A 109,986-nucleotide genomic window follows, 5' to 3' on the forward strand; every position below is an offset into this window, starting at 1 on the left:
TCGCCGCCTTCGTGCTGGAAACCTCGGCCGACGGCGACGCCTTGTTGGCCGAATTCGAGCGTCTGTTGGTCGGCGAGGGCCATCTGGCGCTGTTGACGCTCAATCCGCTGGCGCCACGACGACCGGGCCGCTGGCGCGGCTTGGCGCTGGCCACGGCCGAGACGCAACGCGAACGGCTCGCGCGCGCCGGATTCGACGTGCTGCGGCAGGAATCCGTCGGCGCGCGCTATCGACCGCCGGCCCTGCGTCCGGTAAACTTCCTGTTGGCACGGAAGCGCAGAACCGCTCTGACGCCTATACGCAAAACCGCTCCGGCGGTGGCTTTGGCCAGGGAATCGACACCGAGATGAGCAAGCACGGCGATGCGGCCGCACCGCATATCGAAATCCACACCGACGGCGCCTGTTCCGGCAATCCCGGACCCGGCGGCTGGGGCGCGTTGCTGCGCTACGGAAAGACCGAAAAGGAACTGTCCGGCGGCGAGGCGCTGACCACCAACAACCGCATGGAGCTGTTGGCGGCGATCTGCGCGCTGGAATCGCTCAACCGGCACTGCCGGATCGACCTGTACACCGACTCGCAATACGTGCAGAAAGGCATCACCGAATGGTTGCCGGGCTGGATGCGGCGCGGCTGGAAGAATGCCAAGGGCGAACCGGTGAAGAATCAGGACCTCTGGCAACGCCTGCACCAGGCCAGCGCCGGGCACCAGGTGGTCTGGCATTGGGTCAAGGGCCACAACGGCCATGCCGACAACGAGCGGGTCGACGCCTTGGCGCGTCAGGCCGCCGAAACATTCAAATAGGCGCACGCATGCGGCAGATCATCCTCGATACCGAAACCACCGGCCTGTCTTGGGAGAAGGGCAACCGACTGGTGGAAATCGGCTGCGTCGAACTGGTCGGCCGGCGACCGACCGGCCGCACCTTCCAGCGCTATCTGAATCCGGAGCGCGAGATGGAGCCCGGCGCGGCCGAGGTCACCGGCCTGACGCTGGAGTTCCTGGCCGACAAACCGCGCTTCGCCGAGGTGGTGGACGACTTCCTGGCCTTCATCGCCGGCGCCGAACTGGTCATCCACAACGCCGAGTTCGACGTCGGCTTCATCAACTACGAACTGCGGCTGCTGGGCGACGCCCATGGCAGTCTGGAGCGTCATGCCGGCGTGCTGGATACCCTGAAGCTGGCGCGCGAACTGTATCCGGGCCAGCGCAATTCGCTGGATGCGCTGTGCAAGCGACTGGGCGTGGACAACAAGCACCGCCAGCTGCACGGCGCGCTGCTCGACGCCGAGCTGCTGGCCGACGTCTATCTGGCGATGACCTCCGGCCAGACCGGTTTCGGTTTCGACGCGGGGCAGGCCGTGCCGGAAGAGGCGGAAGCCTTGCCGGAGTTCGGGGCGGAGGGTTCCGCCTTCGTGCTCGAGGCCGGCGCGGCCGAGCTGGAGGCGCATGCCGCGCGCATGGCCAAGATCGCCAAGAAATCCGGCAAGACGCTCTGGCCGGCTTAAGCCCGGCGCAGGATCAACGCGCTGAGGTTCTCGTCGGCGTCGCCGCGCAGGGCCAGCAACAGCATGCGTTCGGCGGCCTCTTGCGCGCTGGCGCGGGCATCGCACAGGATTTCACGAAGATCCGCCGGCCGGCATTGTTCGAGCATGGCGTCGGTGCACAGGACCAGGGCCTGGCCACGGCGCCAAGGCAGCTCCGCGGCGGCGATGCGGAGTTTGTCGCCCGCGGTGATGCCCAGCGCCTGGATCGACGGCACGCTTTTGGCCGGTTGGCCCGCGTCGTCGGCTTCGCTGCCGCTGACTGCTTTGAGCGCATTGCCGTCCCAGAACAGGACGCGGCAGGTGCCGACCTGAGCCAATTCCGCGCCGTTGCCGTGCCAGCGCACGCATACCGCGCTGGCGCCGCAGGGATTGCCGGATTGCGCCGGGCGCTGGATGCGCAGGGCCTGGCCGGCGTTCATCAGCGCATCGGCCGGACTCTCGCCGGCCAGCAGGCCGCGGCGCACCTGATCGCGCACGAAGGCGCTGGCGATGTCGCCGGCGTCCGGCCCGCCCATGCCATCGACCAACACGGCCTGGCCGTTGGGCGCGTCGATGTCGTAGCTGTCCTCGTTCAGCGGGCGTTTCCGGCCCGGATGGCTGATGTGGCCGATTTCGATCATGATGTGGCTGCGGCATGGGGCATACCGTCCATTATGGCCTTTTTTGCCGCCGTCCGGCATCCGGCGCTAGCCAAGAACCGGCCTTGGACGCTATAATCTCCGCCTGACCGACACCCGGAGAGGTGGCAGAGTGGTCGAATGTACCTGACTCGAAATCAGGCGTACGTTTATAGCGTACCGAGGGTTCGAATCCCTCCCTCTCCGCCAGTTGTAACAAAAAGCCCCGCTTGAAGCGGGGCTTTTCTTTTCTGTTTCGGAATATCCGGTCAGGGCTTGATGGCCACCTTCAGCACGCCGTCGCGCTGGTGGGCGAACAGGTCGTAGGCGGCCACGATGTCCTCCAGCTTGTACTGGTGCGTCACCATCACGCCCAGGTCGATTCGACCGGATTGCACCACATTCATCAGCCGGCGCATGCGTTCCTTGCCGCCGGGGCAGAGCGCGGTGTTGATGCGGTGGTCGCCCAGACCGGCGGCGAACGCCGACAGCGGAATCTTCAGGTCGCCGGAATACACGCCCAGGCTCGACAGCGTGCCGCCCGGCTTCAGCACGCGCAGCGCCGATTCGAACGTAGCTTGGGTGCCGAGCGCCTCGATCGAGGAATCCGCACCCCGGCCACCGGTCAGTTTCATCACTTCGTCCACCACATCGCATTCGCGGAAGTTCAGCGTGATGTCGGCGCCCAGTTTCTTGGAGATGCCGAGCCGGTGGTCGTTGCCGTCCACCGCGATGATGGTGGTGGCGCCGAGCAGGCGCGCGCCGGCGGTGGCGCACAGGCCGATCGGGCCCTGCGCGAACACCACCACGGTGTCGCCGATGCGGATGTTGGCGTTCTCGGCGCCCTTGAAGCCGGTCGACATGATGTCCGGGCACATCAGCACCTGTTCGTCGGTCAGCCCGTCCGGAATCGGCGCCAGATTGGCCTGCGCGTCCGGCACCAGCACGTATTCGGCCTGGGTGCCGTCGATCAGGTTGCCGAAGCGCCAGCCAGCAGTGGCCTTCAGGCCGTGGCAGCCGCACAGGCCCTGCGGAATCAGGTAGCTGCCGTCCTGCGACGGCGCGCCGTCCTGCGCGGCGTAGGAATTGAAGTTCGGGCAGATGGCGCCGGCGATCACGCGCTGGCCTTCGCTGTAGCCCTGCACCGCGCTGCCGAGCTTCTCGATCACGCCGACCGGTTCGTGGCCGATGGTAAGCCCTTTGGCCACCGGATACTCGCCCTTCAAGATGTGCACGTCGGTGCCGCAGATGGTGGTGGTGGTGATGCGGATCAGCGCGTCGTTCGGACCCACGTCCGGAATGCGCTTGTCGATCACCTCGATGCGTCCGGGTTCGACGAATACCGCCGCTTTCATCATGCTCATGTCGGTTCCTTGCAGGTCTTGGAGTTATGTTTCGGAATCATGGATCAGCCGCGTTGCAGCACCCAGCCGTAGCCGGCGTTGAACGACTCGATCGGACAGGCCGGGTTGCGTTGGCCCAGGGCTTTTTCGTCGAGGAAATAGCGTTCGCCGATCAGATTGTTGAAGGTGTAGCGCCGGCAGGGCGGGGCGAAGCTCAGGGTCACCGCCGTGACTGCGTCGCCGGCGCCGGTCTTCAGTTCGCAGGCGGCGGCGGTGAACACCTCGGGATCGTCGCGGTCCTTGCGCACGTTCAGGGCGCATTGCGTGCCGCCGGTGACCACGATGGTGCGCGCGATCTCGGCGCCCGGCGGGTCCTGTTCGATGGCAACCGGCTGCGGGGCATCCACGGCATTGCCGCTGCAGGCGGCCAAGACGCAGAGAGTGAGGGAAGACAGCGTTAAGCGGGCGGAGAATCGCATCTGGACGTTCCTTGCACGGTGCCGTTACCCGAATCTTAGGGCACAAATCCGGTTTTGTGAACCGGTTCGCGTTTCCCCGGCCTGCCGCCAGCGACTATAATCAAGTCCCGCGACCCTAATCCGAGATTGCCATGTCCGAAATCCTGGCCCCCGTGTCCTTCGGCGAACTGCTGGACAAAGTGACCATCCTGCAGATCAAATCCGAGCGCATGAGCGACCCGGCCAAGCTGGCCAACGTGCGCCATGAGCTGGCCGCGCTGGAGCGCCTGTGGGCCGCGCACCCGGCCGCGCAGACCGACATCCGCGAGCCGATGGCGCGTCTGAAGGCAGTCAACGAGCGTCTGTGGGTGATCGAAGACGACATCCGCGTGCTGGAGAAGGCGCAGCGCTTCGACGACGAGTTCATCAAACTGGCCCGCTCGGTCTATTTCGAGAACGACGAACGCGCCCGCATCAAGAAGGAAATCAACCTGATGCTGGGTTCGGCCTATGTCGAAGAGAAGTCCTACGAGGACTACCGTCAGGCCTGATCAGCCCAGGCCGCGGTCGGCGCAGTAGCGTTCGAAGCGCGCGATCACGTCCTCGACCGTCACCAGATCCATGACGCCGGGGAATTCCACGCGCTTGCCCCAGGGCAGCTGTTCCGGGTGTTTGCCGAGGAAGCGTTCGGCTGCTTCGGCGTAGCAGTTCACCGTGTAGCGCCGGTCGGAATACGGGCCGGAGCGTTCTGCGTCGGTGCAGGCGTACAGCCCCAATACCGCGCTGCCCATGGCGTTGGCCATGTGCGCGGGTCCCGAGTCGGGCGTCAGCACCAGCTCGGCGCGTTCCAGCAGGGCCAGCAGCTGCTTCAGCGTGTCCTTGCCGATCAGGTCAATCGGCTTGACCGGCATCGCCGCCGCGATGGCGTCGCCGACCTCGCGTTCGAGCACGCTGCGGCCGCCGCACAGCACCACCTGCCAGCCGCGGGCGATGGCGTGGTTGGCCACCGCGGCGTAGCGCTCGGGCCGCCAGTTGCGCAGCACATGGCTGGAGCAGGGCGAAACCAGCAGACAGGGTTTGCCGCTTGGCCATTGCGCCGCCGCCCAGTCGCGGTCGGCCTGCGGCACCGGCATGTCCCAACGCACCGCGTCCTGGTGCAGGCCCAACGGCTCCGCGAACAGGCCGAACACGTCCAGCACGTGATGTTTATCGTGGCGGATGCGTTCGTTGATGAATAGCCCGTGGCCCTCCTTGCCGCGCTTGACGTCGTAGCCGATGCGGCGTTTGGCGGAAATCACGCCGGACACCAGATTGGCGCGCAACGCCAGCTGCATCTGCAGCAGCACATCGAAGCGGCGGCCGGCAAGCCGCACCGCCAGTTCGCGCATGCCTTTCAGTCCGGCCTTCTTGTCGAAGGCGATCAGCTCGACACCGTCCAAGCCCTCCATCAGCTTGGCTTCGCCCTTGCCCAGCACCCAGGTGATCGCGACGCCGGGCAGGCCGCGTTGCAGGGTGCGGATCAGCGGCAGCACATGGGTGGCGTCGCCCAAGGCCGAAAGGCGTAAAATGCACACGGACTTTACAGCGGCGGCGTCGTTCACTTGGTACACTCTCGGCATGGCGGATTCGGGCGACAGACAGGCGTTTGCGGCAGGCACATCGGCGGATCGGGTCTCGATCCTGCACGATGCCGCGTCATTGCCGGACGTCGGACCGGACCAGTTTAACGCAAGCGGCTATGCCGCCGCCGAGCCGGTGTCCGGTAGCGGCCGCGGCGGCGCCTGGTTCGTGCGCACGGCCGCCGGCGATGCCGTGTTGAAGCACTACCGCCGCGGCGGCAAGGCCGCCTGGCTGTCGGAAGATGCCTACTTCTATCTTGGCGATGCGCGCGTGCGCAGTTTCGCCGAATACCGTCTGTTGCGTCGTCTGCGCGAAGCGGATCTCCCGGTGCCGGAGCCTTTGGCGGCGTTCTGCCAACGCCGCGGCCTGAGCTATCGTGCCGCGCTGCTGACCCGTCGCATTCCGCAGGCAGCGTCTTTGCTGCAATCGGCCGATGCCGGCCATGCGCCATGGGCGGCGGTGGGCGAAACCCTGGCGCGCCTCCATCGCGCCGGCGCGCGCCATAGCGATCTCAACGCCCACAACATCCTGCTTGATGCCGATGGCGGCATCCATGTCATCGATTGGGACAAGGGCCGACTGACGGCCGGTCCCGGACCGTGGTGCGCACAGGTGCTGGAGCGCCTGGCGCGCTCATTGCGCAAGGATTGCCGCGTACCCGCGGATGAATTGATGCGTGGTCTGGATATTTTGCGCACGGCGCATGACGGAGCCTTGGCATGAGCTGGCAGTTGCGGTTTCTCGGCGTCGGCAACGCGCAGGCGGCGCCGGTGCTCGGTTCGGCCAGCGCCGTGTTGGAACAGGATGGCGCGCCGCAGCTGCTGATCGATTGCGGCCAGGAAACCCTGGACGCCTATCTGGCGCGCTACGGCGGGCTGCCGCAGGCGGTGTTCATCACCCATCTGCACATGGACCACATCGGTGGTCTGGAACGCCTGTTTTTCATGGCCTATTTCGATCCGGCCCTGCGCGGCCGCCTGCGTCTGTATGTGCCGGCGCCCTTGGTGCCGGCGATGCAGGGCCGGCTGGCCGATTATCCGGGTGTGCTGGCCGAAGGCGGCGCCAACTGGTGGGACGCGTTCCAGCTGGTGCCGGTCAGCACCGGCTTCTGGCATGCCGGCCTGCATTACGAGGTGTTTCCGGTCCGGCACCATCTGCCGGATTCGGCCTTCGGACTGCGCTTGCCGGGCAGTTTCGTCTGGACCGGCGACACCCGGCCGATTCCCGAGCGCCTGGCACTGTATGCCGGCGGCACGGAGCTGATCGCGCACGACTGCGGTCTGCACGGTAATCCCTCGCACACCGGTCTGGACGACATCCTGCGCGAGTATCCGGCCGAATGGCGTTCGAGTCTGGCGCTGTATCACTACGGCACTGAGGCAGACGCCGAAGCCATGCGCGGTCACGGCTTCCGCGTGGCGGAACGCGGGCAGGCGCTGGATTTAGCCGCGCCTGATCCGGAGCCGTTGCCGTGAACGCGGTACCGCAAGCGGTGCCGTCGGCGCCGGTGGCCGATGCGCTCGGCCGGCCATTGCGCGATCTGCGCATCTCGGTGATCGAGACCTGCAATTTCCGCTGCCCGTACTGCATGCCCGAAGACGCGGTCGATGACGCCGCGCTGGACGCCAAGTCGCGCCTGGATTTCGGCGATATCGAGCGCATCGCGCGCGCATTCGTGGCCAACGGCGTGCGCAAAATCCGCCTGACCGGCGGCGAGCCGCTGTTGCGGCGTGGATTGCCGGAGCTGGTGGCGCGGCTGAAAACGGTGCCGGGCCTCGAGGATCTGGCGCTGACCACCAACGGCTCGCTGTTGGCGCCGCAGGCGCAGGCGCTGAAGGACGCCGGCCTCGACCGTTTGACGGTGAGTCTGGACGCGTTGGCGCCGGCGCTGTTCCGGCGCATGAGCGGCAACCGCGGCGAGCTGGCGCGCGTGCTGGACGGCATCGACGCCGCCGAGCGCGCGGGCTTCGCGCCGATCAAGATCAACTGCGTGGTGCAGCGCGGCGTCAACGAGGACCAGATGCTGCCGCTGATCGCCGCCTTCGCGCCGCGCGGGCACATCGTGCGCTTCATCGAATACATGGACGTCGGCAGCTGCAACGGCTGGCGCGTGCAGGACGTGTTCGGCGTGCGCGAGATGCACGCACTGGTCGCGGCGCGGTATCCGCTCACGCCGCTGCAGCCGGAAGTGCCGGGCGAGGTGGCCGAACGCTATCGGCTCGACGGCGGCGGCGAAATCGGCTTCATCGCCTCGGTCAGCAAGCCGTTCTGCGGCGATTGCAACCGCGCGCGCATCTCGGCCGACGGCAAGCTGTTCACCTGCCTGTTCGCCGGCGCCGGCTTCGACCTGAAACCGTACTTGGCCGACGCCCGCGGTCTGCAGGCCGAAGTGCGCGCGCTCTGGCGCCACCGCGCGGACCGCTACAGCGAGATCCGCCACGCCGCGGCCGACCGGCGCAAAATCGAAATGTTCTTCATCGGAGGCTGATGTGACCCGAAGCAAAAGCGCGCCGTCCGGATTGACCCACCTCGACGCCCAGGGCCGTCCGGCCATGGTCGACGTCGCTGGCAAGGCGATCACCGCCCGCTCCGCCAGCGCGGTCGCCGAACTGCGTTTCCCGCCGGCCGTGGCCGACGCCCTGCGCGCACAGGACATGCGCTCGGCCAAGGGCGCGGTGGTGGATACCGCCATCGTCGCCGGCACCCAGGCGGTGAAGCACACCGCGCAGCTGATTCCGTTCTGCCATCCGTTGGCCATCGAGGGCTGCACGTTCGAGATCGACTGGCGGGGCGAGGACGTGCTGCGCATCGTCTGCACGGTGCGCATCACCGGCAAGACCGGTGTCGAGATGGAGGCGCTGACCGGCGCCAGTGTGGCGGCGCTGACCGTGTACGACATGTGCAAGGCGCTCAGCCACGACATCGTGATCGCCGAGGTCCGGCTGTTGGCCAAGCGCGGCGGCAAACGCACGGTGGGCGCATGAGCGTGACCGTGCTGTATTTCGCGGCCTTGAAGGAATCGGCCGGCATGGCGCAGGAAATCCTGCCGGTGCCGGACTCGTTGCCGGCGTTGTATGCCGCTTTGCGCGTGCGCCACGGTTTCGGCTACGAGCCGGCGGCGCTGCGGGTGGCTCTGAACGGCGCGTTCGCCGATTGGTCGGATCCGGTGCGGGCCGGCGACACCGTCGCTTTCATCCCGCCGGTATCGGGCGGCTGACATGCGCTTCGCCGTCACCGGGTCGGCCATCGACGCCGCCGCATGGCGCGCGGAACTCGACGATCCGCGCTGCGGCGCTTATGCCGCATTCGAAGGCTGGGTGCGCGACCACCATGACGGCCGTCAGGTTCTGGGCCTGCATTACGACTGCTATCCGGCGCTGGCCGAATCCGAAGGCGAAGCCATCCTGTCCGAGGCCTTGACCCGCTTCGCCATCGTCGACGCGCGCTGCATCCACCGCATCGGCGACTGCGCGATCGGCGAGATGGCGGTCTGGGTCGGCGTCACCGCCGCGCACCGCGACGCGGCATTCTCAGCCTGCCGTTGGATCATCGATGAAGTGAAGGCGCGTGTGCCGATCTGGAAGCGCGAACGCTACGCCGACGGCGAGGCGCATTGGAAGTAGGGAAGGGTGGCAGCCCCTGCCGGTTGGCCTCGTCGCCCGAATCGGTCAATACCGTTGCTGCCTTCCGGCCCTGGCGGGGTTTTCGACCTATCGTCGCGAGGGCCGACAGGGGCCACCATTGAAGCGTGGGCTGGGCCCTGAAGAAGTGGCGGAGAGAGAGGGATTCGAACCCTCGAAACGGGGTTTAGCCGTTTACACACTTTCCAGGCGTGCTCCTTCGACCGCTCGGACATCTCTCCGCAGATGTTACCGCCTGATGTGAACGCCGAATTATACGGTACGGCCGGTTTTTCCACAAGTTGCGGCGCGGTACTCAGTCCGGCCGCGATATGGCAAAATGGCCGTCTGCACACGGGAATCCGCATGTCCTATCTGGTTTTAGCACGTAAATGGCGCCCGAAGCGCTTCGCCGAGCTGGTCGGCCAGCAGCATGTGGTGCGGGCGCTCAGCCACGCGCTGGAGACCGGCCGGGTGCACCACGCATTCCTGTTCACCGGCACCCGCGGGGTCGGCAAGACCACCATCGCGCGCATCTTCGCCAAGAGCCTGAACTGCGAGTCGGGCACCTCGAAAGACCCTTGCGGCGTCTGCGGCACCTGCGCCGACATCGACGCCGGCCGCTATCCGGACCTGATCGAGATCGACGCCGCCAGCCACACCGGCGTCGACGACGTGCGCGCCCTGATCGAGAATGCGCAGTACATGCCCTCGCGCGGCCGCACCAAGGTGTATCTGGTCGACGAAGTGCACATGCTGTCGAAGAACGCCTTCAACGCCCTGCTGAAGACGCTGGAAGAGCCGCCGGAGCACGTCAAGTTCCTGCTCGCCACCACCGATCCGGAGAAGCTGCCGGTCACCGTGCTGTCGCGCTGCCTGCAGTTCAACCTGCGCCGGCTGGAGGTCGAGCAGATCGCCGGCCAGATGCGCCACATCCTCGGCGCCGAGGGCATCGCGTTCGACGACGAGGCCATCGAGCAGTTGGCCGAATCCGCCGACGGCAGCCTGCGCGACGGCCTGTCCTTGCTCGACCAGGCCATTGCCTACACCGGCGGCAGCCTGCAGGGCGAGCTGGTGCGCGCCATGCTCGGCACCGTCGACCGCAACCAAATCGAGCAGCTGCTGGCCGCGTTGGCCGCGCGCGACGGTGAGGCGCTTATGGCCGCCATCGAGCAGCTCGCCTCGTTCGCGCCGGATTTCGGGCAAGTGCTCGACCGCCTGGCGCAGGCCCTGCATGAAATCCAGCTGGCGCAGCTGGTGCCCAACTATCGCCCGAGTCTGACCCGCGTTTCGATCAAGACGTTCGCGCAGTCGCTGGAGCCGCAGCTGGTGCAGCTCTGGTACCAGATGGCCGTGGCCGGCCGCCGCGACCTGCATCTGGCGCCGGGCGCACGCACCGGTTTCGAGATGGCTTTGCTGCGCATGTTGGCGTTCGTGCCGGCCGATGCCTCGTCATCCGGCGACGCCGCGCGTCCGCCGGCGGCAGCGGCCGCTGCTCCGGTTGCCGAATCGCCCGCCGCCGCGCCGGTCGCACCGAAGCCGATGCCGGCCGAATCCGTCGCGCCGCCGGTGCCTGCTCCGGCGCCCGCTCCGGCCGCACCGCCGCCGCCCGAAGCGCCGGCAGCCGTCAGCGAATTGCCCGACAGCGCCGAAGACTGGCTGCAACTGATCAAGCGCCTGAGCCTGAAAGGCCCGCTCGGCCAGATCGGCGCGCACAGCGCTTTCATTGCACGCCAAGGCCGGCAGCTGACGCTGTCCTATCCCGCCGATCTGATCGACAGCCTGAGCGAGGGCCTGCGTGAACGTTTCCGCGAGACCCTGATGCAGGCCGTCGGCGGCGACGTGCAGCTGAAGTTCGAGAAATTGAGCGACGCGCCGGCGGAAACGTTGTTCGCGCGCGAGACCCGTAACCGGCAGAACCGGCAGAGCGATGCCGAGGCCGAGTTCCAGAACCATCCGGTCGTCCACGCCCTTCTGGCCGAAGGCGCGCAGATCGTGCCGGATTCCATCCGACCCTTGGAATGAAGTGAGGACGCCATGAGAGGCAATATCGCCCAAATGATGCAGAAAGCCCAACGCATGCAGGAAAACATGCAGAAGGTACAGGAAGAGCTCGGCCAGCTGGAAGTCACCGGCCAAGCCGGCGGCGGCGTGGTCAAGGTCACCATCACCGGCAAGATGGAGGCGCGCAAGGTCGCCATCGATCCGTCCGCGCTGGCCGACGCCGAGATGCTCGAGGACCTGCTGGTGGCGGCGCTGAACGACGCCGTGGCCAAGGCCAACGAGGAAAGCAACCGGCGCATGGCCGCGGTCACCGCCGGCATGCCGCTGCCGCCGGGAATGAAACTGCCGTTTTGAGCCAGAGCGATCTGCTGACGCAGCTGATGGAGTCCCTGCGCTGCCTGCCCGGTGTGGGCCAGAAGAGCGCGCAGCGGATGGCCTATCACCTGCTTGAACGCAACCGCGACGGCGGCCTGCGCCTGGCCGCGGCCCTGCAGGAGGGCCTGCAACGCATCGGCCACTGCGCGCTGTGCCGCGATTTCACCGAGCAGGAACGCTGCCCGATCTGCGCCAGCAGCGCCCGCGACGGCAGCCTGCTGTGCGTGGTGGAAACGCCCGCCGACCGGCTGGTGATCGAACAGGCCACCGGCTACCGCGGGCTGTATTTCATCCTGCAGGGCCGGCTGTCGCCGCTGGACGGCATCGGTCCGCGCGAGCTGGGCCTGGACCGCTTGGCCCGGCGCCTGGCCGAAGGCGAGGTGCGCGAGATGATCATCGCCACCAACCCGACCGTGGAGGGCGAGGCCACCGCGCATTACCTGGCCCAGCTGGCCCGCCAGTTCGAGGTCAAGCCTTCGCGCCTGGCGCACGGCGTGCCGATCGGCGGCGAATTGGAATACGTGGACCGCGGCACGCTGGCGCACGCCTTCGGTTCGCGCACCGACATGCCCTAAGGAGGCTCCCGTGACCGACAGCATCTTCGACCGCATCATCCGCCGCGAGATCCCGGCCGACATCGTGTTCGAGAACGACGAACTCATCGCCTTCCGCGACATCGCGCCGCAGGCGCCGGTGCATGTGCTGTTCGTGCCCAAGCGCGGTTTCGCCACGCTCAACGACGTGCCCGAATCCGAGGCCGCGCTGGTCGGGCGCCTGCTGCTGGCGGCGCGCGATTACGCCCGGCGCGAAGGCTTCGCCGAGGACGGCTACCGCGTGGTGATGAACTGCAACCGCGACGGCGGGCAGACGGTGTTCCACATCCACCTGCACCTGCTGGCCGGCGCGCCGCTGACCGGCGGCTTCGCCTGAGTCAGTCGGCGTAACCCCAGGGTGCCGGTGGCGCCGGCACCGGCTTGCCCAGGTCGAAATCGACGCGGAATTCGCGGCCCTCGCGCACCAGCCGGTAGGTGAATTTCGTCGGGTAGACGTACATCTGCCAGGTGTTGCCGTTCGACTGCGGGTTGCCGGCGGTGGTGAACAGTTCTTTCGAATAGGCATCGGCCGGAAACGACTGCGCGGTGGCCCAGCCGGCGTCCACGGTGTGGCCGCCGTACATGGTCGAGATGTCGCTGCTGCCGTCGGCGTGGCGGTGGTCGTGCTTGAGCTGCAGGCCGGAACCGGTCTTGCTCAGGATCCAGGTGCGCGAGCGGTCGTCGCCGACATGGAACGGGATCTGTAGCTGGCGGTCGCTGCATTTGCGCACATGCATCAGCAGGCGGCCTTCGAAGCCCGGCGCGGCCGGGTTATCGACCGTGACCTTGCCTTCGAAGGCTTTGCCGCAGTGCGCGCGCAGGGCTTCGAAGAACGCGTCCTGCACCGGAATCGACACCAACGGCGCTTCCGCTACGGTAGCGGCCGTGGCTGTGTGTGGGCCGAGCAGGGCGATGGCGGTGAGATAGGCGATGCGGCGCATGGCAGGACTCCTGGACGTAGCGGACCACTATAGCCGCTAAGCGCGGAGAGTTGTGCGGCTTCTTCAGCGCGCGCGCCGGATGCGGCGCGCCAGCGCGCGCAGGTTGTCGGCCAGCGCCCGGACGTCGCGCGCATCGACGGGTGTTTGGCCGTACCGCAGCGCGGTGTAACGGCGCGCGGCATCCGTCAGCGCCGGCGACCACGCAGCCCGTCCGGTCAGGCGTGCGGCGTAATCCGGCGCGGTTTCGTGTCGGCGCTTGCCGAGCCCGATCCGCTGCAGGCGCGCCAACAGCCGGCGCCAGGCTTTTTCCAGCGGATCCGACGGTTCCGGCACGCGGCGCGCCAGCAGGAACAGCGCATACGACAGCAGGGCGGCCAGCGTCATCAGCACCAGTAGCATCTGCCAGCGTTGCACCTCGGCCAGGCCCATGGCGCGGAACAGCTGCATCTGGCGCGCGGCGTTGAAGCCGACCATCCAGTCGTTCCAGCGCGTGCGCAGGAAATCGCCGACGTCCAGCAACGGCGACAGCGCGTCGCGGCCGCCGGTCGGCTGCTCGCCGGCGGCGGTGGTCAGGGTGTCGAGGACGTTCTCCGGCGCCACCGCTGCGGTTGGATCGACGCGGACCCAGCCTTCGCCCTCCAGCCAGACTTCGTTCCAGGCGTGCGCGTCGCGGCGGTACAGCAGCCAGTAGCCGCCATACGGGTTGCGGTAGCCGCCGGCGTAGCCGGTGACCACCCGCGACGGGATGCCGGCGGCGCGCATCATCAGCGCGAACGAGGAGCTGAAGTGCTGGCAGAAGCCGCGCCGGTAGCCGAACAGGAACTCGTCGACGCCGTTGATGCCGGGTTCGGGCGTATCCAGGGTATAGGCGAAATCGCGCCGGATCCACGCCAGCACGCGTTCGATGTAGGCGCGCTCGTCGTCCGCTTCCGCCCGCCATTGCCGGGCCAGGGCCTGGGTGCGCGGATTGAAGCCGCGCGGGAACGCCAGGGCGCGCTGCCGGCTTGCCGCATCCAACCGTTTGCCGTCAGGCGATGACGGCAACGCGCGCGCGCGGTATTGGGTCAGGCGTTGTATCGGTTTGTCGCTCCACGCGCCGTTGTCCGCGCTCAGGGAATAGCCGTCAGGCGCCGCGGCCGGCCAATCCAAGACCGGCAGATAGCGTTTCTCGGTCGGCTCCAGACTCACCGAATAGCTGATGCCGCCAGCGGCTTGGGCGTTGCCGTCGAGCGCCGGCGCCGGCGCGCTGTCCTGCCGGGTGCGGCGCCACTCCAGACCGTCGAAATCCCACAGCACCGGGCCGCGCCAGTAGCGCTGTTCGGGCGGCGGCGCCGGGCCGTCGAAGTTGACCCGGAACGCGATGCGGTCGTCGGCCAAGGTGTCGAGCCACTGTCCGGGCCGCATGCTGTCGCCTAGGCCGGCGCCGGTGTCGGACAGGCCCGGCAAGCCCCATAGCGGCGTGGCGATGCGCGGGAACAGCCAGAACAGCGCCGCCGCCAGCGGCAGCGCCATCAGCACCTGTCGGCCGATGCCCGATGCCAACTGCCGCCAACGGCCGCGCGGCCAGTCCAGCGAACCGGTGCTGGTGATTTGCAGCGCGAACAGCCAGGTCAGCATGCCGAGCAGGGCCAGCATCAGTGTCAGCGGCCCTTGGTCGTTGAGCAGGGCCGCGAACGGCAGGAACAGCGCAAAGCCAAGCAGGGCGCGCAAATCGCGCAGGCCGGTGGTTTCCAGGCATTTCAGCGCCATCATCAAGGCCAGCATGCCGGCGGCGGTGTCGCGCCCGAAGCGGCCGTGATAGGCCAGCAGCACCATCGCCAGCGAAACCGGCAACACCAGCAAAAGCACCAATCGGTGCGGTTTCGGCAGCAGATAACCGGCCAGGCACAGCAACAGCACCAGCACGCTCAGCAGCGGCGGCAATTGCGGCAACAGCGGCAACGCCGACAACGCGGCGCAGACTGCCGTCAGGCGGCGCAGGGCGGTATCCGGCTTATCCATGGGGCATCAAGGCCAAGGCTTGCAGGCACTGGTGCCGGTGCTCGGCGCCCGAATCGGCGGCGATGCGGACGCCCGGCAGCTGCAGGGCATAGCGCCGCTGCCGGCGCTCGGCCTCCAGCACCCAGAGCGTCAGCTGCGCGATGCGCGCTTCGTAATCGAGATGCGGCAGGTCGCGCCAGTCCAGCAGCAGTTCATCCGCGCTGGCGCGTTCGTATTCGCGCACCTGCAGTTGGCCGGTACGCGCGCTGGCCTTCCAGGCGATCTGCTTGCGCGCGTCGCCCGAACGGTATTCGCGCAGGTGATGCGGCTGGTCGCTGCGGTCGCGGGCGCTGCGGCCGATGCCGCCGTCGGCGGCCGGCGTCTGCATCGGCAACGGCTTGCCGCGCGGCGCGGGATACACCAACGCGCGTTCGTGCAGGTTGAGATGGCACCAAGCGCGCGCCAGACCCAACGGGTGGTGGGTCGAGACGGTGACGCGGTCGATGTCCTGCCAGCCGCGGCGCTCGGCGGCGATCGGCAACAGCGAGCGGCGTTCGGCGGCGTCGAGCGCCAACGCGCAGCGCGCCTCGCCGTGTTCCAACAGCAGCTGCCGCCCGTCCGGCTTGGCCGATTCGATCAGTACCGGCAGCTGCAGCGTCTGGCCGGCGAACACCGGCGCCGCGGATTGCGTGCGCAGGCGCAGGCCCAGCAACGACAGATGGCCGGCGATCAACGCGTTGTTGCACAGACTGATGACCACGAAGCCGAGCAGCAGCGCGGCGTTGTTGTTGTAGTTCAGGCTGCCGAGGTTCAGCACCGCCAAGGCCAAGCCGACGAACAGGCCGAAACGGGTCGGCAGCACGTAGATGCGCCGGTTGCCGACCGTGAACGGCTGCGCGTCGCGCGCGCCGGCCCGCAGCCACGGCATGCGGCGCCACCACCGGTCGAGACGTCCGCGCCAGGCGGCCAAGGCCGTCATTTCAGGCGACGGCGACGCTTTCGAGCAGGGCCGCCGCCAGCTCGCGGTTGCGGCCCTCGATGTCGGGATGGATCCGGTGCGCCGCGGCGTCGAGGAACACCGCCTGCACGTCGTTCGGCGTCACGAATCCGCGGCCGTCGAGGAAGGCGTTGGCTTTGGCCGCCGCCAACAGCGACAGCCCCGCGCGCGGCGACAGCCCGACGCGGATGCCCGGGAACTGGCGCGAGCGAGCGACCAGCTTCTGCACGTAGTCAATCAGGGCGTCCGAGCAATGCAGGGCCTGGGCCTGTGCACGCAAGGCCAGTACGCTGGCCACGTCGGGGAAGGCCGGCGCCACCGGCGCGCCGAGCGTGGCGCCGCCTTTCAGCAACGCGCGCTCATGTTCGGCCGGGATGTAGCCCATGCCGATGCGCAGGGTGAAACGGTCGAGTTGGGAATCCGGCAAGGCGAAGGTGCCGGACAGGTCGGTCGGGTTCTGGGTGGCGATCACGAAGAACGGGTCGGGCAGGGCGTGCGTGCTGCCGTCGATGCTGACCTGGTGCTCGGCCATCGCTTCCAGCAATGCGCTCTGCGTGCGCGGCGGCGCGCGGTTGATTTCGTCGGCGAGCAGGATCGAGGTGAATGCCGGCCCGCGATGCAGTTCAAACCGGCGCCGGTCCGGATCGTACACCGAGACGCCGAGGATGTCGGACGGCAACAGGTCGGCGGTGAACTGGACGCGCTTGAAGTCCAGCCCGAGCGCGCCGGCCAAGGCCCGCGCCAGGGTGGTCTTGCCCGTTCCCGGCAGGTCCTCGATCAGCAGGTGGCCGCCGGCCAAGAAGGCGATGAACGCCGACTTCACCGCTTGCGGGTTGCCCAGCACCTGCCGGTTGCAGGCCGCCAACGCGCGTTGCAGGGGGGTGAGGCTGGCGTCGGATGCCTGATGCAGGGGATTGGACATGGCGGATTCCGGTCAAAGAAGTCCATTCTAATACGCTGCCGTGCAGGGCAGGTCAATCCCGCCGGATTTCTGAAAACCCTTGAATTACAATTACATGCCGTGCGCTCCGGCGGCATTCGGGCGGCGTCGGCCGGCTTGCCGCATGGCCGATGCCGGTTCAGCCGACGGCAATCCGCCGGATTGACTTAGGTGGATGAATCCATTAGAATTTAGCGCTTATGTCTGCCACCTTGCCCCCGCAACTGGATGTTTGGCGCATGGTGGTGAACCAGCGCCGCTTCGAAGGAAGCCTGCCGTTGGCGCAGATGCCGCGCCTGATGGAGCTTCTCGCGGACGGCGAAGGCGACTGCCGCTACACGGTCGATTTCTACCGCGACCCGCTCAAGATCGATGTCATGCACATCCGCTTGCAGACGGTGTTCCACCTGGTGTGTCAGCGCACGTTGGAGCGCTTCGCACACCCGGTCGAAATCGACCAGCGCCTCGGTCTGATCAGCGACGAGGCGCAGGAAGCTTCCCTGCCGGAAGGCATGGAGGCGGTATTGATCGAAGGCAACGGCGAGGTCTCGCCGCTGCAGCTGATCGAAGACGAGCTTCTGCTGGCGGTGCCTCTGGTGCCGATCAACCCGGACGCTTCCGGCCTGGATCCGAAATGGAGCGGGGACGAGGCGGTCGAGGAAGAAAAACCCAATCCCTTCGCGGCCCTTGCGGCGCTGAAGGACCACACGTAACATCGCATTTCGTTCCGGAGTCTAACCATGGCCGTTCAAAAATCCCGTCGTACCCCCTCCACCCGCGGTATGCGCCGTTCGCACGACGCCCTGTCCGCCAAGCAGCTGGCCACCGATCCGACCACCGGCGAAACCCATCTGCGCCATCACGTGACCAAAGACGGTTTCTACCGCGGCCGCAAGGTCGTCGACGTCAAATCGGCGGTCGAAACCGAAGAGTGAGGCTTGCCCGGTCACCGGGTATGCTCTAAGGTAATTAAGGCGAGCTCGGCTCGCCTTAATTGTTTCTGAAACGCCATACGGGATTCCCACATCATGCCTATCTATTCGCGCATCGCCGGCACCGGCAGCTATCTTCCGGAGCGCGTGCTCACCAACGCCGACCTGGAGAAGATGGTCGACACCAACGACGAATGGATCGTCAGCCGCAGCGGCATCCGCGAGCGCCACATCGCCGCCGAGGGCGAGAACACCAGCGACCTGGCCTACCAGGCCGCGCTGAAGGCGCTGGAGGCCGCCGGTATGCAGGCGTCGGATATCCAATTGATCATCGTCGGCACCACCACGCCCGACATCGTGTTTCCGTCCACCGCCTGCCTGCTGCAGGACAAGCTCGGCATCGCCGGCTGCGGCGCGTTCGACGTCAACGCCGCCTGCTCCGGCTTCCTGTACGCGCTCAGCGTGGCCGACCAGTTCATCCGCGCCGGTACGGTCAATAACGTGCTGGTGATCGGCGCCGAGACCCTGACCCGCATCGTCGACTGGACCGACCGCGCCACCTGCGTGCTGTTCGGCGACGGCGCCGGCGCCGTGGTGCTGAAGGCCGATGCCGAGGCCGGCATCCTGTCCACGCACCTGCATGCCGACGGCGGCAAGAAAGAGCTGCTGATTTGTCCGGCCGGTCCGTCCAAGGGCTTCGACAACACGCAGGCCAACGCCGGCGTGAAAGTGCTGATGGCCGGCAGCGAAGTGTTCAAGCACGCGGTCAAGGCGCTGGATTCGGTGGTCGACGAGACCCTGCAGGCCAACGGCCTCGACAAATCCGACCTGGACTGGCTGATTCCGCACCAAGCCAACCTGCGCATCATCGAAGCCACCGCCAAGCGTCTGGAGATGTCGATGGATCAGGTCATCGTCACCGTCGACAAGACCGGCAACACCTCGTCGGGTTCGGTGCCGCTGGCGCTGGACGAAGCCGTCCGCTCCGGCAAAGTGCAACGCGGGCAACTGCTGCTGTTGGAAGCGTTCGGCGGCGGCTTCACCTGGGGCTCGGCGCTGATCCGCTACTGACCGGACTTGTGGGTACGGAGCGGCAACTGGTTTAATGTCGCCCTCAATCCATCCGGAGTCACCGTACGCATGATCAGCCAGCTGGCATTCGTCTTCCCGGGGCAGGGTTCGCAGAGCGTCGGCATGCTGGCCGAGCTCGCCGACGCGCACCCGTCCATCCGCGACACCTTCGCCGAAGCCTCGGACGGCGCCGGCGTCGATCTCTGGCAGATCAGCCAGGAGAATCCCGACGACCGCCTGAACCGGACCGAATTCACCCAGCCGGCACTGCTGGCCGCGAACGTGGCGTTGTGGCGCCTGTGGCAGATGCAGGGCGGCGCGCAGCCGGCCATGCTGTCCGGCCACAGCTTGGGCGAATACGCCGCGTTGGTCGCCGCCGGCGCGCTCGGCTTGGCCGACGGCGCGCGTCTGGTGCGTCTGCGCGGACAGTTCATGCAGGACGCGGTGCCGGCCGGCACCGGCGCCATGGCGGCCGTGCTCGGCGCCGAGGACGCGCAGGTCGAAGCGGTCTGCGCCGACAGCTCGCAGGACGGTTCGGTGGTGGTGCCAGCCAACTACAATTCACCCGGACAGATCGTCATCGGCGGCCACGCCGAGGCCGTCGACCGCGCCATTGCCGCCTTGCAGGCCGCCGGCATCCGCAAGACGGTCAAACTGGCGGTGAGCGTGCCTTCGCATACGCCGTTGATGCGCGCCGCCGCCGAACGCCTGCAGGACGCCATCCTGGCCGCCGCCTGGCGCGCGCCCGAGCGTCCGGTGGTGCACAACGTCGACGCCGCGGTGAAGACCGACGTGGCCGACATCCGGCGCGCGCTGGTCGAGCAGCTGTATCTGCCGGTGCAATGGACGCGCTGCACGCAGGCGCTGGCCGCGGCCGGCGTGCGCCACGCCGTGGAATGCGGACCGGGCAAGGTTTTGGCCGGCCTGGTCAAGCGCATCGATAAATCGGTTTCCACCTATAATCTGGCGTCGCCGGCCGACTGGCAGGCGACGCTGGCGCAAACCTTCGATTGAGGATTCGGGATGAGCATGGATTTGAGCGGTGAAGTGGTTCTGGTGACCGGCGCCAGCCGGGGAATCGGCGCGGCCATCGCCGACCTGTTGGCGGCACGCGGCGCCACTGTCGTCGGCACCGCCACCTCGCAGGCCGGCGCCGATGCCATCAGCGCGCGTCTGGCGCCGCACGGCGGCACCGGCAGGGTGCTGGACGTGACCGACGGCGCCGCCGTTGAAGCGGCCGTGGACGACATCGCCAAGACCTTCGGTCCGGTCAGCGTGCTGGTCAACAACGCCGGCATCACCCGCGACCAGATCCTGATGCGCATGAAGGACGAGGACTGGGACGCCATCATCGACACCAACCTGAGCTCGGTGTACCGCACCAGCAAGGCGGTGATGCGCGGCATGATGAAGGCGCGCAAGGGCCGCATCATCAACATCGCCTCGGTCATCGGCCTGACCGGCAACGCCGGCCAGTCCAATTACGCCGCGGCCAAGGCCGGCATCATCGCGTTCTCTAAATCGCTGGCCAAGGAAATCGGCTCGCGCGGCGTCACCGTCAACGTGGTGGCGCCGGGCTTCATCCAGACCGACATGACCGACGGCCTGCCGGAAGACGCCAAGCAGGCGCTGATGGCGCAGATCGCCCTCGGCCGCCTGGGCAGCCCGGCCGACATCGCCGAAGCGGTGGCCTTCCTGGCCGGTCCGGCCGCGGCCTACATCACCGGCGAAACCCTGCATGTCAACGGCGGCATGTACATGGCCTGAGCCACGGCCGCCGGAAACTGATAAAATACTCTAAAATCCCGCCAGCGCGAGTTCTGGGCCGAGCGCCGGCGGAAACCATTCAACAGCCCAATATCGTCACTCCGCGGGAGGAGAAAGTTTCATGAGCACTATCGAAGAACGCGTCAAGAAAATCGTGGTTGAACAGCTGGGCGTCAAAGAAGAAGAAGCCACCGCCAATGCGTCGTTCGTCGACGATCTCGGCGCCGACTCGCTCGACACCGTGGAGCTGGTGATGGCTCTGGAAGAAGAGTTCGAGTGCGAAATCCCGGACGAAGAAGCCGAGAAGATCACCTCGATCCAGCAGGCCATCGATTACATCAAGGCCCACGTCAAGGCCTGATCGCCCGCATACGGAACGCCACAGGGCCGCTTCATGCGGCCCTGTCTGCTTCCGGCCGGCCCCGCGCATGCCACTCGTCCGTGCCGCCGTTCTCACCCTGCTGACCGGGCTTTGGCTCTGGAGCGGCTCGGTGTTCACGCCCTGGGCCGAGGATCTCGATCCGCGGCTGTGGCTGTACGATCTGCGCTATTACGCCGGTTTCGGTCTGCTGTTCTGGGGCCTGGCCGAGCTCGCATTGCTGTTGCGGCGTGCGCGCCTCGGGCGTGAATCCCGCGTCCGCACCCTGGCCGGCCTGGCGTTGCTGTTGATGTCGGCGTTGCCGGCCTTGGGCGCGGCGTGGTTGGCACAGACCGAAGCCGGTTGGCGTTGGCGGGTACGTGCCAGTGCCGAGGCCTTGGCGCCGTTCGCGGCACCGGCGTATGCCGACCGCCGCCAGCGCGTCGGCTGGCTGCTGATTGACACCCAACGCATGCCCTGCGCCGGCCAAGCCTGGCTTTGGCTGGGGCGCCCGTTCGGCGGCGGTACCGGCACCAATACGGCCTTGGTGTACAGTCCGGATGCGGTGCCGAAATCGCCGCAGGCCGATGCCTTCGGCTTCCGCCCGGCCGCAGCCGGCTGGTGGTTGGCCTACCAGAACCCCGGCTCCTATTCCCCGGCGGTGGACGGTACAATGGCCTGCGTCGAGGGCCGGCGGCTGGCGTCGCATGCCGAAGGCCTCCGCTTCATCGATTCACCCTGAGTGCGGCGCGCCGGCACCGCCCGCGCTTACCCCGTCAACGCTTCCGGAGTTTTGCATATGAAACGTCGTGTTGTAGTCACCGGTCTGGGCATCCTGTCGCCGCTCGGCAACGACCTGGCCAGCAACTGGGACGCCGTGCTCAACGGCCGTTCCGGCATCGGTACCATCACCCATTTCGACGCCAGCGCGATGGCGACCCACATCGCCGGCGAAGTCCGCGACTTCGATCCCAAGGCCTGGTTCAGCCCGAAAGACGTGAAGAAGATGGACATCTTCATCCATTACGGCCTGGCCGCCTCGTTCATGGCGATGCAGGACGCCGGACTGGAGATCACCGAGGCCAACGCCGAGCGCGCCGGCGTGCTGGTCGGTTCCGGCATCGGCGGCATCCGCGGCATCGAGGAGACCGCGGTCGATTTGCATCTGGGCGGCCCGCGCAAGGTCTCGCCGTTCTACGTGCCGAGCACCATCATCAACATGATCTCCGGCCAGTTGTGCATCATGAAGGGCTTCAAGGGCCCGAACTTCTCGGCGGTCTCGGCCTGCGCCTCCAGCAACCACTCCATCGGCATGGCCATGCGCATGATCCAGTACGGCGACGCCGACATCATGGTCGCCGGCGGCGCCGAACACGGCTGCACGCCGACCGCGGTGGCCGGCTTCTGCGCCATGAAGGCGCTCTCCACCCGCAACGACGACCCGACCCGCGCCAGCCGGCCCTGGGACCGCGACCGCGACGGCTTCGTGCTCGGCGACGGCGCCGGTATCCTGGTGCTGGAGGAATACGAGCACGCCAGGGCCCGCGGCGCGCGCATCTACTGCGAACTGGCCGGCTTCGGCGCCAGCTCCGACGCCTACCACATGACCGCGCCGAGCGACACCGGCGAAGGCCCGGCGCGCTGCATGACCATGGCGCTGAAGGACGCCGGCATCAACCCCGACCAGGTCGATTACCTGAACGCGCACGGTACCTCGACGCCGTTGGGCGATCTGGCCGAAACCAACGCCATGAAGCTGGCGTTGGGCGACCACGCCTACAAGACCCTGGTCAGCTCGACCAAGTCGATGACCGGCCATCTGCTCGGCGCCGCCGGCGGCGTGGAAGCGGTGCTGTCGATCTTGGCCATGCAGCACGGCATCGTGCCGCCGACCATCAACCTCGACAACCCGAGCGAAGGCTGCGACCTGGACTACGTGCCGAACGTGCCGCGCGAGAAGAAACTCGATGTGGTGATGTCCAACGGCTTCGGCTTCGGCGGCACCAACGGAACCCTGGTGTTCCGCAAGATCTGAGCGCCGCGGTGCCGTTGATCCAGCGTCCCGTCGACGGTCCGATCGATCTGCCCGCCCTGCAGCGCCGCGATCCGCGGCGCTTTCCACTGCTGCTGCAGAGCGTGGCCGGCGGCAACGCGCTGTCGCGCTGGGACATCCTGTTCATCGCCGACGGCACGGGCCTGCTATTGCGCGGGGGCGAGACCCGCACCCTGGACGGCGCGCGCGTGGATATGCCGTTCCTGGCCGCATTCGATGCCGCGTTCGACGCCGCCCGCGGCGAGGCGTCGGACGAACTGCCGTTCTCCGGCGGCTGGGCCCTGTATCTGGGTTATGAGGCGGCGGCGCAGATCGAGCCCTCGTTGCATCTGCCGGCTTTCGATGGGCCCTTGCCCGATGCGCTGGCGCTGCGCTGTCCGACCGCATTGTTGTTCGACAAACACCGGAACCGCACCATCGCCATGGCCGAGCCCGGCCATGAGGCGCTGTTGGACGAGGCCTTGAGTCTGTTGGCGGCCGACGACAGCCTGCCGCCGCTACCGGCATGGCCGGAGCAGGGCGTCTGCCGCGAGGACGATCCGGCGCGCTTCACCGGCGCCGTGCGCCGCATCCTGGATTACCTGAAAGCCGGCGACGTGTTCCAGGTCAACGTCTCGCGCGCCTGGACCGGCCGTTATCCCGGCGCCGATCCGCACACGCTGTACGAGCGCCTGTGCCGCCTGAACCCGGCGCCGTTCGCCGGTCTGCTGCGCTTCGACGACTGGTCGCTGCTCAGCTCCTCGCCGGAGCGCCTGGTCTCGGTGCGCGGCGACGCCGTGCAGACCCGGCCGATCGCCGGCACCCGGCCGCGCCTGCCGGGCGACGACGAGCCCGCGCGCATCCGCGAGCTGGTCGGGCATCCCAAGGAGCGCGCCGAACACGTGATGCTGATCGACCTGGAGCGCAACGACCTGTCGCGGGTGTGCCGGCCCGGCTCGGTGCGCGTCGACGAATTGATGGCAGTCGAATCCTACGCGCATGTGCACCATATCGTGTCGAACGTCAGCGGCCGGCTTAGGCCGCAGGCCACGCCGGGCCAGATCATCGCCGCGGTGTTCCCCGGCGGCACCATCACCGGCTGCCCGAAGGTGCGTTGCATGGAAATCATCGCCGAACTCGAAGGCGGCGGCCGCGGCCCGTACACCGGCGCGCTGGGTTACGTGAACCGCAACGGCGACATGGACCTCAACATCCTGATCCGTAGCCTGTGGTTGCAGGGCGACACCCTGCAGCTGCGTGCCGGCGCCGGCATCGTGTTCGATTCCGAACCGGCGCACGAACTGCAGGAAACGCGCGCCAAGGCCCGCGGGCTGTTGCGCGCCTTGGGCGCGGCCGAATGAACGTGCGCGTATTCCGCGGCGAACAGCCCGTGCCGGCGCTGTCGCCGGCCGACCGCGGCCTGGCCTATGGCGACGGGCTGTTCGAGACGCTGCTGGCGGTCGATGGCGACATCCCCTGGTGGCATGCGCACTGGCGGCGGCTTTCCACCGGCGCCGCGCGTCTGGGCATCACGCCGCCCGACGAAGCGTTCCTGCGTTCGGCGGCTGACGATCTGCTGGGGCAGGGCCGGCAGGTGTTGAAACTGATCCTGACCCGCGGCGAATCCGGCCGCGGCTATCTGCCGGCTGACGGCCCGCCGACCAGCATTTTGAGCGTGCATCCGGCACCCGCCGCCGAGGAAGCGCCGCTGGCCTTGCATTGGTGCGAAACGCCTGTGGCGCGGCAACCGGCTTTGGCCGGCCTGAAGCACCTGAATCGGCTGGAAAACGTGCTGGCACGCGCCGAATGCGAACGCGTCGGCCGAGCCGAAGGCCTGATGTGCGATGAACAGGGCTATGTGCGTTGCGCCACCGCCGCCAACGTGTTCGCGCTGATCGATAGCGTCTGGCATACGCCGGATGCCGCCTTGGGCGGCGTGGCCGGTGTGGCGCGCGCGCAGTTGCTGGCCTTGGAGCCGGGCATCCGCGTGGCCGAGCTGAGCCGTTTGATGCTGGAAAACGCCGAGGCGGTTTTTCTGAGCAATGCCGTTCGCGGTATGATGGCGGTCGACCGAATCGGAGAAACCGCGTTCGCCCGAAGTGCCGCCTTCGACACGCTGAAACAGCGTTTCCTGGCCACGTATCCGGCGTTCGCCCGCGACTGACCCATGGCCAAATCCTCTTCCTGGCGCACCCGTTTCCTGTTGCTTGCCATGCTCGCCGCCTTGGCGGGCCTGTTGGCGTATCTGCATCTGGCCGATTTCGCCGACCGGCCGCTGAGCGTTTCGCCCGCGCCGGCGGCGCTGACCGTGGCGCCCGGCGATGGATTGAACAAAGTACTGCCCAAGCTGCGCGCCGCCGGCATCCGCGGCGGCATGGATTGGCAGTGGCAGCTGTTGGCCCGGCGCATGGGCATGGCCGGGCGCATCCATGTCGGCGATTACGAGATCGCTGACGGCAGCACGCCGGCGGCGATCCTGCGCAAGCTGGCCAGCGGCGATACCGTGCGCATCCGCTACACGCTGGTCGAAGGCCGCGCGTTCCGGCAGGTGCGGGCGGAATTGGCCGGCATCCCGGGCCTGCAGAACGACTTGGCCGATAAGCGCGATGACGAGATCATGGCGCTGTTGGGCCGCGCCGGCGTGCACCCCGAAGGCCGCTTCCTGCCGGATACCTACTTCGTGCCGAAATCCGGCAACGCCAGCGACCTGCTGCGGCAGGCCGCGGCCGCGATGGACGCCGCGTTGGCCGAGGCCTGGCAGCAGCGCGATCCGGCCGCGCCGTTGAAATCGCCGGACGAGCTGCTGATCCTGGCCTCGATCGTGGAGAAGGAAACCGGTGCCGCGCACGAACGGCCGCAGATCGCCGGCGTATTCGCGCGCCGCCTGCGCCTAGGCATGCGCCTGCAGACCGATCCGAGCGTGATCTACGGCATCGGCGAACGCTACGACGGCGACATCCGCACCCGCGATCTGCGTACCGACACGCCGTACAACACCTACACCCGGGCCGGCCTGCCGCCGACGCCGATCGCCATGCCGGGCCGCGCCGCCCTGCAGGCCGCGGCGCGCCCGGCGCCCGGCGACACCCTGTATTTCGTGGCCACCGGCAACGGCGAGCACGTGTTCAGCGCGACCTACGCCGAGCACAAGAAAGCCGTGGCCACCTACCAACTGAAGCGATGACATGGACGTGAAACGCGGCATATTGATCAGCATCGAGGGCGGCGAAGGCGCCGGCAAGAGCACCGTGCTCGGCGCCGTGCGCGATTACCTGCTCGGCCTCGGCCATGCCGTCACCGTCACCCGCGAGCCCGGCGGCACCGAGGTCGGTGAACGCATCCGCGCCCTGCTGTTGGCGCCGGATCACGCCATCGTGCCGGAAGCCGAGCTTTTGCTGATGTTCGCCTCGCGCGCGCAGCTGGTGAAGGAACTGGTCGAACTGGCCTTGGCGCGCGGCGAGACCGTGCTCGCCGACCGCTTCACCGACGCCAGCTACGCCTACCAAGGCGGCGGCCGCGGCATCGCGGTCGAACACATCCGCGAGCTGGAACGCCGTTTCGTCGGCGTGCAGCCCGACCTCACGCTGCTGTTGGACGTCGGCGTCGAACAGGGCATGGCCCGCGCCCACGGCCGCGGCCAGGCGCTGGACCGCATCGAACGCGAGCGCGGCGAGTTCTTCCACCGCGTGCGCGACGCCTATCTGGCGCGCGCGCGCGCCGAGCCGGAACGCATCGCGCTGATCGACGCCTCGCAGAGCGCCGACGACGTGGTGCGCCAGGTGCTGGCGGTGTTGGCCGGGCGCGTACCGCGATGACGCTGGCGCCCTGGCTGCAGCCCGCGTACGGTCAGGCGGTGAACGCCTTTCTGGCCGGCCGTTTGGGCCACGCGCAATTGCTGCAGGGCCCGGAGCGGCTCGGCAAGCTCGATCTGGCGCAGGCCTTGGCCGCTCGTCTGCTGTGCCAACGCGGCGACGCCGCCTTGCCGGCCTGCGGTGCGTGCACCGGCTGCCGGCGTTTGGCGCAGGGCAGTCATGGCGATTTCCGCCAGATCGGCATCGAACTCAACGAGAAGACCGGCAAGCTGAAGACCGCCATCGGCGTCGACCAGATCCGCGACATGTCGGAATGGCTGACGCTGACCGCGCAGCTGGGCGGGCCGCGCGTGGTGCTGATCGAAACCGCGCACCGGCTGAACCCGCAGGCCGCCAACGCCTTGCTGAAGACGCTGGAAGAGCCGATGCCGGGGCGTTACCTGATCCTGGTCACCGACCAGCCGAAGGCTCTGCCGGCCACCATCCGCAGCCGTTGTCAGCGTCTGGAGATCGGCCTGCCGGCGCGCAATGAGGCCTTGGCCTGGCTGGCGACGCAGGGCATCCGCGGCGAGCACGCCGCGCAGCTGCTGGCGCTGGCCGGCGGCAATCCCGGCCTGGCCGCGGACTGGGGCGAGGCCGGCTTGGCGCTGTATCAATCGGTGCGCGACGATCTGGCCGCCTGCGTCAAGAACCAGGCCGGCGTCAGCGAAACGGTGCGCCGCTGGCTGGACGATGCCGACGCCGAGCGCCGGCTGCTGTTCGCCGCGCAGGTCGCCTATGGCCTGGGCCGGACCTGGGCGCTGGCCGCCGCGCCGTCGCCGAAGACGCCGCTGGCCATGGGCCGCCTGCAGGAATGGATTGATGGCCTGAACCGTTTACGGTTAAGCTTAAGCCAACCCCTGCGCCATGATCTCAGCCTTGCCGGGCTTTTGGTCGAATGGCGCCAGCTGCTGCAGGACTCCCGTTAGGAAACCGCCATGGCCACACCCTCCGCCAAACAAGGCCTGCTGTCCCTCCAGATCAAGGACAAGCGCGAGCTGTACAGCGCCTACATGCCGTACGTGAAGGGCGGCGCCATCTTCGTGCCGACGCCCAAGCGCTACCACTTGGGCGACGAAGTGTTCCTGATGGTCAGCTTCCTGGAGGACAAATCGCGCCTGCCGGTGGTCGGCAAGGTGGTCTGGGTCTCGCCGATGGGCCAGATGGGCGGCCGCCGCCCGGGCGTGGGCGTGCAGCTCAGCGACGCGGCGGAGAACAACGAGATCCGCCACAAGATCGAAACCCTGCTGGCCGGCATGCTGGATTCCGACAATCCGACGCACACGATGTAAGCCCGCGCGATGACGGGATGAACATGCGTTACGCGATGGCCCTCGAATACGACGGCAGCCCGTTCATGGGCTGGCAGAAGCACCACACCGGCGCCACGGTGCAGGGCGAGGTCGAACGCGCGGTCTCGTTCGTGGCCGACGCGCCGACCGAGGTGGTCTGCTCCGGCCGCACCGACGCCCGCGTCTCGGCGCGTTGCCAGCTGGTGCATTTCGACAGCGGGGCCCGGCGCGACCCGCGCGCCTGGCTGCTGGGCACCAATACGCAGCTGCCCGACGCCATCCGTGCGCTGTGGGTGCAGCCGGTGGCCGACGATTTCCACGCCCGCTACAGCGCGCGCGCGCGCCGCTACCGCTACAGCCTGCTGATCCGGCCGGTGAAACCGGCGATCAACCGCCAGTTCCTGAGCTGGAGCCGTGAGGAGTTGGACGCCGCGCGCATGCACGAAGCGGCGCAGCACATCCTCGGCGAACAGGACTTCAGCGCCTTCCGCACCGTGCACTGCCAGGCCAAGCACCCGAACCGCAACCTGCACCGGCTCGATGTGAGCCGCGCGGGCGACACCATCTATTTCGACGTGCAGGCCAACGCCTTCCTGCACCACATGGTGCGCAACCTGGTCGGCAGCCTGATGCTGATCGGCAAAGGCGAACGGCCGGTGGAGTGGATGAAGACCCTGCTCGACGGCCGCGACCGCACCGTGGCCGGCCCGACCGCGCCGGCCGAAGGCCTGATGTTCCTCGGCGCGTTGTATCCACCGGAATGGGGTCTGCCGGCGGAAGTGACCCTGCCGTGAGCGTGCGCATCAAGTTCTGCGGCTTCACCCGTGCTGCCGACGCCGCGCTCGCCGCCGCGCTCGGCGTGCACGCCATCGGCGTGGTGCATGTGCCGGGCAGCAAGCGCCATGTGCCGCTGGACGCCATGCCGGCGATCCGTGCCGCAGTGCCCGCGCACATCGATCTGGTGGCCTTGTTCGTGAATCCCGATGCCGATACCGTACGCGCGGTGATGGCTGCGCTGCAACCGAGCCTGCTGCAGTTCCACGGCGATGAGGCCGATGCGTTCTGCACGCAGTTCGGCATGCCGTTCATCAAGGCGATGGCGATGGGTGAGGGTGCCGGCGATATCGGCCTGCGCCAGAAGGATTATCCCAGCGCGCAAGCCTTCGTGCTCGATGGCCACGTGCCCGGCCAGTTGGGCGGGCAGGGCGAACGCTTCGCCTGGGCCGGGCTGCCGATACTGGATAAACCGATTTACCTGGCCGGCGGCCTTCATGCCGGCAATGTGGCCGAAGCCATCCGGACCGTGACGCCGTTCGCAGTCGACGCGTCCAGCGGCATCGAGTCGGCGCCGGGCGTCAAAGATGCGGACAAAATGCGTGATTTCATCCGCGCTGCACGCGCGGATGGCCGATAATGGAAAACCTATGGATACCGTAAATACCCCCGCGCTGGATTACAGCCAATACCCCGACGCCGACGGCCACTTCGGCGTGTACGGCGGCCGCTTCGTCTCCGAAACCCTGATGGCGCCCTTGGCCGAGCTGGAACAGGCCTATGAAGCGGCTCTGGCCGATCCGGCGTTCAAGGCCGAACTGGCCTACGATTACGCGCATTACGTGGGCCGGCCCAGCCCGGTGTACGAAGCCAAGCGCCTGAGCGAACACGTGGGCGGCGCGCGGATTCTGCTGAAGCGCGAAGATTTGAACCACACCGGCGCGCACAAGATCAACAACACCATCGGCCAGGCCATGTTGGCCAAGCGCATGGGCAAGACCCGGGTCATCGCCGAAACCGGCGCCGGCCAGCACGGCGTGGCCTCGGCCACCGTGGCCGCACGTCTGGGCCTGAAGTGCGTGGTGTACATGGGCGCGGTCGACATCGAGCGCCAGGCCATCAACGTGTTCCGCATGAAGCTGCTCGGCGCCGAAGTGGTGCCGGTCACCTCCGGCTCGAAGACCCTGAAGGACGCGCTGAACGAAGCGATGCGCGACTGGGTCTCCAACATCCACGACACTTTCTACATCATCGGCACCGCGGCCGGCCCCAGCCCATATCCGCGCCTGGTGCGCGATTTCAATTCCGTGGCCGGTACCGAGGCGCGTGCGCAGATGCTGGCCGAATACGGCCGTCTGCCGGATGCGGTGATCGCCTGCGTCGGCGGCGGCAGCAACGCCATCGGCATGTTCCATCCGTTCCTGAACGACGCCGGCGTGGCGCTGATCGGCGCCGAGGCGGCGGGCGAGGGCCTGGAAACCGGCAAGCACGCGGCTTCGCTGGCCGCCGGCGTGCCGGGCGTGCTGCACGGCAACCGCACCTACGTGATCTGCGACGAGGACGGCCAGATCACCGAAACCCATTCGATTTCGGCCGGCCTGGATTATCCGGGCGTCGGCCCCGAACACGCCTTCCTGAAGGACACCGGCCGCGCGCAGTACGTGGGCGTGACCGACACCGAGTGCATGGAAGCTTTCCACCTGCTGGCGCGCACCGAGGGCATCCTGGCCGCGTTGGAATCCTCGCACGCCGTCGCGCAGGCGATGAAGACCGCCAAGACCCTGCCGAAAGACGCGCTGGTGCTGGTCAATCTGTCCGGCCGCGGCGACAAGGACATCTACACCATCGCCGCGCGCGAAGGAATCTCGCTGTGAGCGCCGTCTCGCGCCTCGACCGCCGGTTGGCGGAACTGGCCGGCCGTGGCCGCAAGGCTCTGGTGCCGTTCATCACCGCCGGCGATCCGGGCTTGGACGCCACCGTGCCGGTGATGCACGCGCTGGTGGCGGCCGGCGCCGACATCATCGAACTCGGCGTGCCGTTCTCCGATCCGATGGCCGACGGCGTGGTGATCCAGAAGAGTTCCGAACGCGCGCTGGCGCGCGGCCTGAACACGCCGGGCCTGTTCGCCATGGTGGCCGAGTTCCGCCAGCGCGACGCCGACACGCCGGTGGTGCTGATGGGCTACCTGAATCCGATCGAGCGCCGCGGCTGGGAATGGTACGCCGCGCAGGCGGCGCAGGCCGGCGTCGACGCGCTGCTGATCGTCGATCTGCCGCCGGAAGAAGCCGGCGATGCGCGCGTCGTGCTCAACCGCCACGGCCTGCAGCTGATCGCCCTGTTGGCGCCGACCACCGACGGCGCGCGCCTGCGGGAAGCCTGCGCGCAGGCCCAAGGCTACCTGTACTACGTGTCGATGGCGGGCGTGACCGGCACCGGTCTGCAGCACGCCGACGACCTGCGCCAGCGCGTCGAGTCGATCCGCGCCGCCGCCGGCGTGCCGGTGCTGGTCGGTTTCGGCATCAAGGACGCCGCCACCGCCCGCGCCTGCGCCGCCTTCGCCGACGGCGTCATTGTCGGCAGTGCTTTGGTGTCGGTGCTGGCCGAATGCGAGGGACCGGACGCCGCCGCTGCGGCCGCCCGGGCGTTCCTGGCACCGTTGCGCGAGGCCGTCGATCCGGCCTGAGCCCGCCGGTTTGCGATAAACTGTGCCCTTGGACCCATTCCAGGTGACACGATGAGTTGGTTAAGCAAACTGATGCCGGCGCGCATCCGGACCCAAGGCTCGGGCAAGCGCGGCGTTCCCGAAGGCCTGTGGGAGAAGTGCGACAGCTGCGGCACCGCGCTGTACGCCGCCGAGCTGGACGAGCACCTGCACGTCTGCCCGAAATGCAGCCACCACATGCCGATCGGCGCGCGCGAGCGCCTGGTGGCGTTCCTCGACGACGGCGAGGTGTTCGAGATCGGCGACGAGCTCGGCCCGACCGACGTGCTGCACTTCAAGGACCAGAAGAAATACGCCGAGCGCATCAAGGCCTCGCAGAAGGCGGTCGGCGAGAAGGACGCGTTGGTGTCCATCCACGGCAAACTGAAAGGCCGCGACATCTGCGTCAGCGCCTTCGAATTCCGCTTCATGGGCGGCTCCATGGGTTCGGTGGTCGGCGAGCGCTTCGCCTTGGCCGCCGAGCGCGCCATCGAATACCGCTGCCCGCTGGTCTGCTTCTCGGCCACCGGCGGCGCGCGCATGCAGGAAGGCCTGTTCTCGCTGATGCAGATGGCCAAGACCTCGGCCGCCATCGCGCGCATGCGCGCCCGTGGCCTGCCGTTCATCTCCGTGCTGACCCACCCGACCACCGGCGGCGTTTCGGCTTCTCTGGCGATGCTGGGCGACCTCAACATCGCCGAACCCAAGGCGCTGATCGGCTTCGCCGGCCCGCGCGTGATCGAACAGACCGTGCGCCAAACCCTGCCGGAAGGCTTCCAGCGCGCGGAGTTCCTGGTCGAACACGGCGCCGTCGATTTGATCATCGACCGCCGCCAGATGCGCGACCGCATCGCCGACCTGTTGGCGCTGATGATGAACCGGCCGATGCACGACAAGGGCGCCGCCTGAGCATGGCCCGGCGCTATTTCGGCACCGACGGCATCCGCGGCAAGGTGGGCGAGGGCAATATCTCGCCGGATTTCATGCTCAAGCTCGGCTGGGCCGCCGGCACCGTGCTGGCGCGCGGATCGGCCGGCAAGCCGCTGGTGGTGATCGGCAAGGACACCCGCATCTCCGGTTACATGTTCGAATCGGCCTTGGAAGCGGGTCTGGTGGCCGCCGGCGCCGACGTGCGCCTGCTCGGCCCGGTGCCGACCCCGGCGGTGGCGCACCTGACCCGTTCGTTGCGCGCCGACGCCGGCATCGTGATTTCGGCCTCGCACAACCCGCATTTCGACAACGGCATCAAGTTCTTCTCCGGCGACGGCGAGAAGCTCAGCGACGCCATGGAATCGGCCATCGAAGACCAGCTCGGCGAGGCGCTGAAGACGGTCGATTCCGACCGGCTCGGCAAGGCCAAACGCATCGACGACGCACACCACCGCTACGCCGAGTTCTGCAAGGGCACGGTGCCGGAAACGCTCTCCCTGCGCGGCCTGAAGATCGCGCTCGACTGCGCGCACGGCGCCACCTACGCGTTGGCGCCGGAAGTGTTCTCCGAACTCGGCGCCGACGTGGTCGCCATCGGCGTGCAGCCGGACGGCCTGAACATCAACCGCGGCGTCGGTTCCACCCACCCCGAGGCGCTGCAGGCGTTCGTGCGGGAAAGCGGAGCCGACCTCGGCATCGCCTTCGACGGCGACGGCGACCGCGTGCAGATGGTCGATTCCGACGGCAACCTGCATGACGGCGACGCACTGATCTATATCCTGGCCAACCATTGGCGTGAAAGCGGCCGCTTGAAAGGTCCGGTGGTCGGCACGTTGATGACCAACTACGCGATGGAGCTGCACTGCCAGCAGCGCGGCATCCGGTTCCTGCGCACCCAGGTCGGCGACCGCTACGTGCACCAGGCGTTGACCGAACACGGCGGTGTGCTTGGCGGCGAAGCCTCCGGCCACCTGCTGGTGCTGGACAAGACCTCGACCGGCGATGCCATCGTGGCCGCGTTGCAGGTGCTGGAGGCGTTGTCGGCCCGCAAGCAGACGCTGCAGCAGGCGTTGGCCGATTACGCGCCGTTCCCGCAGAAGACCGTGAACGTCCGCCTGCAACCCGGCGCCAAGCCGCTGGCGCACCCGAGCGTTCAGGCCGCGCGCGCCGTGGCCGAAGCCCGCCTGCAGGGCAAAGGCCGCCTGGTGCTGCGCGCCTCCGGCACCGAGCCGGTGGTGCGCGTGACCGTGGAGGCCAACGATGCCGCGCTGATGCAGGGCGTGCTCGACGATCTCGCCGCCGTGGTGCAAGCCGCGGTTTGACCCCAATCAAGTCCGGTTCATCGACCGGAGCCTATGCTTGTGCCCTGAATTCACCGGAGCCCGCCCCATGAGCCAGATCCCGACCCTCGACATCCGCCGTTTCGATTCCGACCGCGCCGCCTTCGTGGCCGAACTGGGCGCCGCCTACCGCGAGTGGGGCTTCTGCGGCATCCGCGGCCACGGCATCTCCGACGAGCTGATCCAAGGCGCGTACGACGCCGCCAAGGCGTTCTTCGCGCTGCCGGAGGAAGTCAAAATGAAATACCACCAGCCGGGCACCGGCGGCGCGCGCGGCTATACGCCGTTCGGCATCGAGACCGCCAAGGACTCGAAGTACCCGGACCTGAAGGAGTTCTGGCACGTCGGCCGCGAGATCGCGCGCGATTCCGAATACGCCGGCATCATGGGCGAGAACCTGTGGCCGGCGGAAGTGCCGCAGTTCAAGCAGTACCTATACGGCCTGTACAGCGCGCTCGACGCGCTCGGCTCGAAGGTGCTGTCGGCGCTGGCCCTGCATATCGGCCTGCCGGAAGACTACTTCGCCGACAAGACCCATTACGGCAACTCCATCCTGCGCCCGATCCACTACCCGGAAATCACCAATCCCGACGTGCCGAACGTGCGCTCCGGCGCGCATGAGGACATCAACTTCATCACCCTGCTGGTGGGCGCCAGCGCGGCCGGCCTGCAGGTGCTGTCGCGCAAGGGCGAGTGGATCGATTTCACCGCCGACGCCGACACCATCGTGGTCAACATCGGCGACATGCTGCAGCGCCTGTCGAACCACGTGTATCCGTCCACCACGCACCGCGTGGTGAACCCGATGGGCCCGGACGCGCGCAAGCCGCGTTACTCCATCCCGTTCTTCCTGCATCCGAACCCGGACTTCCTGATCAAGACCCTGTCGCAGTGCGTCTCGGCCGACAATCCGGACCGCTACCCCGAGCCGATCACCGGCCACGACTACCTGATGGAACGCCTGCGCGAAATCAAACTGGTCTGAAACGAAAAACCCGGCGCAAGCCGGGTTTTTCTTCGCGCGATTTATTCACGAGCTCTGTGGTGGAGTATCACTCCGCGTTGCGGAACTGCTTGGCCTTGCCGCCCACCAGCGCATTGCTGACGGCATCCGGCAGATAGCGCGCCATCCAGGCGATGAGGTTGTTGATGCGGCCGCTGATGACCCGCGTCTTGCCGGCTTCCACCGCGTCCACGCCGATCTTGGCGACCTGTTCGCTGGTCAGCCACAGCGCCTTTGGCAGCTTCGAGATGCTCTCGCGCATGCCGTTCACGTCGTGGAATTCGGAATAGGTGAAGCCGGGGCAGAGCGCGGTCACGTGCACGCCGCGCGGCTTGCTCTCCAGCGCCAGGCATTCCGAGAAGCGGATCAGCCAGGCCTTGCTGGCGCCGTACAGCGTGTGCCCGGCCGAGGCGTGCACCAGCCCGGCCAGGGAGGCCACGTTCAGTATGCGGCCGTGGCGCTGGGCTTCCATCGCCGGCAGGAACAGGTAGGTCAGCTCGGCGGCGGCCGTCTGCAGCACCTGGATGAAGTCGCGGTGGGTCTGCCAGGACGCCGACAGATAGCGGCCCGGCACGCCGTAGCCGGCGTTGTTGACCAAGGTATCGACTTTCAGGACGGCGGCCTGCACGGCCTCGAACAGGGTCTTGGGCGCGGCCGGATCGGCCAGATCGGCGGCGATGACGGTGACCGGCACCGAGCGGCCGAGCTCCGCGGCCAGCGCGTCCAGGCGCTCTTTGCGGCGCGCGGTCAGGATCAGCGGCTTGCCGCGGCGGGCGTATTCGCGGGCGATGGCTTCGCCGATGCCGCTGGAGGCGCCGGTGATCAGGGCGTATTGGTCGGTTTTCATGCGCTGCTCGGGTTCGGGTTAGAATGACGGCCTCAATTGTGCATCAACCTGGGGCAGGGGAGCGACATGCGGACCAAAATCGTGGCGGGCAACTGGAAATTGAACGGCAGCCGGGACGTCAACCGGGCCTTGCTGAACACCCTGGCGCCGACCCTGCCGTCGAACGTCGAGGTGCTGATCGTGCCGCCGCTGCCTTATCTGGAAGGCCTGATCCGCGAGTACGCCGGCAAGGGCTTCGCCTTCGGCGCGCAGGACGTGGGCGTGCACGTGCAGGGCGCCTTCACCGGCGACGTCGCCGCCGAGATGCTGGCCGACATCGGCTGCCGCTACGTGCTGGTCGGCCATTCCGAGCGCCGCCAGTACCAGCAGGAAAGCAGCGAGCTGGTGGCCGAGAAGTTCATGGCCGCCAAGCGCGCTGGGCTGGTGCCGGTGCTGTGCGTGGGCGAGAGCCTGCACCAGCGCGAGGCCGGCCATACCGAGTGGGTCATCGAGAAGCAGCTCAAGCCGGTGTTCGAACTGGGCGGCGCGCAGGCCTTCGCCGGCGCGGTCATCGCCTACGAGCCGGTCTGGGCCATCGGCACCGGCAAAACCGCCAGCAAGGAGCAGGCGCAGGAAGTCCACGCCTTCATCCGTGGCGAAGTGGCCGCGTTTGATGCTAAAATAGCCAGTTCATTGCCCATCCTTTACGGGGGCAGCGTGAAAGCCGCCAACGCCGCCGAGCTGTTCAGCCAGCCCGACGTCGACGGCGGATTGGTGGGCGGCGCCTCCTTGGTCGCCCAGGAATTCAGCGCCATCGCGGCCGCGGCCGCGGGCTAACCGGTTTAATTTATGATCGATACGATTCTCCAGATCCTGTACATCGCCATCGCCGTGGCCATGGTGGTGATGATCCTGCTGCAACGCGGCGCGGGCGCCCAGGCGGGCTCGGGCTTCGGCGCGGGCGCCTCCGGCACCGTGTTCGGCGCGCGCGGCTCGGCCAACTTCCTGACCAAATCCACCAAGTGGCTGGCTTTCGTGTTCTTCGGCCTCAGCCTGTTCATGGCCTGGAAGGCGGTCAACATCAACCGGCCGGCCGCGGCCGAAGCCGACATCGGCGTGATGGCCGACCTGCCGGCGGTGCCGCAATCGGCGCCGACGGTTCCCGCCGCCACCGTTCCGGCCGCGCCCGCTCCGGCGGTTCCGGCCGCCGCGACGCCGGCCGCAAACGACGCCGCGCCGGCTTCCGCGGGCGAAAAAAAGTAAGCGCGCGCAACCCGCGCTTGCTAAAATAGTTCACGTTTCAAGCCCAGGTGGCGGAATTGGTAGACGCACTACCTTGAGGTGGTAGCGCTTTCGGGCGTAGGGGTTCGAGTCCCCTCTTGGGCACCAACGAAAAACGCTTGCTCCGGCAGGCGTTTTTTTACGTCCGCGGGATGCGGAAAGCGGGCCGGAAAACCGCCGCATTCGTTGCCAATCGGGTGCCGGAAGGGCTATCATAGTGCGCCTGTCGCGAACGCGCGCGTCCGCCGGCGGGCAAGGAAGTCCAAACCCAATCAAGGAGCCGCATGTGCTGAATGCGTATGTGCCGATAGCATTGTTCCTCCTCGTCGCGGCCGGCGTGGGCGTCGCCCTCATGGTGCTCGGCCGCCTGCTGGGCCCGCAGCGTCCCAGCGGCGAGAAACTCTCCCCCTATGAATGCGGATTCGCGGCCTTCGAAGACGCGCACATCCAGTTCGACGTCCGCTACTACCTGATCGCCATCATGTTCATCGCGTTCGATCTGGAAATCGCCTTCGTGTTCCCGTGGGCGGTGATCTTCCGCGACCTCGGCTTCATCGGTCTGGTCGAGATGGGCATTTTCCTCGGCCTGCTGCTGCTGGGCTTCGTCTACGTCTGGAAGAAAGGAGCGCTCGAATGGGAGTGATCGACACCGTTTCCAAGGTGATGCACAACCCGATCCCGGTGGCCTCGGTCGACGACATCCTGCGTCCCGGCGGCGACAATCCGCTGGTCGAACGCGGCTTCGTCACCACCAACCTCGACACCCTGATCAACTGGGCGCGCACCGGTTCGATGTGGCCGGTGACCTTCGGTCTGGCCTGCTGCGCGGTCGAGATGATGCACGCCGGCGCCTCGCGCCTCGACCTCGACCGCTACGGCGTGATCTTCCGTCCGTCGCCGCGCCAGGCCGACGTGATGATCGTGGCTGGCACCCTGGTCAACAAGATGGCCCCGGCGCTGCGCAAGGTCTACGACCAGATGCCCGAGCCGAAGTGGGTGATCTCGATGGGCAGCTGCGCCAACGGCGGCGGCTACTACCACTACTCGTACTCCGTGGTGCGCGGCTGCGACCGCATCGTGCCGGTCGACGTGTACGTGCCGGGCTGTCCGCCGACCGCGGAAGCGCTGGTCTACGGCATCCTGCAGCTGATGAAGAAAATCCGCCGCACCAACACCATCGCGCGATAAGGACGGGCCATGACCGATCTTCCCAATCCCTTCGTGGAAAAACTGACCGCGCACTTCGGTGCGCGCGTGCAGGTGCTGCGCCAGCGCGACGAGGTCACCCTCGAGGCGGCGCCGGCCGATTACCTGGCGGTGATGACCGAACTGCGCGACCACGCCGACTTCGCCTTCGAGCAGCTGCTCGACCTGTGCGGCGTCGACTACCTCGGCTACGGCCAGGCCGAATGGGACACCACCGACGTGTCCTCGGAAGGCTTCTCGCGCGGCGTCGAGGGCCAGGGCCCCGGCCGCTTCAGCTGGGAGTCGCGCCCGCGCGGCGACGGCCCCGAACGCCGTTTCGCGGCGGTCTCGCACCTGACCTCGGTGCGCCATAACCGCCGCATCCGCGTGCGCTGCTTCGCCGCCGACAACGCCATGCCGGTGCTGGATTCGGTCACCGGCGTGTATCCGGTCGCCGACTGGTTCGAGCGCGAGGCCTTCGACCTGTACGGCATCATCTTCAGCGGCCATCCCGATCTGCGCCGCATCCTCACCGACTACGGCTTCGTCGGCCATCCGTTCCGTAAGGACTTCCCGCTGGTCGGCAACGTCGAAGTGCGCTACGACGAGGAACGCGGCCGGGTGGTGTACCAGCCGGTCTCGATCGAGCCGCGCGTCGGCGTGCCGCGCGTGATCCGCGAGGACTCGCGCTGGCAGCAGGCCCAAACCGAACAATCGCAGGTGAAACCATGAGCGGCCAGGAAATCCGCAATTACACGCTGAACTTCGGCCCGCAGCATCCGGCCGCGCACGGCGTGCTCCGCCTCATCCTCGAGATGGACGGCGAGGTGGTGCAGCGCGCCGACCCGCACGTCGGCCTGCTGCACCGCGGTACCGAGAAGCTGGCCGAGAGCAAGCCGTTCAACCAGTCGATCGGCTACATGGACCGCCTCGACTACGTGTCGATGATGTGCAACGAGCACGCCTACGTGCGCGCCATCGAGCAGCTGCTCGGCATCGAGGCGCCCATCCGCGCGCAGTACATCCGCACGATGTTCGACGAGATCACCCGCATCCTGAACCACCTGATGTGGATCGGCTCCAACGGCCTCGACCTCGGCGCGATGGCGGTGTTCCTGTACGCCTTCCGCGAACGCGAGGAGCTGATGGACTGCTACGAGGCGGTGTCCGGCGCGCGCCTGCACGCTACCTACTACCGCCCGGGCGGCGTCTACCGCGACCTGCCGGACAGCATGCCGAAATACCGCGAATCGCCCTGGCGCAAGGGCGAGGCGCTGAAGAAGTCGAACGCCTGGCGCGAGGGCTCGATGCTTGACTTCCTCGAGGCGTTCACCGACGACTTCCCGAACAAGATCGACGAATACGAGACCCTGCTGACCGACAACCGCATCTGGAAGCAGCGCACCGTCGGCATCGGCGTGGTGCCGCCGGAGAAGGCCCTGGCCTGGGGCATGACCGGCCCGATGCTGCGCGGTTCCGGCGTGGCCTGGGACCTGCGCAAGAAACAGCCGTACGCCGCCTACGACAAGGTCGATTTCGACATTCCGGTCGGCGTCACCGGCGACTGCTACGACCGCTACCTGGTGCGCGTCGAGGAGATGCGCCAGTCCAACCGCATCATCCAGCAGTGCGTGAAGTGGCTGCGCGCCAACCCCGGCCCGGTGATGGTCAAGAACTTCAAGGTCGCGCCGCCGTCGCGCGCCGAGATGAAGGAAGACATGGAAGCGCTGATCCACCACTTCAAGCTGTTCACCGAAGGCTATTCGGTGCCGGCCGGCGAAGTGTACTCGGCGGTCGAAGCGCCGAAGGGCGAGTTCGGCGTGTACCTGGTGTCGGACGGCGCCAACAAGCCGTTCCGCCTGAAAGCGCGCGCCCCGGGCTTCGCGCACCTGTCGTCGATGGACGCCATCGTGCGCGGCCACATGCTGGCCGACGTGGTGGCGATGATCGGCACCTACGATATCGTTTTCGGTGAGGTGGACCGATGAAAGCAACCGGTAATTTCGAAGCCTGCCAGCACGTCGATCCGATGCAGGCGCTGAGCGCGGAGACGCGCGCCCACATCGACCACTGGGTGGCTAAGTTCCCGGCCGACCGCAAGCGTTCGGCGGTGATCCAGTCGCTGATGGCGGCGCAGGAGCAGAACGGCGGCTGGCTGACCGACGAGCTGATGGCGGCCGTGGCCAAGTACCTCGGCATCCCGGCGGTCTGGGCCTATGAAGTGGCCAGCTTCTACTCGATGTTCGACCTGGCGCCGGTCGGCCGGCACAAGGTCTCGATCTGCACCAACATCAGCTGCTGGCTGAACGGCGCCGAAGACCTGGTCCGCCACGCCGAACGCAAGCTCGGCTGCAAGCACGGCGAAACCAGCGCCGACGGCCGCATCACCCTCAAGGTCGAGGAGGAATGCGTGGCCGCCTGCGCCGGCGCGGTGGCGGTGGTCATCGACGGCCATTACCACGAACGCGTCACCCCCAACACGCTCGACGAGCTGTTCGACGGATTGAAGTAAGGAATCGACATGGCGATTGGTCCCGCACCGCAAGCGCACCAGGTGGTCTATACCACCCTCCACCACGACACCCCGTGGGCGCTCGACAGCTACCTGAAGCAGGACGGCTACGCCGCCTGGAAGAAGATCCTGGCCGAGAAGACGCCGCAGGAACAGGTCATCGAGACCGTCAAGCAGTCCGGCCTGCGCGGCCGCGGCGGCGCGGGCTTCCCGACCGGCCTGAAATGGAGCTTCATGCCGCGCAGCGCGCCCGGCCAGAAGTACATCCTGTGCAACTCGGACGAATCCGAGCCGGGCACCTGCAAGGACCGCGACATCCTGCGCTACAACCCGCACGCGGTGATCGAGGGCATGGCCATCGCCTGCTACGCCACCGGCTCGACCGTGGCCTACAACTACCTGCGCGGCGAATTCCACCATGAGCCGTTCGAGCATTTCGAACAGGCGCTGAAGGAAGCCTACGCCGCCGGCCTGCTGGGCAAGAACGTGCTCGGCTCGGGCGTCGACGTCGACATCTACGCCGCGCTCGGCGCCGGCGCCTACATCTGCGGCGAAGAGACCGCGCTGATGGAATCGCTGGAAGGCAAGAAGGGCCAGCCGCGCTTCAAGCCGCCGTTCCCGGCCAACTTCGGCCTGTTCGGCAAGCCGACCACCATCAACAACACCGAGACCTACGCCTCGGTGCCGGCGATCCTGCGCAACGGCGCCGAGTGGTTCCTGAATCTGGGCAAGCCGAACAACGGCGGCCCGAAGATCTTCTCGGTGTCCGGCCACGTCAACAACCCGGGCAACTTCGAGATCCGTCTCGGCACCCCGTTCAGCGAGCTGCTGGCCATGGCTGGCGGCGTGCGCGCCGGGCGCAAGCTCAAGGCCGTGATCCCGGGCGGTTCCTCGATGCCGGTGCTGCCGGCCGAGACCATGCTGAATTGCACCATGGACTACGACTCGATCCAGAAGGTCGGTTCCGGCCTGGGCTCGGGCGCGGTCATCGTGATGGACGACACCACCTGTATGGTGCGCGCCTGCCACCGCATCTCGCGCTTCTACTACAAGGAAAGCTGCGGCCAGTGCACCCCATGCCGCGAAGGCACCGGCTGGATGTACCGCGTGCTGTCGCGCATGGTCGCGCACGAGGCGACGCTGGAAGACCTCGACATGCTGAAGGCCGCCGCCGGCCAGATCGAAGGCCACACCATCTGCGCCTTCGGCGAGGCCGCCGCCTGGCCGGTGCAGGGCTTCCTGCGCCACTACTGGCACGAATTCGAATACGCCATCCGGAACAAGCGGTTCTGGGTGGACGCGCAACTGGAGAACGCGGCATGAGCAGCACCGCCGACAAACCGCAAGCCGTCGACCTGGTCAACCTAGAGATCAACGGCCAGGCCGTGCAGGTCGCCAAGGGCTCGATGATCATCCAGGCCTCGGACGCCGCCGGCATCCCGATTCCGCGCTTCTGCTACCACGAGAAGCTGCCGATCGCGGCCAACTGCCGCATGTGCCTGGTCGACGTCGAGAAGACGCCGAAGCCGATGCCGGCCTGCGCCACGCCGGTGATGGAAGGCATGAAGGTCTACACCCAGAGCAAGCGCGCGCTCGACGCGCAGCGCAACGTGATGGAGTTCCTGCTGGTCAACCACCCGCTGGACTGCCCGATCTGCGACCAGGGCGGCGAATGCGAGCTGCAGGACGTGTCGATGGGCTACGGCCGCTCGGTCAGCCGCTACGTCGACCGCAAGCGCGTGGTGCCGGACGAGGACATGGGCCCGCTGGTGGCCACCGACATGACCCGCTGCATCCAGTGCACCCGCTGCGTGCGCTTCTCGGCCGAGATCGCCGGTACCTACGAGCTGGGCGGCATCTACCGCGGCGAGAACCTGCAGATCGGCACCTTCGACGGCAAGCCGTTGATGAGCGAGATCTCCGGCAACGTGATCGACGTCTGCCCGGTCGGTGCGCTGACCAACAAGGTGTTCCGCTACAAGGCCCGCGCCTGGGAGCTGATCGCCAAGGAATCCGTGGCCTACCACGACGCGCTCGGTTCGAACATGTTCCTGCACGCCCGCCGCGGCGAAGTGCTGCGCGCCGTGCCGCGCGACAACGAAGCGGTCAACGAATGCTGGCTGTCGGACCGCGACCGCTATTCGCATGAAGGCCTGTACGGCGAAGACCGCCTGAGCAAGCCGATGATCAAGGAAAACGGCATCTGGCGCGAAGCCGCCTGGGACGAAGCCCTGGCCGCCGCCGCCGCCGCGCTGCAGTCGGTACCGGCCGAACAGGTCGGCATTCTGGCGCATCCGGCCGCCAGCAACGAAGAGGGCGCCATGCTGGCGCTGCTGGCCAAAGGCCTGGGCATCGCCAATCTCGACCACCGCATCAAACAGCGCGATTTCGCCGATGCCGCCGTGGCCGAGCCGTTCGCCGTGCCGGTGGCCGACATCGCCAAGGCCAAGCGCATCGTGCTGGTCGGCTGCAACGTCCGCCACGAAATGCCGCTGCTGCACCAGCGCATCCATCAGGCCGTCAAGCGCGGCGCGCAGGTGCATGTGGTCAATCCGGTCGATTTCGACTTCACCTTCGCGCCGGCCGGCAAAGCCATCGTGCCGCCGTCCAAGTTGGCCGATGCGTTGCGCGCGCTGGGCGAAAGCCTCGACGCCGACGGTTCGACGGTGCTGATCCTCGGCGAGATCGCCGAGAACCATGCCGACGCCTCGCACATCCGCGCTGCCGCCAAGGCGCTGCAGGCCGCCGGCAAGGCCGCGCTCTGCCGCCTGCCGCAGGGCGCCAACGCCATCGGCCTGGCCCGTTACGGCGTGCTGCCGGGCGGGCAGGGCAAGGACGGGTTCGCCATGCTCGACGGTTCGCTGAAGGCCGCGCTGCTGTTCGGCATCGAACCGCAGTTCGACTTCGCCGACAACGCCCGCGCGCTCAAGGCGCTGCTGGCCGCCAAGACCGTGGCCTGCACCGCCTTCACCAGCGAAGCCCTGTGCGAGCTGGCCGACGTGCTGCTGCCGATCGCCGCCTTGCCGGAAATCCAGGCTACGCTGACCAACGTCAACGGCACCGAACAACAGGCCGAAGCCGCCGGCAAGGCCCCGGGTTCGGCGCAGAGCGGCTGGCGCGTGCTGCGCGCGCTGTACGAGCACTGCGCGTTGCCGGCGTTGGCGTTCACCGATATCGCCGGCCTGCGCGCCAGCGTCGCGCCGACGGCCGCGGTCTCGGGCAACGGCCTGTCGGCTCCGGCCGCGCGCGAGCAAGGTTTCGAGCGCATCGCCACCAGTCCGATCTATCGCATCGACGCGGTGACCCGCCGCGCGCCCGCGCTGCAGGCGCATCCGCTGAACGCGGGTCCGCGCGTCGTGATGCACCCGGAAGACGCCGCCAAGGCCGGCTTGGCCGAGGGCCAAATGGCCCGCGTCGGCGACGGCACCGGCACCGCCGTGCTGCCGGTCGCGCTGTCGTCCAAGATCGCGCCGTCCTGCGTCTGGATCGAAACGAACCATTCCGCCACCGCGCCGCTGTCGCAGACCGCCGCCTTGGCCATCGTGAGGGCCGCCCCGTGATCGATCTCATCCGCGAACCCCTGTTGCAGTTCGGTCTGGCCGGCGACTTGGCCTGGATGCTGCTCAAGATCCTGGTGATCATGTTGCCGCTGATCATTGCCGTGGCGTTCTACACCCTGTTCGAGCGCAAGGTCATCGGCTGGATGCACGTCCGCCAAGGGCCGCAGTACGTCGGCGGCGTGTTCGGCATCGGCGTCATCCAGGCCTTCGCCGACGTGTTCAAGATGCTGTTCAAGGAACTGATCACGCCCGACAAGGCCAGTCCGTTCCTGTACCGCCTGGCGCCGCTGCTGGCGCTGGCGCCGGCTTTCGCGGCCTGGGCGCTGATCCCGTTCGGCGAGACCGACACCGGCCCGCTGGTGCTGGCCGACATCAACGCCGGCATCCTGATGCTGCTGGCGCTGACCTCGATGGGCGTGTACGGCATCATCCTCGGCGGCTGGGCCTCGAACTCCAAGTACGCGGTGATGGGTGCCCTGCGCGCCGCCTCGCAGGTGATCAGCTACGAGATCGCCATGGGCTTCGCCTTGGTCGGCGTGCTGGTGGCCGCGGGCAGCATGAACCTGACCGCCATCGTCAACGCCCAGGCCGGCGACGCCGGCTTCCTGGAATGGTTCTTCATCCCGCTGTTCCCGCTGTTCCTGGTGTACTTCATCTCCGGCACCGCCGAGACCAACCGGGCGCCGTTCGACGTCGCCGAAGGCGAGTCCGAGATCGTGGCCGGCTTCCACGTCGAGTATTCCGGTTCGGCCTTCGCGATCTTCTTCCTGGCCGAATACGCCAACATGATCCTGGTCAGCTTCCTGACCTCGCTGCTGTTCCTCGGCGGTTGGCTGTCGCCGCTGCAGGGCTGGATCGCGGCGGATTCCGCGCTCGGCGTCCTGGCCGCGTCCGGTCCGTGGTGGCTGTTCGCCAAGGCGCTGTTCTTCGCGTTCTGCTTCGTCTGGTTCCGCGCCAGCTTCCCGCGCTACCGCTACGACCAGATCATGCGTCTGGGCTGGAAGGTGTTCATTCCGATCACCATCGCCTGGATCTTCTTCACCGCGGTGGCGGCCTACAACAACTGGTTCGTCCTGGGAGCATGAGGCCGATATGATCCGACTGTTCAATTACCTGAAAAGCCTGATGCTGGTCGAGTTCCTGCAGGGGCTCTGGCTGACGCTGACCTACATGTTCAAGCCGAAGTACAACGTCAACTACCCGTTCGAGAAGCTGCCGCAGTCGAACCGCTTCCGCGGCCTGCACGCGCTGCGCCGCTACCCGAACGGCGAAGAGCGCTGCATCGCCTGCAAGCTGTGCGAGGCGGTGTGCCCGGCGCTGGCGATCACCATCGACTCGGCCCCGCGCGAGGACGGCCAGCGCCGCACCACGCGCTACGACATCGACCTGTTCAAGTGCATCTTCTGCGGCTTCTGCGAGGAGAGCTGCCCGGTCGACTCGATCGTCGAGACCCACATCCACGAATACCATTTCGAGAACCGCGGCGAGAACGTGGTCACCAAGCCGCAGCTGCTGGCGATCGGCGACCGCTTCGAAGCCGAGATCGCCGAACGCCGCCAGGCCGACGCGGCCTACCGATAGGAGAGGGCGAGTGAGCTTTGAATTGATCGCGTTTTACCTGTTCGCCGCGGTGGCCCTGTCTTCGGCCGCCGCCGTGATCAGCTTCAAGAACCCGGTGCACTCGGTGCTGAGCCTGGTGCTGACCTTCTTCTCGACCGCCTGCCTGTGGCTGCTGCTGCAGGCCGAGTTCCTCGGCATCGTGCTGGTGCTGGTGTACATCGGCGCAGTGATGATCCTGTTCCTGTTCGTGGTGATGATGCTGGACGTGCACTCGGTGCCGAAACGCGAGGGCTTCATCAAGCACTTCCCGGTCGCCATCGCGGTGGCCGCGGTGATGCTGGCCGAGATCCTGGTGCTGGTCGGCGTCGGCAATGCCGATTCCGCGCTCGCTTCCGCCGCCGGCGCCGCCGCCTACGAAACGCAGATGGCCGGCTACGACAGCAACCTGCACTGGATCGCCACCGCCCTGTTCAGCCGCTACATGCTGCCGTTCGAGGTCGCCGCGGTGATCCTGACCGTGGCCATCGTGGTCGCGGTGCTGCTGACCCTGCGCCGCCGCGAAGGCACCAAGCACCAGGATCCCGCCCAGCAGGTGCTGGTGCGCAAGGCCGACCGCGTCCGCCTGGTCAAGATGGCGGCGGCCGGCAACGCCGCAGACGAAACCCCGGAGGCCAAATGATCACGCTCGAGCACTACCTGACCTTCGGCGCCATCCTGTTCGCGCTGAGCATCGCCGGCATCATCATCAACCGCAAGAACGTGATCCTGCTGCTGATGTGCATCGAACTGATGCTGCTGTCGGTGAACGTCAACTTCGTGGCCTTCTCGCGTTTCCTCGGCAACGTCGACGGCCAGGTCTTCGTGTTCTTCATCCTGACCGTGGCCGCCGCCGAGGCCGCCATCGGCCTGGCGATCCTGGTCACCCTGTTCCGCAGCCGGCGCACCATCAACGTGGCCGAGCTGGACTCCCTGAAAGGCTGATGCGATGCTGACCGAAACCACCCAATTGTCCCTGCCGATCCTGCTCACCATCGCGCTCGCGCCGCTGCTGGGCGCCATCCTGGCCGGCCTGTTCGGCCGCCGGATCGGCCGCGCCGGCGCGCATACCGCCACCATCGCGCTGGTGCTGCTGAGCTGCGCGCTGTCGTTCTACGTGCTCGGCCAGTTCATCTACGAGGGCGCGCTGCCGTTCAACCAGAACGTCTACACCTTCTTCGAATCCGGGAAGTTCTCGGCGCACGTCGGCTTCATGGTCGACCGCCTGACCGCGATGATGATGGTGGTGGTCACCTTCGTGTCGCTGCTGGTGCACGTGTACACCATCGGCTACATGCACGAAGACCCGGGCTACCAGCGCTTCTTCAGCTACATCTCGCTGTTCACCTTCTCGATGCTGATGCTGGTGATGAGCAACAACTTCCTGCAGCTGTTCTTCGGCTGGGAAGCGGTCGGCCTGGTCTCGTACCTGCTGATCGGCTTCTGGTACAAGCGGCCGACCGCCATCTTCGCCAACCTGAAGGCGTTCCTGGTCAACCGCGTCGGCGATTTCGGCTTCCTGCTCGGCATCTGCGGCGTGGTGTACTACACCGGCACCCTGGACTACGCCGAGGCCTTCGCGCGCGTGCAGGGCGTGACCCAGGCCGCGATCGAGCTGGTGCCGGCCTTCGGCCTGTGGGGCATGCAGTTCGGCGCCTGGGAAGTGTCCGCGGTCACCTTCATCGCCGTCTGCCTGTTCATCGGCGCCATGGGCAAGTCGGCCCAGGTGCCGCTGCACGTCTGGCTGCCGGATTCGATGGAAGGCCCGACCCCGATTTCGGCGCTGATCCACGCCGCCACCATGGTCACCGCCGGCATCTTCATGGTCGCGCGCATGTCGCCGGTGTTCGAGCTGAGCCCGACCGCGCTGCATTTCGTGCTGTTCATCGGCGCGACCACGGCGCTGTTCACCGGCCTGATCGGCATCATCCAGAACGACATCAAGCGCGTGGTGGCGTACTCGACGCTGTCGCAGCTCGGCTACATGACGGTCGCGCTCGGCGTGTCCGCCTATTCGGGCGCGGTCTACCACCTGATGACGCACGCCTTCTTCAAGGCCCTGCTGTTCCTCGCCGCCGGCTCGGTCATCATCGGCATGCACCACGAGCAGGATATGCGCAAGATGGGCGGCCTGCGCAAGTACATGCCGGTCACCTACTGGACCAGCCTGATCGGCACCCTGGCGCTAGTCGGCACCCCGTTCCTGTCCGGCTTCTATTCGAAGGACACCATCATCGAGGCCGCGCATTTCGCCACCCAGAGCGGCCATTGGATCAACACCTACGCCTACTGGGCGGTGCTGCTCGGCGTGTTCGTGACCAGTTTCTATTCTTTCCGACTGCTGTACCTGACCTTCCACGGCAAGGAGCGTTTCGATACGCATGCGGCGGAACACCACGCCGAGCCGCACGAGACGCACGGCAACGAAAACCATGACGACCACGGCCACCACGGCGGCCTGCCGCACGAGTCGCCGCTGGTGGTGACCGTGCCGCTGGTGCTGCTGGCGATTCCGTCCATCTTCATCGGCTTCTTCACCGTCGGCCCGATGCTGTTCGGCGGTTTCTTCACCGGCGCCATCGAGGTGTTGCCGCGCAACGACGTGATCGGCGCGCTGGGCGAGGAGTTCCACGGTCCGGTCGCGTTCGCCCTGCACGGCATGCAGATGCCGGCATTCTGGCTGGCTTTCGGCGGTTTCGCCCTGGCGACCTACATCTACCTGTTCAACATCAAGGTCGCCGAACGCGCCAGCCGCCTGTTCGCGCTGCCGATCCGCGTGCTGGAGAACAAGTACGGCTTCGACGACCTGTGGATCAAGGGCTTCGCCGGCGGCGGCATCGCGCTCGGCAAGCGCGCCTGGAAGTACATCGACGCCGGGCTGATCGACGGCGTGCTGGTGAACGGCACGGCCAACCTGGTCGGTCACGTCTCGCGCGCCGTCCGCGGCATGCAGACCGGCCGCCTGACCACCTATGCGTTCGCGATGATCCTCGGCCTGATCGTACTCCTGGCCGCGGTCGCCCGCCTGTTCGCCCTATAACGCTTCAAGGACATTCCGCATGGGCTTCCAACTGCCGCTCCTCAGTACCCTTATCTGGCTGCCGATCCTCGGCGGCCTGCTCACCTTCCTGCTCGGCGACCGCCGCACCGGCGGCGCCAAGGTGTTGGCCTTCGCGGTGACCATCGCCACCTTCCTGCTCAGCCTGCAGCTGTACACCGGGCTCGACCAGAGCTCCTCGGCGATGCAGTTCACCGAGCTGCTGCCGTGGCTGCCGGGCTTCAACATCAACTACCACCTGGGCGTCGACGGCATCTCGGTGGCGCTGATCATCCTGACCACGTTCACCACCGTGCTGGTGCTGCTGGGTTCCTGGAGCTCGATCGACAACCGCGCGCACCAGTACTTCGCCGCCATGCTGGTGCTGGAGGGCCTGATGGTCGGCGTGTTCTGCGCGCTCGACGCCGTGCTGTTCTACATCTTCTTCGAAGGCATGCTGATCCCGATGTTCATCATCATCGGCATCTGGGGCGGCCCGCGCCGGATCTACGCCAGCGTCAAGTTCTTCCTGTACACCTTCCTCGGTTCGGTGTTCATGCTGATCGGCCTGGTGTACCTGTACCTGAAGTCGGGCAGCTTCGCGTTGGCCGACTGGGCGCAGCTGCCGCTGAACGCCACCGAACAGATGTGGCTGTTCTTCGCGTTCCTGGCCGCGTTCGCGGTCAAGGTGCCGATGGTGCCGGTGCATACCTGGCTTCCGGACGCGCACGTCGAGGCGCCGACCGGCGGCTCGGTGATCCTGGCCGCGATCATGCTGAAGATCGGCGGCTACGGCTTCCTGCGCTTCAGCCTGCCGATCGTGCCGGACGCCTCGCAGGAGTGGGCCTGGCTGGTCATCGCGCTGTCGCTGATCGCCGTGGTCTACATCGGTCTGGTCGCGCTGGTACAGGAGGACATGAAGAAGCTGGTCGCGTATTCCTCGATCGCACACATGGGCTTCGTCACCTTGGCCACCTTCATCGTGCTGGCGATGGTGCGCGAGGACGGCAACCTGGAAGGCGCGCGCCTCAGCCTGCAGGGCGGCATGGTGCAGATGGTCTCGCACGGCTTCATCTCCGGCGCCATGTTCAGCTGCATCGGCGTGCTGTACGACCGCATGCACAGCCGGATGATCAAGGACTACGGCGGCGTGATCAACACCATGCCGTGGTTCGCCGGCTTCTTCGTGCTGTTCGCCATGGCCAACGCCGGCCTGCCGGGCACCAGCGGCTTCGTCGGCGAGTTCATGGTCATCATCGCCAGCTTCCAGTCGCACCCGCTGATCGCCTTCTTCGCCGCGCTGACCCTGATCCTGGGCGCCGCCTACACGCTGTGGATGGTGAAGCGCGTGATCTTCGGCGATATCGGCAACCGCCATGTCGCCGAGCTGCAGGACATCAACGCCCGCGAGGCCTGGATGCTCGGTCTGTTCGCCGTCGGCGTGCTGGCGCTGGGCGTGTACCCGAAACCGCTGGTCGACCTGATGGACGCGCCGATCGCGGCCCTGGTCGAACACCTCGTGCAAACCAAGTTGTGAGGACCCGCACATGATCCCGATTTCGTTCTCCCCCGCGGACCTGCACACCATCCTGCCGGAGCTGTTCCTGTGCGGCGCGGCCTTCGCCCTGCTGATGGCCGACCTGTTCATCGACGCCAAGCGCCGGGCGCTGATCCATTTCCTGGCCATCGCGGTGCTGGCCGCGGCCGTGCTGCTGACCGTGCGCGACATGGCCGCCGGCGCGGTGACCGCCTTCGGCGGCATGTTCGTGCGCGACGTCGCCGGCGACGTGATGAAGATCGCGGTGTATGCGGTGACCGCGTTCGGCTTCGTGTACGCCAAGCCGTACCTGGCCGAGCGCGGCCTGTTCAAGGGCGAATATTACGTACTCTGCCTGTTCTCGGTGCTGGGCATGGGCCTGATGATCTCCGCCGGCAATCTGACCGTGCTGTACCTCGGCCTGGAACTGCTGGCGCTGAGCTCCTACGGCCTGGTCGGCTTCGACCGCGACAATCCGACCGTGTCGGAAGCGGCGATGAAGTATTTCGTGCTCGGCTCGATGGCCTCCGGTCTGCTGCTGTACGGCATGTCGATGCTGTACGGCGCCACCGGCAGCCTGCAGTTCGACGCCATCCTGGCCGGCTCGGCGCAGACCGCCTCGCCGATGATGTTCAAGCTCGGCGTGGTGTTCGTGCTGGCCGGCATCGCCTTCAAGCTGGGCGCGGCGCCGTTCCACATGTGGCTGCCGGACGTCTATCAGGGCGCCTCCACCGCGGTCACCGCGTTCATCGCCTCGGCGCCGAAGATCGCCGTGTTCGCCATGGCCTACCGTCTGCTGGAGACCGCCGCCGGCGGCGCGGCGGCCGATTGGGTGCCGCTGGTGGCCGGCCTGTCGGCGGTATCGCTGGTGCTCGGCAACCTGATGGCGTTGGTGCAGTCGAGCTTCAAGCGCCTGCTGGCGTACTCCACCATCTCGCACGTCGGCTTCCTGCTGCTCGGCCTGCTGTCGGCCGACAACGCCGGCTATGCCGCCGCGATGTTCTACGCCATCAGCTACGCGGTCACCGCGGTCGCGGCGTTCGGCTCGCTGATCCTGCTCAGCCGCGCCGGCTTCGACGCCGACGCCATCGACGACTTCCGCGGCCTGTGGGCCAAGAGCCCGGGTTTCGCGTTCCTGATCCTGTTCGTGGTCGCGTCCTTGGCCGGCATCCCGCCGTTCCTGGGTTTCTTCGCGAAGCTGCAGGTGATCGTGGCCGCGCTGCAGGGCGGTTACCAGTCGCTGGCGATCCTGGCCGTGGTCTGCGCGGTGATCGGCGCCTTCTACTACCTGAAATTGATCCGCGCCATGTTCTTCGACAAGTCCGAAACCGAGTCCGCCGAGGTCAACGCCGACGGCCACCTGCGCGCCGCGTTCGCGGTCAACGCCGCGGCGCTGTTGGTGCTCGGCGTGTTCTCCAACGGCATCCTGTCGTGGTGCCTGCGGGCGTTCCCGGCGGCCTGACGGAACACTTGCGCGCCGGCGGGGAAGTCCGCTATAATGGCCATTCGCTGATGCGGGGTGGAGCAGTCTGGCAGCTCGTCGGGCTCATAACCCGAAGGTCGTAGGTTCAAATCCTGCCCCCGCTACCAGTTATTCAAGCAAGTGGCTCCGGCCGGTTGCATGGCTTGTCCGGAGTGCGGTACGGCTTCGGACGCCGGATCTAGGAAGTACCGGAAAAGGGCCGTCAGGCCCTTTTTTGTTAGCGGAAATCACCCGGCGCGAGGAGTCGGCATCATGGCAATGACCGGTAAAGCACTGGAATTGATGGAATTGTTGGCCCCGACCGTGCACAGCCTCGGTCTCGAACTGCTCGGCATCGAGTTCTCGCCGGCGGTCGGTAACGCCTTGGTGCGCCTGTACATCGACGCGCCCGGCCGTCCGGTCGGTATCGAGGACTGCGAAGCGGTCAGCCGCGAGGTCTCGGCCAATCTGGACGTGAACGACCCGATTGCCTCGCAGTACACCCTCGAGGTGTCCTCGCCTGGCATCGACCGGCCGCTGTTCACGTTGGCGCATTTCGCCGCGCAGATGGGCGAACTGGTCAAGGTCAGCCTGAACCTGCCGCAGGACGGCCGCCGCCGCCTGCAGGGCCGGGTCCGGGCGGTGACCGACGGCAACGTAATACTGGACGTCGACGGCCGCGAATTCAGCGTCGCCATCGGCAACGTGGACAAAGCCAGGCTGGTGCCCGATCTGGTCGCCCTCGGTCTGGTCGCGGCACCCAAAGGCGGACGCAGGAAGCCTGCGCCCGATAAGCGATAATCTCGGCACAGCCGACGGATACGGAGTTTCATTGTGAGCAAAGAACTGTTGTTGGTCATGGAAGCGGTGGCGAACGAGAAGGGCGTCGACCGCGGCGTGATAATCCAGGCGATGGAATCGGCCTTGGCCTCCGCCGCCAAGAAGCGCTACCACGACGAAGACGTGTCCATCCGCGTCGCCATCAATCCCAAGGACGGCACCTACGAGACCTTCCGCCGCTGGGAAGTGGTGGCCGACGACGTAGTCATGGAGTCCCCGGACCGCATGATCCGCCTGATGGACGCCGTCGACGAGGATCCGGACGCGCAGGTCGGCGACTTCATCGAGCAGCAGGTCGAGAACCCGGAGTTCGGCCGCATCTCGGCCCAGGCCGCCAAGCAGGTTATCGTGCAGCGCGTGCGCGAAGCCGAACGCGCGCTGGTGCTGGAGCAGTGGAACGACCGCGTCGGCGAGCTGGTCAACGGCGTGGTCAAGCGCGCCGAGCGCGGCAACGTCTACGTCGACCTCGGCGGCAACGCCGAAGCGATCATCCCGAAAGACAAATCCATCCCGCGTGACGTGCTGCGCCCGGGCGACCGCGTGCGCGGTTATCTGGCCGAGACCCGTGCCGAGACCCGCGGTCCGCAGCTGGTAATCTCGCGCGTGGCGCCGGAATTCATGATCGAGCTGTTCCGCCTGGAAGTGCCGGAAGTCGGCCAGGGCCTGGTCGAGATCAAGGGCGCCGCCCGCGATCCGGGCGACCGCGCCAAGATCGCCGTGCTGGCTCACGACCATCGCACCGATCCGATCGGCGCCTGCATCGGCATGCGCGGTTCGCGCGTGCAGGCGGTGTCGAACGAGCTCAACGGCGAACGCGTCGACATCGTGCTGTGGTCCGACAACCCGGCCCAGTTCGTGATCAACGCCATGGCGCCGGCGGAAGTGCAGTCGATCATCGTCGATGAAGAGAAGCATTCGATGGACATCGCGGTGGCCGAGGACAAACTGGCCCAGGCCATCGGCAAGGGCGGCCAGAACGTGCGCCTGGCCAGCCGCCTGACCGGTTGGCAGCTGAACGTGATGACCCAGGACCAGGTCGCCGCCAAGAGCGAGGCCGAGCAGGCCGCCGCCCGCGCGGTGTTCGTCGACAAGCTGGAGGTCGACGAAGAGATCGCCGGCATCCTGGTCGGCGAAGGTTTCGGCACGGTCGAGGAAATCGCCTATGTGCCGGCCGCCGAGCTGCTGGCGATCGACGGCTTCGACGAGGACATCGTCGAGGAACTGCGCGCCCGCGCCCGCGACGCCCTGCTGAACGAGGCCTTGGCCGCGGAAGAGGAGATCGAGGAACACAAGCCGGCCGACGACCTGCTGTCGCTGGACGGCATGACCGAATCGGTCGCCTACGCGTTGGCCGAGCGCGGCGTCTCCACCCGCGACGACTTGGCCGAACTGGCCGCCGACGAGATCTCCGACATCGAGGACATGGGCATCGAACAGGCCTCGGCCCTCATCCTGGCGGCCCGCGCCGCCGAAATCGCCCGCTTGGAACAGCTGAACGGCTGAGCGGCACGTATATCCGCGCCGCATGTTGCATCACAAATTTGAAGGATTGACACATCCATGTCAGAAGTAACCGTAGGATCGTTGGCAAAAATCGTGGGACTCCCGGTCGACAAGCTGCTCAAGCAGCTGGCCGACGCCGGCATGGAGTTTTCCGGCCCCGATCAGGTCGTCAGCAGCACCGAGAAGATCAAACTGCTCGGCTTCCTGCGCCGCGCGCACGGCAAGGCCGAAGCGCCGGCCGAGGCCGCCGGCGCGCCGAAGAAGATCACCATCGCGCGCCGCAAGACCGAAGAGCTGACGGTCGCCGGTTCCGGCAAAGCCAAGACCACGGTCGCCGTGGAAGTGCGCCAGAAGCGCACCTACGTCAAGCGCGACGACGTCGAGGCGCCGGTCTCCAGCGAGCGCGAGGAAGTGCTGCGCAAGCTCGAGGAATCCAAATCCCGCAACGCCGAAGAACAGGCGCGCCTGAGCGAGCTCGACCGCGCCCGCCGCGAACAGATCGAGGCCGAGAAGGCGGAGAAGGAACGTCTGGCCCGGGAAGCGGAGGAGAAGGCCCGCACCGCCGTCGAGGTCGCCGGCAAAACCGCCGCCGACGCCGGCCACGAGTCGCGCCGCGAACGCGACGAGAAGCACGGCCACAAGCCGCACAAGACCGAGGCCATCCGCCACGAACCGGCCAAGGCCGTCAAGGACAAGGCGCCGGTCCGCGCGCCGGCCGCCAAGCACAAGGTGCGCGGCTCGCACGCCATGGTCGACAACGACATCGACGACGAGTCCGGTCTGCAGAACATCAGCGGCCAGCTGCACCTGACCGCGGCCGAGCGCGAGCGCCGCGCCGGCGCCAAGAAGAAGCCGCGCGCCAAGCCGATGGAAGCCTCGCGTACCGCCTCCGGCCAGCACGGCTTCTCGCGTCCGACCGCGCCGATCACCCGCGAAGTCGCCCTCGGCGATTCGATCGTGGTCTCCGAGCTCGCCAACAAGCTGGCGATGAAGGGCTCCGACGTGGTGCGCGCGCTGTTCAAGATGGGCATGATGGTCACCATCAACCAGGTCATCGACCACGACACCGCGGTGCTGGTGGTCGAGGAGCTCGGCCATAAGGCCGTGCGCGCCAACGACAACGACGCCGAACTGGCGCTGGTCGCGCATCTGGACGAAGTCCGGGGCGACAAGACCGTGCGTCCGCCGGTGGTCACCATCATGGGCCACGTCGACCACGGCAAGACCTCGCTGTTGGACTACATCCGCCGCACCAAGGTCGCCACCGGCGAAGCCGGCGGCATCACCCAGCACATCGGCGCCTATCACGTCGAGACCCCGCGCGGCGTGATCAGCTTCCTCGACACCCCCGGCCACGCGGCGTTCACTTCGATGCGCGCCCGCGGCGCCAAACTGACCGACATCGTGGTGTTGGTGGTCGCGGCCGACGACGGCGTGATGCCGCAGACCGTCGAAGCGGTCAACCACGCGCGCGCCGCCAAGGTGCCGCTGATCGTCGCCATCAACAAGATGGACAAATCCGAGGCCAACCCCGACAACGTCAAGCAGGGCCTGGTGGCGCTGGAAGTGGTGCCGGAGGAGTGGGGCGGCGACGTCCAGTTCGTGCCGGTATCGGCCAAGACCGGCGACGGCGTCGACAACCTGCTGGAATCGATTCTGGTCCAGGCCGAACTGATGGAGCTGAAAGCCACGGTCGATGCCCGCGCCACCGGCGTGGTCATCGAATCCGCGCTCGACAAGGGCCGCGGCCCGGTCGCCACCGTGCTGGTGCAGGAAGGCACCCTGAAGAAGGGCGATTACCTGGTCAGCGGCCTGCAGTACGGCCGCGTGCGCGCGCTGTTCGACGAGAACGGCAAGCAGACCGACAGCGCCGGTCCCTCGATTCCGGTGCAGGTGCTCGGTCTGTCGGGCGTGCCCGACGCCGGCGACGATTTCGTGGTGGTGGCCGACGAGCGCCTGGCACGCGAAGTGGCCCAGCAGCGCGAGACCAAATACCGCGAATCGCGTCTGGTCAAGCAGCCGGGCTCGCGCATGGAAGACGTCATCGCCCAGATGGGCGCCGGCCAAGGCCAGCAGGTGCTCAACCTGGTGGTGAAGGCCGATGTGCAGGGCTCCGTGCAGGCGCTGCGCGAATCGCTGACCGGCCTGTCGAACGAGATGATCCGCATCAACGTCGTCGCCTCCGGCGTCGGCGGCATCACCGAGTCGGACGCCACCCTGGCGGCCGCCTCCAAGGCGGTGGTGATCGGCTTCAACGTCCGCGCCGACGCCAGCGCCCGCAAGATCATCGAGAGCAACGGCGTCGACCTGCGCTACTTCTCGATCATCTACGACGTCATCGACCAGGTCAAACAGGTCGCTTCCGGCCTGTTGGGCGTCGAGATCCGCGAGGAGATCATCGGCATCGCCGAGGTGCGCGACGTGTTCCGCAGCTCGAAGTTCGGCGCCGTCGCCGGTTCGCTGGTGGTCGAAGGCACGGTCAAGCGCAACAAGCCGATCCGCGTACTGCGCAACAACACCGTGGTGTTCGAGGGCGAGCTGGAATCGCTGCGCCGCTTCAAGGACAACGTCGACGAGGTCCGCAGCGGCACCGAATGCGGCATCGCGGTGAAGGCCTACAACGACGTCAAGCCGGGCGACCAGATCGAGTGCTTCGAGCGAATCGAAGTGGCGCGCAGCCTCTGATGGCGAAGAAGAGCTTCCACCGTACCGACCGCGTCTCCGCCCAGCTCCGCCGGGAGCTGGGCCTGATCGTGCACGCCAGCGTGCGCGAGCACGGTCTGCCGTCGGTCAGCGTCTCCGACGTGGAAGTGACCCGCGACATGGCGCACGCCAAGGTGTTCGTCACCGCGCTGCTGCCGGAGTCCTCGCGGGCGGCGGTCAAGGCGCTGAACGAACTGGCGCCGGAGATGCGCTTCCAGCTGGCGCATGCGGTCAAGATGCGGCATGTGCCGGAGCTGCATTTCCACTACGACGATTCCGTCGACCGCGGCGAGCGCATCGACCGCCTGCTGCGCGACGCGCCCAAACCCGAACAGACCTGACCGCCTCCGGGCGGTTTTTTCGGCATGAAGAAAACCCAATTCACCTTCCCGCGCCGGCCCGTCGACGGCCTGATCCTGCTCGATAAGCCGCAGGGCCTGAGCTCGAACCAGGCGCTGCAGAAGGTGCGCAACCTGCTGCGCGCCGAGAAGGCCGGACACACCGGCGCGCTCGATCCGCTGGCCACCGGCGTGCTGCCGATCTGCCTGGGCGAGGCGACCAAAGCGGCCGGCATCCTGCTCGGCAACGACAAGGCCTACGAGGTCGAGGCCCGGCTGGGCGCGACCACCGACACCGACGACGCCGAAGGCCAGATCCTGCGCGAGCGTCCGGTGCCGGTCTTCACCGCGGCCGACATCATGGCCCTGCTGCCGCGCTTCACCGGCGATATCCAGCAGGTGCCTCCGATCTATTCGGCGCTCAAACAAGGCGGCGAACCGCTATACGTGAAGGCCCGTCGCGGTGACAGCATCGAGCTTGAGGCGCGGCCGGTCAGCATCCACGCCATCGAGCTGCTGGATATCGGGCCGGAGTCCCTGCGTCTGCGGGTGACCTGCGGTTCCGGCACCTACATCCGCAGTCTGGTGCGCGACTTGGGCGAAGCCCTGGGTTGCGGCGCGCACGTGACGGCGCTGCGACGCTTGTGGGTCGAGCCGTTCCAGGACCTGCCGCTGTGGACGATCGAGGCCCTGCAGGCGTTGGCGGAGCTGGGCGAGGCGGTGCTGGATGCGGCGGTGCTACCGGTCGAGCAGGCCCTGCGCGCGGTGCCGAAACTGATGTTGGACGCCGAGCAGGCCCGGCGCCTGGGCATGGGCCAGCCGGTGCGCCTGCCCGAGGCGGCGGAAACCGTCGAGCCCGTTCAGCTTTGCGATGAAAGCGGCCGAAGCCTCGGCTTGGTCCACATCGGGCCGGACGGCTTGGTGCGCGTGCAGCGCCTGTTCCGTTGGGCCGCCATCAACTGAGGCCGGCGGCCCCCATCGGGGCCGGCTTCGGGTATAATACGCGGGCTTCGCGCCGTAATCGGACGAGGCTCCCTTAACCGGCGGTCCACGCGGTCGCGCAATGGCGCGCTTCTGCCGGATTCGCATCGAACAGAGAAAACACCATGTCCATCGACACCAACAAGATCATCGCCGAGCACGCGCGCACCGCCAACGACACCGGCTCGCCGGAAGTCCAGGTCGCCCTGCTCACCGCCCGCATCGAAGACCTGTCCGAACACTTCAAGACCCACAAGAAGGACCACCACTCCCGCCGCGGCCTGCTGACCATGGTCAACCAGCGCCGCAGCCTGCTGGCCTACCTGAAGAAGAAAGACGGTGAACGGTACCGCGCCCTGATCCAACGCTTGGGTCTGCGTCGCTAACCACCCGACGCGGCGCTTAGGCGCCGCGTTGTTTTTTGCAGTACATCAAAGCCGGGCATGTGGCCCGGCTCGCGGAAATCAAAGAGGATAGAACAGTGGCAAAAATCGTGAAAACCTTCCAATACGGCAAGCACCAGGTCAGCATCGAAACCGGTGAAGTCGCCCGCCAGGCCAGCGGCTCGGTCATCGTCAGCGTCGAAGGCACCGTGGTGCTGGTCACCGCTGTCGCCGCCAAGAGCGCGCGCGAGGGCATGGACTTCTTCCCGCTCACCGTCGACTACCAGGAGAAGTTCTACGCCGGCGGCCGTATCCCGGGCGGTTTCTTCAAGCGCGAAGGCCGCGCCACCGAGAAGGAGACCCTGATCTCCCGCCTGATCGATCGCCCGATCCGTCCGCTGTTCCCGGAAGGTTTCCGCAACGAAGTGCAGATCATCGCCACCGTGATGTCGCTGAACCCGGAAGTCGACGGCGACATCCCGGCCCTGATCGGCGCCTCCGCCGCCCTGGCCCTGTCCGGCGCGCCGTTCAACGGCCCGATCGGCGCCGCCAAGGTCGGTTTCGCCAACGGCCAGTACATCCTCAACCCGACCGCCGCCGAACTGGCCACCTCGCAGCTTGAGCTGGTGGTCGCCGGTACCGCCAACGCGGTGCTGATGGTGGAATCGGAAGCCGCCCTGCTGTCGGAAGAGCAGATGCTGGGTGCCGTGATGTTCGGCCACCGCGAAATGCAGGCCGCCATCACCGCCATCAACGAGCTGGCCGCCGAAGCCGGCGTGCAGAAGTGGGACTGGCAGGCGCCAGCCAAGAACGAGGCGATGATCGCCGCGCTGAAGGCCGCCGTCGGCACCCGTCTGGAAGCCGCGTTCGCCATCCGCGAGAAGCTGGAACGCCGCGACGCCATCGCCAAGATCAAGGCCGAGGTGCTGGAAAGCCTGAAGCCGCAGGCCGAAGCCAACGGCTGGCCGGTCGCCGACCTCGGCAAGGAATTCGGCGAGCTCGAATACGAAACCATGCGCGCGTCCGTGCTGAAGACCAAGATCCGCATCGACGGCCGCAACCTGGACACCGTGCGTCCGATCAGCGTGCGCACCTCGGTGCTGCCGCGTACCCACGGCTCGGCCCTGTTCACCCGCGGCGAGACCCAGGCCCTGGTGGTCGCCACCCTCGGCACCGCCCGCGACGGCCAGATCATCGACGCCGTGTCCGGCGAGTACAAAGAAAACTTCATGTTCCACTACAACTTCCCGCCGTATTCGGTGGGCGAGTGCGGCCGTTTCGGCGCGCCGAAGCGCCGCGAGATCGGCCACGGCCGTCTGGCCAAGCGCGGCGTGCAGGCCGTGATGCCGAACATGGAAGAATTCCCGTACACCATCCGCTGCGTGTCGGAAATCACCGAATCCAACGGCTCCTCGTCGATGGCCTCGGTCTGCGGCTCCTCGCTGGCCATGATGGACGCCGGCATCCCGCTGAAGGCGCCGGTCGCCGGCATCGCCATGGGTCTGGTCAAGGAAGGCGGCGACTTCGTGGTGCTGTCCGACATCCTGGGTGACGAAGACCACCTGGGCGACATGGACTTCAAGGTCGCCGGTTCCGACAAGGGCATCTCCGCCCTGCAGATGGACATCAAGATCGAAGGCATCACCGAGGAGATCATGAAGATCGCCCTCGACCAGGCCAAGCACGGCCGCCTGCACATCCTGGGCGAGATGAACAAGGTGCTGTCGGCGCCGCGTCCGGAAATGTCGGAATACGCCCCGCGCCTGATGACCATCAAGATCCACCCGGACAAGATCCGCGAAGTGATCGGCAAGGGCGGCTCGGTGATCCAGGCCATCACCAAGGAAACCGGCACCCAGATCGACATCCAGGACGACGGCACCATCACCATCGCCTCGGTCAACAACGCCGCCGCCGAAGCCGCCAAGGCGCGCATCGAGTCGATCACCTCGGACGTCGAGCCGGGCCGCATCTACGAAGGCAAGGTCGCCAAGATCATGGATTTCGGCGCGTTCGTGACCATCGCCCCGGGCAAAGACGGCCTGGTGCACGTGTCGCAGATCTCCAACGAGCGCGTCGAGAAGGTCTCCGACAAGCTCAAGGAAGGCGACATCGTCAAGGTCAAGGTGCTGGAAGTCGACAAGCAGGGCCGCATCCGCCTGTCGATGAAGGCGCTGGACGAAGACGCGGCCGAATAAGCCGCTGTCACCGGCATACGGAAAAGCGGGCTTCGGCCCGCTTTTTTGTTGCCCTTCGACAACATTAGGGCGCACATCCGAATGATCCAAGGTTCAATCGGGCTACAATCGGGGCATGGATACGCATCCGGCACTCCGTTACGCCGCGTTCGCGCTTGGCAGCCTGTGGGCCTTGCCGATGACCGCAGTCGGTCTGGTGCTGGGCTGCGGCGCGCTGGCGCTGGGCGCGCGCGTCTCGTTCTCGGACCACGCGCTGCTGTTCTCGCAGGTGCGCTTTCCCGGCCGCGGCGCGCTCACGCTCGGGCAGGTCATCCTGCACACTGGCCGAAGCCTGGACGAATCCGCCAAGACCTACCACTGCGCCGCGTTCGGCGGCAACGAGTGCGTGCGCATCGGCAGCCACGAGCGCGCGCACGTGTACCAGTACATGGCGCTGGGCGTGCTATTCCTGCCGCTGTATTTCCTGCATGGCGGCATCCACCACAGCAACCGCTTCGAGCAGGCCGCCGACCGCTACGCGCTGACGGGCAGGGGCTGGTGGCCGTATAACTGGTTTCTATAACAGATAAGAAAAAGTCTTATGGACTATAAGGTGGTAATCGGTATTATCGATTTTAATGGACAAGTTAATCAGTCACATAATGGTCAGCTCATGACCTTAGTCGATAATTAAATTTTTAGCAGTACAAGATCATCGACTTGATTTAGCTAAGGATAATACAATGAAATACTTAATTTTAATGTTGAGTTTTTTTCTTGCGGGATGCAATAAGTCTGATCTTGATAAAGAACGCGATGCTAGAGAATATTTACAGGCTGGAATGATTGATAAGGCTGAAAAATATTATCAAGATTTGATTCTTTCTGAAGACGAAAATATGAAGCATGCAAATTGGTTATGGAAAGATCAATTGCTGCAACTATATTTAAAATCTAATCAGCTAGATAAAGCTGATAGATATATGGCATTCGTTATTTTTATCGATTCTAATGGCATGCTCGATTATGAATTAATGTCCAGAAGCCACTCCGAGGTGGCAAAATCCCTGTATAACGAAAAAAAATATAGCAGAGCATATTTCCACTATAAAGCTAGTGCTGATTACAAGGTTGCTGATAAAAACAGAAATAAAGAAGAATGTAGCACTGAGGCAATTGAATTTTTTGCTTTAGCGTATGATTCAGCTAAGAAAGCTGAGTTGTCCTCAGAGTTTTTGCAATTAACTAGCTCTGCAAATGCTTTAATAAACGAGAAGAGCTGTTTAAACAATCAACTTGCCAGAGAATACTTAAATTATTTTCAGAGCTAGTAAAAACCCCTCGAAACGAGGGGTCTTTATTAATTGGTACCGGTGATAGGACTCGAACCTACACTATGTCACCATAAGCGGATTTTGAGTCCGCCGCGTCTACCATTCCGCCACACCGGCATGTGTTCGGCCATTATACCCGAGCGCGGGCTTCAGTCACAGTCCACCGGGTCCAGGCACAGCTGCTTGCTGCCCTTGGCGTACCAGCCGTCGCCCAGCGGCTCGTAGATGGCGCATTCGCCCATGCTGTCCTTGTAGATGTGCAGGGAGATGGCGATGCGCTTCGGGTCCGGGTTGCGGATGGTGTGGTACTCGTGCGGCGGGATGATGCAGCCCGAGGAGCCGACGCCGCCCATCATCGGTTCGTGGCGCAGGAAGCGGACCTTGCCGTCCTTCTGCTCCAGCAGTTCGTACTGGGTTATCTCGATCTCGCCCTGCCAGACGCCTTCCACGCCCCACAGGCCGCAGTGGTCGTGGATCGGGGTGCCTTGGCCCGGCGCCCAGGTCATCGCCACCACGCTGACGCCGCTGTCCGGGCATTTGTAGATCTCGCGGCGGGCGTAATGGCCTTCCACCGGTTCGAACACGCATTCGGGCAGGAACAGCGCCTTCTCGTTGATCAGCCGGATCATGCCGTCGCGCAGCACGCGCACGGTCTCGTCGCTGTCGGTGCGGCCGCAGGCGTCGCGGAGCAGGGCCAGCAGTTTGTCCTTGCCGGTGAAGTCGAGGTCGTTCATGCGGTGTCCTTGAGGTCGTCGAGGAAGCGGCGGATGGGCGGCGCGAACCGGTCGATGTCGACCAGGAAGGCGTCATGGCCCTGGTGCGAGTCCAGCGGCACGAAAGTGGTGCGCGCCCCGCCGCGGGCCAGGCCGTCGGCGATCTGCTGCTGCTGGTGCAGCGGGAACAGGATGTCGGTGCTGGCGCCCAGCACCAGCGCGCTGCCGACGTGGATGCCGGACAGCGCCTCGGTCAGGTCGTCGTCGCTGTGCGCGCAGCTCCGGCAGAAGTCGAACCAGTCCATGGCGCGGCTCAGGTACAGGTAGCAGTTCGGGTCGAACTGGTCGACGAAGCGTTCGGCGTGGGCTTCCAGATAGCTTTCCACCGCGAACTCCATGCCGAAGCGGTCGTTGTCGCCGGGGTCCTCGTTCAGCCGCACGCGGCCGAAGCGGCCCTCCCATTCCACCGCCGAACGGTAGGTGACCACGCCCAGCTTGCGCGCGATGCGCATGCCATTGCGCGGGTAGTCGCCGTCGCCGTAGCGGCCGTTGTTCCACTGCGGATCGAGGCGGATGGCCTCGCGCTGCAGCGAGCGGATGGCGATGGAGAACGGCAGCGCCTGCGCGCTGCCGGAGACGTTGATGTGGCTGCGGGTGAACAGCGGGAACTGCTGCAGGAACGACAGCGCCACCATGCCGCCCATCGAGTTGCCGATCAGGCAGGCCAGCGATTCGATGCCGAGATGGTTCAATACCGCCTTGGCGGCCTTGGCGCAGTCCTCCACCGACAGGTCGGGGAAGTCGAGGCGGTAGGGCTGGCCACTGTCGGGGTCGATCGAGGCCGGACCGCTGGAGCCCTTGCAGCTGCCGAGGGTGTTGACGCAGACCACGAACCAGCGCTCGGTGTCGATGGCCTTGCCGGGCCCGAGCATCGCTTCCCACCAGCCTTTGTCGGGGTTATCCGGCGAGCCGGCGGCGTGCGCGTTCGGCGACAGGCCGGTCAGGATCAGCACGGCGTTTTCGCCCTTGGTGTTTAGCGCGCCCCAGGTCTCATACGCCATCCGGCCCTGCTTCAGGCTGCCGCCGCGCCGGAAGGCGAACGGCGAGGGCAGCGGGGCGAAGCGGGTGCCGGGGGCGATGAATTCCGTCATGGTTGTTTGCGCAGAACCAAAGTGACCGGAGCCAGTTTATCCGATTGCACCGTCAGCGTTTCGCTCTGCCAGTCGCCGGCGCCGGCTTCGGCGCTGCCGCTGGCCGAAATGCGCGCGGACAGCGTGAACGCGGCTTGGCTGGACAGCGTCGCGGTCGGCATGATCGAGTCGGCGTCCGACAGCGCCAGCTGCACCGGGAAGGCCGAGACCGGCAGGCGCTTGGCCGCCACCGGCGGACCGCCGCCGTCGACGCGCTTGGCGAACACGAACAGCACCGCGCCCGGCGGCGTGGCGGCACGCAGGGCCGGGTCGAGCTCGACGGTGACCTGTACGGTCATCGCGGCCGGCAGCACGGAGTCGGCCAAGGGCGGCTGGCCGGCTTGGACGCGGGCCTGGTTGATCTGCGGCAGCAGGGCTTGCGCGGTCTGCCGGTCGAGTTCCGGCAACAGCGCCTCCCAAGCCTTGGCGGCCTCGGCGGCTTGGCCGGCCTGCAACAGCAGGATGCCGCGGAAGAAGCGGGCGCGCTGGTTGCCCGGTTCGGCGGCGATGGCCTTGTCGATCCATTCGCGCGCGCGCGCATCGGGCACGTCCGGCTTGCCGGCGCGGAAGAGGGATTCGGCGTAATCGACCATCAGCGCGGCGTTGCCGGCGTCGCGCGCCAGCGCCTCGGCGAAGTGCGGCTGCGCCTCGGCCGGACGGCCGAGCTGCATGTAGCTGCGCGCCAGCAGCACGCGGGCCTCCTGGTTGGCCGGTTCGGCGCGCACCACCGCTTCCAGTTCCGCCAAGGCCTGGTCGAGCTGCTGCGCCTGATCGACTTGCGGCGACGGCGGCGGTACGTAGCCGATGGCTTCCGGCCGACCGAGCAACAGATACAGGCCGAGCACGGCGGCGGCCGAGACGCCGCCGATGCCCAGCGCCAGGCCGCGTCGTGCCGGCCATAGCGGATACAGGGCGAATGCCAGCACGGCGAGGGTGAACAGGGCGGCGATGCCGATGAAAAGAGCCATTACCATTCCTCGTTGTCGGCGGCGGGCGCGGCCGCGGCGGGTTGCTTGCGCCGGATGATGCGATAGACGGCGATGCCGCCGGCCAGCAGGATCAGGAACGGCCCGACCCACAGCAGCCAGTTGCCGCCGCGCATCGGCGGTTCGTACAGCACGAAGTCGGTGTAGCGCTCCACCAGATACTGCTTGATTTCGTCATTGCTGCGGCCTTCGCGCATCAGCGCCAACACCTCGCGGCGCAGGTCGTGCGCGATCGGCGCGTTGGAGTCGGCGATGCTCTGGTTCTGGCACATCACGCAGCGCAGTTCGGCGGTCAGCGCCTTGAAGCGCTGTTCTTCGGCCGCACTGCGGTAATCGACCGGCTCCAGCGCCGCGGCGGTTTGCCCGAGCAACAGGGCCAGCAACACCAGCAGCGTCCTCATGGCGTGTCCTCCAGCAGCGGGCGGATCCTGTCCTGCACGATGTCCGGCGTCAGCGGGCCGATGTGCTTGAAGCGCACGATGCCCTCGGCGTCGACCACGAAGGTCTCCGGTGCGCCGTAGATGCCCCAGTCCAGCGCGGCCTGGCCGTCGGCGTCCTGCACCACCAGCGCGAACGGGTTGCCGAACTGCGCCAGCCAACGGCTCGCGTCCTCGGGCGTGTCCTTGTAGTTGTAGCCCACCACCAGCGCGCCGGATTTGGCCAGCTCGGTGATCACCGGATGCTCGACCCGGCAGCTCACGCACCAGCTGCCCCAGACGTTCAGCACATAGGGGCGGCCGCGCAGGGCGTCCACCGCGATGCGCGACTCCGGCAACGGCAGTTCCGGCAACGTCAGTGCCGGCGCCGGTTTGCCGATCAGCGGCGAGGGGATGGCGGAGTTGTCCTTGCCCGAATTCATGCGCACGCCGACGAACAGCAACGCGGCCAACAGCACGAAAGCGATCAGCGGCAGCAGGCGGTTCATGCCGCGCCGCCTTGGCGCCGAAAGCGCTTGTCGAAGGTCACCAGCAGCGCGCCGAGCGCCATCATCAGCGCGCCGAACCAGATCCAGCGCACGAACGGCTTGACGTGCAGGCGCAGGGCCCAGCCGCCGGCATCGTCGATCGGTTCGCCCAAGGCCACGTACAGGTCGCGGGTCAGGCCGCCGTGCATGTCGGCTTCGGTCATCACGCTGCCGCCGGAGGCGTAGCGGCGTTTTTCCGGATGCAGGCGGGCGTCGACGTTCTCTCCCTGGCCGACCAGGATGCTGCCGCGGTCAGCGACGAAGTTCGGGCCCTGCACTCGCTGAACGCCTTCGAAAGTGAAGCGGTATTCGCCGATTTCAAAGCGTTGTCCGGGCTTGGCAGCCACGTCCTTCTCCACGCTCAGGCCTTCGGTCATCAGCGCGCCGAAGCAGAACACCGCCACGCCGGCGTGCGCCAGGGTCATGCCGGCCATTTCGGCGGTGAAGCGGCCTTGCGCGTGCTTGATGCGCTGCCAGACGAAACGCGCGGTGCCGAGCAGAAGCCACAGGCCGGCGAACCAGGCCATGGCCGCCTTCAGCGGATGCTGCGGCGCGCGGAAATACGCGACCACGGCGGCCAACGCGGCCAGCGCCAACCAGGGCAACAGCCAGCGGCCGACCGCACCGAGGTCTTCCTTCTGCCAGCGGCTGAGCGGGCCGAACGGGATCAGCAGCACCAGCGGCGCCATCAAGATCAGGAACAGCTTGCCGAAGTAGGGCGGACCGACCGAGACCTTGCCCAAGCCCAAGGCTTCGGCCAACAGCGGATACAGGGTGCCGAGCAGCACCATCGCCGCCGCCGCCGACAGCAGCAGGTTGTTGACCAGCAGCAGGCTTTCGCGCGATTGCCACTGGAACGGCTTGCCGGCTTCCTTCGGCGCGCGCCAGGCGAACAGCGCCAGCGAACCGCCGACCACCACGCACAGGAAGGCCAGGATGAACATGCCGCGCTCCGGGTCGGAGGCGAAGGCGTGCACCGAAGTGAGTACGCCCGAGCGCACCAGGAAGGTGCCGAGCAGGGAAAGCGAGAACGCCGCGATGGCCAGCAGCAGGGTCCAGCTGGAGAAGCTGCCGCGCTTCTCGGTGGTAGCCTGCGAATGCAAGAGCGCCGCGCCGACCAGCCAGGGCATGAAGCTGGCGTTCTCGACCGGATCCCAGAACCACCAGCCGCCCCAGCCCAGCTCGTAATAGGCCCAGAAGCTGCCGAGCGCGATGCCGAGGGTCAGGAACGCCCAGGCCACATTGGTCCAGGGCCGCGCCCATTGAATCCATCGCGTGTCGATGCGGCCGTCGATCAGCGCCGCGATGGCGAACGCGAACGCGACCGAGAAGCCGACGTAGCCGATGTACAGCAGCGGCGGGTGGAAGATCAGGCCCGGATCCTGCAGCAGCGGATTCAGGTCGTGGCCTTCCAGCGGCGCCGGCAGCATGCGCTCGAACGGGTTGGAGGTGATCACCGTGAACGCCAGGAAGCCCAACGCCACCATGCCCATCACCGACAGCACGCGCGCGCGCACGGCGTCCGGCAGGCGTTTGGAGAACAGCGCCACCGCGGCGATCCACAGGCACAGGATCAGCACCCACAGCAGCAGCGAGCCTTCGTGCGCCCCCCAGACCGCCGAAATGCGGTACATCGGCGGCAGCAGGGTGTTGGAGTTCTTGGCGACATAGGCCACCGAGAAGTCATGCAGTTCGAACGCGACGGTCAGCAATACATAGCTGACCGTGACCGCCGCCAACAGCGCGTAGGCCAGCGGCCGCGCACTGCGCATCAGGGCCTCGTGCCCGCGTTGCGCGCCGAGCAGCGGCAGAGCGGAAAGCAGCAGGGCCAGCACGAAGGCCAGCAGCAGGGCGAGTTGTCCGAGTTCGGGCAGCATCAGGGCGCTCCGCAGTCGATGGTGTGCCGGGCGTCGCCGCCGCTGTTCATCTTGGCCAGCATCTCCGGGTTCATGCTCTTGGCCACCTCTTCCGGCATGTAGGTCTCGTCGTGCTTGGCCAGCACTTCGGTGGCGGCGAATTCATTGCCGTCCAGCTTGCCGGTGGCGATCACGCTGGTGCCTTCCTTGAACATGTCCGGCAGGATGCCGTTGAAGTGCACCGGCACATGGCGTTTGCCGTCGGTGATGTTGAAGCGCACGTCGAGCGTGCCCTCGGTGCGTTGCACGCTGCCTTGGCAGACCACGCCGCCGAGGCGGAAGCGGCCGTCGGCCGGGGCCTTGCCGGTGCGCACTTCGGTCGGGGTGTGCAGGTAGTTGATGTTCTCCTGCAGCGCCAGGGTGATGAACACCGCGGCCACCGAGGCCGCCAGCAGCACCAGGCCGACTAGGATCAGGCGGCGTTTGCGGACCGGGTTCATGCCTGGCCTCCTTTGCGCTGCTTCAGGCGGATGGCGCGCATCGCCCGGCCGAGGGCCATGCGCGGCGCGGCGTAATCCCACAGCATCAATGCGGCGAAGGCGCCGTAGGCCATCAGGATGTAGTTCCAGTGGTTCATTTCACGTCTCCATAGCGCTCGAGCGTCCATTGTTTCCGGCTTTCCTGCTGCAGGTTGAGCACGCGCGTGCGCACCAGCAGCGAACCGATGTACCAGAGCTTGGTGGCCACCAGCAGCACCAGCAGCGGCCACATCATGCTGGAATCCATTTTCGAGGGGCCGATCAGGCGGATGGTCTCGCCCTGGTGCAGGGTGTTCCACCAGGTCACCGCGAAATGCACGATCGGCACGTTGACCACGCCGACGATGGCCAGGAAACCGGCGGCGCGCGCGGCGGCGCGGCGGTCCTCGATGGCGGCATACAGGCCGATCACGCCCAGATACAGGAACAGCAACACCAGCTCGGAGGTCAGGCGCGGATCCCAGGTCCACCAGGTGCCCCAGGTCGGCTTGCCCCAGACCGCGCCGCTGATCAGCGTGATGGCGGTGAACAGCGCGCCGACCGGGGCCGAGGCCATGGCCAACAGCTCGCACAGTTTGATGCGCCAGACCAGGGCAATCACGCTCTGGATGGCCATGATGACGAAAATGGACATGCTCATCCAGGCCGCCGGCACGTGGATGTACAGGATGCGGAAGCTGTCGCCTTGTTTGTAGTCGGCCGGTACGGCGAACAAGGCGCCGTATATGCCGATGGCCATCAGCACGAAGGCGGCGAGGAAGCTCGGGCCGGCCCAGCGCGTGGCGAATTCGTCGAAGCGGGGCGGCGAGCCGGTCTGGTTGAACCACAGGATGATTTTGTTCATAGGTCAGCTCAGGGCGAGTCGCAGGGCGGTGGCGGCGGCCCAGGGCGCCAGCACCAGAAGAAGGGCGAGGCCGGCGCACATCAACCAGATGGCGCCCAGCCAGGGCAGGCCTTGCGCGGCCGACCACACGCTGCCGGCGCCGAACACCAGCACCGGCACGTACAGCGGCAGCGCCATCAAGGCCAACAGCATGCCGGAGCGGCGGATGCCGAGCGTCAGCGCGGCCACCACCGCGCCGATCAGGCTCATCAGCACGGAGCCGACGGTCAGGCCGAGCATCAACACCGGCAGCAAGCCGTCCGGCAGGAACAGCATCTGCGCCAACAGCGGCGTGACCAACAGCACCGGCAGGGCGGTGGTCAGCCAGTGCACCAACACCTTGCTGGCGATCACCAGCGGCAGCGGCACCGGCGCCAGCAGCAGCTGTTCCAGGCTGCCGTCCTCCAGATCGCTGCGGTACAGGTTGTCGAGCACCAGCAGGCCGGCCAGCAGATGCGCGACCCAAATCACCGCGCCGGCGCTTTGCGCCAAGCGCGCCGGTTCCGAACCGAGCGCCAGCGGAAACATCACGCACACCATCAGCGCGAACAGCAGCGGCTGCGCGGCGTCGCCGCGGCGCTGCCACATCAGCGCGGTGTCCCGGCGCAGCAGGGCGAGGAATTCAGCCATGGGCCGCGCTCCGCCGGATGTCGAGCGTGCGCACCGGCACCGCCGGCGCGGCATAGGCGCCGTGGGTGCTGATCAGCGCCGCGCCGCCGGATTCGATATGGCGCTGCACCAGGGCGTTGACCCAGGCGATGCCGGCCAGATCGAGGTTGGCGTAGGGTTCGTCCATCAGCCACAGCGGGCGCTCGCCGGCCTGCAACCGCGCCAGACTCAGGCGTTTGTTCTGGCCGGCCGAGAGCTTGCCGGCCGGCGTGTCTTCGTAGCCGGCCAGGCCGCAGTCGGCGATCAGGCGTTCCAGCAAGGCTTCATCGTGCCGGCCCTGCAGGGCGGCCGAGAAGCGCAGGTTCTGCAGCACGGTCAGTTCGGCCTTGTGCCCGTGCCGGTGGCCCAGATAGGCCGCCAGTTGCACGAAGCCGTCGCGCCCGAAGTCTTCGCCCTGCAGGCGGATCCGGCCGGATTCCGGCGGCAACAGGCCGGCCAGCACGCGCAGCAAGGTGGTCTTGCCGGCGCCGTTATCGCCTTTCACCAGCAAGGCTTCGCCGGCGTCGATGCGGAAATCCAGCGGCCCGAAGATGCGCTCTTCGTTGCGCGAGAAGCACAGCGCATCGGCTTCAATCAGGGCGGCGGCGGCAACGGGCATCGGGGTCCACGGGCGGGCATCGGATTACCCGGCCATTTTAACGGTTTTACAATCACTTAAACGCTAAAATCGGGTGAAAATGCGCCGGCTGACGCATACTATTGACCTGAATCAATCCGGAACCCGCTGATGATCCCGCAAACCAAGCTGCCGAAGGTCGGCACCACCATTTTCACCGTGATGTCGCAGATGGCGATGCAGCATCAGGCGGTCAACCTCGGCCAAGGCTTTCCCGACTTCCCGGTGCCCGATTTCCTGGTCGAATCGCTGGCGCGCGCCATGCGCGACGGCAAGAACCAGTACGCGCCGATGATGGGTGTGCCGGCGCTGCGCGAGGCGATCGCCGAGAAAACGCTGGCCTGCTACGGCCATACCGCGTGTCCGGACTCGGAAATCACCGTCACCAGCGGCGCGTCCGAGGCCATCTTCGACGCCGTGCTGGCGGTGGTGCGTCCGGGCGACGAGGTCATCGTGCTCGACCCCTGCTACGACTGCTATGAACCGGCCATCGACCTGGCCGGCGGCGTGTGCGTGCACGTCGCGCTGGACCCGGCCGATTTTTCGGTCGACTGGCAGCGCCTGCGCGCGGCGGTCACGCCGCGCACCCGGATGATCTTCATCAATTCGCCGCACAATCCCTCCGGCGCGCTGTGGACCGCCGACGACATGCAACGCCTGATCGAACTGGTGCGCGGCACCGACATCGTGGTGCTGTCGGACGAGGTGTACGAGCACATCCTGTTCGACGGCGCCCGGCACGAGAGCGCGCTACGCTATCCGGAGCTGGCCGAGCGCAGCTTCGTGGTGTCCAGCTTCGGCAAGACCTACCACTGCACCGGCTGGAAGATCGGCTACTGCGTGGCGCCCAAGGCGCTCAGCGCCGAATTCCGCAAGGTGCACCAGTACAACACCTTCTGCAGCTTCGCGCCGGCGCAGTGGGCGTTCGCCGAGATGATCCGCCAGCACCCCGAGCACCACGCCGAACTCGGCGCGTTCTATGAAAGCAAGCGCGATTACCTGCGGACGCAACTGGCGCGCACGCGCCTGCGGCCGTTGCCGGTGCCGGGCGGCTATTTCCAACTGGTCGATTACTCCGCCATCTCCGATCTGCCGAATGCCGAATTCGCGCGCTGGCTGTGCGTGGAGAAGGGCGTGGCGGCGATTCCGCTGTCGCCGTTCTACGAGCGCCCGCCCGAAGGCCAACGCCTGATCCGCCTGTGCTTCGCCAAGAACGCGGAAACCCTGGACGCCGCCATCGCGCGCCTGGAGCAGGTATGAGCGCGTCGGACCTGAACGTGGCCATCGTGCAGGCCGATACCGTCTGGCACGATCCGCCGGCCAACCGCGCCCGCTACGCCGAACGCTTCGCGGCGCTTTCGCCGGGCGTCGACCTGGTGGTGTTGCCGGAGACCTTCACCTCGGGCTTCTCCAATGAAGCGCTCGAGCGCGCCGAAACCATGGCCGGCGAGACCGTGGCCTGGTTGCGCGCGCAGTCGGCCGAACACGGCTTCGCCATCACCGGCAGCGTGCAGATCCGCGACGGCGATGCGGTGTACAACCGTATGCTGTGGGTACAGCCCGACGGCAGCGTGCGGCATTACGACAAACGCCACCTGTTCCGCATGGCCGGCGAACATACCCGCTACGCCGCCGGCGCCGACCGGCTGCTGGTCGAATACAAGGGCTGGCGCATCTGTCCGCTGGTCTGCTACGACCTGCGCTTCCCGGTGTTCTCGCGCAACCGGTTCGGCCACAGCGTGCCGGACGCCTGCGACTACGACCTGCTGATTTACGTGGCCAACTGGCCGAGTCCGCGCCATTTCGCCTGGCAGACCCTGCTGAAGGCGCGCGCCATCGAAAACCTGAGCTATGTGATCGGCGTCAACCGCACCGGCACCGACGCCAACAACCTGCATTATCTGGGCGGCAGCGCCGTGCTCGATTTCCTCGGACAGCCCCTGGCCGAAGCCGACGATACGCCGCAGGTGTGCAGCGCGCGGCTGTCGTACGCCGAGCTGAGTGCCTTCCGCCAGCGCTTCCCGGCCTATCTGGATGCCGACCGTTTCACCTTTGACGATTGATCTGCCGGAGCCCGCCATGAAACCCGTTCTGCTCGCCGTTGCCCTCGCCGCCGCCGTCGCCTTGCCGTTGAACACGGCCGAAGCCGCCAAGGCGGTCAAGTCCGCCGATTACACGTTGCTGGTACAGGAACTCAACACCGGTTTGAAATCGCCTTGGGGCATGGCGTTCCTGCCCGACAAACGTATTCTGGTGACCCAGAAGCCGGGCACGATGCTCATCCTGTCGGCCGACGGCCAGCGCGTGGAGCAGACGCTGGCCAACCTGCCGGCGGTGGCGGCGCAGGGCCAGGGCGGCCTGCTCGATGTGGTGCTGGATCCGGATTTCGCCCGTAACCGCACCATTTACTGGAGTTATGCCGAACCCGGCACCCGTGCCGAAAACGGCCTGTCAGGCACTGCGGTGGCACGCGGCGTGCTCGGCAAGGACGGCTTGTCCGGCATCCGCGTGATCTACCGGCAGGTTCCGAAAGTGAAGGGCAACGGCCACTTCGGTTCACGCCTGGTGTTCGGCCGCGATGGCAACCTGTTCGTCACCCTCGGCGACCGGCAGAAGTTCACGCCAGCGCAGGACATGGCGCAGAGCCTGGGCAAGGTCGTGCGCATCACCCGCGAGGGCCGCCCGGCGCCCGGCAATCCGGCGTGGAAAACCGCCGGCGCGCGTCCGGAAATCTACAGCCTCGGCCACCGCAATCCGCAGGGCGCGGCCCTGCATCCGGTCACCGGTGCGCTGTGGCTGAACGAGCATGGCCCGCAGGGCGGCGACGAGATCAACCGCGTGCAGGCCGGCCGCAATTACGGTTGGCCGGACGCCAGCTACGGCTGCAACTACGGCCAGCCGATCGGCGACAAATGCCGGCTCGGCGGCGGCACGCACGTGCCGAAATTCGTCGAGCCGCTGAGCACCTGGACCCCGGTTTCGGTGGCGCCGGCGGGCCTGCTGTTCTACACCGGCAAGGCCTTTCCGGCCTGGAACAACGACGTGCTGATGGGCTCGCTGGCCGGCCAGTCGCTGTGGCGCCTGCGCTTCAACGGCGACCGCGAGACCGCGCGCGAGCGCCTGTTGGCAGATGTCGGCGAGCGCATCCGCGACATCGAGCAGGGCCCCGACGGGTTCCTGTACCTGCTGACCGATTCCGGCAAGCTGCTGCAGATCAAGCCGCTGGGCAAGTAGGCCTAGGGTTCGCGGCGCGTGCCGCCGGCAATGAAAAAGCCCGCAATCGCGGGCTTTTTCGTGTCACTCAGTCGTCCGACGGGAAACCGTCTTCCGGTTTGCGCCGTTTGAACGGCGGGCGTGGGCCCTTGGCCGCGAACGGACGGTCGCCCTGCGGCTTCGGGCCGCGCGGCTTGAACGCGCCGCCGGCCGGTTTGGGGCCACGCTGGCCGTATGGACTGTCGCCCTGCGGACGCGGACCTTTGGGCGCGAACGGACGATCACCCTGCGGCTTCGGACCGCGTGCGGCGTACGGACGGTCGCCTTCCGGACGCGGACCGCGGTTGCCGAACGGCTTGGCGGTACGCTCACCAAAAGGCTTGGACGGACGTTCGCCGAACGGTTTGGGCGCACGCGGGGCGCGCGGCGGCGCCACGCGCGAACCGGTATCGACGCCTTCCGGCACATACCAGGATTTGAACTCGCCGCCGGGCTGGGCGCCTCCGGGGCGCGGGCCTTTGCCGAAACGCGGCTTTTCGGCGCGGTTGCCGAAGTTGTCGTCGCGCGGCGGGCGCGGGCCCTTGGCGAACGGCTTGCCGGCACGCGGCGCGCGGTTGCCGGCGTTGTCGTTGCCGAATTTGCCGCCACCACCGGGCTTGCCGAACGGCTTCTTGGCGCCGGCGCCGGGACGGCCGCGGCCGCGCGGACGGTCCTCGCGGACGTGGTCGAAGCGGCGCAGTTCGCGTGCCTCGTCGTTGACGTGGCCGTTGACGTAGGCGCCTTGGGCGCGTTCGCCGCCGACGCGGATTTCGGTCGGCTTGGATTTGCGTTGGCCGATCACCGGCTGCAGGGTCAGCACCGGCACGTTGTTGTCGAGTCCGAAATGGGCGCGCAGGGCGTCGACTTTCGGCTGCTCCAGCTCCACGCATTGGCCGCGTTTCAGCAGGCGCGGCAGGGTGATGTCGCCGTAGCGCACGCGCTTCAGGCGGCTGACCTGGTAGCCCTGCGATTCCCACAGGCGGCGCACTTCGCGGTTGCGGCCTTCGGTGATCACCACCTGAAACCAGGCATGCGAGTCGCTGGAGCCGATGCGTTCGATCTTCTCGAACTTGGCCGGGCCGTCCTCGAGCGCGACGCCGCGCGCCAGGCGGTCGACCACGTTGTCCGGCACCTCGCCGTGGATGCGGCAGACGTATTCGCGTTCGATGTTGCCCGACGGGTGCATCAGGGCGTTGGCCAGCTCGCCGTCGGTGGTCAGCAGCAGCAGGCCGGTGGTGTTGATGTCGAGCCGGCCGACGGCGATCCAGCGCGCGCCTTTCAGGCGGGGCAGGGCGTCGAACACGGTCGGGCGGCCTTCGGGGTCTTCGCGGGTGGTGACTTCACCCTCGGGCTTGTTGTAGATCAGCACCGAGCCCGGTTCGCTCAGGGCGCTGGCGACGAAGGTCTTGCCGTCGATCTCGATGCGGTCGCCGCTGGCGACCGACTGGCCGGTCTGCGCGGTGGCGCCGTTGACCTTGACCGCGCCCTGCGCGATGCGCTCCTCCAGCAGGCGGCGGGAGCCGAGTCCGGCCTGGGCCAGCACTTTGTGCAGGCGCTCGGAGGCTTTGGTTTTGGATGCGGTATCGGTGCCTTTCAACGAAAGGACTTTGCGAGGGGTCTCGCTCATTCAGTGATTCTCCGGCGCGTGGCGCCTCAGTGCTGCGTATCGTCTGTCGTCGTCTCGACGGGGTCTTCCGATGCGTCGTGTTCGGGGGTGGCGGATGCGTCTCCGGCCTCGGCTGGCCCGCTCGGCTCCGTGTGCACGGCGGCCTGAGCCGGGATGGGCTCGGAAATGTCGAAAGACAGCTGCGGTTCCAGTTCCGGGTATTCCTTCAATTCCGCCAAGGGCGGCAATTCGTCCAGGCTCTTCAGGCCGAAATAATCGAGGAAGGTCTTGGTGGTGCCGAACAATTCCGGGCGTCCGGGCACGTCGCGGTGTCCGAGAACGCGGATCCACTCGCGTTCCTCCAGCGATTTTATCATAGATGCGCTGACGCTGACGCCGCGGATCTGCTCGATCTCGCCGCGGGTGATCGGCTGGCGGTAGGCGATCAGGGCCAGGGTCTCCAGCGTGGCGCGGGTATATTTGCCCTGCCGTTCGGTCCAAAGCCGCGCCACATACGGGTGCACATCGGCCTTGACTTGGTAGCGCCAGCCCGAAGCGACCTCGACCAATTCGACTCCGCGGCCCTCGCAGGCGTCTTTAAGCGCGGTTAAGGTCTGTTCGATCGAACCGGGCTTGGGCGGCGCGTCGCCGAACAGTTCATACAGCTGTTTGACGGTCAGCGGCTGCGGCGAGGCCAGCAGGGCGGCCTCCAGCATCGGCGGCAGATTCGGTTCGGTTTCGCTCATGGCAGGTCGTACTCAGGTCGACGGTTGGTCGAATTCGGATTGGAGGAGGTCGCGCTCGGCGGCCTCGGTTTCTTCGGCGGTCAGTTCGCGCGCGCGCACGAAAATCGGCGCCATCGGGGCTTCCTGCACGATTTCCAACAGGCGCTCCTTGGCCAGCTCCAGGATCGACAGGAAGCTGACCACCACGCCCATGCGGCCCTCTTCGGGCGTGAACAGGGTCTCGAAGCCGTGGAACTGGCCGTCGGACAGACGTTCCAGCACGCGCGTCATGCGCTCGCGCACGCTCAGCGCCTCGCGCTTGATGGCGTGCCGGCTGAACAGGTCGGCGCGCTTGAGCACGTCGCGCAGGGCCAGCAGCATCTCCTTCAAATCCACGTCCGGCGGCGCGCGGTGCACGATGCGGTCGGGCATGAAGGCGTGCGCCACGCTGGTGTCGCGTTCCAGGCGCGGAATGCCGTCCAGGTCCTCGGCGGCTTTCTTGAAGCGCTCGTATTCCTGCAGGCGGCGCACCAGCTCGGCGCGCGGGTCGGCGTCGGTGCCGTCCTCGGCGGGCGGGCGCGGCAACAGCATGCGCGACTTGATCTCGGCCAGGATGGCGGCCATCACCAGGTATTCGGCGGCCAGCTCGAAGCGCAGCTCCTCCATCACCCCGATGTAGGACACGTATTGCTTGGTGATTTCAGCGACCGGGATGTCGAGGATGTCGAGGTTCTGGCGGCGGATCAGGTACAGCAGCAGGTCGAGCGGGCCCTCGAAGCTTTCCAGGATGACTTCCAGCGCGTCCGGCGGGATGTACAGATCCTGGGGCATCTGCAGCACCGGTTGGCCTTTGACCAACGCCAAGGGCATTTCCTGTTGTTGCGGCGTCTGGGCGTGAACGGGCTCAGCGGCCTCTGGCACGGGCGTTTGGGTCATGGAGAGTCGTCGGGTCGGCGAGTGTGCGCCGCGGAGGATTTCAGGGTAAGCGGAAAGCCGGGGCTTGTAAAGGAACGTGCCCGCAAACCGGCATTATATCAATCAAAACAAGGCGTCACGCAGCTTGAACCAGGCCATGGCGGCCACCAGCAGGGGTGTGCGCAACAGCCGGCCGCCGGGGAAATCGCGGTGCGGAATGCGGGCGAAGGCGTCCAGTCGTCCGGCTTGGCCGCGGATGGCCTCGGCCAGAATCCGGCCGGCCAGGCCGGTGGCGGCGATGCCGTGGCCCGAAAAGCCTTGGGCGTAATAGATGTTCTGGCCCAATCGGCCCCAGTGCGGCGCACGGCTGAGCGAGATGTCAACGTAGCCGCCCCAGACATATTCCATCTCGATGCCGGCCAGGCGCGGGAACACCCGTGTCATCCGGCGGCGCAGGGTTCCGGCCAAATCCGGCGGCGGCAGGGTGGAGTACGAGGCGCGGCCGCCGAACAGCAGCCGGTGGTCGGCGCTGAGCCGGAAATAGTCCAACGCCCAGTTCACGTCGGCCACCGCCATGTCGTTGCGGATCAGGTCGCGGGCCAGGGCTTCGCCCAAGGGCGCGGTGGCGCCGATGTAGGTGCCGACCGGCATGATCTTGGCATCCAGCTCCGGCGCGATGCCGTGCACATAGGCGTTGCCGGCCAGCACCGCGAAGTCGCAGGCCACCTCGCCGTGGGCGGTCTTGAAGCGCGGCGTCGGGCCGCGCTCCAACGCCGTCACCGGCGAGTCTTCGAAAATGCGCACGCCGAGCGCCAGAGCGGCCTTGGCCAAGCCCTGCGTGTACTTCAGCGGGTGCAGATGGCCGCTGCGCGGATCGAACAGGGCGCCCAGATAGCGCTCGTTCGGCATCACCGCCTGCAACTGTTCCCGTTCCCACCACTGCAGCGGGTAGCCGAAGTTATCGGCCAGGTCGCGCTGCCAGGCCTTCAGTTCGGTGATGTGGCGCGGCTTGATCGGCACGTGCGCATGGCCGTCGCGCCAGTCGCAGTCGATGCCAAATTCGGCGCAGCGGGTTTTGATCAGGTCCAGGCCTTCCAACGACCAGTCGAACAGGCGTTTCGAGTCGGCCAAGCCGACCGCCTGGGTGATCTTGGCCTGGTCGCAACCGAAGCCGAAGATGGCCTGGCCGCCGCTACGGCCCGAGGCGCCCCAAGCCACGCGCTTGGCTTCCAGCACGATGACCGACAGTCCGGCCCGGGCCAGTTCGATGGCGGTCGACAGGCCGGTGATGCCGGCGCCGAGGATGCAGACATCGGCGCGCTGCGTGCCGGCCAACGCCGGTTGGCGCGGAAACGCCGGCGCCGAGGCCGCGTACCAGGAACGGATGTGCTCGCTGCCGGACATCGGGTGTGCCGGCTCAGACCGAACGCAGGTACCAGTCGTATTCGAGGGTGGTGACTTCGGTGTAGAAGCTGCGCATCTCCTTCAGCTTCTGCTGGCCGAACACGTGCTGGAATTCCGCGCCGAACATGTCCTTGATGAAGGTGCTGGCCATGAAGTCGTTGATGGTGTCGCGCCAGAACAGCTGGCGCTGCTCGGTCTGCTCGTAGGCGTTGCCGACGATGGCGGGGCCCGGGTCGCCTTTGGCATCGAGGCCGTGCAGGATGCCGGCCAGCACCGCGGCGGTGACCAGGTACGGATTGGCGTCGGCGCCGGCGATGCGGTGTTCGATGCGCACGTTCTTGGCGTCCGAATGCGGGATGCGCATGGCCACCGTGCGGTTGTTGAAGCCCCAACAGTCGTTCAGCGGCACGAACGCGTTCAGCACGAAGCGGCGGTAGCTGTTGGCGTGCGGCGCGAACATCAGCATGCAGTCCTTGGATACCTGCTGCAGACCGGCGATGGCGTGCTTGAGCGCCGGCGCGGGGGCTTCCTTGGTGCTGGCAAAGATGTTGTTGCCGTCCTTGTCGAGCAGGGACACATGGATGTGGGTGCCGGAACCGGCTTGATCCACGAAAGGCTTGGCCATGAAACTGGCCAGCATGCCCTGCTGCTCGGCGATCGATTTGATCGCGCGCTTGAGCATGATGGCGTCGTCGCAGGCGGCTACGGCGTCGTCGCGGTGCTTCAGGTTGATCTCGAACTGGCCCGGCGCGTATTCGGCCACGGCGGTGTCGGCCGGGATGGCCTGGGCCTTGCAGGCGTCGGCGACGGTATCGGTGAAATCCTGATAATCGTTCAAATCACCCATGTAATAGACCTGGGTGGTGCGGTTGCGTTCGCCGGTGGCCGGGTTGATCGAGGTCTGCGGCCGGCCGTCGGGGGTCAGTTCGCGGTCGAGCAGATAGAACTCCAGCTCCACCGCCACCACCGGGGTCAGGCCGCGGTCGGTGAATTTCTGCACCACGTTCTTCAGCACTTCGCGCGGGTTGGCCGAGAACATGCCGCCGTGGAAGCCTTCCATGCTCAGCAGGCACTGCAGCATCGGGCGGCCCTGCCAGGGAATCGGGCGCAGGGTGCCGGGAATCGGGCGGCAGATGCGGTCCTCGTCGCCGATGTCGTAGCCCAGGCCGGTCTCTTCCACGGTATTGCCGGTGACGTCGGTGCCGATCAGCGACATCGGCAGGCAGACGCCGTTCTGGTACACCTTCTCCAGCGCGTCGCGGGTGATGCGCTTGCCGCGCAGCAGGCCGTTCATGTCGGGCAGGATGAGGTCGATCAGTTCGGCGTTTCCGTATTCGGCCAGCACGTTGGCGTCGGCCGGATGGAGGGTGTTTTCGGTCATGATGGGGCATCCGCAGTCGTTGCAGGGATACTAGCAGACATTTTTGGACGTGTAAAAAATATTCATCAGGCGTGGCGGTTTCACCCCGGCGCGGCCGACTCCGTGCGTTCCGGCGGCCTTTTCGGAATGCATCCCAAGCGCCCGTTTGATGGGCAAAACCGCGGAAATACGGGGCCTCCAAGGCCACAAAATTTCTGTTGATAAAATTTTACAGGCGGGTTAGGGTAATCGCTCTACACATCGCGATTTCCGGTTCACGCATGATTTTCGTCGGTATCCCTGCAGACAGCAGAATGCTCGGCCCGCACCCGTTCCAGGCGGTGGGCGAGAAATACATCCGTGCCGTGCTCGACGGCGCCGACGCCCAGCCGCTGCTGATTCCTTCGATGCACCGTGGCCTGGATCTGGATGCCTTGCTCGACCACCTGGACGGCCTGCTGTTGCCGGGCTCGCCGAGCAACATCGAGCCGCACCATTATTCCGACGAGCCCAGCTACGAGGGCAACCTGCACGATCCGGCGCGCGACCTGACCACGCTCAACCTGATTCCCAAAGCCATCGCCAAGCGCGTGCCGGTGTTGGCCATCTGCCGCGGCTTCCAGGAAGTGAATGTGGCCATGGGCGGCAGCCTGCACCAGAAGGTGCACGAGGCGCCGGGCCTGATGAACCACAAGGAAGACCTGAGCCAGCCGCTGGACGTGCAGTACGCGCCGGCGCATCCGGTCAGCCTGCTGAAAGGCGGCCTGCTCGAGCGCTTCGCCGGCGCCGACAGCGTGATGGTGAACTCGCTGCACGGGCAGGGCATCAACCGGCTGGGCGAGAACCTGATCGCCGAAGCTATGGCGCCTGATGGACTGGTCGAGGCCGTCCGTCTGGATTGCGAGGACACCTTCCTGTTGGCCCTGCAGTGGCATCCGGAATGGAAGGTGACCGAAAATCCGTTCTACCTCGAAATCTTCAAGGCCTTCGGCGCCGCCTGCAAAGCCCGCGCCGAACGCCGCAACCGGTGACCCATGAGCAAGAAAGCCGCGAAACCCGCCAAATCATCCGCCAAGCCGACGAAGGAAGCCAAGCCCGTCAAGAAGCCGGTGCGCAAAGTGCTGCCGGCCAAACCCGACAAGCTGGCGCCGCCGGCCAAGCCGATCAGCGCCAGCGCGCGCGAGGAGAGCGACCTCAAGCGCTGGCTGCGTGAGCACCGCATCACCGAGGTCGAATGCCTGGTGCCGGACATGACCGGCAACGCCCGCGGCAAGATCATCCCGGCCGCCAAGTTCTCGCATGACTTCGGCACCCGCCTGCCGGAAGGCATCTTCGCCACCACCGTGACCGGCGAATACATCGATGAATACGACGAGATCGTCAGCGCCTCCGACTCCGACATGTACCTGCGGCCGGACGCGCACACCCTGCGCGTGGTGCCGTGGGCCTCGGATCCGACCGTGCAGCTGATCCACGACTGCTATACCAAGGACGGCAAGCCGCACGATCTGGCGCCGCGCAACGTGCTGCGCCGGGTCATCGAGCGCTACGACGCGCTCGGCCTGAAGCCGATCATCGCGCCCGAGCTCGAGTTCTATCTGGTGCAGAAGAACACCGACCCGGATTTCCCGCTGCAGCCGCCGACCGGCCGCAGCGGCCGGCCGGAGACCGCGCGCCAGTCCTATTCGATCGACGCGGTCAACGAATTCGACCCGATCCTCGACCTGATGTACGACTACTGCGAGGCGATGGAACTGGACGTGGACACCCTGATCCACGAATCCGGCGCCGCCCAGCTGGAGATCAACTTCATCCACGACGATCCGCTGTCGCGCGCTGACCAGGTGTTCCTGTTCAAGCGCACCATCCGCGAGGCGGCGATGCGCCACGACATCTACGCCACCTTCCTGGCCAAGCCGATGGAGAACGAACCCGGCAGCTCGATGCACATCCACCAGAGCATCGTCGACGCCAAGACCGGCCGCAATGTGTTTGTCGGCAAGGACGGCGCCCGCCACAGCGAATTGTTCATGAACTACCTGGGCGGCCTGCAGCGCTACATCCCGGAGGCCATGGCGTTCTTCGCGCCGAACGTGAACTCCTACCGCCGGCTGATTTATGGCGAGGTCTCGCCGAAGAACGTGCAGTGGGGCTACGACAACCGCACCTGCGGCCTGCGCGTGCCGTTCGACTCGCCGGAGAACATGCGGGTCGAGAGCCGCTTCGCCGGCTCCGACGTCAACCCCTATCTGGCCATCGCCGCGACCTTGGCCTGCGGCCTGCTCGGCATCGAGCAGAAGTTGCAGCCGACGGCGCCGTCCACCGGCTATACGCACAGCACCGGTTTCGAGCTGCCGAAATCGATGCAGGACTCGCTGGAGTACCTCGAGCGCTCCGAGGCCCTGGCCGACATCCTCGGCGAGCGCTTCTGCAAGGCCTATGTCTGCATCAAGCGCAAGGAATACGAGACCTTCTTCCGCGTCATCAGCTCTTGGGAACGCGAGTTCCTGCTGCTCAACGTATAACCAAAGAACGGAACGCACGCCATGACCCACAGCTACCAGCATCTGCAGCGCCTCGACGCCGCCCACCATATCCATCCGTTCAACGACAACGCCGAGCTGGCCAAGAAGGGCACCCGCATCCTGGTCAAGGGCGAGGGCTGCTACGTCTGGGACGCCGAGGGCAACAAGCTGCTGGACGCCTTCGCCGGCCTGTGGTGCGTCAACGTCGGTTACGGCCGCAAATCGATGGCGGACGTCGCCGCCCGGCAGATGGAGCAGCTGGCCTACTACAACACCTTCTTCCAGTGCTCGACCGAGCCGGCCATCCACCTGTCGGCCAAGCTGGCCGAGATCTCGCCGGCCGACCTGAACCACGTGTTCTATTCCAACTCCGGCTCGGAAGGCAACGACACCGTGCTGCGCATGGTCCGCCACTTCTGGGCGGTGCAGGGCCATCCGGCCAAGAACGTGGTGATCGGCCGCCACAACGGCTATCACGGCTCGACCATGGCCGGCGCCAGCCTGGGCGGCATGAAGGGCATGCACGCGCAGGGCGGCCTGCCGATCCCCGACATCCACCACATCGATCCGCCGTTCTTTTTCGCCGATGGCGGCGAGATGTCCGAGGACGAGTACGGCCTGGCCGCGGCCCGCCGGCTGGAAGAGAAAATCCTGGCGCTCGGCCCCGAACGCGTCGCCGCCTTCATCGGCGAGCCGATCATGGGCGCCATCGGCGTGTACATCCCGCCGCGCACCTATTGGCCGGAGGTGGAGCGCATCTGCCGCAAATACGACGTGCTGCTGGTCGCCGACGAGGTGATCTGCGGTTACGGCCGCACCGGCGAGTGGTTCGGTTCGCAGTATTTCGGCTTCACCCCCGACATCATGACCACCGCCAAGGGCCTGACCTCCGGCTACATCCCGATGGGCGCGGTGTTGTTCAACGAGCGCGTGGCCTCGGTGCTGCGCCATCAGGGCGGCGAGCTGGCGCACGGCTACACCTATTCCGGTCACCCGGTGTGTGCCGCGGTGGCGCTGGAGAACATCCGCATCCTGCAGGACGAGAAGATCGTCGAGACCTGCCGCACAGATACCGGCCCCTACCTGGCCGAGCGCTGGCGCGAGCTCGGCGAGCATCCGCTGGTCGGCGAGGCCCGCATCGCGGGCATGGTCGGCGCGCTGGAACTGGTGCCGGACAAGGGCGTCCGGCGCTTTTTCGAGGAGCGTGGCAAGGTCGGCGCGTTATGCCGTAATATTGCCCTGAAGAACGGGTTGATCCTCCGGGCCACCTACGATTCGATGTTGCTGTCGCCGCCGTTGGTGATCAGCCGCGACGAAATCGACGAGCTGTTCGAGAAGGCTTGGAAGTCGCTGAACGAAACCGCGCGGGAAATCGCCTGAGCGGTGGTTGGGGCCGCCGGTGACGGCGGAATGGTTTAAATCAACATACAACGAGAGAGAGAAAACCATGAAGTTGAAACTACTCGGTATCGCGGTCACCGGTCTACTGCTTGCGTCCTGCGGCAAGAAAGACGGCGACGCCCCGACCGCGAAAGGCGGCGAGGAAGAGAAAGTCCTGAACGTCTACAACTGGTCCGACTACATCGCGCCGGAGACCATCGCCAATTTCGAGAAGGAGACCGGCATCAAGGTCACCTACGACGTGTTCGACAGCAACGAAGTGCTGGAGACCAAGCTGGTCACCGGCAACACCGGTTACGACGTGGTGGTGCCCTCGCTGACCTTCCTGGCCCGCCAGATCCAGGCCGGCGTGTTCATGCCGCTCGACAAATCCAAGCTGACCAACCTCGGCAACATGGATCCGGCCATCCAGGCCAACATCGCCAAGCTCGACCCGGACAACGCCTACTCGGTGAACTACATGTGGGGCACCACCGGCATCGGCTACAACGTCAAGAAGGTCAAGGAAGCGCTGGGCGAGGATGCGCCGGTCGACAGCTGGTCGCTGGTGTTCGACCCGGCCAACCTGGCCAAGCTGAAGTCCTGCGGCGTGTATTTCCTCGACACCCCGTCGGAAATCATCCCGCCGGTGCTGAACTACCTGGGCGAGGAGCCGAACAGCTTCGACCCGGCCGTGATCGCCAAGGCTGAGGCCCTGCTGAAGCAGCTGCGCCCCTCGATCACCCAGTTCCACTCCTCGGAATACATCAACGCCCTGGCCAACGGCGACGCCTGCGTGGCGGTCGGCTGGTCCGGCGATATCTTCCAGGCCAAGTCGCGCGCCGAAGAGGCCAAGAACGGCGTCGAGATCGCTTACGTGATCCCGAAGGAAGGCGCGCCGATGTGGTTCGACATGATGGCCATTCCGAAAGACGCCAAGCATCCGGACAACGCGCACAAGTTCATCAATTACATCCTGCGTGCGGAAGTCGGCGCCGAGATCTCCAACTACGTGGCCTACGCCAGCGCCAACAAGGCCTCGATGGACAAGGTCGATCCCGAGCTGAAGGCCAACACCGGCGTGTATCCGACGGAGGAGGCCAGCAAGGGCCTGTTCTCGCTGGCCGTGCTGCCGCCGGAAGTGGACCGTCTGTTCAACCGCATCTGGACCGGCCTGAAGACCGGCCAATAAGGCGTACCGGGGCAGGCCGAAAGGCCTGCCCTTTCTTTATCCATCGGAACGGGGACCCAATGAATTCAGCCATCCAAACCCAGGGCAACGGCAAGCCGGACAAGGCGCGGGCCGAGAACTACGTGTGCATCGAGGGCATCCGCAAGGAGTTCGACGGCTTCGTCGCGGTCGACGACGTCAGCCTGAGCATCCGCAAGGGCGAGATCTTCGCGTTGCTCGGCGCTTCCGGCTGCGGCAAGTCCACCCTGCTGCGGATGCTGGCGGGTTTCGAACGGCCGACCGCGGGCACCATCGTGCTCGACGGCCAGAAGATGAACGACATCCCGCCGTACGACCAGGCGGTGAACATGATGTTCCAGAGCTACGCCCTGTTCCCGCACATGACGGTGGAGCAGAACGTCGCCTTCGGCCCGACCCAGAAGAAGATGCCGAAGGACGAGGTCGCCCGCCGCGTCGAGGAGATGCTGGCGCTGGTGCAGATGGGCAAGTTCGCCAAACGCAAGCCGCATCAATTGTCCGGCGGCCAGCAGCAGCGCGTCGCGCTCGCGCGTGCGATGGCCACCAGTCCGAAGCTGCTGCTGCTCGACGAGCCGATGGGCGCGCTCGACAAGAAGCTGCGTTCGCAGATGCAGATCGAACTGGTCAACATCGTCGAGCGCCTGAACGTGACCTGCGTGATGGTGACCCACGACCAGGAGGAGGCAATGACCATGGCGCACCGCATCGCGGTCATGGACGCCGGCCGCATCCTGCAGATCGGCACCCCCGACGAGATCTACGAACAGCCGAACTGCCGGTTCACCGCCGAGTTCATCGGCTCGGTCAACCTGTTCGAGGGCAAGGTCGAGGAGGACGAGAAGGATTACGTCACCATCCGCACCCCGGCCCTCGATGCGCCGATCTACGTCGGCCACGGCATCACCGGCCACGAGGGCATGAGCGTCGCCTTCGCCATTCGGCCGGAGAAGATCGCCATCTCCAAGGACGAACCGGCGCAGCAGTACAACAAGGTACGGGGCGTGATCGAGGAGATCGCCTACTTCGGTTCGCATTCGGTGTACCACGTGCGCCTGCCCGGCGGCACCAAGGTGCTGTGCAACTTCGTCAACCTGAAGCGTTGGGCGTCCGAGGACTTCACCTGGAACGACCCGGTCTGGCTGAGCTGGCAGGACAACGCCGGCGTGGTGCTGACTTCATGAGCCGGCTGCTGCGGAGCGTCAAAAAGCGCCTGCCCGGCTCGCGCTGGGGCGTGATCGCGGTGCCGTATCTGTGGATGCTGCTGTTCTTCGCCATTCCGCTGGCCATCGCGTTCAAGATCTCGTTCTCGCAGGCGGCCATCGCGATGCCGCCGTACACGCCGCTGATCGACTGGAGCGGCGGCCAGCCGAGCCTGGACATCCACCTCAAGAACTACCTGTACCTGTTCAACGATTCGCTGTACGTCAACGCCTATCTGAGTTCGATCAAGATCGCGGTGATCTCCACCTTCCTGTGCCTGCTGGTCGGCTACCCGATGGCTTACGCCATCGCGCGCCTGGACCCGGCCACCCGCAACATCGCGCTGATGCTGGTGATCCTGCCGTCCTGGACCTCGTTCCTGATCCGCATCTACGCCTGGATCGGCATCCTGAAGAACAACGGCCTGCTCAACAACCTGCTACTGTGGCTGGGGGTCATCGACCAGCCGCTGGCGATCATGCACACGCCGTTGGCGGTCTACATCGGCATCGTGTACGCCTACCTGCCGTTCATGGTGCTGCCGCTGTACGCCAACCTGGTCAAGCTCGACCTGCGCCTGCTGGAGGCCGCCAGCGACCTGGGCGCGCGGCCGTGGAAGGCTTTCCTCAAGGTCACCCTGCCGCTGTCCAAGGCCGGCATCATCGCCGGCTCCATGCTGGTGATGATCCCGGTGGTCGGCGAATTCGTCATTCCCGAGATGCTCGGCGGCCCGGACACGCTGATGATCGGTCGGGTGCTGTGGCAGGAGTTCTTCAACAACCGCGACTGGCCGGTGGCCTCGGCGGTGTCGATCGTGATGCTGCTGCTGCTGATCGTGCCGATCACGATCTTCCACAAGGCGCAGGCCAAGGAAATGGAGGCGAAACTCGCATGAGCCGGCACGCACGCGTATCCCGCTTCAGCCTGGGCATGTTGGCGCTCGGCTTCCTGTTCCTGTATGTGCCGATCCTGAGCCTGATCGTGTACTCGTTCAACGAGTCGAAGCTGGTCACGGTCTGGGCCGGGTTCTCTGTCAAATGGTATTTCGAGCTGTTCCGCGACCAGCAGATGATCGACGCCGCCAAGGTCAGCCTGAAGCTGGCGTTCCTGACCGCCTGCGCCGCGGTGGTGCTCGGCACCATGGCGGCCATGGTGATGACGCGCTTCCGCAGCTTCCGCGGCAAGACCCTGTTCAGCGCCCTGATCACCGCGCCGCTGGTGATGCCGGAAGTGATCACCGGCCTGTCGATGCTGCTGCTGTTCGTCTCGCTCGGCGACTGGTTCGGCTTCTTCCAGCAGCGCAGCGTGGCCACCATGTGGATCGCGCACGTGACCTTCACTGTATCGTTCGTCACGGTCATCGTGTCCTCGCGTCTGGCCGAGCTCGACCGTTCGCTGGAGGAGGCCGCGATGGACCTGGGCGCCAACCGGCTGAAGGTGTTCTTCGTGATCACCCTGCCGATCATCGCGCCGGCGCTGTTCTCCGGCTGGCTGATGGCGTTCACGCTGTCGCTCGACGACCTGGTGATCTCCAGCTTCACCTCCGGTCCGTCCTCGACCACGCTGCCGATGAAGATCTTCTCCTCGGTGCGCATGGGCGTCAGCCCGAAGATCAACGCCCTGGCGTCGCTGATGATCCTGGTGGTGGCCTTGGCCGCGGTGATCGCCTGGTGGTCGATGTGGCGCAGCGAGCGCCGACGCCAGCGCGACATGCAGCTGGCCCTGCAACAGAATTGAGGAACATGCCATGACCGTCGAAACCGTCAATCCCTGGACCGGGCAGGTCGAGTACCGCTACGCCTATTTCGATGCCACCGAGACCGAGGCCCGTCTGGCTGCCGCCGCCAAGGCCTTCCCGGCCTGGTCGGCGCTGTCGTTCGCCGAACGCGCGGCTTATCTCGAACGCGTCGCCGCGCTGCTGCGCGAGCATAGCGGCCGCATCGCCTCGATCATGACCGCCGAAATGGGCAAGCTGCGCCGGGAGGCGCTGGCCGAAGTCGAGAAGTCGGCCGGCTGCTGCGAGTTCTACGCACGCCAGGCCGAAGCCTACATGCGCGACGAGCCGGTGGCGACCGACGCCAGCCGCAGCTTCGTGGCCTATGAGCCGATCGGCTGCGTGTTCGCCGTGATGCCCTGGAACTTCCCGGTCTGGCAGGTGTTCCGCTTCCTGGCGCCGGGCCTGATGGCCGGCAACGTGGCCCTGCTCAAGCACGCCACCAACGTGCCACGCTGCGCCGATGCCATTGCCGAGGTGCTGGCGTTGGCCGGCGTGCCCGAGGGCGTGTTCGGCGTGCTGCACATCGACAACGACACCGCGGCGCGCGTCATCGCCGATCCGCGCGTGCAGGCGGTGACCCTGACCGGCAGCGAGCGCGCCGGCAAGTCGGTGGCCGCCACCGCCGGCGCCAACCTGAAGAAATCGGTGATGGAGCTCGGCGGCAGCGATCCGTTCGTGGTGCTGGACGACGCGGACCTGGACAAGGCGGTTCCGATTGCCATCGCCTCGCGTTTCGGCAACGCCGGCCAGACCTGCATCGCCGCCAAGCGCTTCATCCTCACGCCCGGCATCGCCGACGAGTTCGTGGCCCGCTTCACGGCCGCGGCCTCCGCGCTCGCCGTCGGCGATCCGAACCACGAGGCCAGCACGCTGGCGCCGATGGTGAGGTCGGATTCCCGCGACCAGCTGCACGCGCAGGTCGAGGCCAGCGTCCGCGCCGGCGCCAAGGTCCTGCTCGGCGGCGCCAAGGGCGCCGGCCCGTGCGAATATCCCGCCACCATCCTCGACGGCGTGGCGCCCGGCATGGCCGCCTATTCCGACGAGCTGTTCGGACCGGTGGCCAGCATCATCCGCGCCAAGGACGCGGACGACGCCGTGCGCATCGCCAACGACACCGCCTTCGGCCTCGGCGCCAGCGTCTGGACCCGCGACACCGCCAAGGGCGAGGCCGTCGCCCGGCGCATCCAGGCCGGTGCGGTGTTCGTCAACGCCTTGGTGCGTTCCGACGTGCGCCTGCCGTTCGGCGGCACCAAGGCCTCCGGCTTCGGACGCGAACTGGCCGAGCACGGCATCCACGAATTCATGAACATCAAAACGGTGTATGTCGATTGAGCTGAGCCAATCGGCCCTGCAAGCCCACTTCGGCGCGGTCTGTACCGCGCCGATTTTCCTTGCGCATTGCGATCGGGCCGAGCCGGACATGCCGCTTTCGGACGGGGAAAGCCTGGCCGGCGAGGGCATGGCCTCGGAAAAGCGCCGCGCCGAATATCTGCTCGGCCGTTGCGCGTTGAAGGCGGTATTGGCCGGTCTGGGCCGCGACGCGGATACCGCGGCCATCCGCTGGCCCAGCCCGTTCTGCTCGCTCAGCCACAGCCACGGGCATGCGGTGGCGGTCGGTCTGGCGGGCGGGCAGGGCATCGGCATCGACCTGCAGCTGCAGAAAAAGCCGCCGTTCGCCGTGGCCGAACGCATCCTGACCGGCGCCACCGCGGCTTACTGGGACGGCCTGCCTGATGCGGACAAAGCCGCCGCCCTGCAGCGCTTCTGGACCGTCAACGAGGCCGTGTACAAAGCCTGTCCGGCGCCGCAACCGGCCTATTTCCGGCACTACCGCATGCACGCGCCGGCGGCGATGGACGGCGAGGTCTCGATCGACGGCACCGACTACCGCTTCCGGGTGCATACCGCCATGCTGACGGACGGTTTCGTCAGCCTGGCCCTGCGCCTGTGAGGTCCTTGCATGGCAGGACGGGATTTGCTTAGATAGGCCCATCAGGGGACGGCAAGACGCCGAGCAAAGGGGAATTCACGCATGGGTAGCTTGGTCTGGACGGTGGTGATCGGTTTCGCGGCCGGCTTGATTGCGCGCGCGCTGAAGCCGGGCAGGGATGCGCTTGGCATCCTGATGACCAGCCTGCTCGGCATCGCCGGCGCCTTCACCGCGACCTACATCGGCCGGGCGTTCGGCTGGACCGCGGAAACCGGCCTGTCGCGCTTCGTGGCGGCGGTGCTCGGCGCGGTGCTGCTGCTGTCCGTGTTCGGGCTGCTCAAGAAGAAATGACCGCTTCGGCTGGCGCGGCGGCGCGTGATCCCATCCGGCGCCGGACGCCGATGGGAGCGTGGCCATGCTGAAGCGTCTGCAGGCCGATTTCCAGCTTACCATCGTGCTGCTGTTCGGGTTCTTCTCCTCGGCGCTGATCACGCCCTTCGCCGTCTACCGCTTCCTGACCGGCAACACCGTGGTCGGCGTCCTGGATACGGTACTGGTGGCGATCATCGCCGGCGTGGTGGCGTATGGCTGGAAATCCGGGCGCACCGAACGCACCGGCCGTTTCCTGGTGATCATCAGCGGCCTCGGCGCGATGATGAGTTCGGAGCTGCTCGGCGTGGTCGGCGTGTTCTGGATGTACGTGGCCATCGTCGCCAACTTCTTCCTGACCACCAACCTGCGTTTCGCCGCCGCGTTCACGCTGCTAATCATCGCGCTGCTGGCGGTCACCGGCCACAGTTTCGACACCCTGGCGCAGATGTGGTCGTTCCTGGCCACCAGCCTGCTGCTGTCGCTGCTCAGCTACATCATCGCCGACCAATACGCCAGCCAGCACGCGCGCCTCAAGCACCTGGCCACGGTCGATCCGCTGACCGGCGCGTTCAACCGCCGCAACATGGAGCTCGAGCTCGACCTCGCGGTCGAGGAGTTCGCCCGCACGCGCGCGCCGATGGCGGTGGTGCTGATGGACATCGACCACTTCAAACGCATCAACGACCGGCACGGCCATGACACCGGCGACGGCGTGCTGTGCCGCTTCGCCCGTCTGGTCCGCGACCACAGCCGCCACATCGACCGCTTCTACCGTTACGGCGGCGAGGAGTTCCTGATGTTGCTGAAGGGCGCCGGCGCGCATGAGGCCGCCGAGCTGGCCGAGAAGGTCCGGCGCGCCTGCGAACGCGAACTGCGCGATCCGGCCGGCGCGGTCACCGTATCGCTAGGCGTGGCCGGCCTGCGCCCGGGCGAGAGCTGCCAGCAATGGCTGGCGCGCGCCGACGCCGCGCTGTACCGCGCCAAGCACGACGGCCGCAACCGGATGGTGTTGGCCGATTGAGCCGCGGCCACGGGCGTGGCAGAATGGACCGCATCCCGTTTTCCACCGCATCCCGTTTTCCACCGCATCCCGTTTTCCACCGCATCCCGGAGCCCCGAATGAACCGTCCGCTCAAACCGATCGTCGCCTTGGTGCTGGCGTTCATCGCCGCCGCCGCGTCGGCGCAACAGACGCCGGCCACCACCGTGCTGGTCGCCGACCGCCTGTTCGACAGCCGCACCGGTCGCATCGTGGCCAACCCGGTGATTACCGTGCGCGGCGAGCGCATCGTGGCGGTGCAGTCCGGCGGCGCGTTGCCGGCAGCCGACCGCGTGATCCAGCTCAAGGGCATGACCCTGCTGCCGGGCCTGATCGACATGCACACCCACATCGACGCCGATCCGTCCTACGGCGGCTATACCTCGTTGCAGTTCGGCGACCGGTTCTGGTCGATGATCTCGGTGCCGAACGCCTGGAAGACGCTGCAGGCCGGCTTCACCACCATCCGCAACGTCGGCGCCGGCGACTGGAACGACATCGGCCTAAAACAGGCCATCGACCAGGGCAAGGTGCCGGGCCCGCGCATCGTGCCGGCCGCGCACTCCTTCGGCGCCACCGGCGGCCACTGCGATTCCACCTTCTTCCCGCCGTCGATGGACCAGAAGAGCCCGTTCAACGTCGATTCGGTGGACGAGGCGCGTAAATCGGTGCGTACCGTGCGCAAGTACGGCGCCGAAGTGATCAAGATCTGCGCCACCGGCGGCGTGTTCTCGCGCAACACCGAGCCCGGCCAGCAGCAGATGAGCCTGGAGCAGATGAAGGCGGTGGTCGACGATGCCCACATGTACGGCCTGAAGGTCGCCGCCCACGCGCACGGCGCCGCCGGCATCAAGGACGCCATCCGCGCCGGCGTCGACACCATCGAACACGCCAGCCTGATCGACGACGAAGGCATCGCCTTGGCCAAGAAGCACGGCACCTGGCTGTCGATGGACATCTACAACACCGAGTACACGCAATCCGAAGGCCGCAAGAACGGCGTGCTGGAGGATAACCTGCGCAAGGACCGCGAGGTGGCCGACGTGCAGCGCGAAGGCTTCCGCAAGGCGCATCGCGCCGGCGTGCGGATGGTATACGGCACCGATGCCGGCGTGCATCCGAACGGCGACAACGCCAAGCAGTTCCGGTGGATGGTGCGTTACGGCATGACGCCGGCGCAGGCGATCCAGAGCGCCACCGCCAACGCCGCCGAGGCCCTGGCTCGCGCCGATGTCGGCGTCATCGAGGCCGGCCGCTATGCCGACATCGTGGCGGTATCCGGCGATCCGACCCAGGACGTGACCTTGCTGGAGAACGTCGGTTTCGTGATGAAGGGCGGCGACGTGTACAAACAGTCGCCCTGATCGGGCTTTTCGTCTGCTGCAACCCGCTGAAAAGACCCGGCTTTCCGGGTCTTTTCGGTTTTCCGGCAGAAGATTTGACTTGAGTCAATATCACGATTTCTTAACGCCGGATAATGACTTCATGATTTCAACCCAAGGAGAAAAAATCATGAAGAAGTCCACCCTGGCCGTCCTGCTGCTCGCCGGCTTCGCCGCCCAATCCGCTTCCGCCGCCGACTGGTTCGTGCGTGGCGGCCTGACCAACGTCAATCCGAAGTCGGACAACGGCACGGTCAATTCGGCTAACGCCACCATCGACAGCAACACCCAGCTCGGCCTGAGCTTCGGTTACCACATCAACCCGAACGTCGCCATCGAAGTGCTGGCCGCTACGCCGTTCAAGCACGAAGTCGCGCTCAATGGCACCACCGTCGCCGAGTTCAAGCACCTGCCGCCGACCTTCTCGGTACAGTACTACTTCAATCCGGAAGCCAAGGTCAGCCCGTTCGTCGGCGCCGGCCTGAACTACACCCTGACCTTCAGCGAGAAGGAAAAGGCTGTTCTGGGCAACAACAACATCTCGATCGGCAACAGCTTCGGCCTGGCTGCCCAAGCCGGCCTGCGTTTCCAGGTCTCGGAAGATTGGGACATGACCGTCGACGCCCGTTGGATGGACATCGACGCCGACGTCAAGCTCAACGGTACCGACATCGGCACCGCCAACGTCGATCCGATGGTGTACTCGGTGATGTTCGGCAAGCGCTTCTGATCGAACCGCGCCGTAACGGAAAAAGCCGGGCATTGCCCGGCTTTTTTCATGCCCGCAGATGCCGGCTCTGGCGTTCCGGCGTGTGCCCTTTGCGCCGCGCCGGCCGCGGCGGCGGCAATTCGGCGTCGCCGTCCTCGAAGCGCAGGCGGCTGCGGCCGCCGGTGCCGCGGTAATCGGCGATCAATGCGGCCGAGGCGTCCGCCTCGGCCATGCCGAGTGCGGAGATCAGGTACTCGTGCAGCAGGTGCACCAGGCGCTCGTGCGCCAGCGCATGGGTCTGGCCGGTGCGCGCGTACAGCCAGCCGGAGAACGCCAGGAAGCGGCGGAACGGCGAATCGCCGAGCAGCAGGGCCAGTCCGCGCGGGAAGCGCCCGGAGTTGGCCAGGATGTCCCAATAGCGCGAGAAGCGCGCCAATTCCTGCATCTGGCCGAAACCGATGCGATCGGTGGCCAGAATGTTGTAGGGCGGGGCGGGATTGAAGCGCAGGCCGAAGTCGGCGGTGTGCCGGGCGATCGGCGCGCCGCGCAGACGCTTCAGGATGCCGAACTGGATCTCGTGCGGCTTCAGCGCCACCAGCCGGTCGAAGCCGTCGGCGAAGCTGTCGATGTCCTCGCCCGGCAGGCCGGCGATCAGGTCGACGTGCAGATGCGCGCCGCTGTGTTCGCCCAGCCACAGGATGTTGTCGCGCGCGACCTCGTTCTTCTGCCGGCGCGAGATCAGCGTCTGCACCTCGGGGTTGAAGGTCTGGATGCCGATTTCGAACTGCAGGGTGCCTTCCGGGAAGCGCCCGATGGCCTCCTTCAGCTTTTCCGGCAGATGGTCGGGCACCAGTTCGAAATGCGCGAACGGCGGATCGTCCGGGTTCTCCGCGATCTTGCCGAGGAAGAACTCCATGATCCGCAACGAGGTGTCGACCTTCAGGTTGAAGGTGCGGTCGACGAACTTGAACTGGCGCGCGCCTTTTTGCCACAGCATTTCCAGGTCGGCCAGGAAGGCCTCCAGCGGAAACGGCCAGGCGGTCTTGTCGAGCGCCGATAGGCAGAATTCGCACTTGAACGGACAGCCGCGCGAGGCCTCGACGTACAGGTGGCGCTGGCGGATGTCCTCCTCGGTGTACTCGCCGTAGGGCGAGGCCAGGTCGTCGAGCTTGGCCTGGATGCCGGGGATGATCCGGCCTTCCGGCGCTTCGCCGGCCAGGATCTGCGCGCACAGCTGGCCGAAGCTGACGTCGCCCCAGCCGGTGATGGTGTAGTCGGCGGCGGCGCAGATGGCCTGCTCGCCGGTTTCATAGCTCACTTCCGGCCCACCCAACACGATCACCAGCTCCGGCCGCAAGGCCTTCAGCATCAGCACCAGCTTCAGGCTTTCCTCGCAGTTCCAGATGTACACGCCCAAACCCAGGATGCGCGGGTTTGCGGCCAGGATCGCCTCGGCCAGTTCCTCGGTCTTCTGACCGATGACGAATTCGCGGATGGCCGAGCGTTCGCGCAGGGTGCCGAGGTTGGCGCGCAGGCAGCGCAGGCCGAGCGAGGCGTGGCTGTAGCGGGCGTTCAGGGTGGACAGCAGGATGTCGGGCATGCCGCCATTATCGCACGCCGGCCCGGCGCGGCCGCCGCCACGGGTACAATAGGGGTCTTTTCCCGCTCCGGACCGCCCATGCCCCTGCTCAGCCTCAACCGCGTCGATTTCAGCGTCGGCGGCCCGCTTCTGCTCGAACAGGTCGAGCTCGGGCTCGACAAAGGCGAGCGCATCGCCCTGATCGGCCGCAACGGCGCCGGCAAATCGACCCTGCTGAAGCTGATCGCCGGCGACCTGCAGCCCGATGACGGCGAGATCCTGCGCGGCAACGCCAAGATCGCGCGTCTGGAGCAGGAAGTGCCGGCCGACCTGCACGGCAGCGTGTTCGACGTGGTGGCCACCGGCCTGGGCAATCTCGGTGCCGACATCGCGCTGTACCACCACCTCAGCCACCAGGACGTATTCGACGCCGATGCGCTGGCGGCGGTGCAGGAGCGCATCGAGGCCGGCGGCGGCTGGAGTTTGGAGCAGCAGGTCGGCGAGACGCTGGAGCGCATGCAGCTCGATCCGGAGCTCGATTTCGCCGGGCTGTCCGGCGGCATGAAGCGGCGTGTGCTGTTGGCGCGCGCCCTGGTGGCGCAGCCGGACGTGCTGCTGCTCGACGAGCCGACCAACCACCTCGACATCGAGGCCATCGACTGGCTGGAAAAGAATCTGCTGCAATGGGACGGTTGCCTGGTGTTCATCACCCACGACCGGCGCTTTTTGAAGAACCTGGCCACCCGCATCGTCGAGATCGACCGCGGCCAGGTCACTTCCTGGCCGGGCGACTGGGCCAACTACCAACGCCGTCTGACCGAACGGCAGAACGACGAAGCGGTCAACAAGGCCCGCTTCGACAAATTCCTGGCGCAGGAGGAAGTCTGGATCCGGCAGGGCATCAAGGCCCGCCGCACCCGCGACGAAGGCCGCGTGCGCCGGCTGGAGGCGATGCGGCGCGAACGCGCGCAGCGCCGCGAGGCGGTCGGCAACGTCAAGATGCAGGCGGCGCAGGCCGAGAGCTCAGGCAAGCGCGTGTTCGACGTCAAGGACCTGAACTTCGGCTTCGGCCCGGACCTGCTGGTGCGCGATTTCTCCACGCGCGTGCTGCGCGGCGACCGCATCGCCCTGATCGGTCCGAACGGCAGCGGCAAATCGACCCTGCTGAAGCTGCTGCTCGGCCAGCTGGCGCCGCAATCCGGTTCGGTCGAGCAGGGCACCAAGCTGCAGATCGCCTATTTCGACCAATACCGCAACACCCTGCGCGAGGACTGGAACGCGCTCGACAACGTGTCCGAAGGTCAGGAGTTCATCGACATCAACGGTTCGCGCAAGCACGTGCTCGGCTATCTGCAGGATTTCCTGTTCAGCCCGGAACGCGCGCGCGCGCCGATCACCCGGCTGTCCGGCGGCGAGCGTAACCGGCTGCTGCTGGCCAAGCTGTTCGCGCAGCCGTCCAATCTGCTGGTGATGGACGAGCCGACCAACGACCTGGACGTGGAGACCCTGGAACTGCTGGAGGAGCTGCTCGACGGTTATCCGGGCACGCTGCTACTGGTCAGCCACGACCGCGACTTCATCGACGCGGTCGCCACCTCCTGTCTGGTGATGGAAGGCGGTGGACGCATCGGCGAATATGTCGGCGGTTATAGCGATGCCATGCGCCAGAGCCGCGCCGCAGCGCCGCGGCCTGCCATTGCGCAACCCGCATCGGTCGCGCGCAAGCCGGCCGAATCGGTGTCGCCGGCCGCCGCCGCACCGGTCAAGAAGAAACTCAGCTACAAGGACGCGCGCGAACTGGAACAGCTGCCGGCCAAAATCGAGCAGCTGGAAACGCGTCTGGCGGAATTGACCGGACGCATGCAGGATGCAGGTTTTTACCAGCAAGCGGCCGAGGCGATCGCCGCGCATGGCCAGGACATGGCGCAGTGCCAGGCCGAATTGGACGCCGCCTACGCGCGCTGGGCGGAACTGGACGGCTAGACCAGCAGCTCTTCGATGGCGGCCAGCACGGTGCGCACCGGTTGCTGGCGGTCGAAATCGCGGTATTTGCCGGCGAAGGCCTCCGCCGCCTGCCGGTAGCCGGCGTCGCGCGACAGGGCACTCAAGCCTTGATGGAACTGGTCGGCGGTCTTTTCCACATAGGAGAGGCCGGCGCCCATCAGCTGCAGATGCCGGCCCATAATGGCTTGTTCCGCGTGCAGCGGCAGCACCAGCGACGGCAGGCCGGCCAGCATCAGCTCGCAGGTGGTGCCGTGGTTGCCGTTGTGGATGGCGAAGTCCGCGGTCTCGCCGATGCGCGGCATGTCCAGCGGCTTATCGACGAATTTCAGCGTGGCCGAGGCATGTTCGCGCATCAGTTTTTCGGGAATGCCGTCCGGATAGATCAGGGTGCGCAGCTGCTTCTGGTTGAGCTGCATGAACAGCTGACCCAGGGTCGGGAACGGCTTGAGGTAGGCGAACACCTTGGCGCCGCCGCCATCCGGCCACTCCGGTTCGACGCCGCGCACCGCGTTCAGCGGCCCGATGTATTCCACAGGCTCGCGCGCCGGGTAGTGGTCGAGTTCCTTGAAGGTGGTGAACAGCTTGCGCTCGGCCTGTTGGGTTTCCTGGAACAGGCCGACCTTGGCCATGCCGTTGAGTTCCAGCGCGGCGTTGATATGGCTGAGGATCCGGTTCTGGAAGCCGAAGATGTTCGGGTCGTCGTGTCGCATGCCCTGCAGTTCGGCCAAGGTCGGAATCCGGCCTTGGGTCGGCACCTGGAAGAAGCCGTTGCCGATTTGCAGGCGCGGGATGCCGGACTCGCGCGAGGCCAGCACCGCGGTCGGGCTATAGTCGGCCACGATCAGATCGGGCTTGACCAGCTCGAACAGGTTGAGCCAGGCGCGGATCATGCCGGCCAACTGCGGCACGTTGCTGTAGCCGCAGTTGTTCAGGATCTTGGCGAAGCTGTCGATCGGCGCGGCCTGTTCGGCCGGCGCGCTCTGCACGTACGGCGCCTGCAGATAGCGCACCCGGGTGCCGGCGAACAGCGGGAAGGCGCGGCTGATGTACTTGCAGGCGAAGCTGACCTGATGGCCGCGCGCCTCCAGCTCGCGGATCACCGCCAGATAAGGCGCGATATGGCCGGAGCCTTCGCCGATCTCCCAGGTGAACAGGATGGACGCCACGTCGTGTGCCTCAGCAGCCTTCGCGGCAGGAGGCTTCGGGGTTGTGGCGGATCAGGCGCACCAGCAGGCTACCCGGCTCGCGCACCGGGTCGGTGGCGATGGAGGCGACGCGGCCGTCTTCCGGCGCGGTGTAGCGCGCCGTGATGTCGCCGAAGCCGTTGCGTTGCACGGCCAGCTCCTGGCCGGCCTTGACGTCCTGGCCGAGCGTGACCAGGATTTCCGCGAAGCCGCCTTGGCGGGCCTTGACGCTGAGGGTCTGGTTGCCGACGAAGGTCTTCTGTTCCTTGGCGGTGCGGCCGGGCTTGCCGGCCAGCAGGCCGTAATGCTTCAGCATGTTGTCGATGCCGGTCAGGCTGCGGGCGATCAGTTCCGGCTGGTAGACCTTCGGGCCGCCCACTTCCAGGGTGATCGAGATCATGCCGACGTCGTTGAAGGCCTGTTCGGCCGCCGCCGGTTCGCCAGTGTCGACCTTGATCATGTCGGCCGGCACCAGTTCCGCCAGCTCCTTGACGCCGGCCACGCGGTAGTCGGCGTAGATGTACAGCGGATAGGTGGTGCCGGTGCTCTGCGTGTGCAGGTCGACCACGATGTCGCTGTTGCCCTTCCAGACGCCGTTGAACAGGCGCCAGACGTGCTGCTCGGCGGCGTTGCCTTTTTCCTTGCCCGGCCAGATGCGGTTGAAGTCGACGCCGCCGCCGCTGTCGCCCTGCAGCTGGTAGTAGCGGCTGTTGGCCAGGATGCCGGTGCTGTTGGCGGCGACCACCGCGATCACGCTGCCGCTGAGCGCGGTCGGGTCGAGGCGGTCGAACAGGCGGTGCACTACCTGAGTGCCGTTGATCTCATCGCCGTGCACGCCGGTCTGCAGGCCGAGCACCTTGCCGGGCTTGGCGCCCTTGGCCACCATCACCGGGATGTACCAATGCTGGCCGATGCTGCTGTCGGCGCCCTGCAGGTAGAAGCGGTGCATCTTGCCCGGTTCGAGATCGTCGACATCCAGGCGGTTGATGACGGGTACGCCATCGATGCGGTCGCCGGTGTATTCGGTGGCGGCATGGGCGCCGGATACGGCGGTCAGCAACAGGGTGGCGGCAAGCAGTGGTTTCATGGGGCGGGCTCTCGGGTCAGGGATTGAGTTTGGTGCTGAGGAAATCGAGGAAGACGCGGATCTTGGCCGGCAGCAGGCGGGTTTCGGTCAGGGCGTACACCGGCACTTCCGGCGGGCACCAGTCCGGCAGTACGCGCACCAGGCTGCCGTCGGCCACCGCCGCGCGCGCCATCGGTTCGGACAGCACGGCGATGCCGGCGTCGCGCAGCACCAGGCTTTTCAGCAGGCCCATGCTGTTGGCGGCGTAGGCCGGGTTGCGGATCTTGTGGCTGACGCGTTGGTTGCCCTTGGCCAGGTGGAAATCCAATGCCGACAGCTGCAGGCAGGCGTGGTGCTCCAGGTCCGCCGGCGTCTTCAGCTTCGGCGCGCGCTTGAGATAGCCGGGCGACGCGTACAGGCCGACCTTGAACATGGCCAGTTTGCGCGCGATCAGGCCGGAGTCGGTGATCTGGCCCATGCGGAAGGCGATGTCGACCGAATCGGCGATCAGGTTGGCCCGGCGCGGATTGATGTCCAGCTCGAAGCGGATGCCCGGATGCAGGCGGCGGAATTCGGGCAGCAGCGGAATCAGGTAGTCGGTCGCGAACTCCTCCACCATCGACAGCCGCAACAGGCCGGTCGGCGATTCGGCCGCCTGGCTGAGCTCTTCGTGCGCGCTCTGGGCCTGGGCGATGATGCTCTGGCAGCGCTCGAAATAGGTGCGGCCGAGTTCGGTCAGCTCGATCTGGCGCGTGGTGCGGTGCAGCAGGCGGATGCCGATGCTTTTTTCCAGATGGCTGACCCGCCGCGACAGGGTCGAGGTCGGCATGTCCAGCACGTCCGCGGCTTTGCGGAAGCTCTTGGCCTTGACCACGGCCACGAACAGGGCGATGTCGTTCAGGTTGTTGAGCATTGTTGCGGATATGGAACAATTATTTGGCCTTCGCCCACTTTATCAGATTCCCGATTCGGCGGATGATGGGCCCACACGACACCGGAAGGGCATCCCATGATCGACATCCGCGCCGCCGCAGACCGCGGCCATTTCAACTTCGGTTGGCTGGACACCAAGCACACCTTTTCCTTCGGCCAATACCGCGATCCGAAGCAGCAGGGCTTTTCCGACCTGTTGGTGATCAACGACGACATCGTCCAGCCCGGCATGGGCTTCGGCACCCATCCGCACCGCGACATGGAGATCTTCACCTACATCCTGTCCGGCGCGCTGGAGCACAAGGACTCGATGGGCACCGGTTCGGTCATCCGTCCGGGCGATGTGCAGATGATGAGCGCCGGTACCGGCATCCAGCACAGCGAGTTCAACCACTCCGCATCCGAGTTGGTGCATCTGCTGCAGATCTGGATCGTGCCGGACCGCCGCGGCGTGGCGCCGCGTTACCAGCAGGTGCACTTCGACGCCGCCGAAAAGCGCGGCCGGCTGCGCCTGATCATCTCGCCGGATTCGGCCGACGGTTCGCTCAACGTCTATCAGGACGTGCGCGTGTACGCCGGCCTGTTCGACGGCGGCGAGCGGGCCGAACTGACGCTGGCGCCGCAGCGCTATGCCTACGTGCACGTCGCGCGCGGCACGCTCGAGGTCAACGGCCGCACGCTGTCGGCCGGCGACGGCGCGCGCATCCGAAATGAGGCGAAACTGGAATTCGCCAACGGCATGGACGCCGAAGTGCTGGTCTGGGATCTGCGCCCGAACGAGCTGCCGAGCTATTGACTAAGGCGGAAGGCCTCAGTTGATGGCGGACAGGTCGGCGGGCTTGACTTGTTTGCCGATTACCCGGATGCCCTTGAGGTGCTTGCCGGCGCTTTCTACGGCCGGTTCCTGCATGACGGCTTTGCCGGCATCGGCGATGTACTTGCTCAGGCGGCGGATCCGGTCCTGGTTGTATTCGGTCATCCGGCGGGCGAACTCCTGGTTGCTCTGCGAGTGCAGCAGGTCGCGCTGCGCGTCTTCGAGTTCCTGCTTGGCCAGTTCCAGCGGGCTGGATTTCCGGAAGATTTCGATGAGAGCCTTGATCATGTGTTCGCCTTTTCCGGCACGCCCCCTACGCATGCCGTATTGATGATGTGGTTGTCCGGGCGCTTGGCCGGCTTCGGTTTTCGAGTGCGTCTAGGATAGCAAAGGCCGTGAATGCGACCAATCCTTCCGGCCGCCGGATTTTCCTTTCTAATCAACGCTGTTACCATCGGTTACCGGGCGGTGGGCCGGGTTTCGGGCGGCAGTATCTCCAAGACCGTCTCCGGCGGCCGGCACACGCGCGCGCCCCAGGGGCCGACAACGACCGGCCGATTGAACAGCGCCGGGTGCGCGGCCAGTGCCGCCAGCCGCTCGGCGTCGGTGCAGGCCGGTGCATCCAGTCCGAGTTCGGCATAGAGGGCGTCGCCGGTGCGCATCAGTGCGTTCACCGGCAGCGCGAGGGCCGTGAGCAGGCTCTCCAGCTCCGCATACGAAAGCGGCGTGTCCAGGTATTCGATCACGCGCGGCTCGATGCCGGCGGCGCGGATGAGCGCCAGGGTCTCGCGCGATTTGCTGCAGCGCGGGTTGTGGTACAGGGTGATGTCGCTCATGGTTCGGTCTTTGCAACCGCCGAGCCGGCGGTTTGCCGTCGATAGAATACCCGCCAGCCCAGCAAGGCGGCCAGTATCGCCGCATACAGCAGCGGTTCGCGGATATCCGACTTCACCAGCCACCAGAAATGCAGCACCGCCAGCACGGCGATGGCGTATACCAGCCGATGCAGGCGTTGCCAGTTCTTCTTCAGCCGCCGCATCATGGCCTGGGTCGAGGTCAACGCCAGCGGCAACAGCAGCAGCCAGGCCGCGAAGCCGACGGTGATGAACGGGCGTTTCAGGATGTCGGCGCCGATCTGGGACCAGTAGCTGCCGAGGTCGAGCAACAGATACACCGCCAGATGCAGGCTGGCGTAGAAGAATGCGTACAGGCCGATCAGGCGGCGGAAGCGGATCGGCCAGCTCCGCCCCCCGATTTGCCGTAGCGGGGTCATGGCCAGCCCGAGCAACAAAAGACGCAGGGCCCAATCACCGGTACCGTGGGTCAGCGCCGCCACCGGATCGGCGCCGAGGCCGTCATGCCAGGCGCGCCAGAACAGTAGCGCCGCCGGCGTCAGCGCCATGGCGTGCGCCAACGCCTTCAGCCCGAACCATCGCCAGTCGATCCGGCTCAATACCACCGGCGCAGATCCATGCCCTTGTACAGATGCGCCACCTGCTTGCCGTAGCCATTGAACGGCAGGGTCGGAATGCGCTTGGCGAACAGCTTGCTTTCGGTGCCGGCGATGCGGCGCTCGGTGGCCTGGCTCCAGCGCGGGTGGTCCACGGCCGGATTGACGTTGGCGAAGAAGCCGTACTCCTCGGGCTGCAGCCGGTTCCAGCTGGTCTGCGGCATCTTCTCGGTGAAGTCGATGCGCACGATCGACTTGATGCTCTTGAAGCCGTATTTCCAGGGCACCACCAGCCGCAGCGGCGCACCGTTCTGGTTCGGCAGCGGCCTGCCGTACATGCCGGTGGCCAACAGACTCAGCGGATGCATGGCCTCGTCGATGCGCAGGCCCTCGCGATAGGGCCAGTCGATGCTGTTGTAGGCCATGCCCGGCATCTGTTCGTAGTCCGCCAGTGTGGTGAACGCCACGTACTTGGCCTTCGAGGTCGGCTTGAAGCGCTTCAGCAGGGCCGCCAGCGGAATGCCCTGCCAGGGGATGACCATCGACCAGCCTTCGACGCAGCGCAGCCGGTAGATGCGGTCTTCGATGGTCTGCTCCTTGAGCAGGTTTTCCAGGTGGAAGCCGCCGGTGATTTCGGCCTCGCCGCCGATCACCACCACCCAAGGTTTGGTGCGCAGCGTATGCGCGGTCTTGGCCGGATCGGCCTTGCCGGTGCCGAATTCGTAGAAGTTGTTGTACGAGGACGCATCCGCGAAGCGGGTCTGCACATCCGCGGTGCGGAAGCCGTCCGGGCTGTCCTTCGGCAGGCTCGGCGCCGCGGGCGCCTTGGCCTCGGTACAGCCGGCCAAGGCCAGTAAGGGACTGGCCAAACCGGCGCCGATCAGTTCGCGCCGGCTGCGGTAGACGGCTTCGGGGGTGATCTGTGAAGCGGGAATGGCGGGGCCCAGTGCGTCGGACATGCGCGTTCTCCTGTATTCACGCCACCATAACCGAAAGCCGGCAAAATGGCGTGAACCTAGTGGAACCCAATCCATGAACCAATGCGCCATCCCCGGCCTGAATCTTTGCATTCCGCCGGATCGTCTTCCAGCGCCGGCGTTGCCGGCCGAACCCGACAGCGGCGTGGCCGTGCTGGCCGGCGGTTGCTTCTGGTGCACCGAGGCGGTGTTCGCCCAGCTCGATGGCGTGCGCTCGGTCGAGCCGGGTTATGCCGGCGGCCACGCCCTGCGCGCCAACTACGAGGCGGTCTGCAGCGGCGTCACCGGGCATGCCGAGGCCATCCGCATCGGCTACGATCCGGCGCGCATCGGGTTCGGTACCTTGCTGCGGGTGTTCTTCGCGGTGGCGCATGACGCCACACAACACAACCGCCAAGGCAACGACATCGGCAGCCAGTACCGCTCGGCCATCTTCCCGCAGGACGCGGCGCAGCAGGCCTGCGCCGAAGCCTACATCCGCCAGCTGTCCGAAGCGGGGGTGTTCCTGGCGCCGATCGCCACCACCATCGAGTCCGGCCATGCGTTCCATCCGGCCGAGGCCTATCATCGCGATTACGCCGCGCGCAATCCGCAGCAGCCCTACATCCGCGCGGTTTCGGCGCCGAAAGCCGCGAAGCTGCGGCAGTTCTTCCCGGCTTTGCTGAAACCGGACGGCTGAGCGCGGCCGGGCTCGGGCTATAATCGGGCGAGGGCGCAGACCCTTCCCGAAAACCCCGAAGAGAGAGTTCCGATCGTCATGACCCGTTCCCTGACCGCTTTTCTGCTGCTCGGCTTGGCCGGCGTGGCGTCCGCCGCCGAATACATCGATTACGCCGCCTTGGGCCGCATCCGCCAGGAGGGTTTCACCAATTCCAAAGTGATGGATACGGTGACCACGCTGACCGAGCGCATCGGTCCGCGCCTGACCAATTCGCCGCAGATGGACGCCGCCAACGAATGGACCCGCAAGCAATTGGCCGAGTGGGGCCTGAGCAACGCCCGTCTGGAGGCGTTCGGCCCGTTCGGCCGCGGCTGGGAATACCAATCGGCCTCGGTGCACATGACCGCGCCGCGGCAATTCACCTTGAGCGCGCTGCCCAAGGCCTGGACCCCGGGCACCGAGGGGGCGGTGACCGGCGAGGCGATGCTGCTGGTGGCCAAGACCCAGGCCGATCTGGACAAATACAAAGGCAAGCTCAAGGGCAAGATCCTGTTCATCAGCGACGCGCGCGAGATCAAGCCGAGCGACAAGCCGGACTTCGTGCGCTATGACGAAGACAAGCTCAAGGAACTGCAGTCCTTCGCCATTCCCAAGCCGGCCGACGCCGCCAAGCGCAAGAGCGACGCCGAGGACTTCCTGCGCCAGCGCGAACTGACCCAATACAGCAACCGCTTCCTGGCCGAAGAGGGCGTGCTGGCCACGGTCAGCCTGAGCTCGTGGGACAACGGCATCATCCGCGTCACCGGCGGCGGTTCGCGCAAAGCCGGCGAGCCGGTCGGCGTGCCGGCGCTGACCATGATCACCGAGCATTACAACCAGGTGCTGCGCCTGCTGGAGAAGGGCGAGGCGGTCAAGCTGACGCTCGACATCAAGGCGCGCTACACCAGCGACGACGACCGCGTGGCGCACAATACCGTGGCCGAACTGCCGGGCCACGGCAAGAAGGACGAAGTGGTGATGATCGGCGCGCACCTGGATTCCTGGCACGGCGGCACCGGCGCGGCCGACAACGCCGCCGGCGTGGCGGTGATGATGGAGGCGATGCGCATCCTGAAGGCGACCGGTCTGAAGCCCAAGCGCACCATCCGCATCGCGCTGTGGAGCGCCGAGGAGCAGGGCCTGCTCGGCTCGGCCGCGTACGTGGGCACGCATTTCGCCGAACTGCCGGTGCCGGCCGATCCCAAGCTGAAGGACCTGCCGCGCTCGCTGCAGGAAAATCCGTTGCCGCCGGTGCTGAAGCCGGCGCATGGCAAGGTGTCGGCGTATTTCAACTACGACAACGGCGGCGGCCGCATCCGCGGCATCTACGCGCAGGAGAACCTGGCCGCGGCCGAGGTGTTCCGGCAGTGGATCGCGCCGCTGGCCGACATCGGCGTGACCACGGTCACCAGCCGCAACACCGGCAGCACCGACCACGTCTCGTTCGACCGCGTCGGCATTCCCGGTTTCCAGTTCGTGCAGGACAACCTCGACTACTTCACGCACGTGCACCACACGCATCTGGACGGCCTTGACCACATCCAAGCCGAAGACCTGCGCCAGTCCGCGGTGGTGGTGGCGAGCCTGGCCTATCTGGCCGCGATGCGCGACGAACCGATGCCGCGCAAGCCTCTGCAACCCTGAGCCGGAGCGCCGACATGCCCGTATCCGCCCTGCGCCGAACCGTGTTGCCGCTGTTGCTGTGGCCGGTGTTCGCCGCCGCGCAGATTCCCGGACTGACGCCGAAAGCCGCGCCGGCCGCCGAGCCGGCGTCGGCCGCGCCCGAAACCATCGCCATCGCCGCGATCCCGCAGCGCATCGAGCGCGACCAGCGCCTGCTACAGGACATCATCGAACGCAGCGCCGCGGTCGGCACCCAGGCCGCGCGTCGGGACGAGCTGGCCACCATCCGGCGCAATGCCGATACGTTGATCCGCAAGACCTCGCCGGGCAATCTGCGCGCCTTGCCGATTTCGGGCCTGGTCGCGTTGGAGCGCCATCTGCTGTTCCTCGACCGCGAGCTGGCGGCCTGGCAGGATGACCTGCAGGCGGCGGCCAAGCCGCTGTCGGAAGACGCCGCGCAGCTGGCGCAGATGCGCGAGGTCTGGCTGCGAACCCGCGGCGGCTCCGGCGAGCTGTTGGTGCCGGCCATGCAACGGCGCATCGACGACCTGCTGACGCAGTTCGGGCAGGGTGAACGCGCGGTCTCGGCACCGCTGTCGCAGCTGCTGGATGCCGGCTACGAGGCCGGCGTGCTGCAGAATCGGGTAGCGCGCGGCCTGCGCGACGTGCGCGGGCGCATCGCCAGCATCGACCGCGGCCTCTGGCAATTCGACGCCGAGCCGCTGCATGCGGCATTGGCCGAGCCGTCCGCGGGCGCGGCCGCCGGTGACGCGCTCGGCAACGGCCTGAAGGCCGAGCTGGCGTTCATGCAGGAATACGACCGGGTCACGCGCGGCCGCACCAACGCTTTCCTGGCGTTGTGCCTGCTGCTACTGCCGCTGTTCCTGTGGCTGTCGCGCCAGGCTAAGCGGGTTCTGGCCGAAAGCTCGCCGCTGGCGGATTACCGCAAGACCCTGACCCGGCCGGTGTCGGCCTGGTTGCTGCTCAGCATCCTGGGCTTGTTGTTGCTGCAGATCGACGGTCCGGCGTTGCGTCTGCAGCTGCTGTTGATCGTGGCCTGGCTGCCGGTGATGCGCCTGCAGCCCAAACGCCTGCTCGATCATGTCGGGCACTGGATGTACCTGACCGCGGTGTTCTTCCTCGTCAACCTGTTCGGACAGGCCGTTTCCAACCAACCGCTGACCTTCCGCCTGGTGCTGCTGGTGAACGACGCCCTGATGCTGGGCGCCCTGGCCTGGTTGCTGTACCGCACCGTGCAGCGCCTGCGGACACAGCCTTCGCGCCTGCTGCAGGGCATGCGCGCGATGGCCGCGCTCGGCGTCGGCGTGATGGCGCTCGCCATCGCCGCCAACCTGGCCGGCAACGTCACCTTGGCGGCGATGCTGACCGACGCTACATTGAACAGCGCCTACCTCGGCTTGTTCCTGTTCGCGGTCGGTACCGTGGTGCGGGCGTTCACCCGCCTGCTGCTGCGTTCGGCCATGGAGCGTCTGAAATCGCACACCCAGCATGCCGGCGGCCTGGTGCCGGTGGTGTCGCAGCTGTTCAATCTGGCGCTGGTGCTGTCCTGGCTGTTCGGCACGCTGGACGGCTTCCGCCTGTTGCGGCCGTTGCTGGAATGGGTCAAGACCCTCTCGGCGTTCGCCGTCGGCTACGGCAGCCTGTCGGTCACTCTCGGCGGCATCGTGCTGTTCGGGGTTTCGGTCTATCTGTCGTTCTGGCTGGCGCGCACCCTGCGCGGGGTGCTGTCCGAGGACATCCTGCCGAACATGGCGTTGCCGCGCGGCGTGGCCAACAGCGTGTCCTCGCTGTCGTATTACGCGCTGCTGATCCTCGGCCTGCTGCTGGCCCTGGCGGCGGCCGGTTTCCACATCTCGCAGCTGGCCATCGTGCTCGGCGCGCTCAGCGTCGGCATCGGCCTGGGTCTGCAGGACGTGGTCAAGAACTTCGTATCCGGCCTGATCCTGATGGTCGAGCGTCCGGTGCAGCCGGGCGACATCGCGGAAGTGTCCGGCACCATCGGCAAGGTGCGCGAGATCGGCATGCGCGCCACCACCTTGACCACCTTCGAGGGCGCCGACGTGATCGTGCCGAACGGCATGCTGCTGTCGGAGAAGATGGTCAACTGGACGCTCAGCAGCGACAAGCGCCGCATCGACATCCCGGTCGGCGCGGCCTACGGCAGCGATCCGAAGACCGTGTTGGAGATCCTCGAAGCCGTCGCCGCGCGGACGCCGGGCATCACCCGCAATCCGGCGCCGACCGTGGTGTTCAGCGGCTTCGGCCAGAGCGCGCTGGAGTTCAGCGTGCGCGCCTGGACCGACAACTACGACGACGCCGTGTTCGTGCGCAGCGCGATGGCGGTCGCCATCCACGACGCGCTGCGCGAGGCCGGTATCGAAATCCCGTTCCCGCAACGCGACCTTCACATCCGCTCGATCGATTCCGCCATACTGGAGCGGTTGACACGAGGGGAGCAGTCATGAGCCACGACACGCCGGCGCTGCCGCAGCCGATCATCGACCTGTACGACGAGTACACCCACGCGCCGCTGGACCGGCGCGATTTCCTGAAACGGCTGAGCACGCTCGCCGGCGGCACCGCCGCGGCTTACGCGCTGCTGCCGGTACTGGAGAACAATTACGCGCAGGCCGCGCTGGTGGCGTCCGACGACAGCCGCCTGGTGTCCGAGGACGTGACGTTCGACGGCCCCAACGGCGCGTTGAAAGCCTACCTCAGCCGGCCGAAAGCCGGCGGCCGGCGCGGCTCGGTGCTGGTCATCCACGAGAACCGCGGCCTGAATCCGCACATCCGCGACGTCGCGCGCCGGGTCGCGCTGGCCGGCTACAACGCCTTGGCGCTGGATTTCCTGAGTCCGCTCGGCGGCACGCCGGCCGATGAAGACGCGGCGCGCGCCCTGTTCGCCAAGCTCGACCGCGCCGATGCCGCCGAGAACGGCTTGGCCGCGTTGGCGTTCCTCAAATCGCTATCCGGCAGCAATGGCCGGCTGGGCGCCGTCGGTTTCTGCTGGGGCGGGGCGATGGTGAACCAGCTGGCGGTGTTCTCGCCGGATCTGGATGCCGCGGTCTGCTTCTACGGCATGGCGCCCGAGCTGCTGCTGGTGCCGCAGATCAAGGCCCGCATGCAACTGCATTACGCCGGCGTCGACGAGCGCATCAATGCCGGCCGCGACGCGTTCGAGAACGCGATGAAGGCGGCCGGCGTGCGGTACCAGAGCTATCTGTACGAAGGCAAGCAGCACGCCTTCCACAACGACACCAATGCCGGCCGTTACGACAAGGCCTCGGCCGAACTCGCCTGGTCGCGTACCTTGGCGTTGTTCGCCGACACGCTGTAAGCGGATCGGTCCGGCTTACAGCGCCTGTTCCAGCAGGCGGGCCAGACGCACGCCGCCGAGGTAGATGCGGTCGTACACCACCGGCAGGAAGCGGTAGCTGTATTCGTAGCCCAGTTTCGGCATCGCCTCGGGCGCCACGTTGCGTTCGCAGTAGGTCAGCCGGCTGACCGGCGCGGTCGGCGCCACCACTTCCGGCGGATAGGCTTCGGCGCGCAGTTTGCGCGATTCCGCGGCCCAGTCGCGCGGCGTGCCGGCCTGCCAAGCCTTGGTCTGTTCCCGGCTCCGGCCTTCGCTGGCGAAGTCGGCCAGTTCGGTATAGCTCAGTTCGGTCTGGCCGATGATGTCGCCGTCCCAGACCGAGTGCAGGTTGGTGGCTTTTCCGTGCCAGGTGACCTTGCAGAAATTGCCGCCTTGGTCGCCGCCGCCGCCGACGTGCATCGGCTGGTGCAGATCGCCGATCAGATGCACCGCGAACTTCAACGCCTGCGCCTTCTCGGCTTTGGCGGCTTTGGCGTCCTTCAGGATGGCGAACTGGCGTTCGACCTGGCTGAGCAGGAAACCGCTGTCCTTGTTCTCGTGGCCGGCGTGGAAGGCTTCGTCCCCGTCGCTCCAGGTGGTGTAGTGCCAGGGGAACGAGTAGCCGTAGGTCTTGGGCTCGGAGCGGATCTCGTCGGCCCAGGTCGAGGCCTGCGACAGGCTGTGGCCGTCGAGCAGGGCTTCGGCCTTGCGTACCGCTTCGGGCGACATGTGACGC

114 protein-coding genes, 5 tRNA genes, 1 other RNA gene and 2 pseudogenes (2 of these 122 cut by a window edge) are annotated in these 109,986 nt (G+C 66.6%); 85 read left to right on the plus strand and 37 right to left on the minus strand.

Annotated features, from left to right (window positions below):
- The 3 genes in view from IEV56_RS06460 to dnaQ are tightly spaced (at most 8 nt apart) and all read left to right on the plus strand, a layout consistent with a single transcriptional unit that may run on beyond the window.
- A protein-coding gene (locus tag IEV56_RS06460) for a class I SAM-dependent methyltransferase (protein ID WP_188448947.1) crosses the window boundary here: on the plus strand, positions 1–350 show its 3' portion. 262 nt of this gene lie to the left of the window's left edge; the window shows 350 of its 612 coding nt (coding positions 263–612); the start codon falls outside the window, past its left edge; its stop codon occupies positions 348–350.
- A complete protein-coding gene (gene rnhA, locus IEV56_RS06465) occupies positions 347–805 on the plus strand; it encodes a ribonuclease HI (protein ID WP_188448949.1) in 459 nt (152 codons plus the stop codon). Before IEV56_RS06460 ends, rnhA begins: the two co-directional genes overlap by 4 nt.
- 8 nt (positions 806–813) lie before the next feature.
- A complete protein-coding gene (gene dnaQ, locus IEV56_RS06470) occupies positions 814–1,509 on the plus strand; it encodes a DNA polymerase III subunit epsilon (protein ID WP_188448951.1) in 696 nt (231 codons plus the stop codon).
- On the opposite strand, the gene IEV56_RS06475 is transcribed toward dnaQ, so the two are convergent.
- Complete coding sequence (locus IEV56_RS06475; protein ID WP_188448953.1) at positions 1,506–2,168, minus strand: PP2C family protein-serine/threonine phosphatase; 663 nt, start codon at positions 2,166–2,168, stop codon at positions 1,506–1,508. The genes dnaQ and IEV56_RS06475 overlap by 4 nt on opposite strands.
- A gap of 116 nt (positions 2,169–2,284) precedes the next feature.
- On the opposite strand from IEV56_RS06475, the gene IEV56_RS06480 reads away from it, so the two are divergent.
- A tRNA-Ser gene (locus IEV56_RS06480) sits at positions 2,285–2,375 on the plus strand.
- Between the two features lie 59 nt (positions 2,376–2,434).
- Here the strand turns inward: IEV56_RS06480 and IEV56_RS06485 are convergent.
- Together IEV56_RS06485 and IEV56_RS06490 are read right to left on the minus strand one after the other, a co-directional pair.
- On the minus strand, positions 2,435–3,529 hold the full coding sequence (locus IEV56_RS06485; RefSeq protein WP_188448955.1) for an NAD(P)-dependent alcohol dehydrogenase: 1,095 nt from the start codon (positions 3,527–3,529) through the stop codon (positions 2,435–2,437).
- A 44-nt stretch (positions 3,530–3,573) separates the two neighbouring features.
- The gene (locus tag IEV56_RS06490) at positions 3,574–3,987 is read right to left on the minus strand and encodes a hypothetical protein (RefSeq protein WP_188448957.1); all 414 of its coding nucleotides are present in this window, start codon (positions 3,985–3,987) and stop codon (positions 3,574–3,576) included.
- 131 nt (positions 3,988–4,118) lie between these two features.
- Between IEV56_RS06490 and IEV56_RS06495 the strand changes: the two genes are divergently transcribed.
- Positions 4,119–4,517, plus strand: a complete 399-nt coding sequence (locus IEV56_RS06495) for a DUF6165 family protein (protein ID WP_188448959.1) — start codon at positions 4,119–4,121, stop codon at positions 4,515–4,517.
- On the opposite strand, the gene IEV56_RS06500 is transcribed toward IEV56_RS06495, so the two are convergent.
- Positions 4,518–5,585, minus strand: coding sequence for a glycosyltransferase family 9 protein (locus IEV56_RS06500; protein WP_188448961.1), 1,068 nt, complete (start codon positions 5,583–5,585; stop codon positions 4,518–4,520).
- Between IEV56_RS06500 and IEV56_RS06505 the strand changes: the two genes are divergently transcribed.
- The 6 genes from IEV56_RS06505 to IEV56_RS06530 are packed head-to-tail and all read left to right on the plus strand — an operon-like array spanning position 5,584 to position 9,209.
- On the plus strand, positions 5,584–6,309 hold the full coding sequence (locus tag IEV56_RS06505; RefSeq protein WP_188448963.1) for a 3-deoxy-D-manno-octulosonic acid kinase: 726 nt from the start codon (positions 5,584–5,586) through the stop codon (positions 6,307–6,309). The genes IEV56_RS06500 and IEV56_RS06505 overlap by 2 nt on opposite strands.
- Complete coding sequence (locus IEV56_RS06510) at positions 6,306–7,061, plus strand: MBL fold metallo-hydrolase (protein ID WP_188448965.1); 756 nt, start codon at positions 6,306–6,308, stop codon at positions 7,059–7,061. Before IEV56_RS06505 ends, IEV56_RS06510 begins: the two co-directional genes overlap by 4 nt.
- Entirely contained in the window at positions 7,058–8,074 is a 1,017-nt protein-coding gene (gene moaA / locus IEV56_RS06515; protein ID WP_188448968.1) for a GTP 3',8-cyclase MoaA, read from the plus strand. Before IEV56_RS06510 ends, moaA begins: the two co-directional genes overlap by 4 nt.
- Before the next feature lies 1 nt (position 8,075).
- A complete protein-coding gene (gene moaC, locus IEV56_RS06520; RefSeq protein ID WP_268235753.1) occupies positions 8,076–8,570 on the plus strand; it encodes a cyclic pyranopterin monophosphate synthase MoaC in 495 nt (164 codons plus the stop codon).
- Entirely contained in the window at positions 8,567–8,803 is a 237-nt protein-coding gene (locus IEV56_RS06525; protein ID WP_188448971.1) for a MoaD/ThiS family protein, read from the plus strand. The genes moaC and IEV56_RS06525 overlap by 4 nt, the downstream gene beginning before the upstream one ends.
- 1 nt (position 8,804) lies before the next feature.
- Positions 8,805–9,209 (plus strand): molybdenum cofactor biosynthesis protein MoaE, encoded by a 405-nt coding sequence (locus IEV56_RS06530; RefSeq protein WP_188448972.1) that lies wholly within the window; start codon positions 8,805–8,807, stop codon positions 9,207–9,209.
- An 18-nt stretch (positions 9,210–9,227) separates the two neighbouring features.
- Here IEV56_RS06530 and ffs read toward each other — a convergent pair.
- Together ffs and IEV56_RS06540 are read right to left on the minus strand one after the other, a co-directional pair.
- Positions 9,228–9,319, minus strand: an RNA gene (gene ffs / locus IEV56_RS06535) — signal recognition particle sRNA small type.
- Positions 9,320–9,355: 36 nt separating this feature from the next.
- Positions 9,356–9,448, minus strand: a tRNA-Ser gene (locus IEV56_RS06540).
- A gap of 124 nt (positions 9,449–9,572) precedes the next feature.
- Between IEV56_RS06540 and dnaX the strand changes: the two genes are divergently transcribed.
- From dnaX to IEV56_RS06560, 4 genes are read left to right on the plus strand one after another with little or no spacing between them, the layout of a single operon-like run.
- Positions 9,573–11,231: a DNA polymerase III subunit gamma/tau gene (gene dnaX, locus IEV56_RS06545; protein WP_188448974.1), complete on the plus strand. Its 1,659-nt coding sequence runs from the start codon at positions 9,573–9,575 to the stop codon at positions 11,229–11,231.
- Positions 11,232–11,243: 12 nt separating this feature from the next.
- Positions 11,244–11,564 (plus strand): YbaB/EbfC family nucleoid-associated protein, encoded by a 321-nt coding sequence (locus IEV56_RS06550; protein WP_188448976.1) that lies wholly within the window; start codon positions 11,244–11,246, stop codon positions 11,562–11,564.
- On the plus strand, positions 11,561–12,160 hold the full coding sequence (gene recR / locus IEV56_RS06555; RefSeq protein ID WP_268235755.1) for a recombination mediator RecR: 600 nt from the start codon (positions 11,561–11,563) through the stop codon (positions 12,158–12,160). Before IEV56_RS06550 ends, recR begins: the two co-directional genes overlap by 4 nt.
- Before the next feature lie 10 nt (positions 12,161–12,170).
- Entirely contained in the window at positions 12,171–12,515 is a 345-nt protein-coding gene (locus tag IEV56_RS06560; protein WP_188448978.1) for a histidine triad nucleotide-binding protein, read from the plus strand.
- Between the two features lies 1 nt (position 12,516).
- On the opposite strand, the gene IEV56_RS06565 is transcribed toward IEV56_RS06560, so the two are convergent.
- The 4 genes from IEV56_RS06565 to IEV56_RS06580 all read right to left on the minus strand — a co-directional run bounded on the left by IEV56_RS06565 (position 12,517) and on the right by IEV56_RS06580 (position 17,018).
- Positions 12,517–13,119: a hypothetical protein gene (locus tag IEV56_RS06565; protein ID WP_188448981.1), complete on the minus strand. Its 603-nt coding sequence runs from the start codon at positions 13,117–13,119 to the stop codon at positions 12,517–12,519.
- A 63-nt stretch (positions 13,120–13,182) separates the two neighbouring features.
- On the minus strand, positions 13,183–15,120 hold the full coding sequence (locus IEV56_RS06570; protein ID WP_188448983.1) for a transglutaminase TgpA family protein: 1,938 nt from the start codon (positions 15,118–15,120) through the stop codon (positions 13,183–13,185).
- Positions 15,113–16,027, minus strand: coding sequence for a DUF58 domain-containing protein (locus tag IEV56_RS06575; RefSeq protein ID WP_188448985.1), 915 nt, complete (start codon positions 16,025–16,027; stop codon positions 15,113–15,115). The genes IEV56_RS06570 and IEV56_RS06575 overlap by 8 nt, the downstream gene beginning before the upstream one ends.
- Positions 16,028–16,079: 52 nt before the next feature.
- The gene (locus tag IEV56_RS06580) at positions 16,080–17,018 is read right to left on the minus strand and encodes an AAA family ATPase (protein WP_188448987.1); all 939 of its coding nucleotides are present in this window, start codon (positions 17,016–17,018) and stop codon (positions 16,080–16,082) included.
- Between the two features lie 218 nt (positions 17,019–17,236).
- On the opposite strand from IEV56_RS06580, the gene IEV56_RS06585 reads away from it, so the two are divergent.
- The 21 genes from IEV56_RS06585 (at position 17,237) to IEV56_RS06685 (ending at position 35,069) form a co-directional block, all read left to right on the plus strand.
- On the plus strand, positions 17,237–17,749 hold the full coding sequence (locus IEV56_RS06585; RefSeq protein WP_188448989.1) for a YceD family protein: 513 nt from the start codon (positions 17,237–17,239) through the stop codon (positions 17,747–17,749).
- A gap of 27 nt (positions 17,750–17,776) precedes the next feature.
- On the plus strand, positions 17,777–17,971 hold the full coding sequence (gene rpmF, locus IEV56_RS06590; RefSeq protein WP_188448991.1) for a 50S ribosomal protein L32: 195 nt from the start codon (positions 17,777–17,779) through the stop codon (positions 17,969–17,971).
- A gap of 93 nt (positions 17,972–18,064) precedes the next feature.
- Positions 18,065–19,039 carry a beta-ketoacyl-ACP synthase III gene (locus IEV56_RS06595; RefSeq protein WP_188448993.1) on the plus strand — a complete coding sequence of 325 codons (975 nt, stop codon included), beginning with the start codon at positions 18,065–18,067 and terminating at the stop codon, positions 19,037–19,039.
- Between the two features lie 69 nt (positions 19,040–19,108).
- Positions 19,109–20,053 carry an ACP S-malonyltransferase gene (gene fabD / locus IEV56_RS06600; RefSeq protein ID WP_188448995.1) on the plus strand — a complete coding sequence of 315 codons (945 nt, stop codon included), beginning with the start codon at positions 19,109–19,111 and terminating at the stop codon, positions 20,051–20,053.
- Between the two features lie 9 nt (positions 20,054–20,062).
- Positions 20,063–20,806 carry a 3-oxoacyl-ACP reductase FabG gene (gene fabG, locus IEV56_RS06605; protein ID WP_188448998.1) on the plus strand — a complete coding sequence of 248 codons (744 nt, stop codon included), beginning with the start codon at positions 20,063–20,065 and terminating at the stop codon, positions 20,804–20,806.
- Positions 20,807–20,927: 121 nt separating this feature from the next.
- A complete protein-coding gene (acpP, locus tag IEV56_RS06610) occupies positions 20,928–21,167 on the plus strand; it encodes an acyl carrier protein (protein ID WP_188449000.1) in 240 nt (79 codons plus the stop codon).
- Between the two features lie 67 nt (positions 21,168–21,234).
- Positions 21,235–21,906 (plus strand): hypothetical protein, encoded by a 672-nt coding sequence (locus IEV56_RS06615; RefSeq protein ID WP_188449002.1) that lies wholly within the window; start codon positions 21,235–21,237, stop codon positions 21,904–21,906.
- Positions 21,907–21,963: 57 nt separating this feature from the next.
- A complete protein-coding gene (gene fabF / locus IEV56_RS06620; protein ID WP_188449017.1) occupies positions 21,964–23,199 on the plus strand; it encodes a beta-ketoacyl-ACP synthase II in 1,236 nt (411 codons plus the stop codon).
- A 14-nt stretch (positions 23,200–23,213) separates the two neighbouring features.
- A complete protein-coding gene (locus tag IEV56_RS06625) occupies positions 23,214–24,557 on the plus strand; it encodes an aminodeoxychorismate synthase component I (protein ID WP_188449020.1) in 1,344 nt (447 codons plus the stop codon).
- Positions 24,554–25,360, plus strand: a complete 807-nt coding sequence (gene pabC, locus IEV56_RS06630; protein WP_188449022.1) for an aminodeoxychorismate lyase — start codon at positions 24,554–24,556, stop codon at positions 25,358–25,360. Before IEV56_RS06625 ends, pabC begins: the two co-directional genes overlap by 4 nt.
- A 3-nt stretch (positions 25,361–25,363) precedes the next feature.
- Entirely contained in the window at positions 25,364–26,380 is a 1,017-nt protein-coding gene (mltG, locus tag IEV56_RS06635) for an endolytic transglycosylase MltG (protein ID WP_188449024.1), read from the plus strand.
- Between the two features lies 1 nt (position 26,381).
- Positions 26,382–27,011 (plus strand): dTMP kinase, encoded by a 630-nt coding sequence (tmk, locus tag IEV56_RS06640; protein ID WP_188449026.1) that lies wholly within the window; start codon positions 26,382–26,384, stop codon positions 27,009–27,011.
- Positions 27,008–27,976 (plus strand): DNA polymerase III subunit delta', encoded by a 969-nt coding sequence (gene holB, locus IEV56_RS06645; RefSeq protein WP_188449028.1) that lies wholly within the window; start codon positions 27,008–27,010, stop codon positions 27,974–27,976. Before tmk ends, holB begins: the two co-directional genes overlap by 4 nt.
- 9 nt (positions 27,977–27,985) lie before the next feature.
- The gene (locus IEV56_RS06650) at positions 27,986–28,339 is read left to right on the plus strand and encodes a PilZ domain-containing protein (RefSeq protein WP_188449037.1); all 354 of its coding nucleotides are present in this window, start codon (positions 27,986–27,988) and stop codon (positions 28,337–28,339) included.
- Between the two features lie 23 nt (positions 28,340–28,362).
- A complete protein-coding gene (gene truA, locus IEV56_RS06655; RefSeq protein ID WP_188449039.1) occupies positions 28,363–29,133 on the plus strand; it encodes a tRNA pseudouridine(38-40) synthase TruA in 771 nt (256 codons plus the stop codon).
- Positions 29,130–29,753, plus strand: coding sequence for a phosphoribosylanthranilate isomerase (locus IEV56_RS06660; RefSeq protein WP_229730202.1), 624 nt, complete (start codon positions 29,130–29,132; stop codon positions 29,751–29,753). Before truA ends, IEV56_RS06660 begins: the two co-directional genes overlap by 4 nt.
- A gap of 10 nt (positions 29,754–29,763) precedes the next feature.
- Complete coding sequence (gene trpB / locus IEV56_RS06665; protein ID WP_188449043.1) at positions 29,764–30,987, plus strand: tryptophan synthase subunit beta; 1,224 nt, start codon at positions 29,764–29,766, stop codon at positions 30,985–30,987.
- Positions 30,984–31,796, plus strand: coding sequence for a tryptophan synthase subunit alpha (trpA, locus tag IEV56_RS06670; RefSeq protein ID WP_188449045.1), 813 nt, complete (start codon positions 30,984–30,986; stop codon positions 31,794–31,796). Before trpB ends, trpA begins: the two co-directional genes overlap by 4 nt.
- A gap of 51 nt (positions 31,797–31,847) precedes the next feature.
- Positions 31,848–32,723 (plus strand): acetyl-CoA carboxylase, carboxyltransferase subunit beta, encoded by an 876-nt coding sequence (gene accD / locus IEV56_RS06675; protein ID WP_188449047.1) that lies wholly within the window; start codon positions 31,848–31,850, stop codon positions 32,721–32,723.
- A 2-nt stretch (positions 32,724–32,725) separates the two neighbouring features.
- The gene (gene glmM, locus IEV56_RS06680; RefSeq protein ID WP_188449049.1) at positions 32,726–34,066 is read left to right on the plus strand and encodes a phosphoglucosamine mutase; all 1,341 of its coding nucleotides are present in this window, start codon (positions 32,726–32,728) and stop codon (positions 34,064–34,066) included.
- A 67-nt stretch (positions 34,067–34,133) separates the two neighbouring features.
- Positions 34,134–35,069 (plus strand): isopenicillin N synthase family dioxygenase, encoded by a 936-nt coding sequence (locus tag IEV56_RS06685; protein ID WP_188449051.1) that lies wholly within the window; start codon positions 34,134–34,136, stop codon positions 35,067–35,069.
- A 67-nt stretch (positions 35,070–35,136) separates the two neighbouring features.
- Here the strand turns inward: IEV56_RS06685 and IEV56_RS06690 are convergent, their stop codons facing one another.
- Positions 35,137–35,934, minus strand: coding sequence for an SDR family NAD(P)-dependent oxidoreductase (locus IEV56_RS06690; protein ID WP_188449053.1), 798 nt, complete (start codon positions 35,932–35,934; stop codon positions 35,137–35,139).
- Positions 35,935–36,000: 66 nt separating this feature from the next.
- On the opposite strand from IEV56_RS06690, the gene tpiA reads away from it, so the two are divergent.
- From tpiA to IEV56_RS06825, 27 genes and pseudogenes are all read left to right on the plus strand, one after another.
- Entirely contained in the window at positions 36,001–36,750 is a 750-nt protein-coding gene (gene tpiA / locus IEV56_RS06695) for a triose-phosphate isomerase (RefSeq protein ID WP_188449055.1), read from the plus strand.
- Positions 36,751–36,762: 12 nt separating this feature from the next.
- A complete protein-coding gene (gene secG / locus IEV56_RS06700) occupies positions 36,763–37,176 on the plus strand; it encodes a preprotein translocase subunit SecG (protein WP_188449057.1) in 414 nt (137 codons plus the stop codon).
- 41 nt (positions 37,177–37,217) lie between these two features.
- A tRNA-Leu gene (locus IEV56_RS06705) sits at positions 37,218–37,302 on the plus strand.
- A 178-nt stretch (positions 37,303–37,480) separates the two neighbouring features.
- Positions 37,481–37,837, plus strand: a complete 357-nt coding sequence (ndhC, locus tag IEV56_RS06710) for an NADH-quinone oxidoreductase subunit A (RefSeq protein WP_188449059.1) — start codon at positions 37,481–37,483, stop codon at positions 37,835–37,837.
- Complete coding sequence (locus tag IEV56_RS06715) at positions 37,828–38,382, plus strand: NuoB/complex I 20 kDa subunit family protein (protein ID WP_188449061.1); 555 nt, start codon at positions 37,828–37,830, stop codon at positions 38,380–38,382. Before ndhC ends, IEV56_RS06715 begins: the two co-directional genes overlap by 10 nt.
- Positions 38,383–38,391: 9 nt before the next feature.
- Positions 38,392–39,111: an NADH-quinone oxidoreductase subunit C gene (locus IEV56_RS06720; RefSeq protein ID WP_188449064.1), complete on the plus strand. Its 720-nt coding sequence runs from the start codon at positions 38,392–38,394 to the stop codon at positions 39,109–39,111.
- On the plus strand, positions 39,108–40,367 hold the full coding sequence (locus IEV56_RS06725) for an NADH-quinone oxidoreductase subunit D (protein ID WP_188449066.1): 1,260 nt from the start codon (positions 39,108–39,110) through the stop codon (positions 40,365–40,367). Before IEV56_RS06720 ends, IEV56_RS06725 begins: the two co-directional genes overlap by 4 nt.
- Complete coding sequence (gene nuoE, locus IEV56_RS06730) at positions 40,364–40,891, plus strand: NADH-quinone oxidoreductase subunit NuoE (RefSeq protein ID WP_188449068.1); 528 nt, start codon at positions 40,364–40,366, stop codon at positions 40,889–40,891. The genes IEV56_RS06725 and nuoE overlap by 4 nt, the downstream gene beginning before the upstream one ends.
- 9 nt (positions 40,892–40,900) lie before the next feature.
- Positions 40,901–42,214, plus strand: a complete 1,314-nt coding sequence (nuoF, locus tag IEV56_RS06735; protein WP_188449070.1) for an NADH-quinone oxidoreductase subunit NuoF — start codon at positions 40,901–40,903, stop codon at positions 42,212–42,214.
- Complete coding sequence (gene nuoG, locus IEV56_RS06740; RefSeq protein WP_188449072.1) at positions 42,211–44,451, plus strand: NADH-quinone oxidoreductase subunit NuoG; 2,241 nt, start codon at positions 42,211–42,213, stop codon at positions 44,449–44,451. Before nuoF ends, nuoG begins: the two co-directional genes overlap by 4 nt.
- A gap of 56 nt (positions 44,452–44,507) precedes the next feature.
- On the plus strand, positions 44,508–45,536 hold the full coding sequence (gene nuoH, locus IEV56_RS06745; RefSeq protein WP_188449379.1) for an NADH-quinone oxidoreductase subunit NuoH: 1,029 nt from the start codon (positions 44,508–44,510) through the stop codon (positions 45,534–45,536).
- Between the two features lie 7 nt (positions 45,537–45,543).
- The gene (nuoI, locus tag IEV56_RS06750; protein WP_188449074.1) at positions 45,544–46,032 is read left to right on the plus strand and encodes an NADH-quinone oxidoreductase subunit NuoI; all 489 of its coding nucleotides are present in this window, start codon (positions 45,544–45,546) and stop codon (positions 46,030–46,032) included.
- A 10-nt stretch (positions 46,033–46,042) separates the two neighbouring features.
- Entirely contained in the window at positions 46,043–46,690 is a 648-nt protein-coding gene (locus tag IEV56_RS06755) for an NADH-quinone oxidoreductase subunit J (RefSeq protein WP_188449076.1), read from the plus strand.
- The gene (nuoK, locus tag IEV56_RS06760) at positions 46,687–46,992 is read left to right on the plus strand and encodes an NADH-quinone oxidoreductase subunit NuoK (protein ID WP_188449078.1); all 306 of its coding nucleotides are present in this window, start codon (positions 46,687–46,689) and stop codon (positions 46,990–46,992) included. Before IEV56_RS06755 ends, nuoK begins: the two co-directional genes overlap by 4 nt.
- A 4-nt stretch (positions 46,993–46,996) precedes the next feature.
- Positions 46,997–49,087: an NADH-quinone oxidoreductase subunit L gene (nuoL, locus tag IEV56_RS06765; RefSeq protein ID WP_188449080.1), complete on the plus strand. Its 2,091-nt coding sequence runs from the start codon at positions 46,997–46,999 to the stop codon at positions 49,085–49,087.
- Between the two features lie 19 nt (positions 49,088–49,106).
- On the plus strand, positions 49,107–50,621 hold the full coding sequence (locus IEV56_RS06770; RefSeq protein ID WP_188449082.1) for an NADH-quinone oxidoreductase subunit M: 1,515 nt from the start codon (positions 49,107–49,109) through the stop codon (positions 50,619–50,621).
- A gap of 10 nt (positions 50,622–50,631) precedes the next feature.
- A complete protein-coding gene (gene nuoN / locus IEV56_RS06775; protein ID WP_188449083.1) occupies positions 50,632–52,083 on the plus strand; it encodes an NADH-quinone oxidoreductase subunit NuoN in 1,452 nt (483 codons plus the stop codon).
- A 51-nt stretch (positions 52,084–52,134) separates the two neighbouring features.
- Positions 52,135–52,211: transfer RNA gene (locus IEV56_RS06780), tRNA-Met, on the plus strand.
- A gap of 151 nt (positions 52,212–52,362) precedes the next feature.
- Positions 52,363–52,884: a ribosome maturation factor RimP gene (gene rimP / locus IEV56_RS06785; protein ID WP_188449381.1), complete on the plus strand. Its 522-nt coding sequence runs from the start codon at positions 52,363–52,365 to the stop codon at positions 52,882–52,884.
- A gap of 33 nt (positions 52,885–52,917) precedes the next feature.
- On the plus strand, positions 52,918–54,426 hold the full coding sequence (nusA, locus tag IEV56_RS06790; protein ID WP_188449085.1) for a transcription termination factor NusA: 1,509 nt from the start codon (positions 52,918–52,920) through the stop codon (positions 54,424–54,426).
- Between the two features lie 57 nt (positions 54,427–54,483).
- A pseudogene (gene infB / locus IEV56_RS06795) lies at positions 54,484–57,111 on the plus strand (translation initiation factor IF-2).
- Positions 57,111–57,470 carry a 30S ribosome-binding factor RbfA gene (gene rbfA, locus IEV56_RS06800; protein WP_188449089.1) on the plus strand — a complete coding sequence of 120 codons (360 nt, stop codon included), beginning with the start codon at positions 57,111–57,113 and terminating at the stop codon, positions 57,468–57,470. Before infB ends, rbfA begins: the two are co-directional and overlap by 1 nt.
- A gap of 24 nt (positions 57,471–57,494) precedes the next feature.
- A complete protein-coding gene (gene truB, locus IEV56_RS06805; protein ID WP_188449091.1) occupies positions 57,495–58,430 on the plus strand; it encodes a tRNA pseudouridine(55) synthase TruB in 936 nt (311 codons plus the stop codon).
- Between the two features lie 143 nt (positions 58,431–58,573).
- On the plus strand, positions 58,574–58,834 hold the full coding sequence (rpsO, locus tag IEV56_RS06810; RefSeq protein ID WP_188449100.1) for a 30S ribosomal protein S15: 261 nt from the start codon (positions 58,574–58,576) through the stop codon (positions 58,832–58,834).
- A gap of 95 nt (positions 58,835–58,929) precedes the next feature.
- The gene (gene pnp, locus IEV56_RS06815; RefSeq protein WP_188449102.1) at positions 58,930–61,029 is read left to right on the plus strand and encodes a polyribonucleotide nucleotidyltransferase; all 2,100 of its coding nucleotides are present in this window, start codon (positions 58,930–58,932) and stop codon (positions 61,027–61,029) included.
- 115 nt (positions 61,030–61,144) lie between these two features.
- Positions 61,145–61,591, plus strand: coding sequence for a hypothetical protein (locus tag IEV56_RS06820; RefSeq protein WP_188449104.1), 447 nt, complete (start codon positions 61,145–61,147; stop codon positions 61,589–61,591).
- Positions 61,592–61,751: 160 nt separating this feature from the next.
- On the plus strand, positions 61,752–62,339 hold the full coding sequence (locus IEV56_RS06825) for a hypothetical protein (protein ID WP_188449106.1): 588 nt from the start codon (positions 61,752–61,754) through the stop codon (positions 62,337–62,339).
- 34 nt (positions 62,340–62,373) lie between these two features.
- Here the strand turns inward: IEV56_RS06825 and IEV56_RS06830 are convergent.
- The 12 genes from IEV56_RS06830 to ccmA form a co-directional block, all read right to left on the minus strand.
- Positions 62,374–62,459: transfer RNA gene (locus tag IEV56_RS06830), tRNA-Leu, on the minus strand.
- Positions 62,460–62,491: 32 nt separating this feature from the next.
- Positions 62,492–63,076 carry a cysteine dioxygenase family protein gene (locus IEV56_RS06835; protein ID WP_188449108.1) on the minus strand — a complete coding sequence of 195 codons (585 nt, stop codon included), beginning with the start codon at positions 63,074–63,076 and terminating at the stop codon, positions 62,492–62,494.
- Entirely contained in the window at positions 63,073–64,206 is a 1,134-nt protein-coding gene (gene metX, locus IEV56_RS06840; RefSeq protein ID WP_188449110.1) for a homoserine O-acetyltransferase MetX, read from the minus strand. The genes IEV56_RS06835 and metX overlap by 4 nt, the downstream gene beginning before the upstream one ends.
- A complete protein-coding gene (locus IEV56_RS06845) occupies positions 64,203–65,213 on the minus strand; it encodes a c-type cytochrome biogenesis protein CcmI/CycH (protein WP_188449112.1) in 1,011 nt (336 codons plus the stop codon). Before IEV56_RS06845 ends, metX begins: the two co-directional genes overlap by 4 nt.
- The gene (locus IEV56_RS06850) at positions 65,213–65,632 is read right to left on the minus strand and encodes a cytochrome c-type biogenesis protein (RefSeq protein ID WP_188449114.1); all 420 of its coding nucleotides are present in this window, start codon (positions 65,630–65,632) and stop codon (positions 65,213–65,215) included. Before IEV56_RS06850 ends, IEV56_RS06845 begins: the two co-directional genes overlap by 1 nt.
- Entirely contained in the window at positions 65,629–66,156 is a 528-nt protein-coding gene (locus IEV56_RS06855) for a DsbE family thiol:disulfide interchange protein (RefSeq protein ID WP_188449116.1), read from the minus strand. Before IEV56_RS06855 ends, IEV56_RS06850 begins: the two co-directional genes overlap by 4 nt.
- The gene (locus IEV56_RS06860; protein ID WP_188449118.1) at positions 66,153–68,072 is read right to left on the minus strand and encodes a heme lyase CcmF/NrfE family subunit; all 1,920 of its coding nucleotides are present in this window, start codon (positions 68,070–68,072) and stop codon (positions 66,153–66,155) included. The genes IEV56_RS06855 and IEV56_RS06860 overlap by 4 nt, the downstream gene beginning before the upstream one ends.
- A complete protein-coding gene (gene ccmE, locus IEV56_RS06865; protein WP_188449120.1) occupies positions 68,072–68,551 on the minus strand; it encodes a cytochrome c maturation protein CcmE in 480 nt (159 codons plus the stop codon). The genes IEV56_RS06860 and ccmE overlap by 1 nt, the downstream gene beginning before the upstream one ends.
- Entirely contained in the window at positions 68,548–68,688 is a 141-nt protein-coding gene (gene ccmD, locus IEV56_RS06870) for a heme exporter protein CcmD (protein WP_188449122.1), read from the minus strand. Before ccmD ends, ccmE begins: the two co-directional genes overlap by 4 nt.
- Positions 68,685–69,434, minus strand: a complete 750-nt coding sequence (gene ccmC / locus IEV56_RS06875; protein WP_188449130.1) for a heme ABC transporter permease CcmC — start codon at positions 69,432–69,434, stop codon at positions 68,685–68,687. The genes ccmD and ccmC overlap by 4 nt, the downstream gene beginning before the upstream one ends.
- 3 nt (positions 69,435–69,437) lie before the next feature.
- Positions 69,438–70,103 (minus strand): heme exporter protein CcmB, encoded by a 666-nt coding sequence (gene ccmB / locus IEV56_RS06880; protein ID WP_188449132.1) that lies wholly within the window; start codon positions 70,101–70,103, stop codon positions 69,438–69,440.
- Positions 70,096–70,740 (minus strand): heme ABC exporter ATP-binding protein CcmA, encoded by a 645-nt coding sequence (gene ccmA / locus IEV56_RS06885; protein WP_188449134.1) that lies wholly within the window; start codon positions 70,738–70,740, stop codon positions 70,096–70,098. The genes ccmB and ccmA overlap by 8 nt, the downstream gene beginning before the upstream one ends.
- Positions 70,741–70,869: 129 nt before the next feature.
- Here ccmA and IEV56_RS06890 point away from each other — a divergent pair, with 129 nt between their 5' ends.
- Genes IEV56_RS06890 through IEV56_RS06900 form a run of 3 tightly spaced genes read left to right on the plus strand, consistent with a single transcriptional unit; the run spans position 70,870 to position 73,992 of the window.
- Complete coding sequence (locus IEV56_RS06890) at positions 70,870–72,018, plus strand: pyridoxal phosphate-dependent aminotransferase (protein ID WP_188449136.1); 1,149 nt, start codon at positions 70,870–70,872, stop codon at positions 72,016–72,018.
- Positions 72,015–72,821, plus strand: a complete 807-nt coding sequence (locus IEV56_RS06895) for an amidohydrolase (RefSeq protein ID WP_188449138.1) — start codon at positions 72,015–72,017, stop codon at positions 72,819–72,821. The genes IEV56_RS06890 and IEV56_RS06895 overlap by 4 nt, the downstream gene beginning before the upstream one ends.
- 16 nt (positions 72,822–72,837) lie before the next feature.
- Positions 72,838–73,992, plus strand: coding sequence for a PQQ-dependent sugar dehydrogenase (locus IEV56_RS06900; protein ID WP_188449139.1), 1,155 nt, complete (start codon positions 72,838–72,840; stop codon positions 73,990–73,992).
- A gap of 67 nt (positions 73,993–74,059) precedes the next feature.
- Here IEV56_RS06900 and rluB read toward each other — a convergent pair whose 3' ends face one another.
- The 5 genes and pseudogenes from rluB to IEV56_RS06925 form a co-directional block, all read right to left on the minus strand.
- Entirely contained in the window at positions 74,060–75,637 is a 1,578-nt protein-coding gene (rluB, locus tag IEV56_RS06905) for a 23S rRNA pseudouridine(2605) synthase RluB (protein WP_188449141.1), read from the minus strand.
- Between the two features lie 41 nt (positions 75,638–75,678).
- A pseudogene (gene scpB / locus IEV56_RS06910) lies at positions 75,679–76,362 on the minus strand (SMC-Scp complex subunit ScpB); the annotation flags it as partial.
- Between the two features lie 12 nt (positions 76,363–76,374).
- Entirely contained in the window at positions 76,375–77,277 is a 903-nt protein-coding gene (locus tag IEV56_RS06915) for a segregation and condensation protein A (RefSeq protein WP_188449146.1), read from the minus strand.
- Between the two features lie 102 nt (positions 77,278–77,379).
- Positions 77,380–78,660, minus strand: a complete 1,281-nt coding sequence (locus IEV56_RS06920; protein ID WP_188449148.1) for an NAD(P)/FAD-dependent oxidoreductase — start codon at positions 78,658–78,660, stop codon at positions 77,380–77,382.
- A gap of 13 nt (positions 78,661–78,673) precedes the next feature.
- Positions 78,674–80,044, minus strand: coding sequence for a glutamine synthetase family protein (locus IEV56_RS06925; protein WP_188449383.1), 1,371 nt, complete (start codon positions 80,042–80,044; stop codon positions 78,674–78,676).
- A gap of 257 nt (positions 80,045–80,301) precedes the next feature.
- On the opposite strand from IEV56_RS06925, the gene IEV56_RS06930 reads away from it, so the two are divergent.
- The 13 genes from IEV56_RS06930 (at position 80,302) to IEV56_RS06990 (ending at position 93,565) form a co-directional block, all read left to right on the plus strand.
- A complete protein-coding gene (locus IEV56_RS06930) occupies positions 80,302–81,051 on the plus strand; it encodes a gamma-glutamyl-gamma-aminobutyrate hydrolase family protein (RefSeq protein ID WP_188449150.1) in 750 nt (249 codons plus the stop codon).
- 3 nt (positions 81,052–81,054) lie between these two features.
- Positions 81,055–82,545 carry a glutamine synthetase family protein gene (locus IEV56_RS06935; protein ID WP_188449152.1) on the plus strand — a complete coding sequence of 497 codons (1,491 nt, stop codon included), beginning with the start codon at positions 81,055–81,057 and terminating at the stop codon, positions 82,543–82,545.
- Between the two features lie 21 nt (positions 82,546–82,566).
- A complete protein-coding gene (locus IEV56_RS06940) occupies positions 82,567–83,925 on the plus strand; it encodes an aspartate aminotransferase family protein (RefSeq protein WP_188449154.1) in 1,359 nt (452 codons plus the stop codon).
- A 67-nt stretch (positions 83,926–83,992) separates the two neighbouring features.
- On the plus strand, positions 83,993–85,117 hold the full coding sequence (locus IEV56_RS06945; RefSeq protein ID WP_188449156.1) for a polyamine ABC transporter substrate-binding protein: 1,125 nt from the start codon (positions 83,993–83,995) through the stop codon (positions 85,115–85,117).
- 59 nt (positions 85,118–85,176) lie between these two features.
- On the plus strand, positions 85,177–86,316 hold the full coding sequence (locus IEV56_RS06950) for an ABC transporter ATP-binding protein (protein WP_188449160.1): 1,140 nt from the start codon (positions 85,177–85,179) through the stop codon (positions 86,314–86,316).
- On the plus strand, positions 86,313–87,230 hold the full coding sequence (locus IEV56_RS06955; RefSeq protein WP_188449162.1) for an ABC transporter permease subunit: 918 nt from the start codon (positions 86,313–86,315) through the stop codon (positions 87,228–87,230). The genes IEV56_RS06950 and IEV56_RS06955 overlap by 4 nt, the downstream gene beginning before the upstream one ends.
- Positions 87,227–88,072, plus strand: coding sequence for an ABC transporter permease subunit (locus IEV56_RS06960; RefSeq protein ID WP_229730203.1), 846 nt, complete (start codon positions 87,227–87,229; stop codon positions 88,070–88,072). The genes IEV56_RS06955 and IEV56_RS06960 overlap by 4 nt, the downstream gene beginning before the upstream one ends.
- Before the next feature lie 10 nt (positions 88,073–88,082).
- A complete protein-coding gene (locus IEV56_RS06965; RefSeq protein ID WP_188449164.1) occupies positions 88,083–89,444 on the plus strand; it encodes an NAD-dependent succinate-semialdehyde dehydrogenase in 1,362 nt (453 codons plus the stop codon).
- Complete coding sequence (locus tag IEV56_RS06970; RefSeq protein ID WP_188449166.1) at positions 89,434–90,063, plus strand: 4'-phosphopantetheinyl transferase family protein; 630 nt, start codon at positions 89,434–89,436, stop codon at positions 90,061–90,063. Before IEV56_RS06965 ends, IEV56_RS06970 begins: the two co-directional genes overlap by 11 nt.
- A gap of 81 nt (positions 90,064–90,144) precedes the next feature.
- Positions 90,145–90,393, plus strand: coding sequence for a GlsB/YeaQ/YmgE family stress response membrane protein (locus tag IEV56_RS06975; RefSeq protein WP_188449168.1), 249 nt, complete (start codon positions 90,145–90,147; stop codon positions 90,391–90,393).
- A 64-nt stretch (positions 90,394–90,457) separates the two neighbouring features.
- Positions 90,458–91,435, plus strand: a complete 978-nt coding sequence (locus IEV56_RS06980) for a GGDEF domain-containing protein (protein ID WP_188449171.1) — start codon at positions 90,458–90,460, stop codon at positions 91,433–91,435.
- A 98-nt stretch (positions 91,436–91,533) separates the two neighbouring features.
- Positions 91,534–92,817, plus strand: coding sequence for a Xaa-Pro dipeptidase (locus tag IEV56_RS06985; RefSeq protein WP_188449173.1), 1,284 nt, complete (start codon positions 91,534–91,536; stop codon positions 92,815–92,817).
- 148 nt (positions 92,818–92,965) lie between these two features.
- On the plus strand, positions 92,966–93,565 hold the full coding sequence (locus IEV56_RS06990) for an OmpW/AlkL family protein (RefSeq protein ID WP_188449175.1): 600 nt from the start codon (positions 92,966–92,968) through the stop codon (positions 93,563–93,565).
- A 46-nt stretch (positions 93,566–93,611) separates the two neighbouring features.
- Here the strand turns inward: IEV56_RS06990 and IEV56_RS06995 are convergent, their stop codons facing one another.
- Positions 93,612–95,144 carry a B12-binding domain-containing radical SAM protein gene (locus IEV56_RS06995; RefSeq protein ID WP_188449177.1) on the minus strand — a complete coding sequence of 511 codons (1,533 nt, stop codon included), beginning with the start codon at positions 95,142–95,144 and terminating at the stop codon, positions 93,612–93,614.
- A 78-nt stretch (positions 95,145–95,222) separates the two neighbouring features.
- On the opposite strand from IEV56_RS06995, the gene IEV56_RS07000 reads away from it, so the two are divergent.
- Positions 95,223–97,106 (plus strand): ATP-binding cassette domain-containing protein, encoded by a 1,884-nt coding sequence (locus IEV56_RS07000; protein WP_188449183.1) that lies wholly within the window; start codon positions 95,223–95,225, stop codon positions 97,104–97,106.
- Here the strand turns inward: IEV56_RS07000 and IEV56_RS07005 are convergent.
- From IEV56_RS07005 to IEV56_RS07015, 3 genes are read right to left on the minus strand one after another with little or no spacing between them, the layout of a single operon-like run.
- A complete protein-coding gene (locus IEV56_RS07005; protein ID WP_188449185.1) occupies positions 97,103–98,293 on the minus strand; it encodes a glycosyltransferase in 1,191 nt (396 codons plus the stop codon). The two genes, IEV56_RS07000 and IEV56_RS07005, sit on opposite strands and share 4 nt — an antisense overlap.
- A gap of 10 nt (positions 98,294–98,303) precedes the next feature.
- Positions 98,304–99,398, minus strand: a complete 1,095-nt coding sequence (locus IEV56_RS07010; protein ID WP_188449187.1) for a succinylglutamate desuccinylase/aspartoacylase family protein — start codon at positions 99,396–99,398, stop codon at positions 98,304–98,306.
- Between the two features lie 16 nt (positions 99,399–99,414).
- The gene (locus IEV56_RS07015; RefSeq protein WP_188449188.1) at positions 99,415–100,290 is read right to left on the minus strand and encodes a LysR family transcriptional regulator; all 876 of its coding nucleotides are present in this window, start codon (positions 100,288–100,290) and stop codon (positions 99,415–99,417) included.
- Between the two features lie 96 nt (positions 100,291–100,386).
- Between IEV56_RS07015 and IEV56_RS07020 the strand changes: the two genes are divergently transcribed.
- On the plus strand, positions 100,387–101,106 hold the full coding sequence (locus tag IEV56_RS07020) for a pirin family protein (protein ID WP_188449190.1): 720 nt from the start codon (positions 100,387–100,389) through the stop codon (positions 101,104–101,106).
- 15 nt (positions 101,107–101,121) lie between these two features.
- Here the strand turns inward: IEV56_RS07020 and IEV56_RS07025 are convergent, their stop codons facing one another.
- From IEV56_RS07025 to msrP, 4 genes are all read right to left on the minus strand, one after another.
- Positions 101,122–101,412: a hypothetical protein gene (locus IEV56_RS07025; protein WP_188449192.1), complete on the minus strand. Its 291-nt coding sequence runs from the start codon at positions 101,410–101,412 to the stop codon at positions 101,122–101,124.
- A gap of 170 nt (positions 101,413–101,582) precedes the next feature.
- Positions 101,583–101,960 carry an arsenate reductase (glutaredoxin) gene (gene arsC / locus IEV56_RS07030; protein ID WP_188449194.1) on the minus strand — a complete coding sequence of 126 codons (378 nt, stop codon included), beginning with the start codon at positions 101,958–101,960 and terminating at the stop codon, positions 101,583–101,585.
- Positions 101,957–102,526 (minus strand): protein-methionine-sulfoxide reductase heme-binding subunit MsrQ, encoded by a 570-nt coding sequence (locus IEV56_RS07035; RefSeq protein ID WP_188449387.1) that lies wholly within the window; start codon positions 102,524–102,526, stop codon positions 101,957–101,959. Before IEV56_RS07035 ends, arsC begins: the two co-directional genes overlap by 4 nt.
- A 47-nt stretch (positions 102,527–102,573) precedes the next feature.
- Positions 102,574–103,533 (minus strand): protein-methionine-sulfoxide reductase catalytic subunit MsrP, encoded by a 960-nt coding sequence (gene msrP / locus IEV56_RS07040; RefSeq protein WP_188449196.1) that lies wholly within the window; start codon positions 103,531–103,533, stop codon positions 102,574–102,576.
- Between the two features lie 73 nt (positions 103,534–103,606).
- Here msrP and msrA point away from each other — a divergent pair, with 73 nt between their 5' ends.
- The 4 genes from msrA to IEV56_RS07060 all read left to right on the plus strand — a co-directional run bounded on the left by msrA (position 103,607) and on the right by IEV56_RS07060 (position 109,232).
- Complete coding sequence (gene msrA / locus IEV56_RS07045) at positions 103,607–104,230, plus strand: peptide-methionine (S)-S-oxide reductase MsrA (protein ID WP_188449197.1); 624 nt, start codon at positions 103,607–103,609, stop codon at positions 104,228–104,230.
- A 78-nt stretch (positions 104,231–104,308) separates the two neighbouring features.
- Positions 104,309–105,895: a M20/M25/M40 family metallo-hydrolase gene (locus IEV56_RS07050; protein ID WP_188449199.1), complete on the plus strand. Its 1,587-nt coding sequence runs from the start codon at positions 104,309–104,311 to the stop codon at positions 105,893–105,895.
- 14 nt (positions 105,896–105,909) lie between these two features.
- A complete protein-coding gene (locus tag IEV56_RS07055; RefSeq protein ID WP_188449201.1) occupies positions 105,910–108,360 on the plus strand; it encodes a mechanosensitive ion channel family protein in 2,451 nt (816 codons plus the stop codon).
- Positions 108,357–109,232, plus strand: a complete 876-nt coding sequence (locus IEV56_RS07060) for a dienelactone hydrolase family protein (RefSeq protein ID WP_188449204.1) — start codon at positions 108,357–108,359, stop codon at positions 109,230–109,232. The genes IEV56_RS07055 and IEV56_RS07060 overlap by 4 nt, the downstream gene beginning before the upstream one ends.
- 15 nt (positions 109,233–109,247) lie before the next feature.
- Here IEV56_RS07060 and IEV56_RS07065 read toward each other — a convergent pair whose 3' ends face one another.
- Positions 109,248–109,986, minus strand: the 3' portion of a protein-coding gene (locus IEV56_RS07065; protein ID WP_188449205.1) for a S1/P1 nuclease. It continues 107 nt past the right edge of the window; only the last 739 of its 846 coding nucleotides appear in the window; its start codon lies off the right edge, out of view; its stop codon occupies positions 109,248–109,250.

Source organism: Arenimonas maotaiensis, from assembly GCF_014638745.1.
GTDB classification, from domain to species: Bacteria; Pseudomonadota; Gammaproteobacteria; order Xanthomonadales; family Xanthomonadaceae; genus Arenimonas; species Arenimonas maotaiensis.

Bases quoted from the DNA above. Each gene is read 5' to 3' on its own strand.
- IEV56_RS06930 (WP_188449150.1), top strand. From the start codon at position 80,302: ATGATTTTCGTCGGTATCCCTGCAGACAGCAGAATGCTCGGCCCGCAC.
- IEV56_RS06825 (WP_188449106.1), top strand. From the start codon at position 61,752: ATGAAATACTTAATTTTAATGTTGAGTTTTTTTCTTGCGGGATGCAAT.
- IEV56_RS07000 (WP_188449183.1), top strand. From the start codon at position 95,223: ATGCCCCTGCTCAGCCTCAACCGCGTCGATTTCAGCGTCGGCGGCCCG.
- IEV56_RS06650 (WP_188449037.1), top strand. From the start codon at position 27,986: ATGGCCACACCCTCCGCCAAACAAGGCCTGCTGTCCCTCCAGATCAAG.
- nuoL (WP_188449080.1), top strand. From the start codon at position 46,997: ATGCTGACCGAAACCACCCAATTGTCCCTGCCGATCCTGCTCACCATC.
- nuoI (WP_188449074.1), top strand. From the start codon at position 45,544: ATGATCCGACTGTTCAATTACCTGAAAAGCCTGATGCTGGTCGAGTTC.
- nuoE (WP_188449068.1), top strand. From the start codon at position 40,364: ATGAAAGCAACCGGTAATTTCGAAGCCTGCCAGCACGTCGATCCGATG.
- ccmA (WP_188449134.1), bottom strand. From the start codon at position 70,740: ATGCCCGTTGCCGCCGCCGCCCTGATTGAAGCCGATGCGCTGTGCTTC.
- rbfA (WP_188449089.1), top strand. From the start codon at position 57,111: ATGGCGAAGAAGAGCTTCCACCGTACCGACCGCGTCTCCGCCCAGCTC.
- IEV56_RS06615 (WP_188449002.1), top strand. From the start codon at position 21,235: ATGCCACTCGTCCGTGCCGCCGTTCTCACCCTGCTGACCGGGCTTTGG.
- IEV56_RS06525 (WP_188448971.1), top strand. From the start codon at position 8,567: ATGAGCGTGACCGTGCTGTATTTCGCGGCCTTGAAGGAATCGGCCGGC.
- IEV56_RS07025 (WP_188449192.1), bottom strand. From the start codon at position 101,412: ATGATCAAGGCTCTCATCGAAATCTTCCGGAAATCCAGCCCGCTGGAA.
- IEV56_RS06990 (WP_188449175.1), top strand. From the start codon at position 92,966: ATGAAGAAGTCCACCCTGGCCGTCCTGCTGCTCGCCGGCTTCGCCGCC.
- IEV56_RS07010 (WP_188449187.1), bottom strand. From the start codon at position 99,398: ATGAAACCACTGCTTGCCGCCACCCTGTTGCTGACCGCCGTATCCGGC.
- IEV56_RS06845 (WP_188449112.1), bottom strand. From the start codon at position 65,213: ATGGCTCTTTTCATCGGCATCGCCGCCCTGTTCACCCTCGCCGTGCTG.
- IEV56_RS06505 (WP_188448963.1), top strand. From the start codon at position 5,584: ATGGCGGATTCGGGCGACAGACAGGCGTTTGCGGCAGGCACATCGGCG.
- IEV56_RS06820 (WP_188449104.1), top strand. From the start codon at position 61,145: ATGGATACGCATCCGGCACTCCGTTACGCCGCGTTCGCGCTTGGCAGC.
- truA (WP_188449039.1), top strand. From the start codon at position 28,363: ATGCGTTACGCGATGGCCCTCGAATACGACGGCAGCCCGTTCATGGGC.
- IEV56_RS06530 (WP_188448972.1), top strand. From the start codon at position 8,805: ATGCGCTTCGCCGTCACCGGGTCGGCCATCGACGCCGCCGCATGGCGC.
- ccmC (WP_188449130.1), bottom strand. From the start codon at position 69,434: ATGAACAAAATCATCCTGTGGTTCAACCAGACCGGCTCGCCGCCCCGC.
- IEV56_RS06860 (WP_188449118.1), bottom strand. From the start codon at position 68,072: ATGCTGCCCGAACTCGGACAACTCGCCCTGCTGCTGGCCTTCGTGCTG.
- IEV56_RS06950 (WP_188449160.1), top strand. From the start codon at position 85,177: ATGAATTCAGCCATCCAAACCCAGGGCAACGGCAAGCCGGACAAGGCG.
- IEV56_RS06690 (WP_188449053.1), bottom strand. From the start codon at position 35,934: ATGAAAACCGACCAATACGCCCTGATCACCGGCGCCTCCAGCGGCATC.
- IEV56_RS07020 (WP_188449190.1), top strand. From the start codon at position 100,387: ATGATCGACATCCGCGCCGCCGCAGACCGCGGCCATTTCAACTTCGGT.
- IEV56_RS06585 (WP_188448989.1), top strand. From the start codon at position 17,237: ATGTCTGCCACCTTGCCCCCGCAACTGGATGTTTGGCGCATGGTGGTG.
- rpsO (WP_188449100.1), top strand. From the start codon at position 58,574: ATGTCCATCGACACCAACAAGATCATCGCCGAGCACGCGCGCACCGCC.
- IEV56_RS06955 (WP_188449162.1), top strand. From the start codon at position 86,313: ATGAGCCGGCTGCTGCGGAGCGTCAAAAAGCGCCTGCCCGGCTCGCGC.
- IEV56_RS06940 (WP_188449154.1), top strand. From the start codon at position 82,567: ATGACCCACAGCTACCAGCATCTGCAGCGCCTCGACGCCGCCCACCAT.
- ccmD (WP_188449122.1), bottom strand. From the start codon at position 68,688: ATGAACCACTGGAACTACATCCTGATGGCCTACGGCGCCTTCGCCGCA.
- msrA (WP_188449197.1), top strand. From the start codon at position 103,607: ATGAACCAATGCGCCATCCCCGGCCTGAATCTTTGCATTCCGCCGGAT.
- IEV56_RS06835 (WP_188449108.1), bottom strand. From the start codon at position 63,076: ATGAACGACCTCGACTTCACCGGCAAGGACAAACTGCTGGCCCTGCTC.
- IEV56_RS06485 (WP_188448955.1), bottom strand. From the start codon at position 3,529: ATGAGCATGATGAAAGCGGCGGTATTCGTCGAACCCGGACGCATCGAG.
- IEV56_RS06900 (WP_188449139.1), top strand. From the start codon at position 72,838: ATGAAACCCGTTCTGCTCGCCGTTGCCCTCGCCGCCGCCGTCGCCTTG.
- IEV56_RS06500 (WP_188448961.1), bottom strand. From the start codon at position 5,585: ATGCCGAGAGTGTACCAAGTGAACGACGCCGCCGCTGTAAAGTCCGTG.
- truB (WP_188449091.1), top strand. From the start codon at position 57,495: ATGAAGAAAACCCAATTCACCTTCCCGCGCCGGCCCGTCGACGGCCTG.
- IEV56_RS06715 (WP_188449061.1), top strand. From the start codon at position 37,828: ATGGGAGTGATCGACACCGTTTCCAAGGTGATGCACAACCCGATCCCG.
- dnaQ (WP_188448951.1), top strand. From the start codon at position 814: ATGCGGCAGATCATCCTCGATACCGAAACCACCGGCCTGTCTTGGGAG.
- metX (WP_188449110.1), bottom strand. From the start codon at position 64,206: ATGACGGAATTCATCGCCCCCGGCACCCGCTTCGCCCCGCTGCCCTCG.
- IEV56_RS06975 (WP_188449168.1), top strand. From the start codon at position 90,145: ATGGGTAGCTTGGTCTGGACGGTGGTGATCGGTTTCGCGGCCGGCTTG.
- pabC (WP_188449022.1), top strand. From the start codon at position 24,554: ATGAACGTGCGCGTATTCCGCGGCGAACAGCCCGTGCCGGCGCTGTCG.
- IEV56_RS06970 (WP_188449166.1), top strand. From the start codon at position 89,434: ATGTCGATTGAGCTGAGCCAATCGGCCCTGCAAGCCCACTTCGGCGCG.
- IEV56_RS06935 (WP_188449152.1), top strand. From the start codon at position 81,055: ATGAGCAAGAAAGCCGCGAAACCCGCCAAATCATCCGCCAAGCCGACG.
- mltG (WP_188449024.1), top strand. From the start codon at position 25,364: ATGGCCAAATCCTCTTCCTGGCGCACCCGTTTCCTGTTGCTTGCCATG.
- IEV56_RS06580 (WP_188448987.1), bottom strand. From the start codon at position 17,018: ATGTCCAATCCCCTGCATCAGGCATCCGACGCCAGCCTCACCCCCCTG.
- nuoH (WP_188449379.1), top strand. From the start codon at position 44,508: ATGCTGCTCAAGATCCTGGTGATCATGTTGCCGCTGATCATTGCCGTG.
- glmM (WP_188449049.1), top strand. From the start codon at position 32,726: ATGGCCCGGCGCTATTTCGGCACCGACGGCATCCGCGGCAAGGTGGGC.
- IEV56_RS06685 (WP_188449051.1), top strand. From the start codon at position 34,134: ATGAGCCAGATCCCGACCCTCGACATCCGCCGTTTCGATTCCGACCGC.
- IEV56_RS07055 (WP_188449201.1), top strand. From the start codon at position 105,910: ATGCCCGTATCCGCCCTGCGCCGAACCGTGTTGCCGCTGTTGCTGTGG.
- acpP (WP_188449000.1), top strand. From the start codon at position 20,928: ATGAGCACTATCGAAGAACGCGTCAAGAAAATCGTGGTTGAACAGCTG.
- trpB (WP_188449043.1), top strand. From the start codon at position 29,764: ATGGATACCGTAAATACCCCCGCGCTGGATTACAGCCAATACCCCGAC.
- IEV56_RS06565 (WP_188448981.1), bottom strand. From the start codon at position 13,119: ATGCGCCGCATCGCCTATCTCACCGCCATCGCCCTGCTCGGCCCACAC.
- IEV56_RS06495 (WP_188448959.1), top strand. From the start codon at position 4,119: ATGTCCGAAATCCTGGCCCCCGTGTCCTTCGGCGAACTGCTGGACAAA.
- tpiA (WP_188449055.1), top strand. From the start codon at position 36,001: ATGCGGACCAAAATCGTGGCGGGCAACTGGAAATTGAACGGCAGCCGG.
- ccmB (WP_188449132.1), bottom strand. From the start codon at position 70,103: ATGGCTGAATTCCTCGCCCTGCTGCGCCGGGACACCGCGCTGATGTGG.
- accD (WP_188449047.1), top strand. From the start codon at position 31,848: ATGAGTTGGTTAAGCAAACTGATGCCGGCGCGCATCCGGACCCAAGGC.
- IEV56_RS06920 (WP_188449148.1), bottom strand. From the start codon at position 78,660: ATGTCCGGCAGCGAGCACATCCGTTCCTGGTACGCGGCCTCGGCGCCG.
- IEV56_RS06490 (WP_188448957.1), bottom strand. From the start codon at position 3,987: ATGCGATTCTCCGCCCGCTTAACGCTGTCTTCCCTCACTCTCTGCGTC.
- fabF (WP_188449017.1), top strand. From the start codon at position 21,964: ATGAAACGTCGTGTTGTAGTCACCGGTCTGGGCATCCTGTCGCCGCTC.
- IEV56_RS06595 (WP_188448993.1), top strand. From the start codon at position 18,065: ATGCCTATCTATTCGCGCATCGCCGGCACCGGCAGCTATCTTCCGGAG.
- IEV56_RS06855 (WP_188449116.1), bottom strand. From the start codon at position 66,156: ATGAACCGCCTGCTGCCGCTGATCGCTTTCGTGCTGTTGGCCGCGTTG.
- IEV56_RS07060 (WP_188449204.1), top strand. From the start codon at position 108,357: ATGAGCCACGACACGCCGGCGCTGCCGCAGCCGATCATCGACCTGTAC.
- nuoG (WP_188449072.1), top strand. From the start codon at position 42,211: ATGAGCAGCACCGCCGACAAACCGCAAGCCGTCGACCTGGTCAACCTA.
- IEV56_RS06980 (WP_188449171.1), top strand. From the start codon at position 90,458: ATGCTGAAGCGTCTGCAGGCCGATTTCCAGCTTACCATCGTGCTGCTG.
- holB (WP_188449028.1), top strand. From the start codon at position 27,008: ATGACGCTGGCGCCCTGGCTGCAGCCCGCGTACGGTCAGGCGGTGAAC.
- nuoN (WP_188449083.1), top strand. From the start codon at position 50,632: ATGATCCCGATTTCGTTCTCCCCCGCGGACCTGCACACCATCCTGCCG.
- IEV56_RS06550 (WP_188448976.1), top strand. From the start codon at position 11,244: ATGAGAGGCAATATCGCCCAAATGATGCAGAAAGCCCAACGCATGCAG.
- nuoF (WP_188449070.1), top strand. From the start codon at position 40,901: ATGGCGATTGGTCCCGCACCGCAAGCGCACCAGGTGGTCTATACCACC.
- IEV56_RS06720 (WP_188449064.1), top strand. From the start codon at position 38,392: ATGACCGATCTTCCCAATCCCTTCGTGGAAAAACTGACCGCGCACTTC.
- IEV56_RS06570 (WP_188448983.1), bottom strand. From the start codon at position 15,120: ATGGATAAGCCGGATACCGCCCTGCGCCGCCTGACGGCAGTCTGCGCC.
- fabD (WP_188448995.1), top strand. From the start codon at position 19,109: ATGATCAGCCAGCTGGCATTCGTCTTCCCGGGGCAGGGTTCGCAGAGC.
- rimP (WP_188449381.1), top strand. From the start codon at position 52,363: ATGACCGGTAAAGCACTGGAATTGATGGAATTGTTGGCCCCGACCGTG.
- msrP (WP_188449196.1), bottom strand. From the start codon at position 103,533: ATGTCCGACGCACTGGGCCCCGCCATTCCCGCTTCACAGATCACCCCC.
- rluB (WP_188449141.1), bottom strand. From the start codon at position 75,637: ATGAGCGAGACCCCTCGCAAAGTCCTTTCGTTGAAAGGCACCGATACC.
- IEV56_RS07035 (WP_188449387.1), bottom strand. From the start codon at position 102,526: ATGGCGCTGACGCCGGCGGCGCTACTGTTCTGGCGCGCCTGGCATGAC.
- IEV56_RS06575 (WP_188448985.1), bottom strand. From the start codon at position 16,027: ATGCCGTGGCTGCGGGCCGGCGCGCGCGACGCGCAGCCGTTCACGGTC.
- IEV56_RS06945 (WP_188449156.1), top strand. From the start codon at position 83,993: ATGAAGTTGAAACTACTCGGTATCGCGGTCACCGGTCTACTGCTTGCG.
- tmk (WP_188449026.1), top strand. From the start codon at position 26,382: ATGGACGTGAAACGCGGCATATTGATCAGCATCGAGGGCGGCGAAGGC.
- IEV56_RS06850 (WP_188449114.1), bottom strand. From the start codon at position 65,632: ATGAGGACGCTGCTGGTGTTGCTGGCCCTGTTGCTCGGGCAAACCGCC.
- IEV56_RS06995 (WP_188449177.1), bottom strand. From the start codon at position 95,144: ATGCCCGACATCCTGCTGTCCACCCTGAACGCCCGCTACAGCCACGCC.
- IEV56_RS06915 (WP_188449146.1), bottom strand. From the start codon at position 77,277: ATGACCCAAACGCCCGTGCCAGAGGCCGCTGAGCCCGTTCACGCCCAG.
- IEV56_RS06475 (WP_188448953.1), bottom strand. From the start codon at position 2,168: ATGATCGAAATCGGCCACATCAGCCATCCGGGCCGGAAACGCCCGCTG.
- IEV56_RS07050 (WP_188449199.1), top strand. From the start codon at position 104,309: ATGACCCGTTCCCTGACCGCTTTTCTGCTGCTCGGCTTGGCCGGCGTG.
- IEV56_RS06770 (WP_188449082.1), top strand. From the start codon at position 49,107: ATGGGCTTCCAACTGCCGCTCCTCAGTACCCTTATCTGGCTGCCGATC.
- IEV56_RS07015 (WP_188449188.1), bottom strand. From the start codon at position 100,290: ATGCTCAACAACCTGAACGACATCGCCCTGTTCGTGGCCGTGGTCAAG.
- dnaX (WP_188448974.1), top strand. From the start codon at position 9,573: ATGTCCTATCTGGTTTTAGCACGTAAATGGCGCCCGAAGCGCTTCGCC.
- IEV56_RS06890 (WP_188449136.1), top strand. From the start codon at position 70,870: ATGATCCCGCAAACCAAGCTGCCGAAGGTCGGCACCACCATTTTCACC.
- IEV56_RS06895 (WP_188449138.1), top strand. From the start codon at position 72,015: ATGAGCGCGTCGGACCTGAACGTGGCCATCGTGCAGGCCGATACCGTC.
- IEV56_RS06965 (WP_188449164.1), top strand. From the start codon at position 88,083: ATGACCGTCGAAACCGTCAATCCCTGGACCGGGCAGGTCGAGTACCGC.
- ccmE (WP_188449120.1), bottom strand. From the start codon at position 68,551: ATGAACCCGGTCCGCAAACGCCGCCTGATCCTAGTCGGCCTGGTGCTG.
- rpmF (WP_188448991.1), top strand. From the start codon at position 17,777: ATGGCCGTTCAAAAATCCCGTCGTACCCCCTCCACCCGCGGTATGCGC.
- IEV56_RS06960 (WP_229730203.1), top strand. From the start codon at position 87,227: ATGAGCCGGCACGCACGCGTATCCCGCTTCAGCCTGGGCATGTTGGCG.
- secG (WP_188449057.1), top strand. From the start codon at position 36,763: ATGATCGATACGATTCTCCAGATCCTGTACATCGCCATCGCCGTGGCC.
- nuoK (WP_188449078.1), top strand. From the start codon at position 46,687: ATGATCACGCTCGAGCACTACCTGACCTTCGGCGCCATCCTGTTCGCG.
- IEV56_RS06510 (WP_188448965.1), top strand. From the start codon at position 6,306: ATGAGCTGGCAGTTGCGGTTTCTCGGCGTCGGCAACGCGCAGGCGGCG.
- rnhA (WP_188448949.1), top strand. From the start codon at position 347: ATGAGCAAGCACGGCGATGCGGCCGCACCGCATATCGAAATCCACACC.
- IEV56_RS06985 (WP_188449173.1), top strand. From the start codon at position 91,534: ATGAACCGTCCGCTCAAACCGATCGTCGCCTTGGTGCTGGCGTTCATC.
- arsC (WP_188449194.1), bottom strand. From the start codon at position 101,960: ATGAGCGACATCACCCTGTACCACAACCCGCGCTGCAGCAAATCGCGC.
- IEV56_RS06725 (WP_188449066.1), top strand. From the start codon at position 39,108: ATGAGCGGCCAGGAAATCCGCAATTACACGCTGAACTTCGGCCCGCAG.
- fabG (WP_188448998.1), top strand. From the start codon at position 20,063: ATGAGCATGGATTTGAGCGGTGAAGTGGTTCTGGTGACCGGCGCCAGC.